At 66.4% G+C, this 109,080-nt stretch carries 105 protein-coding genes, 1 tRNA gene and 1 other RNA gene; 62 read left to right on the forward strand and 45 right to left on the reverse strand.

The window, feature by feature from the left end; genetic code table 11:
• A partial coding sequence (gene xseA, locus ACFQ4E_RS07980; RefSeq protein WP_386802420.1) for an exodeoxyribonuclease VII large subunit occupies positions 1-1,226 on the reverse strand: 1,226 nt, incomplete at its 3' end.
• Between the two features lie 123 nt (positions 1,227-1,349).
• Between xseA and purD the strand changes: the two genes are divergently transcribed.
• Positions 1,350-2,612 (forward strand): phosphoribosylamine--glycine ligase, encoded by a 1,263-nt coding sequence (gene purD / locus ACFQ4E_RS07985; protein WP_386802421.1) that lies wholly within the window; start codon positions 1,350-1,352, stop codon positions 2,610-2,612.
• Between the two features lie 182 nt (positions 2,613-2,794).
• On the opposite strand, the gene ACFQ4E_RS07990 is transcribed toward purD, so the two are convergent.
• Positions 2,795-4,615, reverse strand: a complete 1,821-nt coding sequence (locus ACFQ4E_RS07990; RefSeq protein WP_386802422.1) for an ABC transporter ATP-binding protein — start codon at positions 4,613-4,615, stop codon at positions 2,795-2,797.
• Between the two features lie 276 nt (positions 4,616-4,891).
• Here ACFQ4E_RS07990 and ACFQ4E_RS07995 point away from each other — a divergent pair, with 276 nt between their 5' ends.
• The 4 genes from ACFQ4E_RS07995 (at position 4,892) to ACFQ4E_RS08010 (ending at position 9,972) form a co-directional block, all read left to right on the forward strand.
• Positions 4,892-6,598 (forward strand): peptide ABC transporter substrate-binding protein, encoded by a 1,707-nt coding sequence (locus ACFQ4E_RS07995; protein ID WP_386802423.1) that lies wholly within the window; start codon positions 4,892-4,894, stop codon positions 6,596-6,598.
• 121 nt (positions 6,599-6,719) lie between these two features.
• Positions 6,720-7,727, forward strand: coding sequence for an ABC transporter permease (locus ACFQ4E_RS08000; RefSeq protein ID WP_386802424.1), 1,008 nt, complete (start codon positions 6,720-6,722; stop codon positions 7,725-7,727).
• Complete coding sequence (locus tag ACFQ4E_RS08005) at positions 7,720-8,700, forward strand: ABC transporter permease (RefSeq protein WP_386802425.1); 981 nt, start codon at positions 7,720-7,722, stop codon at positions 8,698-8,700. The genes ACFQ4E_RS08000 and ACFQ4E_RS08005 overlap by 8 nt, the downstream gene beginning before the upstream one ends.
• A 213-nt stretch (positions 8,701-8,913) precedes the next feature.
• Positions 8,914-9,972 carry a YeeE/YedE family protein gene (locus tag ACFQ4E_RS08010; RefSeq protein ID WP_386802426.1) on the forward strand — a complete coding sequence of 353 codons (1,059 nt, stop codon included), beginning with the start codon at positions 8,914-8,916 and terminating at the stop codon, positions 9,970-9,972.
• An 80-nt stretch (positions 9,973-10,052) separates the two neighbouring features.
• On the opposite strand, the gene ACFQ4E_RS08015 is transcribed toward ACFQ4E_RS08010, so the two are convergent.
• Positions 10,053-10,520 carry a DM13 domain-containing protein gene (locus ACFQ4E_RS08015; protein ID WP_386802427.1) on the reverse strand — a complete coding sequence of 156 codons (468 nt, stop codon included), beginning with the start codon at positions 10,518-10,520 and terminating at the stop codon, positions 10,053-10,055.
• Between the two features lie 74 nt (positions 10,521-10,594).
• Complete coding sequence (locus ACFQ4E_RS08020) at positions 10,595-11,347, reverse strand: SDR family NAD(P)-dependent oxidoreductase (protein WP_386802428.1); 753 nt, start codon at positions 11,345-11,347, stop codon at positions 10,595-10,597.
• A 121-nt stretch (positions 11,348-11,468) separates the two neighbouring features.
• Here ACFQ4E_RS08020 and ACFQ4E_RS08025 point away from each other — a divergent pair, with 121 nt between their 5' ends.
• The 7 genes from ACFQ4E_RS08025 (at position 11,469) to ACFQ4E_RS08055 (ending at position 22,995) form a co-directional block, all read left to right on the forward strand.
• A complete protein-coding gene (locus tag ACFQ4E_RS08025) occupies positions 11,469-12,422 on the forward strand; it encodes an MBL fold metallo-hydrolase (protein ID WP_386802429.1) in 954 nt (317 codons plus the stop codon).
• A gap of 145 nt (positions 12,423-12,567) precedes the next feature.
• Positions 12,568-13,014 (forward strand): methyltransferase family protein, encoded by a 447-nt coding sequence (locus ACFQ4E_RS08030; RefSeq protein ID WP_386802430.1) that lies wholly within the window; start codon positions 12,568-12,570, stop codon positions 13,012-13,014.
• A 122-nt stretch (positions 13,015-13,136) separates the two neighbouring features.
• Positions 13,137-14,711 (forward strand): Re/Si-specific NAD(P)(+) transhydrogenase subunit alpha, encoded by a 1,575-nt coding sequence (locus tag ACFQ4E_RS08035; RefSeq protein WP_386802431.1) that lies wholly within the window; start codon positions 13,137-13,139, stop codon positions 14,709-14,711.
• Between the two features lie 15 nt (positions 14,712-14,726).
• A complete protein-coding gene (locus ACFQ4E_RS08040; RefSeq protein ID WP_386802432.1) occupies positions 14,727-16,163 on the forward strand; it encodes an NAD(P)(+) transhydrogenase (Re/Si-specific) subunit beta in 1,437 nt (478 codons plus the stop codon).
• Between the two features lie 222 nt (positions 16,164-16,385).
• Positions 16,386-17,684, forward strand: a complete 1,299-nt coding sequence (locus ACFQ4E_RS08045) for a DUF3422 family protein (protein ID WP_386802433.1) — start codon at positions 16,386-16,388, stop codon at positions 17,682-17,684.
• A gap of 32 nt (positions 17,685-17,716) precedes the next feature.
• Positions 17,717-19,972, forward strand: coding sequence for a xanthine dehydrogenase family protein molybdopterin-binding subunit (locus ACFQ4E_RS08050; protein WP_386802434.1), 2,256 nt, complete (start codon positions 17,717-17,719; stop codon positions 19,970-19,972).
• 188 nt (positions 19,973-20,160) lie between these two features.
• Positions 20,161-22,995, forward strand: a complete 2,835-nt coding sequence (locus ACFQ4E_RS08055; RefSeq protein ID WP_386802435.1) for a Hint domain-containing protein — start codon at positions 20,161-20,163, stop codon at positions 22,993-22,995.
• Here ACFQ4E_RS08055 and ACFQ4E_RS08060 read toward each other — a convergent pair.
• The 5 genes from ACFQ4E_RS08060 to ACFQ4E_RS08080 all read right to left on the reverse strand — a co-directional run bounded on the left by ACFQ4E_RS08060 (position 22,982) and on the right by ACFQ4E_RS08080 (position 27,070).
• Complete coding sequence (locus ACFQ4E_RS08060) at positions 22,982-23,758, reverse strand: gamma-glutamyl-gamma-aminobutyrate hydrolase family protein (protein ID WP_386802436.1); 777 nt, start codon at positions 23,756-23,758, stop codon at positions 22,982-22,984. The genes ACFQ4E_RS08055 and ACFQ4E_RS08060 overlap by 14 nt on opposite strands.
• Before the next feature lie 139 nt (positions 23,759-23,897).
• On the reverse strand, positions 23,898-24,326 hold the full coding sequence (locus ACFQ4E_RS08065) for a GlcG/HbpS family heme-binding protein (RefSeq protein ID WP_386802437.1): 429 nt from the start codon (positions 24,324-24,326) through the stop codon (positions 23,898-23,900).
• 64 nt (positions 24,327-24,390) lie between these two features.
• Entirely contained in the window at positions 24,391-26,541 is a 2,151-nt protein-coding gene (locus tag ACFQ4E_RS08070) for a malate synthase G (RefSeq protein WP_386802438.1), read from the reverse strand.
• A gap of 86 nt (positions 26,542-26,627) precedes the next feature.
• The gene (locus ACFQ4E_RS08075; protein ID WP_386802439.1) at positions 26,628-26,816 is read right to left on the reverse strand and encodes a DUF2256 domain-containing protein; all 189 of its coding nucleotides are present in this window, start codon (positions 26,814-26,816) and stop codon (positions 26,628-26,630) included.
• A 5-nt stretch (positions 26,817-26,821) separates the two neighbouring features.
• Positions 26,822-27,070: a hypothetical protein gene (locus tag ACFQ4E_RS08080; RefSeq protein WP_386802440.1), complete on the reverse strand. Its 249-nt coding sequence runs from the start codon at positions 27,068-27,070 to the stop codon at positions 26,822-26,824.
• 158 nt (positions 27,071-27,228) lie between these two features.
• On the opposite strand from ACFQ4E_RS08080, the gene pepN reads away from it, so the two are divergent.
• Together pepN and ACFQ4E_RS08090 are read left to right on the forward strand one after the other, a co-directional pair.
• A complete protein-coding gene (gene pepN / locus ACFQ4E_RS08085) occupies positions 27,229-29,781 on the forward strand; it encodes an aminopeptidase N (RefSeq protein WP_386802441.1) in 2,553 nt (850 codons plus the stop codon).
• A gap of 177 nt (positions 29,782-29,958) precedes the next feature.
• Positions 29,959-30,834 (forward strand): lysophospholipid acyltransferase family protein, encoded by an 876-nt coding sequence (locus ACFQ4E_RS08090; RefSeq protein WP_386802442.1) that lies wholly within the window; start codon positions 29,959-29,961, stop codon positions 30,832-30,834.
• Between the two features lie 12 nt (positions 30,835-30,846).
• On the opposite strand, the gene ACFQ4E_RS08095 is transcribed toward ACFQ4E_RS08090, so the two are convergent.
• Entirely contained in the window at positions 30,847-31,635 is a 789-nt protein-coding gene (locus ACFQ4E_RS08095) for a lytic transglycosylase domain-containing protein (protein ID WP_386802443.1), read from the reverse strand.
• A 197-nt stretch (positions 31,636-31,832) separates the two neighbouring features.
• Here ACFQ4E_RS08095 and ACFQ4E_RS08100 point away from each other — a divergent pair, with 197 nt between their 5' ends.
• The 3 genes from ACFQ4E_RS08100 (at position 31,833) to ACFQ4E_RS08110 (ending at position 35,455) form a co-directional block, all read left to right on the forward strand.
• Entirely contained in the window at positions 31,833-33,068 is a 1,236-nt protein-coding gene (locus ACFQ4E_RS08100; protein WP_386802444.1) for a hypothetical protein, read from the forward strand.
• A 71-nt stretch (positions 33,069-33,139) separates the two neighbouring features.
• Entirely contained in the window at positions 33,140-34,654 is a 1,515-nt protein-coding gene (gene gatB, locus ACFQ4E_RS08105; RefSeq protein WP_386802445.1) for an Asp-tRNA(Asn)/Glu-tRNA(Gln) amidotransferase subunit GatB, read from the forward strand.
• Between the two features lie 117 nt (positions 34,655-34,771).
• Positions 34,772-35,455: a hypothetical protein gene (locus ACFQ4E_RS08110; protein ID WP_386802446.1), complete on the forward strand. Its 684-nt coding sequence runs from the start codon at positions 34,772-34,774 to the stop codon at positions 35,453-35,455.
• A gap of 5 nt (positions 35,456-35,460) precedes the next feature.
• Here ACFQ4E_RS08110 and ACFQ4E_RS08115 read toward each other — a convergent pair whose 3' ends face one another.
• From ACFQ4E_RS08115 to ACFQ4E_RS08125, 3 genes are all read right to left on the reverse strand, one after another.
• On the reverse strand, positions 35,461-35,748 hold the full coding sequence (locus ACFQ4E_RS08115; RefSeq protein ID WP_386802447.1) for a hypothetical protein: 288 nt from the start codon (positions 35,746-35,748) through the stop codon (positions 35,461-35,463).
• Between the two features lie 86 nt (positions 35,749-35,834).
• A complete protein-coding gene (locus ACFQ4E_RS08120) occupies positions 35,835-36,119 on the reverse strand; it encodes a hypothetical protein (RefSeq protein WP_386802448.1) in 285 nt (94 codons plus the stop codon).
• 149 nt (positions 36,120-36,268) lie between these two features.
• Entirely contained in the window at positions 36,269-36,526 is a 258-nt protein-coding gene (locus ACFQ4E_RS08125; protein ID WP_386802449.1) for a BolA family protein, read from the reverse strand.
• A 74-nt stretch (positions 36,527-36,600) separates the two neighbouring features.
• On the opposite strand from ACFQ4E_RS08125, the gene ACFQ4E_RS08130 reads away from it, so the two are divergent.
• Positions 36,601-37,227 (forward strand): J domain-containing protein, encoded by a 627-nt coding sequence (locus ACFQ4E_RS08130; RefSeq protein WP_386802450.1) that lies wholly within the window; start codon positions 36,601-36,603, stop codon positions 37,225-37,227.
• Between the two features lie 265 nt (positions 37,228-37,492).
• On the opposite strand, the gene msrB is transcribed toward ACFQ4E_RS08130, so the two are convergent.
• The 4 genes from msrB to ACFQ4E_RS08150 all read right to left on the reverse strand — a co-directional run bounded on the left by msrB (position 37,493) and on the right by ACFQ4E_RS08150 (position 40,065).
• Positions 37,493-37,969 (reverse strand): peptide-methionine (R)-S-oxide reductase MsrB, encoded by a 477-nt coding sequence (gene msrB / locus ACFQ4E_RS08135; RefSeq protein ID WP_386802451.1) that lies wholly within the window; start codon positions 37,967-37,969, stop codon positions 37,493-37,495.
• A 173-nt stretch (positions 37,970-38,142) separates the two neighbouring features.
• Positions 38,143-38,709 carry a fasciclin domain-containing protein gene (locus ACFQ4E_RS08140; protein WP_386802452.1) on the reverse strand — a complete coding sequence of 189 codons (567 nt, stop codon included), beginning with the start codon at positions 38,707-38,709 and terminating at the stop codon, positions 38,143-38,145.
• A 94-nt stretch (positions 38,710-38,803) separates the two neighbouring features.
• Positions 38,804-39,523, reverse strand: coding sequence for an anti-sigma factor (locus ACFQ4E_RS08145; RefSeq protein WP_386802453.1), 720 nt, complete (start codon positions 39,521-39,523; stop codon positions 38,804-38,806).
• Positions 39,520-40,065: a sigma-70 family RNA polymerase sigma factor gene (locus ACFQ4E_RS08150; protein ID WP_386802544.1), complete on the reverse strand. Its 546-nt coding sequence runs from the start codon at positions 40,063-40,065 to the stop codon at positions 39,520-39,522. Before ACFQ4E_RS08150 ends, ACFQ4E_RS08145 begins: the two co-directional genes overlap by 4 nt.
• 167 nt (positions 40,066-40,232) lie before the next feature.
• Here ACFQ4E_RS08150 and cobS point away from each other — a divergent pair, with 167 nt between their 5' ends.
• Together cobS and ACFQ4E_RS08160 are read left to right on the forward strand one after the other, a co-directional pair.
• Positions 40,233-41,219 carry a cobaltochelatase subunit CobS gene (gene cobS, locus ACFQ4E_RS08155; RefSeq protein ID WP_386802454.1) on the forward strand — a complete coding sequence of 329 codons (987 nt, stop codon included), beginning with the start codon at positions 40,233-40,235 and terminating at the stop codon, positions 41,217-41,219.
• An 11-nt stretch (positions 41,220-41,230) separates the two neighbouring features.
• Positions 41,231-41,806: a hypothetical protein gene (locus ACFQ4E_RS08160; protein ID WP_386802455.1), complete on the forward strand. Its 576-nt coding sequence runs from the start codon at positions 41,231-41,233 to the stop codon at positions 41,804-41,806.
• A gap of 117 nt (positions 41,807-41,923) precedes the next feature.
• Here ACFQ4E_RS08160 and ACFQ4E_RS08165 read toward each other — a convergent pair whose 3' ends face one another.
• Positions 41,924-42,484: a 5-formyltetrahydrofolate cyclo-ligase gene (locus ACFQ4E_RS08165; RefSeq protein ID WP_386802456.1), complete on the reverse strand. Its 561-nt coding sequence runs from the start codon at positions 42,482-42,484 to the stop codon at positions 41,924-41,926.
• Positions 42,481-43,878, reverse strand: coding sequence for a magnesium transporter (gene mgtE, locus ACFQ4E_RS08170; RefSeq protein WP_386802457.1), 1,398 nt, complete (start codon positions 43,876-43,878; stop codon positions 42,481-42,483). The genes ACFQ4E_RS08165 and mgtE overlap by 4 nt, the downstream gene beginning before the upstream one ends.
• Before the next feature lie 142 nt (positions 43,879-44,020).
• Here mgtE and guaD point away from each other — a divergent pair, with 142 nt between their 5' ends.
• The gene (gene guaD / locus ACFQ4E_RS08175; protein WP_386802458.1) at positions 44,021-45,301 is read left to right on the forward strand and encodes a guanine deaminase; all 1,281 of its coding nucleotides are present in this window, start codon (positions 44,021-44,023) and stop codon (positions 45,299-45,301) included.
• On the opposite strand, the gene ACFQ4E_RS08180 is transcribed toward guaD, so the two are convergent.
• From ACFQ4E_RS08180 to ACFQ4E_RS08190, 3 genes are all read right to left on the reverse strand, one after another.
• Positions 45,302-46,636, reverse strand: a complete 1,335-nt coding sequence (locus ACFQ4E_RS08180) for an 8-oxoguanine deaminase (RefSeq protein WP_386802459.1) — start codon at positions 46,634-46,636, stop codon at positions 45,302-45,304.
• Positions 46,637-46,708: 72 nt separating this feature from the next.
• Entirely contained in the window at positions 46,709-47,515 is an 807-nt protein-coding gene (hisN, locus tag ACFQ4E_RS08185) for a histidinol-phosphatase (RefSeq protein ID WP_386802460.1), read from the reverse strand.
• A 71-nt stretch (positions 47,516-47,586) separates the two neighbouring features.
• Entirely contained in the window at positions 47,587-47,949 is a 363-nt protein-coding gene (locus tag ACFQ4E_RS08190) for a helix-turn-helix domain-containing protein (RefSeq protein WP_386802461.1), read from the reverse strand.
• Positions 47,950-48,244: 295 nt separating this feature from the next.
• Between ACFQ4E_RS08190 and ACFQ4E_RS08195 the strand changes: the two genes are divergently transcribed.
• Positions 48,245-49,204, forward strand: a complete 960-nt coding sequence (locus ACFQ4E_RS08195) for an NADPH:quinone oxidoreductase family protein (RefSeq protein ID WP_386802462.1) — start codon at positions 48,245-48,247, stop codon at positions 49,202-49,204.
• Here the strand turns inward: ACFQ4E_RS08195 and ACFQ4E_RS08200 are convergent.
• Positions 49,194-50,063, reverse strand: coding sequence for a LysR family transcriptional regulator (locus tag ACFQ4E_RS08200; protein ID WP_386802463.1), 870 nt, complete (start codon positions 50,061-50,063; stop codon positions 49,194-49,196). The genes ACFQ4E_RS08195 and ACFQ4E_RS08200 overlap by 11 nt on opposite strands.
• A 125-nt stretch (positions 50,064-50,188) precedes the next feature.
• Here ACFQ4E_RS08200 and ACFQ4E_RS08205 point away from each other — a divergent pair, with 125 nt between their 5' ends.
• Positions 50,189-50,401, forward strand: a complete 213-nt coding sequence (locus tag ACFQ4E_RS08205; protein WP_386802464.1) for a DUF1127 domain-containing protein — start codon at positions 50,189-50,191, stop codon at positions 50,399-50,401.
• Positions 50,402-50,539: 138 nt separating this feature from the next.
• Entirely contained in the window at positions 50,540-51,322 is a 783-nt protein-coding gene (locus ACFQ4E_RS08210; RefSeq protein ID WP_386802465.1) for a Bax inhibitor-1/YccA family protein, read from the forward strand.
• Between the two features lie 60 nt (positions 51,323-51,382).
• Here the strand turns inward: ACFQ4E_RS08210 and ACFQ4E_RS08215 are convergent, their stop codons facing one another.
• The 4 genes from ACFQ4E_RS08215 to ACFQ4E_RS08230 form a co-directional block, all read right to left on the reverse strand.
• Positions 51,383-51,886, reverse strand: coding sequence for a GNAT family N-acetyltransferase (locus ACFQ4E_RS08215; RefSeq protein WP_386802466.1), 504 nt, complete (start codon positions 51,884-51,886; stop codon positions 51,383-51,385).
• Positions 51,887-51,969: 83 nt separating this feature from the next.
• Positions 51,970-52,137 carry a 50S ribosomal protein L33 gene (gene rpmG / locus ACFQ4E_RS08220; RefSeq protein ID WP_057816833.1) on the reverse strand — a complete coding sequence of 56 codons (168 nt, stop codon included), beginning with the start codon at positions 52,135-52,137 and terminating at the stop codon, positions 51,970-51,972.
• 118 nt (positions 52,138-52,255) lie between these two features.
• An RNA gene (gene rnpB / locus ACFQ4E_RS08225) (RNase P RNA component class A) lies at positions 52,256-52,672 on the reverse strand.
• 44 nt (positions 52,673-52,716) lie between these two features.
• Positions 52,717-53,436 carry an alpha/beta fold hydrolase gene (locus ACFQ4E_RS08230; RefSeq protein WP_386802467.1) on the reverse strand — a complete coding sequence of 240 codons (720 nt, stop codon included), beginning with the start codon at positions 53,434-53,436 and terminating at the stop codon, positions 52,717-52,719.
• Between the two features lie 105 nt (positions 53,437-53,541).
• Here ACFQ4E_RS08230 and ACFQ4E_RS08235 point away from each other — a divergent pair, with 105 nt between their 5' ends.
• The 3 genes from ACFQ4E_RS08235 to ACFQ4E_RS08245 all read left to right on the forward strand — a co-directional run bounded on the left by ACFQ4E_RS08235 (position 53,542) and on the right by ACFQ4E_RS08245 (position 57,163).
• Entirely contained in the window at positions 53,542-54,723 is a 1,182-nt protein-coding gene (locus tag ACFQ4E_RS08235; RefSeq protein WP_386802468.1) for a BaiN/RdsA family NAD(P)/FAD-dependent oxidoreductase, read from the forward strand.
• Between the two features lie 137 nt (positions 54,724-54,860).
• On the forward strand, positions 54,861-55,688 hold the full coding sequence (locus tag ACFQ4E_RS08240; RefSeq protein ID WP_386802469.1) for an MBL fold metallo-hydrolase: 828 nt from the start codon (positions 54,861-54,863) through the stop codon (positions 55,686-55,688).
• A 53-nt stretch (positions 55,689-55,741) separates the two neighbouring features.
• Positions 55,742-57,163 carry an FAD-binding oxidoreductase gene (locus tag ACFQ4E_RS08245; protein WP_386802470.1) on the forward strand — a complete coding sequence of 474 codons (1,422 nt, stop codon included), beginning with the start codon at positions 55,742-55,744 and terminating at the stop codon, positions 57,161-57,163.
• Here ACFQ4E_RS08245 and ACFQ4E_RS08250 read toward each other — a convergent pair.
• Positions 57,155-57,985 carry a lytic transglycosylase domain-containing protein gene (locus ACFQ4E_RS08250; RefSeq protein ID WP_386802471.1) on the reverse strand — a complete coding sequence of 277 codons (831 nt, stop codon included), beginning with the start codon at positions 57,983-57,985 and terminating at the stop codon, positions 57,155-57,157. The two genes, ACFQ4E_RS08245 and ACFQ4E_RS08250, sit on opposite strands and share 9 nt — an antisense overlap.
• Before the next feature lie 347 nt (positions 57,986-58,332).
• On the opposite strand from ACFQ4E_RS08250, the gene ACFQ4E_RS08255 reads away from it, so the two are divergent.
• The 15 genes from ACFQ4E_RS08255 (at position 58,333) to ACFQ4E_RS08325 (ending at position 71,372) form a co-directional block, all read left to right on the forward strand.
• Entirely contained in the window at positions 58,333-58,521 is a 189-nt protein-coding gene (locus ACFQ4E_RS08255) for a Flp family type IVb pilin (RefSeq protein WP_386802472.1), read from the forward strand.
• Positions 58,522-58,585: 64 nt separating this feature from the next.
• The gene (locus tag ACFQ4E_RS08260) at positions 58,586-58,774 is read left to right on the forward strand and encodes a hypothetical protein (RefSeq protein ID WP_386802473.1); all 189 of its coding nucleotides are present in this window, start codon (positions 58,586-58,588) and stop codon (positions 58,772-58,774) included.
• A gap of 208 nt (positions 58,775-58,982) precedes the next feature.
• The gene (gene cpaB, locus ACFQ4E_RS08265) at positions 58,983-59,843 is read left to right on the forward strand and encodes a Flp pilus assembly protein CpaB (protein ID WP_386802474.1); all 861 of its coding nucleotides are present in this window, start codon (positions 58,983-58,985) and stop codon (positions 59,841-59,843) included.
• Positions 59,844-60,061: 218 nt separating this feature from the next.
• On the forward strand, positions 60,062-61,489 hold the full coding sequence (locus ACFQ4E_RS08270) for a type II and III secretion system protein family protein (RefSeq protein WP_386802475.1): 1,428 nt from the start codon (positions 60,062-60,064) through the stop codon (positions 61,487-61,489).
• A gap of 22 nt (positions 61,490-61,511) precedes the next feature.
• Positions 61,512-62,165 carry an OmpA family protein gene (locus ACFQ4E_RS08275; RefSeq protein WP_386802476.1) on the forward strand — a complete coding sequence of 218 codons (654 nt, stop codon included), beginning with the start codon at positions 61,512-61,514 and terminating at the stop codon, positions 62,163-62,165.
• Between the two features lie 200 nt (positions 62,166-62,365).
• Positions 62,366-63,607: an AAA family ATPase gene (locus ACFQ4E_RS08280; protein WP_386802477.1), complete on the forward strand. Its 1,242-nt coding sequence runs from the start codon at positions 62,366-62,368 to the stop codon at positions 63,605-63,607.
• 15 nt (positions 63,608-63,622) lie between these two features.
• A complete protein-coding gene (locus ACFQ4E_RS08285; RefSeq protein WP_386802478.1) occupies positions 63,623-65,080 on the forward strand; it encodes a CpaF family protein in 1,458 nt (485 codons plus the stop codon).
• A 6-nt stretch (positions 65,081-65,086) separates the two neighbouring features.
• Positions 65,087-66,052 carry a type II secretion system F family protein gene (locus ACFQ4E_RS08290; protein ID WP_386802479.1) on the forward strand — a complete coding sequence of 322 codons (966 nt, stop codon included), beginning with the start codon at positions 65,087-65,089 and terminating at the stop codon, positions 66,050-66,052.
• A gap of 4 nt (positions 66,053-66,056) precedes the next feature.
• Complete coding sequence (locus ACFQ4E_RS08295) at positions 66,057-67,031, forward strand: type II secretion system F family protein (RefSeq protein ID WP_386802480.1); 975 nt, start codon at positions 66,057-66,059, stop codon at positions 67,029-67,031.
• Between the two features lie 4 nt (positions 67,032-67,035).
• The gene (locus tag ACFQ4E_RS08300; protein ID WP_386802481.1) at positions 67,036-67,593 is read left to right on the forward strand and encodes a tetratricopeptide repeat protein; all 558 of its coding nucleotides are present in this window, start codon (positions 67,036-67,038) and stop codon (positions 67,591-67,593) included.
• Positions 67,594-67,623: 30 nt separating this feature from the next.
• Complete coding sequence (locus ACFQ4E_RS08305; RefSeq protein WP_386802482.1) at positions 67,624-68,472, forward strand: tetratricopeptide repeat protein; 849 nt, start codon at positions 67,624-67,626, stop codon at positions 68,470-68,472.
• Between the two features lie 3 nt (positions 68,473-68,475).
• Complete coding sequence (locus tag ACFQ4E_RS08310; protein ID WP_386802483.1) at positions 68,476-68,697, forward strand: hypothetical protein; 222 nt, start codon at positions 68,476-68,478, stop codon at positions 68,695-68,697.
• Positions 68,698-68,787: 90 nt separating this feature from the next.
• Entirely contained in the window at positions 68,788-70,095 is a 1,308-nt protein-coding gene (locus ACFQ4E_RS08315; RefSeq protein ID WP_386802484.1) for an ATPase, read from the forward strand.
• Between the two features lie 83 nt (positions 70,096-70,178).
• A tRNA-Met gene (locus ACFQ4E_RS08320) sits at positions 70,179-70,255 on the forward strand.
• A 139-nt stretch (positions 70,256-70,394) separates the two neighbouring features.
• Entirely contained in the window at positions 70,395-71,372 is a 978-nt protein-coding gene (locus tag ACFQ4E_RS08325; RefSeq protein WP_386802485.1) for a site-specific integrase, read from the forward strand.
• Between the two features lie 72 nt (positions 71,373-71,444).
• On the opposite strand, the gene ACFQ4E_RS08330 is transcribed toward ACFQ4E_RS08325, so the two are convergent.
• The 8 genes from ACFQ4E_RS08330 to ACFQ4E_RS08365 form a co-directional block, all read right to left on the reverse strand.
• Positions 71,445-72,833 (reverse strand): hypothetical protein, encoded by a 1,389-nt coding sequence (locus ACFQ4E_RS08330; protein WP_386802486.1) that lies wholly within the window; start codon positions 72,831-72,833, stop codon positions 71,445-71,447.
• A gap of 168 nt (positions 72,834-73,001) precedes the next feature.
• Entirely contained in the window at positions 73,002-73,532 is a 531-nt protein-coding gene (locus tag ACFQ4E_RS08335; RefSeq protein WP_386802487.1) for a hypothetical protein, read from the reverse strand.
• Between the two features lie 632 nt (positions 73,533-74,164).
• Positions 74,165-75,091 (reverse strand): sugar kinase, encoded by a 927-nt coding sequence (locus tag ACFQ4E_RS08340; protein ID WP_386802488.1) that lies wholly within the window; start codon positions 75,089-75,091, stop codon positions 74,165-74,167.
• A 13-nt stretch (positions 75,092-75,104) separates the two neighbouring features.
• On the reverse strand, positions 75,105-76,151 hold the full coding sequence (locus ACFQ4E_RS08345) for an L-idonate 5-dehydrogenase (RefSeq protein ID WP_386802489.1): 1,047 nt from the start codon (positions 76,149-76,151) through the stop codon (positions 75,105-75,107).
• 14 nt (positions 76,152-76,165) lie between these two features.
• A complete protein-coding gene (locus tag ACFQ4E_RS08350; protein ID WP_386802490.1) occupies positions 76,166-77,443 on the reverse strand; it encodes a TRAP transporter large permease in 1,278 nt (425 codons plus the stop codon).
• A 6-nt stretch (positions 77,444-77,449) separates the two neighbouring features.
• Positions 77,450-77,944 (reverse strand): TRAP transporter small permease, encoded by a 495-nt coding sequence (locus ACFQ4E_RS08355; RefSeq protein ID WP_386802491.1) that lies wholly within the window; start codon positions 77,942-77,944, stop codon positions 77,450-77,452.
• 60 nt (positions 77,945-78,004) lie between these two features.
• Positions 78,005-78,976, reverse strand: a complete 972-nt coding sequence (locus tag ACFQ4E_RS08360) for a TRAP transporter substrate-binding protein (protein ID WP_386802492.1) — start codon at positions 78,974-78,976, stop codon at positions 78,005-78,007.
• Positions 78,973-79,719: a GntR family transcriptional regulator gene (locus tag ACFQ4E_RS08365; RefSeq protein WP_386802493.1), complete on the reverse strand. Its 747-nt coding sequence runs from the start codon at positions 79,717-79,719 to the stop codon at positions 78,973-78,975. Before ACFQ4E_RS08365 ends, ACFQ4E_RS08360 begins: the two co-directional genes overlap by 4 nt.
• A gap of 102 nt (positions 79,720-79,821) precedes the next feature.
• Between ACFQ4E_RS08365 and uxuA the strand changes: the two genes are divergently transcribed.
• A complete protein-coding gene (gene uxuA / locus ACFQ4E_RS08370; RefSeq protein WP_386802494.1) occupies positions 79,822-81,033 on the forward strand; it encodes a mannonate dehydratase in 1,212 nt (403 codons plus the stop codon).
• Positions 81,030-82,499 (forward strand): mannitol dehydrogenase family protein, encoded by a 1,470-nt coding sequence (locus ACFQ4E_RS08375; RefSeq protein WP_386802495.1) that lies wholly within the window; start codon positions 81,030-81,032, stop codon positions 82,497-82,499. Before uxuA ends, ACFQ4E_RS08375 begins: the two co-directional genes overlap by 4 nt.
• A 113-nt stretch (positions 82,500-82,612) precedes the next feature.
• Here ACFQ4E_RS08375 and ACFQ4E_RS08380 read toward each other — a convergent pair whose 3' ends face one another.
• The 4 genes from ACFQ4E_RS08380 to ACFQ4E_RS08395 form a co-directional block, all read right to left on the reverse strand.
• The gene (locus ACFQ4E_RS08380) at positions 82,613-83,929 is read right to left on the reverse strand and encodes a TRAP transporter large permease (RefSeq protein WP_386802496.1); all 1,317 of its coding nucleotides are present in this window, start codon (positions 83,927-83,929) and stop codon (positions 82,613-82,615) included.
• Positions 83,929-84,501: a TRAP transporter small permease subunit gene (locus ACFQ4E_RS08385; protein ID WP_386802497.1), complete on the reverse strand. Its 573-nt coding sequence runs from the start codon at positions 84,499-84,501 to the stop codon at positions 83,929-83,931. The genes ACFQ4E_RS08380 and ACFQ4E_RS08385 overlap by 1 nt, the downstream gene beginning before the upstream one ends.
• Before the next feature lie 79 nt (positions 84,502-84,580).
• Complete coding sequence (locus ACFQ4E_RS08390) at positions 84,581-85,588, reverse strand: TRAP transporter substrate-binding protein (RefSeq protein ID WP_386802498.1); 1,008 nt, start codon at positions 85,586-85,588, stop codon at positions 84,581-84,583.
• 28 nt (positions 85,589-85,616) lie between these two features.
• Positions 85,617-86,123, reverse strand: coding sequence for a gluconokinase (locus tag ACFQ4E_RS08395; protein WP_386802499.1), 507 nt, complete (start codon positions 86,121-86,123; stop codon positions 85,617-85,619).
• A 135-nt stretch (positions 86,124-86,258) separates the two neighbouring features.
• On the opposite strand from ACFQ4E_RS08395, the gene ACFQ4E_RS08400 reads away from it, so the two are divergent.
• Entirely contained in the window at positions 86,259-87,278 is a 1,020-nt protein-coding gene (locus ACFQ4E_RS08400) for an HTH-type transcriptional regulator GntR (RefSeq protein ID WP_386802501.1), read from the forward strand.
• A gap of 66 nt (positions 87,279-87,344) precedes the next feature.
• On the forward strand, positions 87,345-88,493 hold the full coding sequence (gene dgoD / locus ACFQ4E_RS08405) for a galactonate dehydratase (protein ID WP_386802503.1): 1,149 nt from the start codon (positions 87,345-87,347) through the stop codon (positions 88,491-88,493).
• A 73-nt stretch (positions 88,494-88,566) separates the two neighbouring features.
• On the opposite strand, the gene ACFQ4E_RS08410 is transcribed toward dgoD, so the two are convergent.
• Both ACFQ4E_RS08410 and ACFQ4E_RS08415 read right to left on the reverse strand, forming a co-directional pair.
• Positions 88,567-89,190, reverse strand: a complete 624-nt coding sequence (locus tag ACFQ4E_RS08410) for a response regulator (RefSeq protein ID WP_386802505.1) — start codon at positions 89,188-89,190, stop codon at positions 88,567-88,569.
• Between the two features lie 14 nt (positions 89,191-89,204).
• Positions 89,205-90,542 (reverse strand): sensor histidine kinase, encoded by a 1,338-nt coding sequence (locus tag ACFQ4E_RS08415; protein ID WP_386802507.1) that lies wholly within the window; start codon positions 90,540-90,542, stop codon positions 89,205-89,207.
• A 154-nt stretch (positions 90,543-90,696) separates the two neighbouring features.
• Between ACFQ4E_RS08415 and ACFQ4E_RS08420 the strand changes: the two genes are divergently transcribed.
• From ACFQ4E_RS08420 to ACFQ4E_RS08475, 12 genes are all read left to right on the forward strand, one after another.
• Complete coding sequence (locus ACFQ4E_RS08420) at positions 90,697-91,665, forward strand: AAA family ATPase (protein ID WP_386802509.1); 969 nt, start codon at positions 90,697-90,699, stop codon at positions 91,663-91,665.
• Entirely contained in the window at positions 91,662-92,504 is an 843-nt protein-coding gene (locus ACFQ4E_RS08425; RefSeq protein WP_386802511.1) for a DUF58 domain-containing protein, read from the forward strand. The genes ACFQ4E_RS08420 and ACFQ4E_RS08425 overlap by 4 nt, the downstream gene beginning before the upstream one ends.
• Entirely contained in the window at positions 92,501-92,854 is a 354-nt protein-coding gene (locus tag ACFQ4E_RS08430) for a hypothetical protein (protein ID WP_386802513.1), read from the forward strand. Before ACFQ4E_RS08425 ends, ACFQ4E_RS08430 begins: the two co-directional genes overlap by 4 nt.
• Positions 92,851-93,807, forward strand: a complete 957-nt coding sequence (locus ACFQ4E_RS08435; RefSeq protein WP_386802515.1) for a VWA domain-containing protein — start codon at positions 92,851-92,853, stop codon at positions 93,805-93,807. The genes ACFQ4E_RS08430 and ACFQ4E_RS08435 overlap by 4 nt, the downstream gene beginning before the upstream one ends.
• On the forward strand, positions 93,804-94,733 hold the full coding sequence (locus ACFQ4E_RS08440) for a VWA domain-containing protein (protein WP_386802516.1): 930 nt from the start codon (positions 93,804-93,806) through the stop codon (positions 94,731-94,733). The genes ACFQ4E_RS08435 and ACFQ4E_RS08440 overlap by 4 nt, the downstream gene beginning before the upstream one ends.
• Positions 94,730-95,374 carry a hypothetical protein gene (locus ACFQ4E_RS08445; RefSeq protein WP_386802518.1) on the forward strand — a complete coding sequence of 215 codons (645 nt, stop codon included), beginning with the start codon at positions 94,730-94,732 and terminating at the stop codon, positions 95,372-95,374. Before ACFQ4E_RS08440 ends, ACFQ4E_RS08445 begins: the two co-directional genes overlap by 4 nt.
• Positions 95,368-96,555, forward strand: a complete 1,188-nt coding sequence (locus tag ACFQ4E_RS08450) for a hypothetical protein (RefSeq protein ID WP_386802519.1) — start codon at positions 95,368-95,370, stop codon at positions 96,553-96,555. Before ACFQ4E_RS08445 ends, ACFQ4E_RS08450 begins: the two co-directional genes overlap by 7 nt.
• A 220-nt stretch (positions 96,556-96,775) precedes the next feature.
• Positions 96,776-97,450 carry a type 1 glutamine amidotransferase domain-containing protein gene (locus tag ACFQ4E_RS08455; protein ID WP_386802521.1) on the forward strand — a complete coding sequence of 225 codons (675 nt, stop codon included), beginning with the start codon at positions 96,776-96,778 and terminating at the stop codon, positions 97,448-97,450.
• A gap of 85 nt (positions 97,451-97,535) precedes the next feature.
• Complete coding sequence (locus ACFQ4E_RS08460) at positions 97,536-98,132, forward strand: SDR family oxidoreductase (RefSeq protein WP_386802523.1); 597 nt, start codon at positions 97,536-97,538, stop codon at positions 98,130-98,132.
• A 473-nt stretch (positions 98,133-98,605) separates the two neighbouring features.
• Entirely contained in the window at positions 98,606-98,812 is a 207-nt protein-coding gene (locus ACFQ4E_RS08465; RefSeq protein WP_386802524.1) for a cold-shock protein, read from the forward strand.
• A gap of 667 nt (positions 98,813-99,479) precedes the next feature.
• Positions 99,480-100,154, forward strand: coding sequence for a hypothetical protein (locus ACFQ4E_RS08470; RefSeq protein ID WP_386802527.1), 675 nt, complete (start codon positions 99,480-99,482; stop codon positions 100,152-100,154).
• 531 nt (positions 100,155-100,685) lie between these two features.
• Positions 100,686-101,429, forward strand: a complete 744-nt coding sequence (locus ACFQ4E_RS08475) for a GntR family transcriptional regulator (protein WP_386802528.1) — start codon at positions 100,686-100,688, stop codon at positions 101,427-101,429.
• Between the two features lie 10 nt (positions 101,430-101,439).
• On the opposite strand, the gene ACFQ4E_RS08480 is transcribed toward ACFQ4E_RS08475, so the two are convergent.
• Genes ACFQ4E_RS08480 through ACFQ4E_RS08490 form a run of 3 tightly spaced genes read right to left on the reverse strand, consistent with a single transcriptional unit; the run spans position 101,440 to position 104,821 of the window.
• The gene (locus ACFQ4E_RS08480; RefSeq protein ID WP_386802530.1) at positions 101,440-102,876 is read right to left on the reverse strand and encodes an NAD-dependent succinate-semialdehyde dehydrogenase; all 1,437 of its coding nucleotides are present in this window, start codon (positions 102,874-102,876) and stop codon (positions 101,440-101,442) included.
• A gap of 5 nt (positions 102,877-102,881) precedes the next feature.
• On the reverse strand, positions 102,882-103,928 hold the full coding sequence (locus ACFQ4E_RS08485; protein WP_386802532.1) for a tagatose 1,6-diphosphate aldolase: 1,047 nt from the start codon (positions 103,926-103,928) through the stop codon (positions 102,882-102,884).
• The gene (locus ACFQ4E_RS08490; protein ID WP_386802534.1) at positions 103,925-104,821 is read right to left on the reverse strand and encodes a PfkB family carbohydrate kinase; all 897 of its coding nucleotides are present in this window, start codon (positions 104,819-104,821) and stop codon (positions 103,925-103,927) included. The genes ACFQ4E_RS08485 and ACFQ4E_RS08490 overlap by 4 nt, the downstream gene beginning before the upstream one ends.
• Positions 104,822-104,956: 135 nt before the next feature.
• On the opposite strand from ACFQ4E_RS08490, the gene ACFQ4E_RS08495 reads away from it, so the two are divergent.
• Genes ACFQ4E_RS08495 through ACFQ4E_RS08510 form a run of 4 tightly spaced genes read left to right on the forward strand, consistent with a single transcriptional unit; the run spans position 104,957 to position 108,956 of the window.
• Positions 104,957-105,460: a TRAP transporter small permease gene (locus tag ACFQ4E_RS08495; RefSeq protein WP_386802536.1), complete on the forward strand. Its 504-nt coding sequence runs from the start codon at positions 104,957-104,959 to the stop codon at positions 105,458-105,460.
• Positions 105,460-106,743 (forward strand): TRAP transporter large permease, encoded by a 1,284-nt coding sequence (locus ACFQ4E_RS08500; RefSeq protein ID WP_386802538.1) that lies wholly within the window; start codon positions 105,460-105,462, stop codon positions 106,741-106,743. The genes ACFQ4E_RS08495 and ACFQ4E_RS08500 overlap by 1 nt, the downstream gene beginning before the upstream one ends.
• A gap of 28 nt (positions 106,744-106,771) precedes the next feature.
• Positions 106,772-107,803, forward strand: a complete 1,032-nt coding sequence (dctP, locus tag ACFQ4E_RS08505; protein ID WP_386802540.1) for a TRAP transporter substrate-binding protein DctP — start codon at positions 106,772-106,774, stop codon at positions 107,801-107,803.
• Positions 107,804-107,861: 58 nt separating this feature from the next.
• A complete protein-coding gene (locus ACFQ4E_RS08510) occupies positions 107,862-108,956 on the forward strand; it encodes a glycerol dehydrogenase (protein WP_386802542.1) in 1,095 nt (364 codons plus the stop codon).
• The last annotated feature ends 124 nt before the right edge of the window (positions 108,957-109,080 follow it).

The following is a 109,080-nucleotide window of genomic DNA, read 5'->3' on the forward strand; positions in this document are numbered from 1 at the left end:
CGCGCCAGCGGTGCCGGGTTCAGCCGGTCCGAGCGCCGCCCGAGCGCCTCGCGCCGGTCCCGCAAGAGCCGCTCCAGCGCCGGCTCCAACCGCGCACCGGTCTGCGCCAGCCCCCGCCCCTGTTCGCCGATGGCCCGCGTCAAAACCGAGGGACGCAACGCGCCCGCACTTTCCGACAGGGCAAGCCGTTTCAAGCGAACCATTCCGGTCAACGCTTGCGGCAGCCGGTCAGAGGCGACATCGAGCCTCTGGCGCGCGGTATCGACCAGCGTCTCGGGGCGCGGCAAGGCCCGGGACAGATCGCGCAGCCGCTGGTCGCGCAACTCCAGCCGCTGGGTTGCGGCGCGGGTGAGACGCGCGCCCATCTCGCCGGTCCAGCCCAGCAGATCGCGCCGCACCGGCACCGCGATCTCGGCGGCTGCGGTTGGCGTCGGCGCGCGCCGGTCGGCGGCGAAGTCGATCAGCGTGGTATCGGTCTCGTGGCCCACCGCCGAGATCAGCGGGATCTCCGATGCCGCCGCGGCGCGCACGACGATCTCTTCGTTGAACCCCCAGAGGTCCTCGACCGACCCGCCGCCGCGCGCCACGATCAGCACGTCGGGGCGCGGCAGCGCGCCTCCGGGCGTGAAGCGGTTGAAGCCGTCGATGGCGCGCGCGACCTCGGGCGCGCAGGCCGCGCCTTGCACCGCCACCGGCCAGATCAGCACCTTGCGCGGAAAGCGGTCGCGCAGCCGGTGCAGGATGTCGCGGATCACCGCGCCCGAGGGCGAGGTCACGACGCCGATGATCTCGGGCAGGAAGGGCAGCGGGCGCTTGCGATCTTCTGCAAACAGCCCCTCGGCGGCGAGCGCGGCGCGGCGTTTCTCGAGCATCGCCATGAGCGCACCGGCCCCGGCGGGCCGCATGTCCTCGATCACCACCTGGTATTTGGACTGGCCGGGAAAGGTCGTCAGCCGTCCGGTCGCGACGACCTCCATGCCTTCCTCGGGCTGGGTCTGCAGCCGCGACGCCACGCCCTTCCACATCACCCCCGAGATCACCGAGCGGTCGTCCTTGAGGTCCAGATAGACGTGGCCCGAGCGCGGACGGGACACCCGGCCCACCTCGCCGCGGATGCGCACGAAGCCAAACTCGCCCTCGATCACGCGTTTCACCGCACCCGAGATCTCGGAGACGGTAAACTCCGGCGTGTTTCCGCTCTCGCTGCCCTCGTCGATCAGGTCCATGCCCCTGCCTCGCCTGTCTTGCCCGGGCCGACGATAGCCCCGTGCGGCGGGAAGGAAAACCGCGCCTTGCCCCGCGCCCCGCCTTGGGGGTATCCGGCTGCCGAGAGACAGAGGGGCGGCGCGATGAATATCCTGATCTTGGGCAGCGGCGGGCGCGAACATGCGCTGGCCTGGGCGGCGGTGCAGAACCCGAAATGCGACCGCCTGATCGTCGCGCCAGGGAATGCCGGAACCGCGAAGATCGCCGAGACCGCGCGGCTCGATATCGAGGACGGCGCGGTTGTGGCCGAGTTCGCGGGCGAGAACTCCATCGATCTCGTCATCATCGGCCCCGAGGCGCCGCTTGCCGCCGGGGTCGCGGATGTGCTGCGCGATGCGGGCGTGCTGGTCTTCGGCCCGTCGGCCGCGGCCGCGCGGCTGGAAGCGTCGAAGGCCTTCACCAAGGAGATCTGCGCCGCCGTCGACGCGCCGACCGCGGCCTACGCCCATTTCACCGATCTCGACGCGGCGCTCGATTATGTCCGGGCCCAGGGCGCGCCCATCGTGGTCAAGGCCGACGGGCTCGCTGCCGGGAAAGGCGTGATCCTCGCCCAGACCGTGGCCGAGGCCGAGGACGCGCTGCGCGACATGTTCGGCGGCGGGTTCGGCGCGGCCGGGGCCGAGGTGGTGATCGAAGAGATGATGACCGGCGAAGAGGCGTCGTTCTTCGTGCTGGTGGATGGCGAGACGGTTCTGCCCATTGGCACCGCGCAGGACCACAAGCGCGTGGGCGACGGCGACACCGGTCCCAACACCGGCGGCATGGGCGCCTATTCGCCCGCGCCGGTGATGACCGAGAGCGTGACGCAGAAGGCGCTCGACGAGATCGTGCGCCCGACCATGGCCGAGATGGCGCGGCGGGGGATGCCCTACCAGGGCGTGCTCTATGTTGGGCTGATGATTGCGGACGGGCAGCCGCGGCTGGTCGAGTACAACGTGCGCTTCGGCGATCCGGAATGCCAGGTGCTGATGATGCGGCTGGGCGCGCAAGCCCTTGATCTCATTCACGCCTGTGCCGATGGGCGGCTGGCGGAGGCGCAGGTGACCTGGGCCGAGGATCACGCGATGACTGTGGTGCTGGCCGCGCAGGGCTATCCCGGCGATTACCGGAAAGGCAGCGTGATCGGCGGTTTGGATGCCCTGCCCTCGGACAGTTTCACCGTCTGTTTCCATGCCGGGACCGCGCTCAGGGACGGCCAGGTCGTGGCCTCGGGCGGACGGGTGCTGAACGCGACGGCGCGGGGGGAGACGCTGGCAGAGGCACGCGACCGGGCCTATGCGCTGGTCGACGGGATCAACTGGCCCGAAGGCTTCTGCCGCCGCGATATCGGCTGGCGCGCGCTCTGAGACCTGTACGTTCGCGCCGTTTCGGGCGGGTGATTTGGACGCGGTCTGCGGTTTTCGGGGCGGTTTTGTACGATTTTCACCGCTGACGCGTGGCGGGCAACGCGGCGCCGGGCCTCAGGATTGCGCGCCGCAACCAAGGCGTGCGCGGCCCATTCCGACCACTCGGCAGGCCGTCCCGTCCCTCAATACCCGCTGTCGCTGATCAGGACCTTGTGGCCCGGCGAGACCTCTTTGTAGCGGGTGGGATCGGGGGTGTAGCCGGCCTCGTGGATCGGCGAGGGAATCGGTTTGAAGTTCAGGTCCCGCTCGCTCTTGCGCTGGCGCGGGTCGGCGATCGGGACCGCCTTCATCAGCGCCTGCGTGTAGGGATGCTGCGGATCCTCGAAGACCGCGCGGCGGGGGCCGAGCTCGACGATGCGGCCCAGATACATCACGCCGACATAGTGGCTGACGCGCTCGACCACGGCCATGTCGTGGCTGATGAAGAGGAACGAAAGGCCCAGCTCGGCCTGCAGCTCCATCATCAGGTTCACCACCTGCGCCTGCACCGAGACGTCGAGCGCCGAGACGGCCTCGTCGGCGATGATGAGCTTGGGGTTGAGCGCGAGCGCCCGGGCGATGGCGATCCGCTGACGCTGGCCGCCCGACAGCTCGTGCGGGTAGCGCTGCATGAAGCTGCGCGGCAGCTCGACCCGGTCGAAAAGGTTCGCGACTCGGTCGCGCATCTCGGACCCCGAGGCCAGCCCGAAATTCCGCATCGGCTCGGAGACCTGGTCGGCCAGCTGCATCTGCGGATTGAGCGACGCGAAGGGGTCCTGGAAGATCATCTGCATGTCCTGCCGCGCGCGGCGCAGCGCCCCGGGCGACAGCGACATCACGTCCATCCCGTCGAGGTCGATCTTGCCCGAGAGCGGCTCGACCAGCCGCAGGATCGAGCGTCCGGCGGTGGATTTCCCGCAGCCTGATTCGCCGACAAGGCTCAGGGTCTGGCCGCGATTGATGGTGAAGGAGACATCCTCGACCGCATGCACATTGGCGACGGTGCGGCGGAAGAAGCCGCCGGTGACCGGGAACCGGGTCACCAGATTCTCGACCGTCAGCAGCGTCTCGTTGGTGCCGGGGATCGGATCGGTCGCCTGATCGTCGCGGCCCACGAGCTTCATCGGACGCGGCGCATCCGAGCCGGTCATCTCGCCAAGCTTCGGCACGGCGGCGAGCAGCGCCTGCGTGTAGGGGTGCTTCGGGGCCTCGAAAATCTCTTCGACCGGGCCTTCCTCGACCTTGTTGCCGCGAAACATGACGACCACGCGGTCGGCCATCTGCGCGACCACGGCCATGTCATGGGTGATGAACATCACCGCGGTGCCGGTCTCGCGCTTCAGCCGGTCGATCAGCGCGAGGATCTCGGCCTGGATGGTCACGTCGAGAGCGGTCGTCGGCTCGTCGGCGATCAGGAGGCGCGGCTTGCAGGCCAGCGCCATGGCGATCACCACCCGCTGGCGCATGCCGCCCGAGAGCTCATGCGGATATTGGCGGAGACGGCGCTCGGGTTCGGGGATGCGCACCTCGCGCAGAAGCTCGAGCGCGCGGGCCTCGGCCTCGTCCTGGCTCATGCCGCGATGGACCTTGAGCCCTTCGGTCAGCTGGCGGCCAACGGTGAAGACCGGGTTCAGCGCGGTCATTGGCTCCTGGAAGATCATGCCGATCTCGTTGCCGCGGATCGTGCGCATGAGATCCTGGTCGGCGGTGGTCAGGTCGAGCGGCCCGCCATCCTTGCGGTCGAAGATCAGCTTGCCATTGGCGATATCGCCGCCGCCGAACTCGATCAGCCGCATCAGCGACAGCGAGGAGACCGATTTGCCCGAGCCGCTTTCGCCCACGACGCAGACGGTTTCGCCCGCGGCGATGTCGAAGGAGACGTCCTCGACGCCCACGACCGTGCCGGACTTGGTCTGGAACTCGACCCTGAGATTCTCGATCCGGGCGATGGGATGGTCGAGCATGGGCGTGGTCTCCGCTCTGGCGATGGCCGTTCGGTGCAAACGCTACGGGCGGTTTGCCCAAGGGTCAAACACTGCCGCTGGGTCAATCTCTGACCAAATGGTCAAACTCTTGCAATTTGCGCGCAACCGGTTTTCGATGCCCGCATGAGGCAGGAGCCGCGAGGCTCCCGCGTCGTTCCGGTCGCGACATAAAAAGCCGGACGGCGCGCGTTCATCACGGGCGGCCTTGCAACGAAAAAGTGGTGCGCGCGAAAGCGCGCCAACAGGGAGTATCCGATGACATTGAAATCCCTCCTTATGGGAGCCGTTGCCGCGTGCGCGGTCGCGCCGGCAGCCTTTGCCGAGCGCGGTGCGGACGGCCAGGTGAACATCATCTACTGGCAGGCGCCGTCGATCATGAACCCGTATCTCTCGGGCGGCACCAAGGACATCGAGGCCGCGAGCCTCGTGATCGAGCCGCTCGGCCGCTATGACCCGACCGGCGCGCTGGTCCCCTATCTCGCCGTGGAGATCCCGACAGTCGAGAACGGCGGCGTGTCCGAGGACCTGACGACGATCACCTGGACGCTGAAAGAGGGCCTTCTGTGGTCCGACGGCAGCCCGGTCACCGCAGCGGACGTAGTGTTCACCTCGGAATACTGCATGGACCCCGAGGGCGGCTGCGCCCAGCGCGCCAAGTTCGACGGCGTGGCCTCGGTCGAGGCGGTCGACGACCTGACCGTCAAGGTCACCTTCGAAACCCCGAAGCCCAACCCCTACGGTCCCTTCATGGGCGGCCAGTCGCCGATCCTGCAGAAGGCGCAGTTCGAGAACTGCAAGGGCGCGAACGCGTCGTCCTGCACCGAAGAGAACTTCAACCCGATCGGCACCGGCCCGTTCCGCGTCACCGATTTCCGTCCCAACGACGTGATCTCGCTCGAGGCGAACCCGAACTACCGCGATCCGGCCAAGCCGGCCTTCGCGACGGTCAACTTCAAGGGCGGCGGCGACGCGATGGCCGCGGGCCGCGCGGTTCTCGAGACCGGCGAGTTCGACTACGCCTGGAACCTGCAGCTTGCGCCCGACGTGCTCGAGCAGATGGCGGCCGCTGGCCAGGGTGAGCCGATCGCGGCCTTCGGCACGCTCGTCGAGCGGATCGAGATGAACCTGACCGACCCGTCGCCGGACCTGCCCGAGGGCGAGCGTTCGACCGTCGCGCATCCGCATCCCTTCCTGTCGGAAGAGCCGGTGCGCCGCGCGCTGTCGATGGCCATCGACCGCGAGCTTCTGGTCGAGGTGGGCTACGGCCAAGCCGGTCGCGCCACCTGCAACCTCGTGCCCGCGCCCGAGCTTTACGCCTCGGACAACACCGACTGTCTGACCCAGGACATCGAAGGCGCGAAGGCGCTTCTCGAAGAGAACGGCTGGACCGACAGCGATGGCGACGGCATCCGCGACAAGGACGGCATGAAGCTGAGCCTCGTCTACCAGACCTCGACCAACGCCGTGCGCCAGGACTTCCAGGCGCTGATCAAGCAGTGGTGGTCGGAGATCGGTGTCGAGACCGAACTGCGCAACATCGACGCGTCGGTGTTCTTCGGCGGCGACCCGGGCAGCCCGGACACGTTCCAGAAGTTCTACGCGGATGTCGAGATGTACGCGAACAACTTCGACGGCACCGACCCGCAGGCCTACCTGTCGATGTATCGCTGCGGCAACGAGCCGAAGCCGTCCAGCCAGTGGCAGGGCGAAAACATCAACCGCTTCTGCAGCGAAGAGTATGACGCGCTCCTCGACGAGCTGGCGCAGACCGGCGAGCTGGACAAGCGCGGCGAAATCGCCAAGCAGCTCAACGACATGATCACCAAGGAAACGATGACCATCGTGCCCCTGGTCGACCGTGGCCGGGTCTCGGCACGCTCCAACACGCTGGGCGGCGTGGCGCTGAACACCTGGGACAGCGAGCTCTGGAACGCGGCGGACTGGTACCGGATCAAGGAGTGATCCGGGCCTCTGACGCCCAAGACTGACGGGGTGAGGCGGGCTGCGACCCGCCTCACCCTTTCCGACGCCAGACGCGCCGCGGCGATCCTGCCCCGCCGCCGCCCCTCACGCCGGGAGAGCCATGCTCACATACACGATCCGACGACTGGTCCTGTCGTTCCCCGTGCTGCTGTTCATCAGCTTCGCGGTCTTCATGCTCCTGCAACTCGCGCCCGGCGACCCGATGGCACAGGTGCCGCTGACGGTACCGCCGGAGGTCAAGCAGCAGATGCGCGAAGCGCTCGGCCTCGGTGAGCCGCCGCTGGTGCAATACTGGAAATGGCTGGTGCAGGTCTTCTGGATCGAGCCGCAGGTGCTGATCGATCACTGGTTCGGCACCTCGTTCTCCGAAGGCAAGCTCCGGGTGATCTCGTGGCAGACGCGCTCGCCGGTGATGGACATCGTCATCCAGCGCATCCCGCAGACGCTCTGGGTCGTGGGCCTCGCCTATGTGGTGGGCGTGCTGATCGCGCTGCCCATCGGCATCTACTCGGCCTACCGCCAATATTCGGTCTTCGACCAGGCGGGCACCTTCGTGACCATGATCGGCTTCTCGATCCCGCCCTTCTTCACCGGCCCGCTCCTGATCGTGATCTTCTCGGTCCAGCTCGGCTGGTTCCCCTCGATCTACGACACCACCCACGTCGTGAACGACTGGGCGAGCTTCAAGATACAGCTTCAGCAGATGATCATGCCGGTGATGGTGCTCGCGCTGCAGACCACCGCGCAGATCTCGCGCTACATGCGCGCCGCGATGCTCGACAACCTGAATGCCGACTACGTGCGCACCGCGCGCGCCAAGGGCATGAGCGAATGGGTCGTCGTCATGATCCATGTGCTGAGAAACTCGATGATCCCGGTGATCACCGTGATCGCGCTCGGCGTACCCGCGATCTTCGGAGGCGCGATCATCACAGAGAACGTCTTCAAGGTGAACGGCATCGGCCAGCTTCTGATCACCGCGCTCTTCGCCAACGACCTGCCGATGGTGATGACGCTGACCTTCATCTTCGCCTTCCTCATCGTCATGTTCAATCTGATCGCCGATGTGCTCTACGGCCTTCTCGACCCGAGGATCCGCTATGACTGAGCCCGTCCCCGCCTCTCCGAAAGCCATCGAGGCGCTGCGCGACGCAGGGCCCGAGGCCCCGCCGCGGTCGCAATGGCGCGATGTCTGGGACCAGTTCCGCAAGCACAAGGGCGCGATGTTCGGAGGCGCCTTCCTCGTCTTCATCACCCTCGCCGTGCTCTTCGGCCCGTGGGTCTGGACGCTCGATCCGCAACAGCTCGATATCCGCAACAAGGACCTGCGGCCGATCTGGACCGCGCTCTGGGACAGCAGTGCCAAGACCGCGATCGGCCATCCGTTCGGGACCGACAATCTCGGGCGGGACCAGCTGGCGCAGATGATCTATGGCGGCCGCGCCTCGATGGCGGTCGGCTGGGCGGCGATGGTGCTGTCGCTCTTCATCGGCACCGCCATCGGAGTGATCGCGGGCTATTTCCGCAAGCTCGACGGCATCCTGATGCGGATGACGGACCTCTTCCTGTCGCTGCCGATCCTGCCCCTCCTCCTTGTTGCCGTGACGCTCTTCCGCCAGCCGCTCCGGGCCAATTTCGGCCCCGAGGGCGGCATGTTCATCCTGATCGTGACGGTGATCGGGATCACTTCGTGGATGCCCACCGCGCGGATCGTGCGCGGCGACGTGCTGGCGCTCAAGGAACGCGAGTTCGTGCTCGCGGCGCGGTCCATCGGCACGACGCCGTGGAAGATCATCCAGCGGCACCTTCTGCCGAACGTGCTGTCGCCGATCATGGTCTCGGCGACGCTGGGCCTCGCGACCGCGATCATCACCGAGTCGGCGCTGTCCTTCCTGGGGGTCGGGTTTCCGTCGGACTTCCCGACCTGGGGCAAGATGCTCGCCGACGCGGTGCCGCGCATGGTCGACTTCCCCGAGCGCGTCATGCTGCCGGGAATCGCCATCTCGCTCACCGTGCTGAGCGTGAACTACCTGGGCGACGGCCTGCGCGATGCGCTGGATCCGCGGCTCAGGGGGCGCTGAGACGAAATAAGGAGGCGCGGTCCGGGCGGACCGGATCGCGCCCTGCCCCCATTTCGGGCAGCCCGCGGGCGAGGCGAACGGATGTTCCGCGACCTGCGACATATTGGGGAAATCGGTCCTGGGCGCGGAACCGCGCGCATAGGGTGATGGGTTGATCGATTGATCTTCGTCCCTCATCTGGGACGAAATTCCGTTGTGATGGAGCCCGATCCCATGTTCGAGACCCTCGGCTTCGAGACCCTGACCCCGCAACAGGCGGCGGTCTTCTTCGCCCTCGGCCTTGGTGTCGTCTTCGGCATCCTCGCCGAGCGCACCAAGTTCTGCTTCCGCCGCGGCCTTGTCGGCAGCGACGCGCGCCAGGCGATGGGCGTCTGGCTGACCGCGCTGGCGCTGGCCCTGATCGGCACGCAAGGCGCGGTCGCCGCCGGTCTGATCGATTTCGCCGATCACCGCTTCATGGCGTCCGAGCTGCCGGTCCTGGCGATCGTGCTGGGCGGCCTGATGTTCGGCATCGGCATGGTGCTGACCCGCGGCTGCGTGTCCCGCATGACGGTTCTGGGCGCGGGCGGCAACCTGCGCGGCATTATCGTGCTCCTGATCTTCGCCGTGGTGGCGCATGCGACGCTGAAGGGCATCCTCGCCCCGGTGCGCACGACGCTCGGTTCGGTCACGGTCCCGCTGGGCGACGCGGTGTCGCTCGCGGCGCTTCCGGGCGGCGCGCTCCTGTGGTCGGCGCTGATCGCCGCGGCGCTTCTCGCGTTCGGTCTGCGCTCTGGCAACCGCCCCGGCGTGCTGGTTCTGGCGGCGCTTCTGGGCCTTCTCGTCCCGCTCGGCTGGGTCGGCACGGGCTACGTGCTTCTCGACGAGTTCGACCCGATCGCGATGGAGAGCCTGTCCTTCACCTCGCCCTGGGCCGATACGCTCTTCTACACCGTCGCCTCGACCTCGATCCCGGCCGGGTTCGGCGTGGGTCTCGTGGGCGGCACGCTGGCCGGTGCGCTGGTCGCGGCGCTCCTCTTCGGCACCTTCCGCTGGCAGAGCTTCTCCTCGCCCGGCGAGACCGGCCGCTACGCGGCAGGCGCGGCACTGATGGGCGTCGGCGGCGTGCTGGCGGGCGGCTGCACCATCGGCGCGGGCCTTGCCGGTGTCCCGACCCTGTCGGTGGCCGCGATCCTCGCGCTTCTGTCCATCGCAGTGGGCGGCAAGCTGACCGGTCTGGCGCTCGAGCGCCGCGACAGCGCGGCCCCGGCCTACGCCCAGCCCGCGGAATAAAAGACGCACCCTCCCAGAGTGCCTCTCGGGCCGCCTTCGGGCGGCCCTTTTTCGTGGCAGAGCGCTCTGGACGCGCGCGGTCAGCGGTAGCGGGCGGAGGTGATGAACTCGCCGAAGGCCTCGCACCAGATCACCACGCTGTCGAACCCGTCGAGATCGACGCCTTGGCCGATCGGCAGGATGAACCCCTCGAAACTGTCGACATCGCCCAGCTGCAGGCTTTGGTCCTTCACCGCCTCGAAGCTGGCCTCGTCGGTGACGTCGCCGGGGCTGAGATAGAGCTTGTAGTCGGGCCCGGGCGCCAGTCGGCCCATATGCACGATGCGCTCGGGGGAGAGCGCCACGCTGCCCTCCCCCCAATGCAGGAAATCGCTGCCGGGAAGATCGCGGGAGAACTCCGCCGTGTAGCGGGCGCCTTCGGCCTGCCCCGCAAGCTCGGCGGCCTCGGGGCTCGCGGGCGCGGTCAGGATCGGCAGGACGTAGATGCCGGCGGCAAAGCCTATGGCGAGCGCGGCGGCATGGGTGGCGGCGAGAAACAGAAGACGCATGGGATCACCAGACTGAGGGGTCGCGCGATCCTAGCGTGAAACCCGGGACAGAGGTGAGCGAAATCCGCCGCCGCCTACATCTCGCCGCCCGCGATCTCGATGGCCTGCCCGTTGACGCTGCCCGACTGCTCCAAACAGAGCCAGAGCGCGGCGGCGGCGACCTCTTCGGGCGCGATCAGGCGGCCATGGGGATTGGCGCCGACCATGACCTTTTTCGCATCCTCTTCGGACATGCCGGTGCGCGCCATGATCCTCTCGACATTCTGCGGCACGATGTCGGTGTCGACATAGGCCGGGCAGAGCGCGTTGAAGGTGATCGGCTTGCCCAAGTAATCCGCCGCGAGGCCGCGGATCAGGCCGATCATCGCGTGTTTCGACGCGGTATAGGCGGGCGCGCCCTTGAGCCCGCGCACCCCGGCGATGGAGGAGACCGCGATCACCCGGCCCCAGCCCGCGCCATGCATGTGCTTGAGACATTCGCGGATGGTCAGGAAGGCCCCGTCGAGATTGATCCCCATCATTTGCCGCCAGAAGGCCAGATCGGTGTTGTGGATCGCGCGGCCCTCGGCAATCCCGGCATTGGCGACGCAGATCTGGATCGGACCGCGGGCGGCCACCGCGGCGGTGACACCGTCGACCACGCTCTCCTCGTCCGAGACATCCATCGGCAAGGGAAAGAGCCCGGCCGAGGCGGCCTCTTCGAGGACCGAGGCGCGACGCCCGGTTATGGTGACCTCGGCCCCCTGCTCTGCCAAGGCCCGCGCGATGGCCCGTCCGATGCCGGTGCCGCCGCCCGTCACAAGCGCGTGGCGTCCCTTGAGTGTCATGGCGTCCTCCCCCGGTTTGACCTCTGGCAGAGTAAGGCCCAGCGCCGGGACGGCAAGCCGCGCGGTTTACATTGACATTCACATCCGCGAATGTGTTGGTGATTGAACCGGGAGGATGGGCATGACACGGGCATTACTGGCTGCACTGGCCACATTGGGCATCGGAGCTGGCGCGCAGGCCTCCGAGGATATCGCAAACAAGTACCCGGCCTCGGAGCTTTACGACAAGCCGGTCGAGGTGATCCCGCATGTCTTTTCGGCCATCGGGGCCACCGCGCCGCCGACCTACGAGAACGCCGGTCACAACAACAACCTGAGCTTCATCGTGACGGGTGACGGGGTGATCGTGGTGAACGGCGGCGCCTCGGCGCGGCTGGCAGAGGCGCTTCATGACGAGATCCGGGCGGTCACCGACCAGCCGGTGAAGCTGGTGATCAACGAGAACGGCCAGGGCCACGCGATGCTCGGCAATTCCTACTGGGCGGATCAGGGAGTCGAGATCCTCGCCCACGAAGACGCCATCGCCGAGATCGAGGAGAACGGCGATTTCATCCTTCAGGACATGCAGCGCTACAATCGGGACCGCGCAGAGGGCACGCGGGTCGTGGTGCCGACGCGGTCCTTCAGCGACCGCGGGGTGATCGAGATGGGCGATGTCACCGTCGAGGTGCTGCATCTCGGGCCTGCCCATTCGGCGGGCGACACGCAGGTCTGGATTCCAGAGTGGGACATCGTGATCGCGGGCGACATGGCCTTTCACGAGCGGATGCCGCCGATCTTCTCCGAGACCGACACGGATGGGTGGATCGAGACCTTCGAGGGACCGTTCACCGATCTGGGCGCACTCTACGTAATCCCGGGCCACGGCCATCCGACCAACATGGCGCAGGTCCAGCGCTACACCGCCGATTACGTGCGCGACCTTCGCGAGAAGATCGCCGCGCATCTCGAAGAGGGCGGCGATCTGGCGGGCGCCTATTACGTCGACCAGTCCGCCTGGGCGCATCTCGACACGTTCGAGGAGCTGGCGACGCGCAACGCGGGCCGGGTCTTCGAGGAGATGGAATGGGAATAGGACCTTTGGACGTGGCGTCCCGCCCACGCGGCGGTTGCGCTGTGGATGCGCAAAGCTAGGCTGTTCGCGTCTGTGTCGGCGGAAAGGGTCTTGTCATGCTGGTCTTGAGGTCGATCCCGGTTGCGGTCCCGGGATCGCGGCGGGCATGACCCTGCCGCGCTGGATCGACCTGCCTCCGGTCTGGCTTGCGGGCTTCGCCGCGCTGACCTGGGCGGGCGGCAAGGCCGGACTGCCCGGAGGCAGCCCGCTGATCGCCCTTGCCGGGGCGGGCCTCGTTCTCGTCGGGCTGGCGCTGATGGCGGCCGCGGCGTTCGAGATGATGCGCCGCCGCACGACAATTATCCCGCACCAGGAACCCGCGGCGCTGGTTACGACCGGCATCTTCGCGCTCTCGCGCAACCCGATCTATCTGGGCGACGCGATGATCCTCGCGGGGCTGGCGCTACGCTGGTGCTGGCCGGCACTCGCGTTGGTGCCGGTGTTCATGTGGGTGATCGAGCGGCGTTTCATCCGCTCCGAGGAACTGCGACTCTTGGACAAGTTCCCGACGGATTTTGTTTCCTATAGGCAACGCACGAAACGGTGGCTATGACCCCGAGCTGAGCTAGATACATGATCGCAAAGACTTGCGGTCACGCACCGCGTTTGAGATGGCCAATCCAATGGTCGCCGGACGCCGACGAAACAGTCTGAACCTAGAGGGGGACAGAGAGAGTGAAGATTGGAACGCCAAAGGAGGTGATGCAGGGCGAAGCCCGGGTCGCGATGACCCCGGACTCGGCCAAGCAGCTCCAGAAACTCGGACATGAGTGCCTGATCGAGGCGGGTGCCGGTGAAAAGGCCGGTCTGCTCGATTCCGCCTATGAAGAGGCAGGCGTCACCGTGGTCGAGAGCGCCGACGCGCTCTGGAGCCAGTCCGACATCATCGCCAAGGTCCAGCCGCCGACGGACGAGGAAATCGGCCGTCTGAGCGAGAACAAGACGCTGATCTCGTTCTTCTGGCCGGGCCAGAACGAAGAGCTGATGAAGCAGGCCGCCGAAAAGGGCGCCTCCGTCATCGCGATGGACATGGTCCCCCGGATCTCGCGCGCCCAGAAGATGGATGCGCTGAGCTCGATGGCCAATATCGCGGGCTATCGCGCCGTGATCGAGGCCGGCAACAATTTCGGCCGCTTCTTCACCGGCCAGGTGACCGCCGCGGGCAAGGTGCCCCCGGCCAAGGTCCTGGTCGTCGGCGCAGGCGTCGCGGGTCTGGCGGCCATCGGCACCTCGACCTCGCTCGGCGCGATCACGCTCGCCTTCGACGTGCGCCCCGAAGTGGCCGAACAGGTCGAGTCGATGGGCGCCGAGTTCGTCTATCTCGACTTCGAGGAAGAGCAAGAAGACGGCTCTGAATCCGGCGGCTACGCCAAGCCCTCGAGCCCCGAGTTCCGCGAGGCGCAGCTGGCCAAGTTCCGCGAGCTCGCCCCCGATGTGGACATCGTCATCACCACGGCGCTGATCCCCAACCGCGAGGCGCCCGAGCTCTGGACCGAGGACATGGTCCAGGCGATGAAGCCCGGCTCGGTGATCGTCGACCTCGCCGCCGAGAAGGGCGGCAACTGCAAGATGACCGTCAAGGACGAGCGCATCGTCACCGAGAACGGCGTCATCATCATCGGCTATACCGACTTCCCCAGCCGCATGGCCAAGCAGTCCTCGCTGCTCTACTCGACCAATATCCGTCACATGATGACCGACCTGACGCCCGAGAAGGACGGCAAGGTCGTGCATGACATGGAAGACGACGTCATCCGCGGCGCGACCATCGCGCATGGCAAGGAGGTGACCTTCCCGCCGCCCGCGCCGAAGACCAAGGCGATCGCGGCGCAGAAGCCGAAGCCCAAGGAAAAGGAAAAGACGCCCGAAGAGAAACGCGCCGAAGAGATGGCCGCGTTCAAGAAGCAGACCAAGCAGCAGGTCACCCTGCTCACCATCGGTGCGGTGCTTCTTCTCGGTGTCGGCCTGATCGCTCCGGCGAGCTTCATGCAGCACTTCATCGTTTTCGTACTGTCGGTCTTCGTCGGCTTCCAGGTGATCTGGGGCGTCAGCCACAGCCTTCACACGCCGCTCATGGCGGTCACGAACGCGATCTCCTCGATCATCATCCTGGGCGCGCTGATGCAGATCGGCTCCAGCTCGTTCCTGGTGATCCTGCTTGCCGCCCTGTCGGTCTTCATGGCCGGTATCAACATCTTCGGCGGTTTCCTCGTCACCCGGCGCATGCTCGCCATGTTCCAGAAATCGTAAGCGGGAGGCAGGACAATGGATTATGGATTCACCACCGCGGCCTATGTGGTCGCAGCGGTTCTCTTCATCCTCTCGCTCGGCGGTCTGAGCGGGCAGGAAAGCGCCAAACGCGCAATTTGGTACGGCATCGTCGGCATGGCGCTGGCGGTCGGTGCGACGCTGATCGGTCCGGGATCGGGCCTCTGGGTCGTCTCGGTCGTCTTGGTCGCGCTTGGCGGCGTGATCGGCTGGCAGCTCGCGCAGCGGGTGCAGATGACGCAGATGCCCGAGCTTGTCGCGGCGATGCACAGCCTCGTCGGCCTCGCGGCGGTCTTCGTCGGCTTCAACGCCGATTTCACCATCAACCTCGTCGATGCAGCCAAGGCCGCGGGCGAGAGCGTGGACGGCAACTTCGCGCAGCTCGTCGCCAAGAAGGAGCCGGTCGAGATCGGCATCCTGATGGTCGAACTGTCGCTCGGCATCTGGATCGGCGCGGTGACCTTCACCGGCTCGATCATCGCCTATGGCAAGCTCGCAGGTAAGGTGAACACCGCCGCGCAGCAGCTTCCGGGCGGTCACATGCTGAACCTCGCCGCGGTGCTCGGTTCGGTGCTGATGCTGGTGCTCTACCTCTCGGGCTCGGGCTCGTGGACGCTCTTCGTCATGGCGGCGCTGGCGTTCTTCATCGGCTACCACCTGATCATGGGCATCGGCGGCGCCGACATGCCGGTCGTGGTGTCGATGCTGAACTCCTATTCCGGCTGGGCCGCCGCGGCGATCGGCTTCTCGCTCGGCAACGATCTCCTGATCGTGGTCGGCGCGCTTGTCGGCTCCTCGGGTGCGATCCTGTCCTACATCATGTGCAAGGGCATGAACCGCTCCTTCGTCTCGGTGATCCTGGGCGGCTGGGGCGGCAGCTCCGGCGGTGCGGCCGCCGAGGTCGAGGGCGAGCAGGTCGCCATCGACGCGGACGGCGTGCAGAGCGCGCTGGACGAGGCCGACAGCATCATCATCGTGCCCGGTTACGGCATGGCGGTGGCGCAGGCGCAGAACGCGGTCAGCGAGCTGACCAAGAAGCTGCGCGCGGCCGGCAAGGAGGTGCGCTTCGCGATCCACCCGGTCGCGGGCCGTCTGCCGGGCCACATGAACGTGCTTCTGGCCGAGGCCAAGGTGCCCTACGACATCGTGCTCGAGATGGAGGAGATCAACGACGATTTCCCCGATACCGACGTGGTGATCGTGATCGGCTCGAACGACATCGTGAACCCCGCGGCGCAGGACGATCCGAACTCGCCCATCGCCGGGATGCCGGTTCTGGAAGTGTGGAAGGCGAAGCAGGTCTTCGTGTCGAAGCGCGGCCAGGGCACGGGCTATTCCGGCATCGAGAACCCGCTCTTCTTCAAGGAGAACACGCGGATGTTCTACGGCGACGCGAAAGAGAGCCTGAACACGCTCCTGTCCAAGATGGACTGAGCGGGCGCTCATATCGACGCAAGGAAGCGGCCGGTCCCCTGGGACCGGCCGTTTTCGTATTGTGCCTTGCGTGCGGACGCACAGGCGGGCGGGTGACTCCCGGGGCGCGCTTCGCCCTCTCCTTGGTCGCCGCGATCCCCGGCATCCGGCTGCGGCACGGCGGACGCTTTACTCACCTGCCCCGGCTCGTATCTAGTGGGACCGAACAAGACCGGACCCGAGATGCCCCTTCAGGATCACCCGCTGCGCTACAAGCTCGCCAACGAGCTGCACGCCCGTCCTTTCCCGTCGCTCCAGCCGCCCTGCCGCGCCGTCTACCTTGCGCTCAAGCGCGCCGAGGACGCCGCAGCGCGCGACCGCGAGGAAGACCGCCGTCACCTGACCGACCTGCTCGACCGGTTCGGCGCCAAGCATCCGCAACCGGGCGCGACGCATTACTCGGGCCGGATCGGGCAGTTCACCCTGAAATGGGAACAGCATACCGAGTTCGTCACCTACACGGTGTTCCTCAACGGCCTCGGCGAGCGGCGCTTCGACCCCGCCGATCTCAACGTCTTTCCCTCGGACTGGCTGCAGGCGGCCCCGGGCGTGCGGATCACCTCGGCCCTGATCCGCTGCTGTCCGCGGCCCGACAGCGTCGACGAGATCGAGGAGAAGGTCGAGGACTGGTTCGTCTCGGAAAGCGTCGCGGTCTCGTCTGTGATCGACGACGAGGCGGTGATCGCGGGCGATTTCCGCATCGACCCGGCGGGGCATCTGCGCTTCGTGCTCTTCGCCGCGCCCGAGGTCGGCGAGCGGCGGATCGGCCGGATCGTGCAGCGGCTCTGCGAGATCGAGACCTACAAGAGCATGTCGATGCTGGGCTTCTTCCGGGTCCGCGAGATCTCGTCCCGGATGGCCGAGATCGACTCCGAGCTGACCCGCCTGATGGAGGCGATGACCCAGGGCGTGGGCCCTGCCGAGGAGACGCTGAAGGCGCTCCTGTCGGTCTCGGCCGAGCTCGAGGCGCTCTCCGCGCAGACCGCCTTCCGGCTGGGCGCGACGGGCGCCTACGAGGCGCTGGTCAGCCAGCGGATCTCGGTTCTGCGCGAGGCGCGCTGGAACGGGCGGCAGACCTTCGGCGAGTTCATGATGCGCCGCTACGATCCGGCCATGCGCACGGTGAAAAGCGCCGAGCGGCGGCTCGAGGCGATGGCCACGCGGGCGGTGCGCGCGGGCGACCTGCTTCGGACCCGGGTCGAGGTCGAACGCTCGGCTCAGAACCAGCAGCTTCTGGAAAGCATGGACCGGCGCGCGCAGCTGCAGCTGCGTCTGCAGGAGACGGTGGAGGGGCTGTCGGTGGTGGCGATCAGCTATTACGCCGTGTCGCTGGTGGGCTACCTCTTGTATCCGGTCGCGGGCGCCATCGGCATCTCCAAGGGGCTTCTGACGGCCCTGGTCACCGTGCCGGTCGTCGCCGCGGTCTGGGTCGCGATCCGGCGCATAAGGCTTCAGGTTCCGAAGGGCGAGCAGGACCTTTAGGCAGACCCGCGCGGCCGGGAGGAGGAGGAGCGATGGCAGGCATCGGCAAGATCGTCCGGCGGAGTTTCCTCGTCGGCGCGGCGGCGCTCGGCGGCGGGCTCGCGCTCGGTGTCTGGGCGCTCCAGCGCGAGGCCCGGAACCCGTTTGAGGGACGCGACGACCTCGCCGCACTCGGGCCGTTCATCCTGATCGATGCCGAGGGCGTCACGCTGGTAACACCGCGTGCCGAGATGGGCCAAGGGACGCAGACGACGCTCGCGGCGCTTCTGGCCGAGGAACTCGATCTCGACTGGGACCAGGTGCGGGTGATCCACGGCCCCCCTGCCCCGGCGTATGCCAACGAAGCGCTGATCGCCGATGCGCTGCCGGGGCTCGACTGGCGGCGGCCGGACTGGGTGCACGCGGTCGGCGCGCAGCTCGGCAAGGCCGGGAAATACATCAACATGCAGGTGACCGGCGGCTCAACCTCGATGATCGGCGGCTACGAGAAGATGCGGGTGGCGGGCGCCATGGCGCGCGATCTCCTTGTGCGCGCGGCCGAGGCGCGGACCGGCGCGGCACCGGGCACTCTGAGCACCGAGGCCGGTTCGGTGATCGGACCGGACGGCGCACGGCTGAGCTATGCGGAGCTCGCGCAAGAGGCCGCGGAGTTGGAGCCCCGCGCCGTCGCGCTGAAACCCCGGAGCGACTGGCGCCTTCTGGGCCATGCGCAACCGCGGCTCGATGTGCCCGACAAGGTTCAGGGGCGGACGGTCTATGGCATGGATCTCAGGCTCGACGGCATGCGCTTCGCGACGGTGCGCATGAACCCGAGGCAGGGCGGCGGGATGCGCGGCTTCGACGACAGCGCCGCTCTCGCCATGACCGGCGTCGAGAAGGTGGTCGATCTCGGCACCGGCATCGCGGTGATCGCCCGGAACAGCTGGCTGGCGATGCGCGCCGCGGAGGCTGTCGAGATCGAGTGGGAGGACGCCCCCTACCCCGCGACGACCCAAGGCCTCTTCGATGCGATCGCCGAGGCGTTCGAGACCGAGCCGAACGCGACGCTCCGGGACGATGGCGACGCGGAGGGGGACTTGGTCGGGACGGCGGTCGAGATCGAGGCCGAATACCGCGCGCCCTTCCTCGCACATGCCACGATGGAGCCGATGAACGCCACCGCGCGCTTTGGGGACGACCAGCTCGAGGTCTGGGTCGGGACGCAGGCCCCGCTTTTCGCACGCGCGCTCTGCGCCGATGCGGCGGGGCTCGAGACCGAGGCGGTGACGGTGAACGTGCTGCCGATGGGCGGCGGCTTCGGACGGCGGGCGGAGGTCGATGCGGCGGTGCTGGCGACACGGGTGGCGATGGCGCTGCCGGGTGTGCCCGTGCAGACGGTCTGGAGCCGCGAGGAGGACATCCGCCACGATGCGTTCCGCCCGGGCGCGGTCGCGCGGATGCGCGGTGCGGTTCAGGACGGCGCGCCGGTGCTTCTGGATGCGCGGATGGCCACGATCTCCTGCACGCGCCAGATCGTCACCCGGCTGACCGGCCTGTCCGCAGCCGGCCCCGACGCGGTGTCGGTCGAGGGGCTTTACGACCAGCCCTACGCGATCCCGTCCTATCGCGCGCGCGGCTACCTCGCCGATCTTCCGATCCCGGTGGGCTTCTGGCGGTCGGTCGGCAACTCCCACAACGCGTTCTTCCTCGAAAGCTTCGTCGACGAGCTGGCCCATGCGGCGGGCGCGGACCCGCTCGCCTTCCGGCTGGAGATGCTGCGCAGCAGCCACCCGCCCTCTGCCGCGGTGCTGGAGGCGGTGGCCGAGATGTCGGGCTGGGGCGATGCAAACCCCGAGGGCACCGCGAAGGGCGTCGCCTTCTGCCGGTCCTTCGGCACACCGGTCGCGCAGGTGGTCGAGGTGACGCGGCGCGGCGAGGCCATCGCGGTCACCCGCGCCTGGATCGCCTGCGACCCGGGCATCTCGCTCGACCCGGGCATCATCACCGCGCAGATGGAGGGCGGCTGCCTCATGGGCCTTTCGGCGGGCATAGGTGAGGAAGTCACCTTCGAGGACGGCATCGCACAGGAAGCGAATTACGACCGCTACCGCCTCATGCGCCTGCCGCAGGCGCCCGAGCTGGAGGTGCGCATTCTTGAAAACGGCGACGCGCCGTCGGGAATCGGCGAGCCGGGACTGCCCCCGGCGGCCCCTGCCCTGGCCAACGCGATTTTTTCCCTGACGCAAACGCGAATACGCTCGCTGCCGCTCAACCGCTCGGTAGCCTTTGCCGAAAATTCAAAAGGTTAACGAAAAGTTACGGTAAGATTTCATCAGGGTTTATGTCCATTTTGATGACATTTGTCCCGATTTTGCCCTGATCTCGTCCATCTCGACTTTTAGAAAATTGCAGCAAGGTCGGCAAAAGACCGACTAAGTGTGCAACCCCGCGGCCTCCGCAACGACGGACCCGGCGGCGGGATTTTGAGGATGGCAGAATGCCGGTCTACCAGGTGCGTTTTTACGCACTCAATCCTTCGTCGCTCATGGGCGGGGCGGGATCGAGTTTTGTCTGGTCGGGTTCCCGTACCTACGACGGGATCGCGACGATTACCGATAACGGCGCAGGCATTGATGGCCTGACGCTCGAAGACGACAACGGTGGCGGCAGCGAAGCCGCCTTCGCCGATGTCACCATCGGTGCGTCCACCTCGACCGGCACGAGCGTCGACGCCGAGATGATCTGGACGGTGACCGACACCGTCTCGGGTCTCACGTTCCAGATCGCCCAGTTCGACGTCGAGACCGGCGGTGCCGCGGGTCTCTACACGCTGTCGGAAATTCCGCTGATCGAGGGGCGGACCTACACGGTCAACGCGCTCGATACCGCGTCGAATGCCAGCGCGGGCGACGCGACCTTCACCTATGCCGATTACGTCGAGGCCAACGGCGTCGTCGACGGCACCGCGGGCGACGACCTGATCGACCCCGATTATGTCGATGGCGAGCTCGAGCAGGTCGATCTTTACCGGGACGCGCCGGACGACGTGATCGCGGCGGGCGCCGGGAACGACACGGTCATCGGCGGGCTCGGCTCGGACACCATCGACGGCGGCGAGGGCAACGACCTTCTCTACGGCGATTACGGCACCTATTCCGATCCGGCCACCACCGCGCAGGATCTCAACTGGTCGCTGCAGGGCGCGGACGGCGCCGACGTTTCGGCGGGCTTCACCCAGGACACCGGCCTGATCGACGTCGCGGTCAGCTTCATCAATGACGGCGACAACGCGCCCACCTTCAACATCGAGACCAGCGACACCCAGTACCGGGCCGCGGGCGAGACCTTCAGCCAGAACTCGGCGGTCTTTCTCTACGGCAACGGCGACGGCGCGACCTCGACCACGCGGATCGACTTTTCCGCAAGCTCCGAAGGCGGCGTCCGCGACGAGGTCGAGAACGTCCGGTTCCGGATCAACGAGGTCGACGCGGTTGCGGGCAACCATGTCGATATCATTACCGTCAAGGCTTATGACGCGGACGGAAACCCGGTCGCGGTGACGCTGACACCCGCGGGCGCCGACACGGTGACCGGCGACACGATCACCGCAGCCGAGGGCAACGACACCTCGGCCGATGCGCAAAGCTCGGTCCTGGTCACCATCGCCGGTCCGGTGTCGCGGATCGAGGTCAGCTACGGCAACGGCGACACGCTGACCCAGGCGATCACGCTGACCGACATCCAGTTCGACGCGGTCGCTCAGCCCGAGGGCGCGGATTCGCTGACCGGCGGGACCGGCGCGGACACGCTTTTCGGTGAGCGCGGCAATGACACGCTCTCGGGCGGCGACGATGCCGACAGTCTGTTCGGCGGCGACGGGGCCGATTGGCTGAGCGGCGATGCCGGGGCCGACACGCTGTACGGCGAGCTTGGCAACGACACGCTGATGGGCGGCGCCGACGATGACAGCCTCATCGGGGGCGACGGCGCGGATTCGCTTGATGGCGGCACCGGCAACGATACGCTCGAAGGCGGCACCGGGGCCGACACGCTGACCGGTGGCAGCGGCATGGATTATGCTTCCTATGCCGGGTCGGATGCGGGCGTCACGGTCGATCTGGCCGCGGGCACGTTCAGCGGCGGCCATGCCGAGGGCGACGTCACCGGGGGCGGGCTCGACGGCATCATCGGCTCCGAGTTCAACGACAGCCTGAGCGGTTACGACGGCGAAGGCGCGGACTGGACCAACGTCTTCTACGGCGGCGCGGGCGACGACACGCTCGATGGTCGGGGCGGGTCGGACACGCTCGACGGCGGCACTGGCGCCGACTCGATCCTCGGCGGCGGCGGCGCGGACAGCGTCACCGGCGGTGACGGCGACGATTTTATCTCCGGCGGCACCGGCGCGGACACCCTCCTGGGCGATGCGGGCAACGACACGATCATCGCCGCCGAGGGCGACAGCGTCTCGGGCGGAGACGGCGACGACGTGATCTCGCTGGCGGAACTGGGCGAGAGCTCGACCGGCACGATCACCATCGACGGCGGCACCACGGGCCAGACCGGCGGCGACATCCTCGACCTCGCGGGCGTCGCCGACCGCGGCACGATGGTCTACACCGAGGACGGCTCGGGCGAGCGCTCGGGCACGGTGACGATGTATGACGGCACCGTCGTCACCTTCTCGAATATCGACGAGGTGGTCTGCTTCACACCGGGCACCCGCCTCCTGACCGACCGCGGCTACCGCCGGATCGAGAACCTGCGCGCGGGCGATCTGGTCGAGACCGCGGATGGCGGGCTGCAGCCGGTGCGCTGGATCGGATCGACCACGGTCGAGGGCACCGGCGACGTCGCGCCCATCCGCTTCGAGGCCGGCGCCTTGCCGGGGCTGACACGGACGCTGCGGGTGTCGCCGCAGCACCGGGTCCTGGTCCGCGGGCCGTTCTGCGAGATGCTCTTCGGCACGCATGAGGTGCTGGTCGCGGCGAAACATCTGGTCAACGGCACGACAATCCAGGCCGAGCCGTTCGACCGCGTCTGCTACATGCATGTGGCCTTTGACCGTCACCATGTCGTCTGTGCCGAAGGCGCGGAGGTGGAGAGCTTCCACGCGGTCGAGCGCAGCATGGGCATCCTGAGCGCCGAGGATCGCACGCGCCTGCGCGCAGCGCTCGGGCTCGTCGAGGGCGGCGGTCTGGGACACGGTCCGGCGGCGCGGCACTGCCTGAAGGAGCACGAGGCGACGGCGCTGATGGGGCTGATGCGGATGACGCAGATCTCGGCCAAGGCGGCGAGACCGCGCCGCGCGGCGGCGGTCAGGCGCTCTTGAGACCCGGCGCGCGGCGGCCCGCCGACCAGTCGCGGACGGCGTCCCCAAACGCCTCGAACAGCGGTTTCGAGGTCGGGTCGCTATGGGCCTCCCATTCGGGATGCCATTGCACCGCAAGGGTAAATCCGGGCGCGCCCTGCACATAGGTGGCCTCGGGCGTGCCATCGGGCGCGTGCCCGTCGATCACCACGCGCGGACCGGCGGTCTTGATCCCCTGCCCGTGCAGCGTGTTGGTCAGCACCTCGGTCGCGCCGAAGACCCGGTGGAAGGGTCCGCCCTCGGTCACGGTGACGGTGTGGCGCAGCGCGAATTTCTCTTCGAGCGTCCCGTCAGGGGGCATCCGGTGGTTCATGCGGCCCGGAAGATCGCGGATCTCCGGATGGAGCGAGCCGCCCATCGCCACGTTCATCTCCTGAAAGCCCCGGCAGACGCCGAAGATCGGCTGGCCGCGCTCGACGCAGGCCCGCACCAGCGGCAGCACCAGCCGGTCGCGATCGCGGTCGAAGGCGCCATGCGCCTCGGTCTCGGGCTCGCCGTATTCCTCGGGGTGGACGTTGGGGCGGCCACCGGGCAGCAGGAACCCGTCGCAGGTATCCAGAAGCTCGTTCAGCGGCACGAGGGTCGGATCGGCGGGCACGAGAAGCGGGAAACAGTCGGAGACCCGCGCGATGGCCTCGGTCAGCATCGTCCCGCCCGCATGGGCCGGATACTGGTCGTTAATGAGGTGCATGTTGGTCACGATGCCAACGACCGGACGTGCCATAATTAGCCTTCTCCTGCCTTGCCTGACCCCAAAGATAGGCTATCGCCGCCGCCGGGAAAAGCGGCTGCGACGCAGGGACGCCCTGCGCAGACGCAGGCCTGCCACGATCGGGCCGTGCCGCCCAATTCGGCGGCAGCGCTCAGATCTCGGCGGTCAGGCCCACCGCTTCGATCCCGGCTTTGGCCGCGGCGGCGTCGTTGTCCGAGCTATCGCCGGTGACGCCGACCGCGCCCAGAAGCACGCCCTTCGCGTCGCGGACCAGAACGCCGCCCGGCACCGGGATCAGCGCGCCCTGGTAGGCGCCGTTGGCACAGGCGATGAAATAGGCCTGCGCCTCGGCGCGTTGCATCTGCGCGGTCCCGGCCATGCCGAGCATCACCGCGCCATAGGCCTTGCCATACGCGATCTGGAACCGGCCCGGGCTGGCACCGTCGCTGCGCTCGAAGGCCTGCACATGGCCGCCGGTGTCGAGCACGATCACGGAGAGCGGCTTCATTCCCGTCTCCTTGCCGTGATCCAGGGTCTTGCGAATGATCATGCGGGCGCGTCTGAGCGACAATCCGGCCATCTCGGGCTCCTCCAGAAGTTTTGTGCGCGCCGGGTCGTCCCCGGCGCCGCGAGCGGGCGCGGCCTCAGGAGGCCGCTTTCAGCTCCAACCGGCGGCGGTGCAGCACCGGCTCGGTATAGCCCGAAGGCTGCGCGCGCCCCTCGAAGACCAGCTCGGAGGCCGCCTGGAAGGCGATGCCGTCGAAGTCCGGCGCCATCGGGCGATAGGCCGGATCGCCTTCGTTCTGACCGTCCACGACCTTGGCCATGCGTTCGAGGATGGCGCGCGTCTCGTCCTCGGAGATGACCCCGTGATGCAGCCAGTTGGCGATGTGCTGTGCCGAGATCCGGCAGGTCGCACGGTCCTCCATAAGGCCCACATCGTTGATATCGGGCACTTTCGAGCAGCCGACGCCCTGGTCGATCCAGCGCACGACATAGCCGAGGATGCCCTGGGCGTTGTTCTCGACCTCGCGGGTGATCTCGGCGTCGGTCCAGGCCTGGAACGTGGCGAGCGGGATGTCGAGAAGGGTGTCGACATGCGCCCGGCGGCCGCCCTTGCGCAGCCGCTCCTGCACCGCCATCACGTCGACGCGGTGATAGTGCAGCGCGTGCAGCGTCGCGGCGGTTGGCGAGGGCACCCAGGCGCAGTTCGCGCCGGCCTTCGGGTGCTCGATCTTGGCTTCGAGCATCGCCGCCATCTTGTCGGGCATGGCCCACATGCCCTTGCCGATCTGCGCCTTGCCCGAGAGCCCGCATTCCAGACCGATATCGACATTGCGGTTCTCGTAGCCGCCGATCCAGGCCTTGCGCTTGATGAAATCCTTGCGGCTGAAGGGCCCGGCCTCCATCGAGGTGTGGATCTCGTCGCCGGTGCGGTCGAGGAAGCCGGTATTGATGAAGGCCACCCGCGATTTGGCGGCGCGGATGCATTCCTTGAGATTGACCGAGGTGCGGCGCTCCTCGTCCATGATGCCGATCTTGACGGTGTTCGCGGGCAGGCCCAGCGCCATCTCGACCTCGGAGAAGATCGCGTCGGTAAAGGCGACCTCCTCGGGGCCGTGCATCTTGGGCTTCACGACATAGACCGAGCCGCAGACCGAGTTGCGCGGCCCTTCGGTCTTCTTGAGGTCGTGGAGCGCGATCATCGTCGTGATCATCGCGTCCATCAGGCCCTCGTAGATCTCGGAGCCGTCCTTGAGCAGGATCGCGGGGTTCGTCATCAGGTGGCCGACATTGCGCACCAGCATGAGCGCCCGGCCCTTGACGCGGACCTCGCCCTCGCCATCGGGCGCGGTGTAGACGAGATCGGGGCTCAGGGCGCGGGTCACGCTCTCGCCGCCCTTCTCGAAGGTCTCCGACAGGTCGCCCTTCATCAGCCCGAGCCAGTTGCGATAGGCCTGCGCCTTGTCCTCGGCATCGACACAGGCGACGGAATCCTCGCAATCCATGATCGCCGAGACCGCGCTTTCGAGCCGCACATCCGCAAGCCCGCACTGGTCGCGGCTGCCGATCGGATGGGTGCGGTCGAAGACCAGTTCGACATGCAGGCCATTGTTGCGCAGGAGAACCGCCTCGGGCGCCTTGGGATGGCCGCGGAAGCCGATGAACTTCTCGGGGCTCGCGAGCGGCATGTCGTCGACGAGGAGCGCGCCCTTGTGGATGTGGTAGCGGCGCGCATCGGCGTGGCTGCCGCCCTCGATCGGGAAGGCCTCGTCAAGGAAGACCCGCGCACGGGCCACCACCCGCGCCCCGCGCCCGCGATCGTAGCCGCCTGGCGGCGGCGGTGTGCCCATGGCATCGGTGCCGTAGAGCCCGTCATAGAGCGAGCCCCAGCGCGCGTTCGCGGCGTTGAGCGCGTAGCGCGCATTGGTGATCGGCACGACAAGCTGCGGGCCGGGCACCAGCGCGATCTCGGGATCGGTGTTCTCGGTCTCGATCTCGAAGGCCTCGCCCTCGGGCAGAAGATAGCCGATCTCTTCGAGAAAGCCGCGATAGGCCGCGTGGTCATGCGGCTGGTTGCGGCGCTTCAGGTGCCAATCGTCGATCTGTTTCTGCAGGCTCTCGCGGATCCCGAGCAGCTCGGCATTACGCGCGGCGCGGCCATGCGCGAGTTCCGATAATGCGGACCAGAAAGCCTCGGGCTCGACGCCCGTTCCCGGCAGCGCTTCGGTCTCGAGAAAGGACAGAAGCTCGGGCGCGACCTGAAGGCCGTTGCGGTCGATGCGGTCTGACATGGCGGACTCCCCTCGTTCGTCTTTGCTGCAACGGTGTGCGCTTGCATGCAAAGGTCAAGTCAGGGAGCGAAATTCGCCGCCATTCGTCAATGGCCGGCGGCGCGAAACTCTTTCTTGTCGGAGAGCGGAATGCTGCCCTTCTGACGGCGGCAGCGCTCGGAGCAGTAGATCACGCTGTCCCAATCGCGCGCCCATTTCCGGCGCCACGCAAAAGGCCTGCCGCAAACCGGGCAGGTCTTGTGCGGCAGGTCCGATTTCTTCGTGGCCTTGGGCAAGGCGCTTACTGGTCGGGCTGGCCCGAGACCGATCCGGTGGAGTTGCCGCCGGGCTCGTAGTTCTGGGACTCGTATCCCTCAAGCGCGCTGCCGCCCTCGGGGGCCGTCTCGCTGCTGTCGCCGGAGGCGAAGAAGACATAGGCGACAAACGCCGCAAGCAGCACGAGGCCGTAGGTCAGGGACGCCTTGATGCCGAAAAGCGAGGGGGCGTGGCGTTTTTCCTGGGTGCCGGTATTTGTGTCGGGTGCGGACATAGTCCTTCCTTTCAATCTCTGTTCGAAATGCGGGTGGGGCTCCATGCTCGGGCGAGCGAGGTTGCCGCCGCGTCGTTGGGGGCGTAACACCCCAGGGAAGCGGAGAGTTCCCGGAGTTTCCGCAACGCAGCATCACGTTTCCGACAGGAGGTCCGCCCGTGAAGGATGCCAGCCCGCAGACGATCTATCTCAAGGATTACAAACCGTTCGGATACGTTGTTGAAAGCGTCGCGCTGGTGTTCGATCTTCACCCGACGGCGACGCGGGTGACCTCGACGATCCGCTTCGCGCCCAATCCCGAGGCGACGGACCGGACCTTTTTCCTGGACGGGGAAGAGCTGACCCTGATCTCCTGCGCCATCGACGGCCAGCCCGTGACTCCGGAATTGAGCGAGACCGGGTTGCGGCTGGACGCGCCCGATGCGCCCTTCACCTTCGAGGCCGAGGTCGAGATCTCGCCCGAGACCAACACCGCGCTCGAGGGGCTCTACATGTCGAACGGCATGTATTGCACGCAATGCGAGGCCGAGGGCTTCCGCAAGATCACCTACTATCCCGACCGCCCCGACGTGATGGCGGTCTTCGACGTCACCATCCGTGGCCCTCTCCCGGTGAAGCTGTCGAACGGCAACCCGCTCGAGGCGCCCGAGGGCCAGGCGCGCTGGCACGATCCCTGGCCGAAACCGGCCTATCTCTTCGCGCTGGTCTCGGGCGATCTGGTGGCACATGCGGATCGCTTCACAACGCGGTCGGGCCGGGAGGTGGAATTGAACCTCTGGGTTCGGCCCGGCGACGAGGGCAAATGCGCCTTCGGGATGGAGGCGCTGAAACGCTCGATGCGCTGGGACGAGGATGTCTACGGGCGCGAGTACGATCTGGACATCTTCAACATCGTCGCGGTCGATGACTTCAATATGGGCGCGATGGAGAACAAGGGGTTGAACATTTTCAACTCCGCCGCCGTGCTCGCCTCGCCCGAGACCTCGACCGACGCGAATTTCGAGCGCATCGAGGCGATCATCGCGCATGAGTATTTCCACAACTGGACCGGCAACCGGATCACCTGCCGCGACTGGTTCCAGCTCTGTCTGAAGGAAGGGCTGACGGTGTTCCGCGACAGCCAGTTCACCTCGGACATGCGCTCGGCCCCGGTGAAGCGGATCGGCGACGTGATCGACCTGCGCGCGCGCCAGTTCCCTGAGGATCAGGGCCCGCTCAGCCACCCCGTGCGGCCCGAGAGCTTCCAGGAGATCAACAATTTCTATACCGCGACCGTCTACGAGAAAGGCGCCGAGGTGATCGGGATGCTGAAGCGTCTCGTCGGCGATGCCGCCTATGCCGAGGCGCTCGATCTCTATTTCGACCGGCATGACGGTCAGGCCTGCACGATCGAGGACTGGCTCAAGGTGTTCGAGGATGTCACCGGGCGCGACCTGTCCCAATTCAAGCGCTGGTATTCGCAATCCGGAACGCCGCGCCTCAAGGTGGACGAGACCTTCGAGAACGGCACCTACCGTCTGACCTTCACCCAGGAAACGCCCCCCACCCCCGACCAGGACGAGAAGCTCCCGCAGGTGCTGCCGATCGCGGTCGGGCTTATCGGTCCGAACGGGCACGAGGTGCTGCCGACCACGCTTCTGGAGATGACCGAAGCGACGCAGAGCTTCGAGTTCCCCAACATGGCGACGCGGCCCGTGCCCTCGATCCTGCGCGGGTTCTCGGCCCCGGTGGTCCTCGAGCGCGAGACGAGCCGCGAGGAGCGGATCTTCCTCCTCGATCACGACAGCGACCCGTTCAACCGCTGGGAAGCCAATCGCGCGCTGGCGCAGAGCTCGCTTCTGACGATGATCACCGATCCGAACGAAGGGCCCGACCGGAGCTGGCTGACGGCGCTTCTGGGGGTCATCCGGGACCCGGCGCTCGATCCCGCCTATCGCGCGCTGCTTCTGAACCTGCCCTCGCAGTCGGAACTGGCGCAGGCGCTCCACGAGCGTGGCGTCACGCCGGACCCCGACCTGATCTGGTCGGCGGTCGAGGAGCATCGCAACGCGCGCGCCGAGCTCTGGCAGGCGCAGCTTCCCGCGCTCGCCGCCGAGACCCGGGTCGACGCGCCCTTCAGCCCGGATGCCGAGCAGGCCGGCAAACGCGCGCTCGGCGCGGCGGTTCTGGCCATGCAGAGCCGCTTTGACGGCGGCACGGCGGCGCGGGCGGTCTATGCCTCGGCGGACAACATGACGCTGCAGCTCTCGGCGCTGACCTGCCTGATCACGGCTGGCGTCGCAGAGGACGCGCTCGCCGCGTTCGAGGACCAGTGGCGGCACGACCGGTTGGTGATGGACAAATGGTTCGGCGTGCAGATCGCCTATGCCCCGCCCCAGCACGCGCCGGAGCGCGCCGCCGAGTTGACCGAACACCCGGGCTTCGACTGGAAGAACCCCAACCGCTTCCGCGCGGTCTTCGGCGCGCTCGTGGCCAACCACGCGGCTTTCCATCGCGGCGACGGGGCGAGCTACGATCTTCTGGCCGATTGGCTGATCCGGCTCGATGCGAAGAACCCCCAGACGGCGGCGCGCATGTGCTCGGCCTTCCAGACCTGGCGGCGCTACGATTCCCAAAGGCAGGAGAAAATCCGCGCCGCGATGGAGCGGATCGCGGCGACCGACGGCCTCAGCCGCGACGTGACCGAGATGGTGACGCGGCTTCTGGGCTGAACGCCCGATGCGGAAAATCGGGAACCAAGGCGCAGTTTCAGGCGTTAATTCAAGCTACTGTCGCGCGCCGGGTTCGGCGCACGACCGCCACAAGCGGCCCCTCGGGGCACTTCCCTTTGCGTCACGGCCATGTCATCTGGCATGACTAGGACGGAGCCACTGTCAGAGAGCCCGCGCATGAAGGACCGCATCGACCCGCTGATCGAGGAACGCGCCCCCTGGCTCTTCGCCGGTCGGCCCGGCACCCGCTACGCCCGCGCCGCGCTGAACGCGATGCTCGGATACGAGCGCACGCTCGAGATCGGGCGCCAGGTCGAGCCGCTTCCCTCGGCCGAGCTGATGCGGACCATGGCGGACATGCTGGCGCGCGACGTGCGCGCGACGGGGCTCGAGAACATCCCGCGCCAAGGTCCGGCGCTGGTGGTCTGCAACCATCCGACCGGCATCGCCGACGGGATCATGCTGTTCCACTTGCTGCACGAGATCCGGCCCGACCTCTACTTCTTCGCCAATCACGACATCCTGCGCGTGCTGCCGCAGATGCATGACATGATCGCTCCGGTCGAATGGCGGCAGGAAAAGCGCAGCCACGGCAAGACGCGCGAGACGATGGCCTATACCCGCCAGGCGGTCGAGGACGGACGTCTCGGGATCATCTTCCCGTCGGGGCGGCTCGCGAAACGCCGCGGCCTGAGCCTGCATGAGCGGCCGTGGATGGCCTCGGCGGCGATGATCGCGCGGAAATACGATCTGCCGGTGATCCCGCTCAATATCCGGGCGCGGAACTCGGTGCTCTTCTACCTCTTCGATTTCCTGCACGCGACGCTCCGGGACATCACGCTCTTCCACGAGATGCTGAACAAGGGGCGCCAGCCCTATCGCATCACCGTGGGCGAGCCGATCTCGGCCAAGGCGCTGCCGCAGAAATCCGATGACGGGATCGAGATGCTGCGCCGCGCGACGCTGGCCCTGGGCGGTCGGAAGGCTCCGGCGGTGTCGCTGCTCGATGCCTCGCGCCGCCCATCCTGGCTCAAATCCACCAAGACCGTCTGACCAAGGGCGCGCTCAGCCCTCTTCGGTGATGATCTCGCTGACCTCCGGCTGCGCCGGGATGAGGTCCTTGAGCGCATCGGCAGGCGGAACGAACGGATGCGCCCGCGCCACCGGGCGCAGGCCCGACGGCAGCCGTTTGCAGAACGGCTGGTCCTGGACATAGGCCAGCATGTCTCCCCGCTTGCGCCGGTTGTGGAACGGGCCCCAGTCGGCGGCGACACCGCGCATGCCGCGGCTGATGACGCCGTCGCGGCGCACCGTCTTCGACATGATCCTGAGACCGCAGGCGATATTCGCCGCCCCGCTCTTCAGCGCGTCGCCGGTGCGGGCGCGGCAACCGTAGCTGCGCGCGGTCGAGGGCAGGATCTGCAAGAGCCCGTACCAGCGCCCGCCGCCGCCCACGACGGTGGGGCGGAAGGTGCTCTCATGCTTGGCGAGCGAGGAGATCAGCGCGATCCAGAACGCCTCGCGCCCGCTGCGGTCGGCCGAGCGGTACCCGGGGCACCAGGAATCGATATCCGCGGGCACGAAATCGGTCAGCGGACTGGCATGGGCGCGGAGCGCCGCGACCGCCGCCTGCGACCAGGCCATGCCCCGCCCGCCGGTGCCCCAGCGGCCCTCGGGGATGATCAGGTCGCGCGCCTCGGGCCGGAGCGACGCCGAGACGGCAAGCCGCGAGACCCGCGCCTCGGGATTGATCGACACCGACCGGACCGGGTCCTGGGCAGGGTCGTGGGTCGCGGCATGGACCGGCAGGGCCAGTCCAAGGGCAAGCGTGATCGGCAGCAGGAGCGAGCGCATGACGGACAGAGTGCCGCAGAGCGGGCCTTTTTGGCAAGCGCGCAGCGCGTCGCCGGGCAAAACGCTGCTCCGGACGGGGCCGTGATCGGCGGATATTTACCGGTCGTTAACGCCGTGGGCGGCCCGCCTGACAAAGGTCCCGAGGCGGCACCGATTGCGCCTCAAATGCGCCAGAAAACCGCATGATCTTCTAAACCATGTTCACGCCCTCCTCCTCCTCCGCTCCCGACAGCGCCGAGACCGAGAAATTCTCGGCCCGGCTCTTTGCCGCCAGCCGCCACGCGGTGCGCGCCGCGTCCCTGGTCGGCCCCGCGATCGAGAACATCTCGATCCCGGTCTGCACGCTCAGCCGCGACGCCTCGCTCGGGGGATCGCTGACCAACCAGGGCCGCCATCTTGCGCGCCAGGAGGCGTGGGAAGAGTTCTGCACCCTGATCCGCCGGAGCGACGCGAGCCGCGCAACAACGCCCTCGGGCCGGTCCGTCGCGGGGTTCCTGGCCGAAGGGGCCGCCGCGGACGCGGTGGGACAGGCCGGTGAACGCGCCGCCGCGGGCGATGCTGCGGGCGCCTGGTCGGCGCTCGAGGATCTGACCTACACGATCGACACCTTCCCCGGCGAATACCCGGTGGTGCTCGTCGCCGCGCAGGCGCATCTGGAAATCGCGCGTCTCTGGCTCGGCGATCCCGATCGGCGCCTCTCGCCCGCGCGCCGGGCCGCGGCCGCCGCGCATCTGGGCGCCGCGCGCCGCTTTGCCGAACGCTTCGATCCGATCGAGGCCGATTCGCCCGCGCTGGCGGAGCTGCGCTGCAATCTCCTGTCCGCCTCGCGCTCGCCCGCCGCGCGCGTGGCCGACGATTACGAGGACCTGATCGACCTCGATCCGCGCAACCCGCGCCATCCCCGTGCCCTGGGCCGCGCCCTCCTGCCCCGCCATTTCGGCAGCTACGGTGCGCTCGAGACGCAGGCCCGGCGGACCGCCCACCGCACCACCGATATCTGGGGCGCTGGCGCCTATGCCTGGACCTATCTCGACGCGCTCGCCGAAGACGAGGAATGCTTCCGCGTCGTCGATGCCGAGTTCTTCATCGAAGGCTTGCACGACATTCTCGACCGCTCCTCCGAGCAATACCTGGTCAATCTCCTGGCCGCGCGCACGGCGCCGCCCGCCCGGCGGCTCGGCCGTCAGGACACGGCGCGCGCGCGCATCCTCGATGCCTTCGACTGGATCGTGCGCGACCACCTGCGCGAGCTGCAGCCCTCGGCCTGGGTCGAGGCCGCGACCGCCACAGGGCGCCGTCCCTCGCCGGCGCCGGAGCGCTTCGGCGAAAGCTCGGCCTTCCGGGCCTTGCGCCGTCACTTCGCCGCCGACCTCGCCGCGGGCCGCAAGCTCAGTTTCGACGCGTCCGGCTGCAGGCTACTCGCCGCGGGCTGACCCCTCCCCTTGCCCCGCTCGGGGCGCTGGCCTATGACCGTGCCCGACCCTCCGGGACAAGGACATATGGCATGCTGGATCTGAGCTTCGAGCCCCCCAAGCCCAAGGTAATCTCGGGCGCGAAATACGAATGGGAGCTGGTCATCGGCATGGAGATCCATGCCCAGGTCGCAAGCCAGGCCAAGCTCTTTTCCGGCGCCTCGACGAAGTTCGGCGCCGAGCCCAACTCGAACGTCTCCTTCGTCGACGCGGCCATGCCGGGCATGCTGCCGGTGATCAACGAATATTGCATCGAACAGGCAGTGCGCACCGGGCTCGGGCTCAAGGCGCAGATCAATCTGGTCTCGGCCTTCGACCGCAAAAACTACTTCTACCCCGACCTGCCGCAGGGCTACCAGATCAGCCAGCTCTACCATCCGCTCGTCGGCGAGGGCGAGGTGATCGTGGACATGGAGCCGGGGATCGCGCGCAAGGTCCGGATCGAGCGCATCCATGTCGAACAGGACGCGGGCAAGTCGATCCACGACATGGACCCGGCGATGAGCTTCGTGGACCTCAACCGCACCGGCGTCGCGCTGATGGAGATCGTGTCGCGCCCCGATATCCGCGGTCCCGAGGAGGCCGCGGCCTATGTCGCCAAGCTGCGCCAGATCCTGCGCTATCTCGGCACCTGCGACGGCAACATGCAGAACGGCAACCTGCGCGCGGATGTGAACGTGTCGGTCTGCCGCCCCGGCGCCTACGAGAAATACCAGGAAACGCAGGATTTCGGCCATCTCGGCACCCGCTGCGAGATCAAGAACATGAACTCCATGCGGTTCATCCAGCAGGCCATCGATCACGAGGCGCGCCGCCAGATCGGCATCCTCGAGGCCGGTGGCGAGGTGGTGCAGGAGACCCGGCTCTACGATCCCGACAAGGGCGAGACGCGGTCGATGCGGTCCAAGGAAGAGGCGCATGATTACCGCTACTTCCCCTGCCCCGACCTCCTGCCCCTGGAGATCGAACAGGCCTGGGTCGACGAGATCGCGGCCTCGCTTCCGGAGCTTCCGGACGCCAAGAAGGCGCGGTTCGTGACCGAGTTCGGCCTCAGCGAATACGACGCGGGCGTGTTGACCGCCGACACCCAGAACGCCGCCTATTTCGAGGCAGTCGCGGGCCAGGCGGGCGACGGCAAGATGGCCGCGAACTGGGTCATCAACGAGCTCTTCGGCCGCCTGAAAAAGGACGACCGCGAGATCGGCGACAGCCCTGTCAGCCCCGAGCAGCTGGCGGGCATCGTCAAGCTGATCAAGTCGGGCGACATCTCGGGCAAGATCGCCAAGGACGTCTTCGAGATCGTCTATTCCGAAGGCGGCGACCCGGCGCAGATCGTCGAGGACAAGGGCCTGAAGCAGGTCACCGATACCGGCGCCATCGAGGCCGCGGTGGACGAAGTGATCGCCGCCAACCCGGCGCAGGTCGAGAAGGCCAAGGCCAACCCGAAGCTCGCGGGCTGGTTCGTGGGCCAGGTGATGAAGGCGACTGGCGGCAAGGCCAACCCCAAGGCCGTGAACGACCTGGTGGCCCAGAAGCTCGGATTGTGAGCTTTTCCGACGCGCCCGGATGACCTCCGGGCGCGTCGGACGGCATAAACCCTCGCGCCCTCCGCCCCGATCCGTTAACCATTTGCCTGAGACTGTGGGCAACGTGGCGCGGATGCGATGGCGTCTTACGAGTACAAGGTTCTGCCAGCGCCCGCGAAGGGCGAGAAGGCCAAGGGCGTGCGCGGCGCCGAGGGCCGCTTCGCCTTCGCCATCGAGCATCTCATGAACGACATGGCGTCCGAGGGCTGGGAGTATCTCCGCGCCGAGACGCTGCCATCCGAGGAACGCTCGGGCCTGACCTCCTCGATCACCGTCTGGCGCACGGTCCTCGTGTTTCGCCGCGCCAAGGCGGGGTCTTTGTCGGAGTTCGAGCCGCGGCTTCTCGCGGCCCCCGAGCGCGGGTCGGGACGCACCGCTGCGGTCGGGGCCGCTGCGCCTGTGCGCGACGCATCACCGGATGACGCACCCGCCGAGCCTGCGCCATCGTTTCTGAAAACGTCGTCTGATTCCGCCAAAGACGTCGATGACGAGGACGCCGCTGCCGGATCCGATGCCCCTTCGTCCACACCGACCGAGGAAAGCTCCGACGGCGAGGCCGATCAAACGCCTGATCCGGACGACCAAGCACCATCCCTCCAGTCCTCGGACGACGGCCCCCCGGAAGAGAGGACGCCCGACGAGAGCCCCGCTCCGCGCAGCGCAGGCGACAATGGCGTCGAAGGGACAGAGCTGGTGCGAGACCTCTCGAGCATCCTCAAGGCCCGCGCCGCGGCCCGGAAGGACAGCGCGGCGGGGCAATAAGCGGATTACCAGAAGACCCCTGTATAAATGGCGGTGCCAAGGGTCTCATCCGGCGCGATGACCTCGGCCCCGATATCGATCAGCTCTTTCGCTGGACCTCCGCCTGCAGAAAGGCGCCCGCGCGTGTTGTTCTCGCCCAGACCGGAGAATGTTGCCCCGAAAACGAGCATCCCCAGCCCACCCGGAACGGCCTGAAGCGGTACCTGTGGCAGCGGTTCGGCGCTTTGGGCATGTGCAGCCAAGGGCAGCGCCAACACGAACACGCTGCTGACGGCGCGAGACAATATCTTCATTTCAAATACCTCAAAAAGACCACGCCCAAATGGCGTAGTCTCGTCTTACGCGCCGTCATCGACGCCTGGCAAGGAACGCGACCGGCTTAGCGGGCGACAGTCGTGACCGGCCCGCCGGTGTCGATGGTGTCGTCGGTGGCGATCACGTTGGTGAAGAGACGCCCCAGGACGCTTTGGGCCACCGGAGAGCGGGCCGAGATGATGCCGTTGGTGACGCCTTTGCCGGGCTTGTCGCCCTCGGGGCCGAAGCCTCCGAAGCCCTTGCCGCCCTGAAGCGCCAGAATCGGCAGCTTTTCGAGCTTGGGGCCTGCGAGGGCCGGGGTGGTGGTGAGTGCGAGCCCGAAAAGGGCGAAAACAGCAATCCGTCTCATGAAAACTCTCCTGTCGCGAAATATCTCAGCGGGCCGTTCAACCCCTGCACGCACAATGAGGCACGAGCGCGGAATCAAGATCAAGCCCGCAGCGATCCGCGCGCCGCGGCTTGGCCGATTTCCGCAGGGTTTGCCGCTGGACTGCGCGATCAGGTGCCGAGATCGAGAGACAGGGCGTGGATCTCGCCCATGAGGTCGCGGCCCAACGCATCGTGAACGGCGCGGTGGCGGGCGATCCGGGACAACCCCTCGAATCGCGGCGACCGGATCACCACATGGAAATGGCTCTCGCCCCCCTCCTGATAGCCGGCATGGCCGCGGTGACGTTCGCTTTCGTCGGCAACCTCGAGCCGGCTGGGTTGGAAAACTGCGTGCAAAGCGGCCTCGATCCGATCTGTCCGGGACATTTTTCTGAGCCTCCCCCTACCCTCTTCCGAGGGATTGTCTAAACTCTCACGTCCGAGTCGAAAAGGTGTTCCCAATGACCAAGCCAGACCCCTTCGGATTCGATATGTCGGTATCGTCCGCGAAGAAGAAAAACCCGCGTGGACGGCGGGGCATGACCGGCGAGCAGGAGACCTCGACGCGGTTATGCGAGCACGAAGGATGCAACGAGCCGGGCAAGTTCCGCGCGCCCAAAGCGCCGGACGTGCTGGATGACTATTACTGGTTCTGCAAGGACCATGTGCGCGAGTACAACCTCAAGTGGAACTTCTTCCACGGCAAAACCGAAGCCGAGATGAACGCGCAGGCGACGACCGACAAGGTCTGGGAGCGGCGCACCAAGGACTGGCGCGATCCCGAAACCCGCGCCTGGGCGCGGCTCGGCATCGAGGATCCGCACCAGGTTCTGGGCGAGAACGCCACACGCAATCCCGGCAAGCGGGGCGGCAGCTCCGGACGGCGCCTGCCTCCGACGGAGAAGCGCGCCGCCGAGATCCTCGAGGTCACGGACACGGCGTCGAAGGCGGATGTGCGCAAGGCATACAAGGCTCTTATCAAGGTGTTGCACCCCGATATGAACGGCGGCGACCGCAGCCAGGAAGAACAGCTGCAAGAGGTCGTCTGGGCCTGGGACCAGCTCAAGGACAGCCGGAACTTCAAATAGCAGCAGGATTTCGCTCGGCAAAATCCCGCCCTACGGGAAATCCACAATAGATTTTCCCGGCGATCAGAGCGAGACTGCAGATATTCCGTTCACGTCGGGGGTCAGCAGCCCGGCAGAGTCACACTCACGGAAAACTGGGGTGGCGGTTCCTTGAAGTCAGTCTCACCGCCAGTCATGCGGGGCCACACGCATGGCGCTCCAGAGGAAGGCCGTCCGGAATTACCCGGACGGCCTTTCTGCTTTTACGGTCGCGATGACGGTCAGGTCAGGCGGAGGCCGGCGTGAAGGTCAGCGACACGCCGTTGATGCAGTGCCGCAGACCGGTCGGCGGCGGGCCGTCCTCGAAGATATGTCCGAGATGCGAGCCGCAACGGCGGCAATGGACCTCGGTCCGGGTCATGAAGAAGGACCGGTCGGTCTTGGTCTCAACGTTCGCCTCGTCCACCGGTGCCCAGAAGCTCGGCCAGCCGGTGCCGCTGTCGAATTTCTGCGCCGTGGCATAGAGCGGCAGGTCGCAGCCCTTGCAGAGGAACGTTCCCGGCTCCTTGATGTCGTTCAGGGGCGAGGTGAAGGCCCGCTCGGTCCCCTCCTCCCGCATCACCTTGTATTCGAGATCGGTGAGCATCGCTTTCCATTCGGCGTCGGTACGGGTCACTTCGAACTCTCCTTCGGCAGCGCGGGCCAGCGTCGGGCCGAGACCGAGCGCCGCTGCGGTCGTGGTCATGAAATGGCGTCTGTTCATGGCGTCCTCCTCGGTCGTGTCTATGGTCGGAAGATAGGTGGGCCTGCGGTCACAGGCCACGCAAGCCTGCTGACAATCGCGGCAGCGCGCCGAAACAATCGCCGCGGCGAGGGCGCCCTCTCGGGGGCTTCGGGGACGCCCTCGACGCGCCGGACCGGCGCGACGGCCAGCTCTTACATCGCGGGCAGCATCACGCGGTCGATGACGTGGATCACGCCGTTCGACTGGCGCACATCGGCGATGGTGACATTGGCGACGCGACCCTGCTCGTCGGTGAGCGTGATGCTGTCGCCCGACATCCGCGCGGTCAGCGTGCAGCCGCCGACGGTCGGAACCGGATGGGCGCCGCCGTCATCGGCGATCATGCCCGCGATGGCATCGGACATCGCGTTGGTCGCGACCACGTGGCAGGCGAGGATCTTCGCAAGCTGGTCCTTGTGCGTGTCCATCATCAGCTGCGACAGGCTCTCGTCCGAAATCCGGTCGAAGGCCGCGTCGGTCGGAGCGAAGACAGTGAAGGGGCCCGGGCCCGACAGTGTGTCCACGAGATCGGCCTGCACGACGGCGGCGACGAGGGTTTCGTGATCGGCCGAGTTCATGGCGTTCTCGACGATGGTCTTGCTCGGGAACATGGCGGCGCCGCCGACCATCGGGTTGCCGCCATCGTCCATCTGGGCGGACACGGCGGTTGCGGTCAGAGCGGCGAATGCGACGCTGGCGACAAGGGTTCTGGCAGTCATGTGAAGTCTCCTCCAAGGGTTGGACCCCGGCGCGTCTCGCCGGGATTGCCAACATCCACGGAGGGTTACGGGAGAAAGTTTCCGCCCCGGGCCATCACAGCTCGGTGATCGGACCGGTCATGAGGACCGGGCCGGTCGGCGCGCCGGTGGGCGAACCTCCGGCAGGTTCGGATGAAACGGCCAGCACGCCCCCTTCGAGCAGGGCGCTCAGTTCGGGCGTCAGCACGCGGCGGGCGATCACGCCGGGCTCGCGCGGAACGACGCCCATGGAGATCGGCGCGCCCTCGCCCGCCAGGAGCCACATCTCGTGGTCGCCCCCCTCGGGCGGCGCGCCGTCGTCGCGGCGGATCAGGAACTCGTTGGTCGAGGCCAGGTAGCCGGCATGGATCAGGAGCCCGCCATCCTCGGTCGCGAGATCGGCGATATAGAGCGGACGCTCGGCTTCGGGCGTCAGGAGACCGGTGCTGAAGACGCCCCAGGCCAGGAGCGAGGCGGCCACCGCGCCGCCGAGATAGGGCCAGAGCGATGCGAAGAACCCGCCGCGACGCGTCGGTCCGAAGGCCGCGGCCTCGAGACGCCGCTTGACCGCGGGCGCGGGCGCGACCTCGGGCAGAGCCTCGGCCAGGGTCGCCAGATCGCGCGTCCAGGCGATGACCTCGGCTTCAAGAGCCGGCTCGTCGACCAGGCGACGCTCGAACACCGAAAGCTCCGGCTCGGTCAGAAGGCCCAGCACATACTCGGCCGCCAGCGCGCTGTCGCCGCCGGGCGGAGGGCCTTCGGGTGTCTGGGGATCAAGAGGGGTGTCGTCGCTCATCGCGCCATGCACTCCCTCAGCTGCATCAGGGACCGGCGGAGCCAGGTCCGCACGGTATTGAGCTTGGTGCCGGTGCTTTCGGCGAGCTCGGCATAGCTGATCCCGTCGAGATAGGCGCGGCGGACCATCCTCGCGCGATCCGAGGGCAGCTCGTCGAGGCAGGCCACGATCTGCGCGCTCGTGGAGCGCGCGGCGGCCTGCGCCTCGGGGCCGGGCGCGGGATCGGCCACCAGGTCGGCCGCGTCCAGCGCCTCGCCAGTGGCAGGCTTGCGCCGCCTCCGGCGGTCTATGGCGATGTTGCGCGTCAGCGTGATGAGCCAGGTCATCGGCGAATACCCGTTCGATCGATAAAGGTCGGCGCGGTTCCAGATTCGCAGAAAGGCTTCTTGCAACGCCTCTTCTGCTTCCGCGCGGTCCTTCAAGACACGCAGGCAGATCCCGAAGAGTTTCGCGGAGGTTCGGTCATACAGGTTTGAGAAGGCCTTGCGGTCGCCCATGGCGATCCTGGCCAGCAGGGCCTCAATTTCGTCCTGTGGGGTCATACCTGCCCGCTTGCCCCGAACTTTGCGCGCGAATTGCGCGCTTTCCTCAATTCTGCCGCATCCAGTCGGAACGGACGCCGCGGCTGCGACCATTCCCCGCCCTTCCCCTTGCGGCACGCCGCGATATGTTGCACGGAGACGCGACAGCAGGGAAGACCGAGGACAGCATGGCGGACGGTTCGATGGACATCAACGCAAAACCGACCGAAACCATTTCGGTGCGCGAGACCTTCGGGATCGACGTCGACATGGAGGTTCCGGCCTTTGCCGAGCCGACCGACCGCGTGCCGGATATCGACAAGACCTACCGGTTCGACCCCGATACTACCCTGGCGATCCTCGCGGGCTTTGCCCATAACCGCCGCGTGATGATCCAGGGCTATCACGGCACCGGCAAGTCGACCCATATCGAACAGGTCGCCGCGCGCCTCAACTGGCCCTGCGTCCGGGTCAACCTCGACAGCCATATCAGCCGGATCGACCTCATCGGCAAGGACGCGATCCGTCTTGTCGACGGCAAGCAGACCACGCAGTTCCAGGAGGGCATCCTGCCCTGGGCCTTGCGCAACCCGACCGCCATCGTCTTCGACGAATACGACGCCGGTCGCGCGGACGTGATGTTCGTGATCCAGCGCGTGCTCGAAGTGGACGGCAAGCTGACGCTTCTGGACCAGAACGAGGTGATCCACCCGCACCCCTATTTCCGCATCTTCGCGACCTCGAACACCGTGGGTCTCGGCGATACGACGGGTCTCTATCACGGCACCCAGCAGATCAACCAGGGCCAGATGGACCGCTGGTCGCTGGTCGCGACGCTGAACTACCTCTCGATCGAAGCGGAGGTGGAGATCGTCCTGTCGAAATGCCCGGGCTACGCGACCGACAAGGGCCGCAAGCTTGTCCGGCAGATGGTGACCGTCGCCGATCTCAGCCGCACCGCCTTCATGAATGGCGATCTCTCGACCGTGATGTCGCCCAGAACCGTGATTGCCTGGGCACAGAACGCCGAGATCTTCAACAATGTGGGCTATGCCTTCCGCGTGTCGTTCCTTAACAAGTGTGACGAATTGGAGCGTCAAACGGTTGCGGAGTTCTATCAGAGATGTTTCGACGAGGAACTTCCCGAAAGCGCGGCGAGCGTCAGCCTCGGCTGACCGCGGCGCCTGTGGCGCTGGCTCTCATCCTGGCAGCGACACAAGGCATCTCTCAGGACGGCTCGACCGCGCCCGAGACGCCGACCGCCGTCGCGCCTGAGGCCGCGCCTGCGCCCGAGGCAGCTCCTGCCCCCGACGCGGCCCAAGCTCCGGCGGTGACAACCGAGCCGGCCCCGGCGACAGAGCCCGAAACCGTTCAGGTCGTGCCCGATACCGCACCGCCGGCCGCTGCGGAAACCGCCGCAAATCCGATCCCGTCGCCGACCCCGACCGCGCCGCCGCCGGTGACCGAAGGCACCTCGCCCGCGGCCGTGCCAGCAGCCCGCTGCGCGGCGCTCCTGCAAGGTCTGGCAGATTTCGCCAATGCGACCCCCTACCTCTCGGGCGCCGAGGTTGCACTTCGGGCCGCGGATGTCTTCCGGGGGATCGCGCGCGAGCGGGACGTCCAGCCCGACGCTCTCGAGCGCTACATCGCCTTCGAGGCCCCGGCCTATGCCGATCTCGTCAAGAACTACGTTCTGGGCGACGAGGTCGCGCCCGCGTCTTTCGAGGGCGCGATGGCAGGCTGCGCGTCGCTTCTGAACTGATTTTCGGCGTGGGCTTGAAGCGTCGCTAAGGGGGCTGTCTGCCCCCTCGGCGCATGCGCGCCTCACCCCCGAGCGGTATTTTCGAAAAAGAGAAGCTGAAGGTCTGGGCGCGCGCGATCAGCGCGGAGGCGTCAGGATCTCGGCCTCGGTCACGATGGCGTCGAGCGGTTGGTCGGTCGGCTCGAGCGGCAGGCCCGCGTCTTCCTGTGCGGAGAAGGCGAAGCCCAGCGCCAGGACCGGCCCCCTCGCCCGCAGACCTTCGAGCGTCCGGTCGTAGAAGCCCCCGCCATAGCCGAGCCGCCCGCCCGCGCGGCTGAAGGCCACGAGCGGCACGATCAGGATCTCGGGCGTGATCCAGTCGAGCTTGGCAGGGATGCGCGCGCCGAAGGGCCCATCGATCATCGGCGCGCCGGGCTCCCAGCGCGCGAAGCTCAAGGGCTGACCTGCGGCCTCGATCACCGGGACCGCGACGGGACCGTGCGCCGCGGCTTCTTCCATCGCGGGCACGGGGTCGATCTCGGTCCGGATCGGCATGTAGCCCGCCAGCGGCACGCCGCGATGTCCGGCGAGAAGCTCGGAGAGCTTGCCTGCCGCGCCGGGCGCCTGTCCGTCGAAGGCGGCCTTGCGCCGCGCGAACCCCGCCTTGCGTGCTGCCGCCTTTTGCGCCTCGAGGCTCACAGAAGCACCACCGAGGCGAGGCCCAGGAAGGCGAAGAAGCCCACGACATCGGTGACGGTGGTCACGAAGGTGCCCGAGGCCAGCGCCGGGTCGATGCCGAAACGTTCGAGCAGGATCGGAATGCCGATCCCCGCCAGCGCCGCGGAGACGAGGTTGATGACCATGGCGATGGCGATCACGTAGCCGAGATCCGGCGAGCCGAACCAGAGGATGCCGACGATCCCCATGATCACCGCGAAGGCGCCGCCATTGACGAGGCCCACCATCGCCTCGCGCCGGATCACCCGGAAGGCGTTCGATCCTGTCAGGTCGCGCGTCGCGAGCGCCCGCACCGCGACGGTCAGCGACTGTGTCCCGGCATTGCCGCCCATCGAGGCGACGATGGGCATCAGCACCGCGAGCGCCGTAACCTGCGCGATGGCGCCCTCGAACTGGGCGATCACCAGAGAGGCCAGGATCGCCGTGGCCAGGTTCACCGCGAGCCAGGGGAAGCGCTGGCGGGTGGTCTGCAGGACCGTGTCCGAGAGCGAGCTTTCCTCGCCGACACCGGCGAGGCGGAGGATGTCCTCCTCGGCCTCCTCGTCGAGCACCGCCATGGCGTCGTCGATGGTGATGACGCCGACCAGCCGCTCGGTCTCGTCGACCACGGGGGCGGAGATCAGGTGATACTGGTTGAACGCGTAGGCGACGTCGCCCTCGTAGCGGGTCACCGGGATGATGTGGAAGCTCTCGTCGGTGATCGAGGACAGAAGCACCTCGCGGCGCGACGACATGAGCTTGCCCAGCGCCACCTTGCCGACCGGGCGCAGGCGCGGGTCGACGAGGATGATGTGGTAGAACTGGTCGGGCAGATCCTCGGTCGCACGCATGTAGTCGATGGCTTCGCCGACATTCCAGTGCTCGGGCGCCATCACCACTTCGCGCTGCATGAGGCGTCCGGCGGAGTATTCCGGGTAGGTCAGCGACTGCTGGACGGCGACGCGGTCGCTGTCCTCGAGCACTTCGAGGATCGCTTCCTTCTGCGGATCCTCGAGATCCTCCAGAAGGTCGACCACGTCGTCGGAATCGAGCTCGCGGACCGCCTCGGCCAGGACCTCGGGGTTCAGGATGCCGATGACCTCTTCGCGGATGCCGTCTTCGAGCTCGGTCAGGATCTCGCCGTCGAACTCCTTGTCGTAGAGCTTGATGAGCCGCATCCGGTCGAAGGCGTTCATCTGCTCCAGCATGTCGGCGATGTCGGCCGCATGGAGCGGCTCCATCAGCTCGACGAGCTTTTCGCGGTCCTGCACATCGACCGCGTAGAGGATCGCGGCGATGGTCCGGGGGTCGAGCGCGTAGGCGTCGTCCTCGTCGGTCTCGGGCTCGGGCGCCATGTCGGTCTGCTCTTCGGTCATCTGCCCTGCCCCCAGCTTTTTACCTTGTGCCTTCAGCCGCGGAGATTAGGACGTCGGCTGGGAAAGCAACAGGGGCGGCGCCGATTTCTCCCGACATCGGAGGGACGGGCCGGACACGCCGCGCGGCATGGGGGCAGAACGGATGGGACAGCTTCTTCTGGGCCAGGTGCTGAGCTTTTCGGGCGACCCGTTCGAGGACGGTCTCGCGGCGGCGCGGATCGAGAGCGCGGGCGCGCTTCGGCTCGAGGATGGCCGCATCGCGGAGATCGGGACGCGCGACGACCTGATGGCGCGTCATCCCGGCGACACGGTCACCGATCATATGACCGCTTTGATCCTGCCGGGGTTTGTCGATGCGCATGTGCATTATCCGCAGACGGCGATCATCGCGAGTTGGGGCAAGCGGCTGATCGACTGGCTGAACGGCTACACCTTTCCCGAAGAGACGCGCTTCGCCGATCCCGCCTACGCCTCCGAGATCGCGGGCCGGTATCTCGACCTCGTGCTGGCGGAGGGGACGACCACGGTCTGTTCCTACTGCACCACGCATCCCGGCAGCGTCGATGCGGTCTTCGAGGCGGCCGAGGCGCGCGGCATGCGGGTGCTCGCGGGCAAGACCTGCATGGACCGCAACGGGCCCGAGGCGCTTCTCGACACCGCAGAGCGCGCCTATGACGAAAGCCGCGCGCTTCTGGAGCGCTGGCACGGGCGGGCGCGGCTGTCCTATGTCATCACGCCGCGCTTCTCGCCCACCTCCACAGAAGCGCAGCTCGACGCGCTGGGAGCGCTCTGGGCGGAGCACCCCGATTGCCTGATGCAGACGCATCTCTCCGAGCAGGTGGACGAGATCGCCTGGGTCAGAGGTCTCTTTCCCGAGGCGCGCGATTATCTCGACACTTATGAGCGTCACGGTCTTCTCGGCGCGAACGGGGTCTATGGCCACGCGATCCACCTGGAGCCGCGCGAGCGGGACCGGCTACGCGAAGTCGGCGCGGCGCTTGTGCATTGTCCGACATCGAACACGTTCATCGGCTCGGGGCTCTTTGACATTGGCGGGCTCAAGACCGAGGGGCAGCGCGTGGGGCTCGCAACCGACACCGGCGGCGGGTCGTCCTTTTCGATGTTGCGGACGATGGCAGCGGCCTACGAGATCGGGCAGCTGCGCGGACGGCCCCTGCACGCGGCCGAGCTTTTGTGGCTCGCGACCGAAGGCTCGGCCCGGGCGCTCGGGATCGACGCGCATGTGGGCCGGATGGTCCCGGGACAGGAGGCAGATCTGGTGGTGCTCGACCTGGCGTCCACCCCGGCCATCGCGCAGCGCGCGGAGCGAGCCGAGAGCGTCTGGGATCAGGTCTTCGCGACGATCATGATGGGCGACGATCGCGCGGTCGCCGCGACCTATGTGGCGGGCCGCAAGGTCTGATCAGGAGGCAAGCGCGGCGGCGAGCCGGTTCTGGGTTTCGATCGCGACCGGCAGGTCGAGCGTCGTCAGCACACCGTCGCGGACCACCTGCCGCCCCTCGACGAAGAGATGGCGCACGCGGCGCGGCCCCGCGAGCAGGAGCGCCGCCTTGTCCCAGCTTCCCGCCGCCTCGATCGCGTCGAGCGGCCAGAGCGCGAGATCGGCCCGCGCGCCGACGCCGATCCAGCCGATATCGTCGCGCCCGAGGATCTGCGCCCCGCCCCGGGTCGCAAGCCGCAACGCGGCACGGGCGCTCATCGCGTCCGGACCTTGGCTCACGCGCTGGAGGAGCATCGCCTGGCGCGCCTCGGCCAGAAGGTCGCCGCTGTCGTTCGAGGCCGATCCATCGACACCGATCCCGACCGGGACCCCGGCCTCGACCATCTGCGCGACGGGCGCGATGCCCGATCCGAGACGGCAGTTGGAACAGGGGCAATGCGAGACGCCGGTGAGCGTTCGGGCGAAGAGCGCGATCTCCTCGGCGTCGAGCTTCACGCAATGGGCGTGCCAGACATCGTCGCCGGTCCAGCCCAGCTCTTCGGCATATTGCCCCGGGCGGCAGCCGAACTCGGCCAGCGAATAGGCCACGTCCTCGTCGTTCTCGGCCAGATGGGTGTGGAGCCGCACGCCCTTGTCGCGGGCCAGAAGCGCGGCGTCGCGCATCAGCTCGCGGCTCACCGAGAAAGGCGAACAGGGCGCGACGCCGACGCGCACCATCGCGCCGGGGCGCGGGTCGTGGAAGGTGTCGATGACGCGCAGGCAATCCTCGAGGATCGCGGCCTCGTCTTCGACCAGCGCATCGGGCGGCAGGCCGCCCTTGGACTGGCCGATGGACATCGCACCTCGGGTCGGATGGAAACGGAGCCCGACCTTGGCGGCAGCCTCGATCGTGTCGTCGAGCCGCGCGCCGTTCGGGAAGAGATAGAGGTGATCGGAGCTGGTCGTGCAGCCCGAGAGCGCCAGTTCCGCGAGACCGATCTCGGCCGAGACGCGCATCTCCTCGGGGCCCATGCGCGCCCAGATCGGATAAAGCGTGGTCAGCCAGCCGAAGAGCGCGGCATCCTGCGCGCGCGGGACGGCCCGGGTCAGCGTCTGGAACAGGTGGTGATGGGTATTCACCAGCCCAGGTGTCACGAGACAGCGCGAGGCATCGATCACCTCGCCCGTGGTCTCGAGCCCGGTGCCGATCTCGGCGATGATCCCGTCGCGCAGACGCAGATCGACGCCCGACAGCTCGGACGAGGTCTCGGTCATGCACAGCACGTGGCCGGCATTTCGCAGCAGAATTTCAATCATTTAAGAAACGATACTCAGGAGGTCTTCTGGGTCGTGAGAGTAGGCGAAGCGTAGCTCTCCATCCGCCCCGTGTCAGCCACGCAAATGGGTTAATGCCGCAGCGTGAAGCTCGGGTGTCGCCGCGGCGAGGACCTGCCCGCCCTCATGCACCGTCTGTCCCTGCCAATCGGTCACGATCCCGCCCGCGGCTTCGATCACCGCGATCGGGGCGCAGATGTCATAGGCCTGAAGGCCGGCCTCGATGACGAGGTCCACCTGCCCCATGGCGAGAAGCGCATAGGCGTAGCAGTCGCAGCCGTAGCGGGTGAGGCGCGCGCGAGACGCGACACGCTCGAAGGCCGCGCGCTCCTCGGGCGTTCCGACTTCGGGAAAGGTCGACATCAGGACCGCGGCCTCGAGCGCGGCGCCGGTTCGGGCGCGCAAGCTTCCCCCGCCCCGCGGACCGTTCCAGAGCGCCTGGCCGAAGCCGCCGAGGAAGCGCTCGCCGATATAGGGCTGGTCGATCACGCCGAGGATCGGCCCGCTCGCATCGCAAAGCGCGATCAGCACCCCCCAGGTGGGCGTGCCGGACATGAAACCGCGAGTGCCGTCGATCGGGTCGAGCACCCAGGTCAGGCCACTCTCGCCCGCGCTGCGACCAAACTCCTCGCCCAGGATCGCGTCCTGCGGACGTCGCTCGGCCAGGATGTCGCGCATCGCGCGCTCTGCGGCGCGGTCGGCTGCCGTCACCGGGTCGAACCCCTGCGCGTGCTTGTTGTCGATCTCGAGCGACGTGGTTCGGAAATGGGGAAGGATGGCGGCACGGGCCGCGTCGGCCAGCGCCTGGGCCACACCGGTCAGCTCGGCGTGGAGATCGGAATCGGGAAGCGGCGCGCCCATCTTAGCCCCCTAGGGTAGCGGCATTCTGCCACTGCGCCTATCCCGGTCCGTTTGCGGATTCAACGCCGCCGTCAGGCGACGTCGGACAGCACGCGGGCCAGTTCGAAGAGGCGACGGCGCTGATTCTCGGGGATGGCGTAGTAGGAGCGCACGAGATCCAGCGCTTCCTTGTCACCGAGAAGATCTGCAGGCACCGCCTGCGCGGCGGGCTCGGCCTCGGTCAGTCCTTCGAAGAAGAAGCTCACCGGAACCTGAAGTGCGTCAGAGATGTCCCAGAGCCGCGAGGCGCTGACGCGGTTCGCGCCGGTCTCGTATTTCTGGATCTGCTGAAACTTGATGCCAACACGCTCTGCCAGTTGCTGTTGGGTCATTCCGACGAGCCAACGGCGATGGCGGATTCGCTTGCCGACATGAACGTCCACAGGATGCGTCATTCGATATAGTCCCTAATAGTCATACTTGGTCAGTCTTTAACATTAGAGGTCCAGTCGAACGAAATTCTCGACCGGTCCCCGTATCGAATGCTGTGCACCCCTCCAGCAGGATGGAACCTAGACCGAAGCGACGCGTGCACGCAAGTGTTAGGATACCGTTTGGGTGGTGCAAACAAACCGGTTTCGCTTGGAACGCGATGGTGACGTCGGGTCAACACTCTTCGCGCGGACATGCGCCCGGTTTGACAGAGCGCGCCCGGTTCCGCATGACCGTGGCAGATAATCAGGAGGTCCCATGCGCGCCTACCAGGTCACCGGGTTCGACACCGAGCCCGCCTTTGCCGACATCGCCGTTCCGGAACCGGGGGCTGGCGAGATTCGCCTCAAGATCGCGGCCTGCGGTCTGAATTTCGCCGATCTGCTGATGATCAAGGGCACCTACCAAGCGACACCGGAGCCGCCCTTCACGCTCGGGATGGAGGTCGCGGGGACCATCGACGCGCTCGGCGACGGTGTCGACGGGCTCGAGATCGGCGACCGCGTCGCGGTCTTCGGCGGCTGCGGTGGACTCGCGGAATACGGTGTCTTCGACGCAAAACGCGCGGCAAAGCTGCCTGACGGGATGGATCTGCCGACCGCGGCCGGGTTTCAGATTGCCTATGGCACCAGTCATGTCGCGCTGGATCACCGCGCCCGCCTGCAACCCGGCGAGACGCTTCTGGTCCTCGGTGCCGCGGGCGGCGTCGGACTGACCGCGGTGGAAATCGGCAAGCTGATGGGCGCGACCGTGATCGCCTGCGCCCGGGGCGCCGACAAGCTGGAGGCCGCCAAGGCCGCCGGAGCCGACCACCTGATCGACGCCAAGACCCAGGACATCCGCGCCGAGGTCAAGGCGCTCGGCGGCGCCGACGTGGTCTATGATCCGGTGGGCGGCGAGCAGTTCGAAGCCGCCTTCCGTGCCTGCAAGCCCGAGGCGCGGCTTCTTCCCATCGGCTTTGCCAGCGGCGATGTGCCGCAGATCAAGTCCAACCATCTCCTGGTGAAAAACCTCACCGTGCTCGGCGTTTACTGGGGCGGCTATCTCGAGTTTCGCCCCGAGGTGGTCACCGAGAGCCTCGATCAGCTCTTCGCCTGGCACGAAGCGGGCACCCTGCGCCCGCATCTGAGCCATGTTCTCCCCATCGACGAGGTCGCCGAAGGGCTGGCGCTGCTGCGCGAGCGCCGCTCGACCGGCAAGGTGGTGATCACCCTGTAGCGGCGAGACGCGGCGGGGCGGCGTAGCTCTGACGAAGCAGCTCTGCCATCGCCTGCTGCGGCGCGGGCGCACCCGGTAGCGTATAAAGCGCGATGCCGGTGCGGCCCGGATCGGGCAGCGCTCCGCCATGGGCGACGGGCACGCAATTCGGCGGCAGGTTGCCCTCGATCAGCGCCGCCACCCCGAGATCGGCCGAAATCGCCGCCTCGACGGCGTTGTCGAGCTCGGATTCCACTGCGCGCTCCCATTCCAGGCCTGACTCGTCGAGCACCCGGGTGATCCCGTCGCGGAACACGCAGTTCGAGCAGGAGGCCACCGGCAGCGGGCGGCGCTTCCAGGCCTGCCCGTCCTCGGCACCGACCCAGACCAGCGGCTTTTCGACGATGACCACCGCTTCGCCGTCCGGGCGGTCCTCGGTGGTCAGGATCAGGTCGCATTCGCCGCGGCCGAACATCGCCTTGAGCGCGCGGGTCGGTGCCGAGATCAGCCGCACCCGCATGCGCGGGAAATCGGCGGCGAAGCGCTTCAGCACCTGCGGCACCACCGGGTAGATGATGTCGTTCGGCACGCCGAGGCGCAGCTCGCCCTCGTAATCCTGCGCCGTCAGGCGGCCCCAGGCCTCGTCGTTGATCGCGAGCATCTTGCGCCCGTATTTCAGAAGCTGCTCGCCCGAGGCGGTGAGGCTCACGCCCCGGCCCGAGCGGTCGAGAAGCGACAGGCCGAGCGATTCTTCGAGCCGCTTAAGCTGCATCGAGACCGCCGACTGGGTCAGGTTCAGAAGATTCGCGGCCCGCGTCACGCCGCCGGTTTCCGCAACGGTCACGAAAGAGCGCAGGGCCGTCAGGTCGAAATTTCGCATCCATCAATATCCGTGATGATAAACGTCAAGAACATTCGTTTTACAGAATGCTAGCACGGGCCCATTCTATCACGCAATCGGATTGCTGATCCGCGATCCATCAACTTTCGTGAAAGGAGACCGCCATGTTCACGCTCTCGCTCGCCCGCCCCCGGCAAACGGTCGTCCGCCCGGGCCTCTTTCATCGCCTGTCGGCCTTCTCTGCCCTAGCGCGCCAGCGCCGGGCGCTGGCCCGGCTCGACGACGCGCGGTTGGCCGATATCGGGCTGACCCGCCACGAGGCGCTGACCGAGGCCGCACGCCCCGCCTGGGACGCCCCCGATCACTGGCGCGGCTGAGCTTTGACGTCGATCCGGGCGTCCGGATCGGCTTCCCTGCCTTTCGCGAACGGAAAGCCTTGAAAAACGAAGGACCCGTCCTGATATTCCAAAGGCGATCCGGCCAAAAGCCGGACACCAGCTTATTCGGAGGGATTCATGGCTGAATACAGGACGGTTCGGGCCGGCACCGCAACGGGCGCCCGCTCTGCCCAGATCGACGAGGGCCTGCGCGCCCATATGAACAAGGTCTACGGCACGATGTCCGTAGGCATGCTCATCACCTTTGCAGCCGCATGGGCGCTGTCCGGCATGGCCGTGACGACCGACCCGGCTGCCGGGGCAGTGCAGATCGGCGCCGACCAGTACCTCACCGGTCTCGGACAGGCGCTCTATCTGTCGCCGCTGAAATGGGTGGTGATGTTCGCGCCCCTGCTCTTCGTCTTCGGCTTCTCCGCCGGGATCAACCGCATGTCCGCAGCCACGGCTCAGACCGTGTTCTACGTCTTCGCCGCGGTGATGGGCATCTCGATCAGTTCGATCTTTCTCGTCTTCACCGGCGTGTCGATCGCACAGACCTTCCTCGTGACGGCGATCGCCTTCGCGGGCCTGTCGCTCTGGGGCTACACCACCAAAAAGGATCTGTCGGGCTTCGGCACCTTCCTTCTGATGGGCCTGATCGGCCTCATCGTGGCCTCGATCGTGAACCTGTTCCTCGCCTCCTCGGCGCTGGGCTTCGCGATCTCGGTGATCGGCGTGCTGATCTTCGCGGGTCTGACCGCCTATGACACGCAGTCGATCAAGACCGAGTATATCGAACATGCCCGCCACGGCGACAGCGAGTGGCTCGGCAAGTCGGCGATCCTGGGCGCGCTGCGTCTCTATCTCGATTTCATCAACATGTTCATGTTCCTGCTCCAGTTCATGGGCAATCGCGAGTAACTCTCGCACGGACATGAGACGGATCGGGCCGCCCTTCGGGGCAGCCTTTTTCATGGCGCGTCAGCGAAGCGCGCAGGTCATCCGGACCGCATTGAAGGCGATGCCCCGCGGAAGTTCGACCTGCATCGGCCCCTGACGGACAAAGCCCATCGCGGCATAAAACGGCTCTGCGGTCAGCGTGCTGTAGCACTGCATCTCGCGCACGCCATCGGCCCCCGCCTCTGCCAGGAGAAAACCCACCAACCGCCGCGCCAGCCCCTCGCGCAGGCGACCGGGATCGGTGGCGACATGGCGGATATGGGCGACGCCGGGACTGAGAGCGCCCGACCCCGGCGCCTCGCGCGTCCAGCCACCGGCGGCGAGCGCCTGCCCCGCCTCTTCGATCATGTAGAACTGGCCCGACGCCAGAAGCTGCGGCTGCGCGCGCGCAATGAGCGGCACGGCGGTCACCATCACCGAGGGCGGGTAATCGGCGGCGAGAAGACGCGGATAGTTCTTCTGGTAGAGCGCCTCGACGGCCTCGAGATCCTCGGGGCCAGCGCGACGCAGCACGGGCTCGGTCATGGCGCACCCCCGGAAACGCGACGCGCCGCGCGACCCGGTCCGGATCGCGCGGCGCGCATCAACTGTCCCTCGAGCGGGAAGGCTTACTTGATCTTGCCTTCCTTGTACTCGACATGCTTGCGCGCGACCGGGTCGTATTTCCGGATCGACATCTTTTCCGTCATCGTGCGCGCGTTCTTCTTGGTCACGTAGAAGTGGCCGGTGCCTGCGGTCGAATTCAGGCGGATTTTGATCGTAGTCGGCTTCGCCATGGGTCGTCTCCTTCGGGCAGGCCTCGGCGCGGCCCGTGAAATCCTGTGAAGCCCGCCTTTTACCCAAGGCGGGATGCGAGTCAACCGGGTCGACCCCGGTTTTCCGCCCCGTGTCGATATGCGCGGAGGGCCTGTAAGCCGGATTCTGTCTGCGGCGGGTCGCCCCGCCGGAGATGGCCATTCATCTTGGCCGATGCTCGCGCACCGGCTCGTGCTGCCAACCCGGACCTCTCGGGCTGAAGCGGCCCTGCGGCGATATCCCCGAAAGGATCAGCCCCGCGCGAGGTCCCTATTTGGCATTGCTCCCGGTGGGGCTTGCCATGCGGGTCCGGTTGCCCGTCCCCCGGTGGGCTCTTACCCCACCGTTTCACCCTGACCGGCACGCGCCCGAAGACGCGCGACGGCGGTTTGTTTTCTGTGGCGCTGTCCGTCAGGTCGCCCTGCCCGGGCGTTACCCGGCACCGTTGCTTCAGGGAGTCCGGACTTTCCTCTCCCTCCCGGTTGCCCGGTCAGGAGCGGCCACCCGGCCCTCCGCGCCCCTGCGCGATAGGTCCGGTCGCGGAAAAGGTCAACTCCCGCTCAGCGCAGGACAAGCGGCGCGGCAAGCCAGGTCTCGAGCGCCTCGGTCACCGCCTCGGGGGCCTCCAGCATCGGCAGATGTCCGGCATCGGGGATGAGCGCCAGTTTGGCATGCGGAATGAGCTCGGCCAGAAAGCGCAGGCGCTTTTCCGGGATCAACGGATCGAGCGCCCCTCCGAGGACCAGCGCCGGGACGCGGCAGCGACGCAGCGTCGCTTGCTGGTCCTTGCGCCGCTGGAGCGCGCGGATCTGGCGCGCGTAGCAGGCCGCGCCGAGCTCCTTGGCCATGGCGAGCTGCGTGGCGCGATGGGTCTGGCGCGCGGGGCTCTTGGCGAAGGCGGAGACCGGGAACTCCTCGTCGAGCGCCTCGGCCATCTTGCCCGCCCGGGCGCGGATGAGGCGCGGCTCGCGGGCGGCGGCCTCCTGCGGCGTCTCGGGAAGCGGCGTGCAGGACAGAACCGCGATGCGCGTCACCCGCTCGGGTGCGCGGCGCAGAAGCTCCATCGCCACGACGCCGCCCAGCCCATGCCCGCCCAGCGCAAAGCGCTGCGGCAGGCGCGACATCAGGTCCGAGGCGATCTCTTCGACGCGCTCGCCCGAGGTGATCGGCGCCACGGTCACGGGTCGATGGCGCGACAGGGGTTCGATCTGCGCGCGGAACACCCGCGCATCGGCCATCAATCCCGGCAACAGCACCAATGGCTCGGCGATCCCGCTCACTCCAACCCCCTCGTTACCCCACGTGTCACGCGAGAGCCTAGCGCGGCGCGTGGGCAGGAAAAGCCGGGACTTGCATCGCGCCCGCGCGCGTGCTTTCGCGGCCCCATGCAGATCGAGACGCTGATCCTGGGCGCCGGCGCCGCCGGGCTGATGTGTGCCGCCGAGGCGGGGCCACGCACGCTGGTGATCGACCATGCGCGCGCGCCGGGCGAGAAAATTCGCATCTCGGGCGGCGGGCGCTGCAATTTCACCAATCTCGGGATCGCGCCCGAGCGGTTCCTGGGCGGCAATCCGCATTTCCACAAATCCGCGCTGGCGCGCTACACCCAGTGGGATTTCATCGAGCTCGTCTCGCGCCACGGCATCGCCTGGCATGAAAAGACGCTGGGTCAGCTCTTTTGCGACGGCAAGGCCACCCAGATCGTCGAGATGCTGGTCGGCGAGGCCCGCGCCGCCGGTGCCGAGCTCTGGCTACAAACGTCGCTGACGGGTCTCGACCACGGCCCGGAGGGATTTCGCGCCACGCTCGAGCGCGAGGGCCGACGCAAGACCGTGACCGCGCACAACCTGGTGCTCGCGACGGGCGGCAAGTCGATCCCGAAGATGGGGGCGACGGGTCTGGCCTACGAGATTGCCCGACGGTTCGGGCTCGAGGTCACCGAGACGCGTCCCGGGCTCGTTCCGCTCACCTTCCCCGAAGGTCGCTTCGCCGCGATCTCGGGCGTTGCGACACCTGCGGGCGTGACCGCGGACGGGCCGCGGTTCGACGAGGCGCTGCTCTTCACCCATCGCGGTCTCTCGGGGCCCGCGGTGCTGCAGGCGTCGAGCTACTGGCGCGAGGGTTCCGCGATCTCGGTCGATCTCATGCCAGGTGTCGATCTTGGTGCAGATCTTCGAGCAAAGAGAACCGGCGACGGCAAGCGTGGCCTGAGCACGGAGTTGGCAAAGCTTCTGCCCGCGCGGCTGGTCGAGCACCTGTCGGGCGAGATCGACCTGGGCGGGCGGCTGGGCGATCTCTCGGATGCGCGCATCGACGCGCTGGTCGCAGCGATGGGGGATTGGGAGCTGCGGCCCTCGGGCTCCGAGGGCTATCGCACGGCCGAAGTCACCCTCGGCGGGATAGATACGGACGGGCTGTCCTCGAAGACGATGGCGGCGAAGACGGTGCCGGGGCTCTATGCCATCGGCGAGGCGGTGGACGTCACGGGCTGGCTCGGCGGGTACAACTTCCAATGGGCCTGGTCCTCCGGCTGGGCCGCAGGCCAGGCGATCGCCGCCGCGCGCTGACGAAATCCGAACCGGATTTCGCGCGAATTCCGGTCCGGAATTCGGGCCCCCGGTGGACAGGTCGCGCCCCGGACCGGACCCCAGATCACACGGCTTTGTGAGCACCGCTGCGGCGGCGCCTCGTTACGCTCGGCCCCATGATACGCCTCGCTCTCGCGGCGCTTGCCGCTCACGCCCTCGCCTCGCCCGCCGCCGCGCAGGAGCAGCGCCGCCCCTCGCATTGCATCGCCGTCGCCGATGCCGCGCCGGGGCTCGAGTACCTCCACAAGGCATCCTGGCAGGCGCCCGTGCCCGAGTTTTCGGTCCGGCTGCATTACATCTCGCACGCCTCCTTCCTGATCCAGACCGAGGGCGGGCTCTCGGCGGTCACCGATTTCACTGGCTTCATCGGGAACGTGCCGCTGATCCCGGACGTGGTGACCATGAACCACGCCCACACCACCCATTGGACGCCAGCGCCCGACCCCGCCATCCCGCACGTTCTGCCGGGCTGGAGCGAGGTCTTCGGCGAAGGCATCGACCACCATCTCGACCTGGGCGAAATGCTGGTGCGCAACGTCTCGACCGATATCCGCGCGACCTATGGCGGGGTCGAGGAGAACGGCAATTCGATCTTCGTCTTCGAGGTCGCCGGGCTCTGTATCGGCCATCTCGGGCATCTGCATCACGAACCGAACGACCAGCAATACGCCGCCCTCGGACGGCTCGACGTGGTGATGGTCCCGGTCGATGGCGGCTACACGATGGAGCGCGCGGCGATGATCCGGGTGATCGAGCGGCTGAAAAGCCGGGTGATCATCCCGATGCACTGGTTCTCGGGCAGCGCCCTGTCCTTCTTCCTCGACGAGCTCGATGGCCGCTTTCCCGTCGAACGCCCCGGGACCGCCACGCTGGAGATCTCTCTGCGCTCGCTGCCGGACCGGCCGACGATCACCGTCCTGGAGCCGCAACTGCTCTCCGAGTGAGCCCCTTGGGGATGGCCGAACGGCGCGCTAGGTAGCGGCGCAAGGAGACGCCCATGCCCAAACCCGCCGACACCGCCTTTCTCGACGCGCTGGCCGCGCAGCTGCCCGCTGACACGCTCCGGCCCGCCGAGGCGCGCTATCTCGAGGAACCGCGTGGCCGCTGGGAGGGCGCCGCCACCCACCTGGCCCTGCCCCGCAGCGCCGAGGAGGTCTCGCTGATCGTCCGGGCTGCATCCGAGGCGCGGGTCGGCCTCGTGCCCTATGGCGGCGGCACCGGCCTCGTCGGCGGCCAGGTCGCGCCCGCCGAGGCGGGAACGCCGCTTCTGGTGTCGCTCGAGCGCATGACCAAGCTGCGCGAGGTCTTTTCCGAGGAGAACGTGCTGATCGCCGAGGCCGGGGCGATCCTCGCCGATGTTCAGGCCGCCGCCGAAAACGCCGGGCGGCTCTTCCCCCTGTCCCTCGCCTCGGAAGGCTCGGCGCGGATCGGCGGGCTTCTGGCGACCAATGCGGGCGGGATCAACGTGCTGCGCTACGGCAATGCGCGCGATCTGTGTCTTGGGCTCGAAGCGGTTCTGCCGTCAGGTGACATCTGGCACGGCCTCAAGCGGCTGCGGAAGGACAATACCGGCTACGATCTGCGCAATCTCCTGATCGGCGCGGAAGGCACGCTCGGGATCATCACCGCGGCGAGCCTGCGGCTCTTCCCGCGGCCCGCCGCGACGGGAACCGCCTTTCTGGCGGTTGAGAGCCCTGCGGCGGCGCTCTCGCTTCTCGCGCGCGCGCGCGACGCTCTGGGAGAGGCGATCAGCGCCTTCGAGCTGATCGGCAAGACGGGCCTCGATTTCCTCTCCGAGGTCCTGCCCGAGGTCCGCCAGCCCTTCGAGACCGCCCCGGACTGGTCGGTTCTGATCGAGGTCGGGCTGGCCGCCGGTCTCGATCCGACCGAGGCGCTGGAGGCGCTTTTCGTCGAGGGTCACGAGGCCGGGCTCGTCTCCGACGGTGTGATCGCGCGGTCGGGGCAGCAGGCAGAGGAGTTCTGGGCGGTCCGCGAGCGCATCCCCGAAGCCAACCGCATGATCGGTGCGGTATCGAGCCACGACATTTCGCTGCCACTGTCGCAGGTGCCGGAGTTCATCCCGGAAGGCATTCGTCTTCTGTCCGGGATCGGGCAGTTCCGTGTGAATTGCTTCGGGCATCTCGGCGACGGCAACTTGCACTACAATGTCTTCCCGATGCCGGGAAAGAGCCGCTCCGACCATGTCTCCGAGCGCGACGAGATCAAGCGCTGCCTGCACGATCTGGTCCACGAGATGGGCGGGTCGGTCTCGGCCGAGCACGGGATCGGGCGGCTCAAGGTCGATGATCTCGAACGCTACGCCGATCCCGCGAAGCTCGCGGCGATGCGGGCGATCAAGTCGGCGCTCGACCCCCACGGCATCATGAATCCCGGTGCGGTGCTGCGCGCCTCAGCGTGAGACGTTGAAGACGCAGCCATCGGACAGGAACATCGGCGGCGTCCGGCAGAGGCCCCGCGCCATCTCGAACGCGGCTAGGACCTTGGGGACGTAATCGCGCGTCTCGGCGTAGTTCGGAACGCCCCCCGCCCCGTCGATCGCATTCTCACCGGCATTGTAGCCCGCGAGAACCAGCATCGGATCGCCCTCGAACTTGTCCATCAGGAAATCGAGAAAGGCGACGCCCCCCTTGATATTGTCGGCGGGATCGAAGCTGTCGCGGACCCCGAACCGTTCGGCGGTCGCGGGCATGAGCTGCATCAGGCCCTGCGCACCGGCATGGCTTTTCGCGTCCTTCTTGCCGGAGGATTCGACCGCCATCACCGCGAGCGCCAGCGCGGGCGAGACCTGCGTGCCGACGGTCGAGCGCAGGAGATCGGTGCCGTGGCGCGCCGCCATGTCCTGCAGGGCCTGAAGGCGCGGGGCATGCACCCCCCCGGATTTCACCGCCAAGAGGGCCGGTTCGAGCCGCCCGGGCCCTGCCCCGTCGCGCTTGGCCGAGACCTTGTCCCAGAACCAGGCGTACTTCCCGGTGGCAGCCGCGGGTTTCGCAACGCGGGCCGCAACCGGCTGCGGCGCTGAAAGCGAGGGACGCACCGGCACCGCCGGCTCGGCGCGGGGCGCGATCTGGACGGTGATGCGCGGACCCGCCCCGGGTTTCGGCGGCTTGACGCGCTTGGCGGAGAAATCGACGAAGGCCGGTGCATCGGCCAGCACCGGCGCGGGGACCGCGACAGAGGCGGTCAGCACGGCGACAAGCGCCGCGAAATAGCTGCGTGACATGGGACCTGCTCTTATCTGCCTCGTTTTTCAATAGGATGCCACAGGCGCGCGTGGCACGCATCAGGGCTGTCATTTCGGCGTCGCGTTTTGCGTCCCAACGTGGCCAATAGGCCAATTCGCCGCCATTCTTCCATGCAGGAGTTAATTTTTTACGAATATATTCAGAGGGATAATGCGCCCGCACTTTGATCCGCGACATTGCAAAAACGTTCCATTCCGGCCCAACTCCTGCCCCAATCCGAGGGCTTTATCACCGCATACCGAGACGGGATCAGGTCATGAGAGAGGCCGTGGTGTCCCGGGGCGGTGCGAAAAAACGAGAGCAATGAGACCTACGGAGACGAAACATGCTTAAATTCCTCAAGACCTTCCGCAAGGACGAAGACGGCGCAGTCACGGTGGACTGGGTGGTTCTGACCGCCGCAGTCGTCGGCCTGGCCATCGCAGCCTACTCGACCATCGAGACCTCCTCGAAGGGCCTGATCCAGGCTGCAGGCAACGCCGTTTCCGCCGAGAACGACGGCTTCTCGAAGTAAACCGCGTGGTGAGCGCTCCGGACCCGTTCGGAGCGCTCCCTCACTCCGAGGTGGAGCGGATATTATGAAACAGGTATTCAAGACGTTCTTTCGCGACGAAGCCGGTGCCGTCACCGTGGATTGGGTCGTGATCACCGCAGCTGTCGTCGGCATGGCCGCCGTGTCGTTCTGGGCAATCGAGGATACCTCCCTGGCTCTGCTCGACGCCGCAGGAAACGCTGTCGACCGCGAGAACGACGGCTTCTCCAAGTAACGCTCGGATCGCCGCGCAGACGCGCCGCACCATTGACGCCGCGCCGGACCACCGGGGCGGCGATGTCTTTTCCGGCCCACCGCACGCAGAGCGCGCCAATCAAAGGTCCCGACGCGGGCGCGATTTGGCCACAAAGCACCGACAGAGTGTCTTCGCGCGCAAAGGGCGCGGCGCATCGAAGCGGCGCCAGAACAAATGAGGTGAGAGAATGCGACTGGTATTCGGACTGGTCCTTATCGCGGGGCTCGGCCTGGCCGCCGTCGCGGTGTACATGGCCAAGAACTACATCGGTGCCTACGAGACCGCGCTCCAAGAGGAACGCGAGCGGCAGAACGAGATCGTCAAGACACGCGACATCTACATCGCCACCCGCGCCATCGCCTTCGGCGAAACGCTGACGACCGAGGATGTCCGCCTCGCAAAATGGACGGTCGACGCCCTGCCCGAGACCTATTTCGACGAGGAAAACCCCTTCTTCGTCCCCGAGGAAGGCCCCCGCGTCGCGCTGCGTCCGATCGAGTTGAACGAAGCTTTCTCGAGCGTGAAGGTCTCCGAGCCCGGCGGCGATGCCGGTCTGACCTCGCGGCTTGAAAAAGGTCAGCGCGCCTTCGCGCTTCGGGTCGACGTGGCCTCGGGCGTGTCGGGCTTCCTGCGCCCGGGCGACAAGGTCGACATCTACTGGACCGGCAACATCCGGATGAGCGATCCGAACCTGCCCCAGGGCGATGTGACCAAGCTGATCCAGGCCGGTATCACTCTGATCGCCATCGACCAGACCGCCGAGGTCGATGCCCCGGAAAGCGCGATGATCGCGCGAACCGTGACTGTCGCCGTCACGCCGCAGCAGGTCGCAGCACTCGCGCAAGCGCAGTCGACCGGTAGCCTGTCGCTGTCTCTCATGGCTCATAACGACGAAACCGTCGCCGAAGCCATCGAGGTCGATCAGCGCACGCTTCTCGGGATCAAGAAGGAAGAGAAGAAATCGCCCACCAAGTCGCTGCAGGTCTGCACCATCCGGACCCGCCGCGGAAACGACGTGGTCGAGATCCCGATCCCCTGCACGAACTGAGCCCGACGGTTCTTCCGAAAGAGCCGGAATCGCAAGGCGCCCCTCCCCGGGGCGCCTTTTTGCATATCGGGAAATTCTTGTGGTTGTTGCGACTAATCCACAGAAACCCCGCCGAGAAACCCATTGATTCTTGAAAACAATCCCGAACTGCCGCATCGTGGCGGGAAGATCGGGCGAAAAGACCCGACCCTTGAGGCGTGATCGGAAAGGCAGGTCACATGAAGATCGACGGTTTTCTAAAGGCGGCCCTCACGGGGCTGGTCCTTGCCGCTGCGCCGATGGCGCCGCCGCTCCAGGCCGAGACCCTGCGCATCGTGCAAGGCCGGGTCGGATCGGCGTTGAACGTGTCCATGAACCGGGCGGTCGTCGTCGAGAGCGATACGCCCTTCGCCGAGCTTTCGATCGCGAACCCCGCCATCGCCGACATCTCGTCCCTGTCCGACCGCACGATCTACGTGCTGGGCAAGGCCCCCGGCACCACGACGCTGACCATCCTCGACCCGAACGGGCGGCTGATCTCGAATATCGACGTGCGTGTCTCGGCCGATGTCTCTGAATTCAAGGAGCGTCTGCGGCAGATCCTGCCCGACGAGAAGATCGAGGTCCGGACCGCCAATGACGGCATCGTCCTGTCGGGCACGGTCTCCTCGGCCCAGTCGCTGGACCGCGCGCTCGGCCTGGCCGAGCGCTACGCGCCCGAGCGGGTGTCGAACCTGATGAGCGTGGGCGGTGTGCAGCAGGTCATGCTGCAGGTCCGCTTCGCCGAAATGCGCCGCTCCGTCTCCAAGGCGCTCCGCTCGTCGGTCTCCTTCGCCGGTGACATCCTCGGCGGCGATGTCGGCGTCGGCGCGGCCTCCGGTACGCAATTGTCGAACAACCCCACCCTGACCAGCAGCCTCGGCGGCGGCGTGTCCGCGGGCACGGACTCGAACGGCGCGGTCGTCTTCGGGTTCGATGCCGGTGGACTCGAGGTCGGCATTCTTCTCGAAGCGCTTGAATCCAAAGGCGTCGTCCGGACGCTCGCGGAACCGAACCTCACCGCCCTCTCCGGCCAGGAGGCGAGCTTTCTCGCCGGTGGCGAATACCCGATCCCGGTCAGCCAGGGCGACGGCACGGTCTCGGTCGAGTTCAAGAATTTCGGCGTCGAGCTGGACTTCATCCCGCGCGTCGTCGACGGCGACCTGATCAATCTCGAACTGAACACCGCGGTCTCCTCGATCGACCCGGCGAATGGCATCGATCTCGGCTCGATCCGTATCGACGCCTTCTCGCGCCGTGAAGCCTCGACCACAATCGAGCTCCGCGACGGCGAAAGCTTCGCGATCGCTGGCCTTCTTCAGGACGATTTCACCGACGCGACCGGCCAGGTGCCCTGGCTCGGCGACGTTCCGGTCCTGGGCGCGCTCTTCCGCAGCGCCGAGTACCAGCGCTCGCAATCCGAGCTCGTGATCATCGTGACGCCGCATCTCGTGACCCCCACCCGGGGCGAGGCGCTGGCGCTTCCGACCGATCGGGTGCGGCCGCCGACGGAGAAGGACCTGTTCCTCTATGGCCGGACCGCGGCCGGAACCCGCGCGCCCAAGGGCGGCGCCGGAGAGGTTGCGCGCCAGGACTTTACCGGGTCCTACGGCTACGTGATGGAGTGAGGCGATGAGCGTGGGGCAGCATATGAAAAAGACATCCCTTCTTCTCGGCTGCCTCGGGCTGGCCGCAGGCTGCGGCGATGCAGGTCGCGACCCGGTCTACACCCAGTTCCACCGCGAGGCCGGTGCGCTGATCGACACCGGCGGCTTCGGCGCGGCGACGATGAACAACACCCGCCTGATGACGGGCGAGGCGCAATATACCTACGATCTCGCCCAGCGCTTCGCCTCCGAGGTGATGACGACGGTCAACTTCGCCTTCAATTCCTCTGAGCTGGACGCGGGCGCACGCGACGTGCTGCGCGAACAGGCGCATTGGATCAGGCAGTTCCCCGAAGTCCGCTTCAAGGTCTTCGGCCACACCGACGGTGTCGGCTCGGACAGCTACAACAAGCGCCTCGGCCTCGCCCGCGCGCAGGCTGTCGTCGCTTTCCTCGGCAGCCAGGGCGTGAGCCTGTCGCGCCTAGAGGCCGTCGTCTCCTTCGGCGAGACCCAGCCGCTGATCGTCACCGAGGGCCGCGAGCGCCGCAACCGGCGGACCGTGACCGAGGTTTCGGGCTTCGTCTCGGGCCATCCGCAGGTTCTCGATGGCCAATACGCCGCCATCGTCTACCGCGATTACGTGCGCTCGGCGCAACCGGCACCGACGCTCTCGGGCGGGTCGTCAATCGACGGCTGACGGCTCCAATCGTCTGGGAAACCCGGACAATTGCCCTTTTCCGTCCAAATCTCGCCGCCTTTGCCTGCCACTAACTGATCCTTGAGACCGGTGCGTCCAGCGATGGGCGCAGTCGGTTGCCCGGACGTGCGGGCGGGGGACGGTCTGACGATCTGTCGTCGCTCCACGTATCCGGTCATAGAACAAAGGATACGAGGCGTATGACGAGTCCGACTTTGCAGAATGCGGATCCCAGTCCGATCCGGGCGTGTACGATCAGTCGAGACGTCCAGATTTTCGATCTCCTGATCGAGGATATGGAAACCATGCTGGGCGAAGACTGGGGCGATCTGGGTTTCGACCAGGCGATCTCATTCTTCTCGCAACCCGATGCCCGCGCGCTCGAATTCGTGGCGCTCGCCATAGATGACACCGACGAGAACAACCTGCCGCAGCTGATGGCGGTCCTCGCCGCCGCGAAGGCGCAGGACATCAAGGTCGTGCTCATCGCCGAGGATGTCACGCCCGCCGCGCTGCACCAGCTTCTGAAGAACGGCGCGGACGAGTTCGTCCCCTACCCGCTTCCCGAAGGCGAACTGGCCGCCGCTGTCGAACGCCTGAAACGTGCCGCCCTGCCCGTCGCGATTTCCGAGCCTGCTTCGGTCAAGCTCAAGGCCGATGGCGACGGCGTGCTGATCGCCGTGCAGGCGCTCGCGGGCGGCGTCGGGGCGACCACCTTCGCCGTGAACCTCGCCTGGGAACTGGCGACGGTCGAGAAGGAGAAAGAGAAGGCCCCGCGCGTCTGTGTGATCGATCTGGGCCTGCAATTCGGATCGGTCTCGACCTATCTCGACCTGCCCCGCAAGGAAACGGTGGTCGAGCTTCTGGCCGACATCGATTCGATGGACGAGGACAGCTTCGCGCAGGCTCTGGTCACGTTCGATGACCGGCTGCATGTCTTCACCGCGCCATCGGATCTTCTGCCGCTCGACATGGTCGGGCCGGACGACATCCGCAAACTCCTCGACATCGCGCGCGAGCATTTCGACTTCGTGGTCGTCGATATGCCGACGACGCTGGTGCAATGGTCCGAAACCGTGCTGCAGGCGAGCCAGGTCTATTTCGCGATGATCGAGCTCGACATGCGCTCGGCGCAGAACACGCTGCGCCTCAAGCGCGCGCTGCAATCCGAAGACCTGCCCTTCGAGAAACTGCGCTTCGTCCTGAACCGGGCGCCGAAATTCACCGACCTGCAGGGCAAGAGCCGCGCCAAGCGCATGGCCGAATCGCTGGGTGTCGCGCTCGACGTGCACCTGCCGGATGGCGGGCGCCAAGTGACGCAAAGCTGCGACCACGGCCTGCCGCTCGCCAGCCAGGCCGGAAAGAATCCGCTGCGCCGCGAAATCGCCAAGCTGGCGCAGTCGCTCTACGCCATCGGCCAGTCCGAAGCCGAGGCCGCCTAAAGGAGCCGAGACACCATGTTCTCCCGCTACAAGAAGCCCGCCGCGGCTGGCGCCGCCCCGTCCGCCGACGATGCCCAGAAAGGTGCCGTCGCCACGGCGCCGAAACCGGCAGCGCCGGAGCCCCGTCCCTCGACCGCCCAGCGCAAGCCGATGAAGAAGGTCGCGGCCGAAGCCGCGCCCGTCGACAAGGAAAAGAAGCGCAAGGAGCGTTTGGGCGAGATCAAGCTCGAGCTGCACCGCGCGCTCCTTGAAAACCTGAACCTCGCCGCGCTCGATCAGGCGAGTGAGGCGGACTTGCGCTCGGAGATCCAGGCGATCGCGACCGAGACGCTGCAGGAGAAATCCATCGTCCTCAACCGCGAGGAACGCCAGCAGCTGAACCAGGAGCTCTACGACGAGGTCAAGGGCCTCGGCCCGCTCGAGACGCTCCTGAAGGACGAGACGGTCTCGGATATCCTGGTCAACGGCCCGCACCAGATCTTCGTGGAACGCTCGGGCAAGCTTCAGCTCTCGGACATCACGTTCAAGGATGAGCGACACCTGATGCGGATCATCGACAAGATCGTGTCCGCCGTGGGCCGTCGCGTCGATGAATCGAACCCCTATGTGGACGCCCGTCTCGCCGACGGCTCGCGCTTCAACGCGATGGTGCCGCCCATCGCGGTCGATGGCAGCCTCGTCTCGATCCGGAAATTCAAGAAGGACAAGCTCGGCATCGACGACCTGGTGAAGTTCGGCGCCTTCACCGAAGAGATGGCCGTGTACCTGCAGGCCGCGGTCGCAACCCGCCTGAATGTGATCGTCTCGGGCGGTACCGGTTCGGGCAAGACGACCACGCTCAACGCGCTGTCGTCCTTCATCGATGATTCCGAGCGAATCCTGACCATCGAGGACACGGCGGAACTTCAGCTTCAGCAGACCCATGTGGGCCGGATGGAAAGCCGCCCCCCCAACGTCGAGGGCAAGGGCGCGGTCACCCCGCGCGACTGCCTGAAGAACGCGCTCCGGATGCGCCCCGACCGCATCATCGTGGGCGAGACGCGGGGCGAGGAAGTGATCGACATGCTGCAGGCCATGAACACCGGCCATGACGGCTCGATGACCACGATCCACGCCAACTCCGCCCGCGACGGCATCTCGCGACTGGAGAACATGATCGCGATGGCCGGCGTCGAGATGCCGCTCAAGGCCATGCGCTCGCAGATCTCCTCGGCGGTGAACCTCCTGGTGCAGGCGTCGCGTCTGCAGGACGGCTCGCGCCGCATGACCTCGATCACCGAGATCACGGGCATGGAGGGCGAGGTGATCTCGATGCAGGAGATTTTCCGCTTCCAGCGCGTCGGCCTGACGCCGGACAACAAGATCATCGGCCATTTCACGGCCACCGGCGTCCGAAGCAATTTCTCGGAGCGCTTCAAGATGTGGGGCTACGACCTGCCCGCGTCGATCTACGAACCTTTCAGAGCGGAGTGATCCATCATGCTCAGCGGTGAACTGATCATCTACGGACTGATCTTTATCGGCGTCCTCGTCCTGGTCGAGGGCGTCTATCTCGTCGCCTTCGGCAAATCGATCAGCCTGAACTCCAAGGTGAACCGTCGCCTCGAGATGCTCGACCAGGGCACACGGCGCGACGAGGTTCTGGCCAAGCTCCGCAAGGAGATGGACCAACACATGGAGAGCCGGGGCATCCCGCTCTACTCGCTCCTGGCCGACCGTGCGCAGAAGGCGGCCATCGCCTTTACCCCGCAGCAGTTGATGATGGTCATGGCCGCGCTTTCGGTGGTGGCCTTCATCGGCCTCAGCATCGGCACCGCCGCGGGGCTGGGCGTGCGGGCGCTGCTCGGCATCGCCTTCGGCGTCGGCGGGGTCTATTTCTGGGTCAATTCCAAGGCCAACAAGCGCCTGTCGATGATCGAGGAACAGCTCCCCGACGCGGTCGAGCTGATGGTGCGCTCGCTCCGCGTGGGTCACCCGTTCTCATCGGCGATCAAGATTGTCTCGGACGAAATTCAGGACCCGCTGGCCACCGAGTTCGGCGTCATCGCCGACGAGAGCGCCTATGGCCGCGAGATCGGCGAAAGCCTCAAGCACATGGCCGAGCGGCTCGACATGCAGGATTTGCGCTTCCTCGCGGTGGCGGTGACCATCCAGCAGCAATCGGGCGGCAACCTCGCCGAGATCCTCGAAGGCCTCGCCAAGGTGATCCGCGCGCGCTTCCGCCTTTTCCGCCGGGTCAAGGCGATCACCGCCGAGGCGCAATGGTCGGGCAAGTTCCTGTCGGCCTTCCCGGTGCTGGCGCTGATCGTCATCCAGGTGACCGACCCGCATTACTACGACGAGGTTCTGGACCACCCGTGGTTCATCCCCGCCTGTTTCATCGTGGCCATCTTCCTGACGGCGAACCTGTTCGTCATGCGGATGCTCGTCAACATCAAGGTCTGAGCCGATGAATTTCCTCGATACGATCAACGCCATCCTGACAGACCTTCTTGGCCCGGCCGGTCCGCTGATCGCGGTCGGAGGGCTGGCGCTCCTGCTCCTGCTTCTCTGCATCCCGATCATGCTGGCGGGCCGGTCGGACCCGATGGACCGGCTGGCCGAAAGCGGCAAGCAGATCCAGGAACGCGAGAAGAAGGCGGTCCTGCGGGAGAAATCCAAGGGCGACAAGCTCAACAAATACGCGCAGTTCCTGGAGCCCCAGGATGCCGAGCAATTGGGCGAGGTGCGCCTGAAGCTCCTGCAGGCGGGCTACCGCGACAAGGAAGCGGTGCGCTATTACTACTTCGCGCAGTTCGTGCTCGGCCTTGGCGGGCTCGTGGCCGGTGTCCTTTATTACATGATGGTGCTGGGCGACGACGCCACCACGCAGCAGATGGTGATGTGGGTGATCGGACCGGGTGCGGCGGGCTACTATTTCCCGAAATACTGGATCACGCGCCGGGTCGAGGCCCGCAAGGAAGAGATCACCTCGGGCTTCCCGGATGCGCTCGACATGATGCTCGTCTGCGTCGAAGCCGGTCAGTCGATGGACCAGTCCATCGTCCGCATGGCGCGCGAGCTGCGCGCCTCCTACCCCCATCTCGCCGACGAGTTCCAGCTCGTCAGCTACGAGATGAAGGCCGGCAAGGACAAGAGCCAGGTGCTCGACGACATGTCCGAGCGCTGCGGCGTGCAGGACGTGTCCTCTTTCGTGACCGTGCTGAACCAGTCGCAGACATTCGGCACCTCGATCGCGGACGCTCTGCGGGTCTATGCGTCCGAGATGCGCGACAAGCGCGTGATGCGGGCCGAGGAAAAGGCAAACAAGTTGCCGACCAAGATGACATTGACCACAATGATGCTGACCGTGCCGCCGCTTCTCATCATCCTCGTCGGCCCCTCGGCGGTGGGCATCACGGAGATGGGGAACATAGGGAACTGACCATATGCTCCAGCGCCTCGCCGGAGGCCTGATCATCCTTGGATTGGCCGCCTGTTCTCCGGGCGGCTTTTCCGCGTCCGAGGCTCCGCTTTACGCTCCGACACCCGACCCCGACGGCCAGACGGTCGACCAGATGCTGGTCGGCCACAGGCTCATCGACGCGGGCGAACCGGCGCTGGCGCTCGAGGCCTATACCCGCGCGGCGGGAGAGCTCGGTCTGACCGGCGAGGTGCTGAGCGCGCTCGGCTCGGCCAATCTCCGCCTGGGGCGCCTCAACCAGGCCGAGGACCTCTTGCGGCGCGCCGTGGCCGAGGATACCGCCGCGCCCGAAGCGCTGAACAATTTGGGCGTGGTCCTGATGGAGCGCGGCAAAACAGCCGAAGCGGCCGAGATCTTCCGCAAGGCCTACGCGCTCGATAATGGCGAAAGTGACTCAATCCGCAACAATCTGCGCTTGGCGCTCGAAAAACGCGACGCGCCGGAGTATGGTGCTGAGCAAGAACAACAATACCAGTTGGTGCGGCGCGGCGCCGGGGACTACCTGATCCGCCTGCAACCCTAACGAGGCAGAGCAGAACAAGGACGCAGGCACATGCGCCATCCCCTATCCGTCATCCTGTGCGTGGCCGGAGCGCTCGCCCTGTCGGGCTGCGGCGACCAGGACGCCGCCGAGGTCGACCGCGCCTTCCAGGACGTCAACGCGATCGACGGCACCAAGCTCAACGACGTGATGATGACCATGGCCGATCCGGAAGAGGCGGTGAATTACTTCCGCCGCTCCTCGGCCAAGGAGCCCGAGCGGATCGATTTCCGCCGGGGCCTCGCCGCATCGCTCACCCGCGCCAAGCGCCCGACCGAAGCGGTCGCGGCCTGGGCGCAGGTTGTCGCGCATGAAGAGGCGACGAATGACGACCGCGTCGATTTCGCCGATGCGCTGATCCGCAATGGCGAGTGGGACCGGGCCAAGGCCACGCTCGACGCGATCCCGCCGACCCACGAGACCCACCAGCGCTACAAGCTCGAGGCGATGATCGCCGACAGCCGCAAGGACTGGGCCAAGGCCGACAGCTTCTACGAGATCGCCGTGGGCCTGACCACCAACCCTGCGGGCACGCTGAACAACTGGGGCTTCTCCAAGCTCTCGCGCGGCGATTATGCGGAGGCCGAGCGGCTCTTCTCGGACGCGATCCGCGCCGACCGCAACCTCTTCACCGCCAAGAACAACCTGATGCTCGCCCGCGGCGCGCAGGGCAATTACGCGCTGCCCGTCATTCCCATGAGCCAGATTGAACGGGCCGAGCTTCTGCATACGTTGGGGCTGTCCGCGGTGAAGCGGGGCGACGTGGAGATCGGCAAGGGCCTGATGCGCGAAGCGCTCGAGACCCATCCGCAGCATTTCGACGCCGCCAAGCGCAATCTCGATGCCCTGGAGGCGAGCTGATCCATGGAACAACTGCCCGACACCCTCCCGATCGCGGCCCTTCTGTGCTGCATCTCGGTCGCGCTGATCCTGGCCCGGCTCATGGGGCGCAGCGGCAATCCTGCGCTCCTGGCCGCGCTCGCCGCGGCCGCGGTCGCCCTGCCCCTTGCCGTGCCGGTCGACGAGATCCTCGTCACCGCCGCCGTGACGGCGGGCGAGACGATGCGCGAGGCATTCTCGCGATAGCGCGTCAAAAGGCCAAGTCCGAGCCCGAACTTCGCCACAAAATCCCTGTCTTCTAGCGTCACCGAAGACGCGCGAAGACAGGCCTGGTTCATGAACGTTCAAAGCTCCGCCGTGATGGCGCCTCCGCCGCCCAAACGGCTGCAAGAGATGCAGCTGTCGCCGGTGATGATGCGCGACATCCTGATCAAGACGCTCTTCCGCAAGAACAGCAACACCGTGACGGACCTGGCCAAGGCCGTCTGCCTGCCCATGCCGATCACGCAGGAACTGGTGGATCTCGGCCGCTCCCAGCTCCTGCTCGAGGCGATGGGCACGCTCAACGCCAATTCCGGCAGCGAGATGGGCTACCAGCTCACCGATTCCGGCAAGGCGCGGGCGATGGACGCTCTGGGACAGTCGGAATATTACGGCGCGATGCCCGTGCCGCTCGACGTCTACCGCGAACAGGTCAAGCGGCAGTCGATCAAGAACATCCAGATCACGCGCGAGCAGCTGACCACGGCGATGGGTCACCTGATCCTGCCCAATACGCTTCTGGACAACCTCGGCCCCGCCGTCGGATCGGGCCGCTCGATCCTGATGTACGGCCCGCCGGGCAACGGTAAATCCTCGATCTCGAACGGCATCCGCGACGCAATGGGCGACCGGATCTACGTGCCGCGGGCGATCGAATACGCGGGCCAGGTGATCACGGTCTACGACCCGATCGTGCATTCCAAGGCCGCCGCGCATGAGGACGACCCCAACCAGCTGCGCCGCCGCAACCTCTACGACACGCGCTACGTCGTCTGCGAACGCCCCACGGTGATCACCGGGGGCGAGCTGTCGCTGGACATGCTCGACCTCGTCTACAACCCGACCGCGCGCACCTACCAGGCGCCGCTTCAGCTCAAGTCGACCGGCGGCATCTTCATCGTCGACGACCTTGGCCGCCAGGCCGAGCCGCCGCAGAAGCTGGTCAACCGCTGGATCGTTCCGCTGGAAGAGGGCAAGGATATTCTCGCGCTGCAATCGGGCGAGAAGTTCGAGGTTCCCTTCGACACGCTGGTGATCTTCTCGACCAACTTCCACCCCAACGAGATCTTCGACCAGGCGGCGCTGCGCCGGATCTTCTTCAAGATCAAGATCGACGGCCCGAACCAGGAGGACTTCCTGAAGATCTTCGCGCTCGTCGCGCGGAAGAAGAAGATGCAGCTCTGCGAGAAGAGCCTCGTGCACCTTTTGAAGACCAAGTACCCGACGATCAAGAACATCTACGCCAACTACCAGCCGGTCTTCCTGATTGACCAGATGATCGCTGTCTGCGATTTCGAAGGCCTGCCCTACAAGATGACGCCCGAACTGGTGGACCGCGCCTGGGCCAACATGTTCGTGAAGGACGAGATGATCGTGAAGTGACGCGAGGCCGGAAAAAACGCCCCTCAAGGCGGGATTTCCGGCTTGACGCCCACGCGGCACGGCTCTATTCCCGCCGTCGCGTTGGCGGAGTAGCTCAGTTGGTTAGAGCAGCGGAATCATAATCCGCGTGTCGGGGGTTCAAGTCCCTCCTCCGCTACCAAACACAAAGGTAGCTAAGTCTTTGTAAAAAAATAAAACTGCCAGTCCTGCCTCGGGAAACATGCTGTCCCGGGACAAAGTGGATTGATGGCCGGGGCCAGCCTCGGGACACTTGCCTCATCGAATCGGTGGAGGCATACATGGCTACTATTGAACATCGCAACGGCAAGTATCGGGTCCGAGTTCGCAGGATTGGGCATCCACCTGTGACAAAAACGTTCGATAAGCGGACCGCCGCTCAGAAGTTTGCGCGCGAGTGCGAACGTGCCATCGCAACCCGTGAGAGCGACACCCTAGACCCCGCCAAGTTGAAGGTCAGCGACGCTCTGGTGAGGTACGCTCGTGAAGTCACCCCCCTGAAGCGCAGCGCCAAGCAAGAACTGATGAGGATCGATCAGTGGCTGAGGACACCGATCGCGAAATTCAGCATGGACAGCTTGCGCGGCGTTGATCTCGCGCAGCATCGAGACAAGAGACTCCGAGAAGGTCTTAGCGCAAACACTATCAGACTTGAGCTCGCCATCATTTCGCATCTCTATACTGTGGCTCGCAAAGATTGGGGCTACGAGAGCTTGAAGAACCCGGTGGAGGTGGTGCGGAAGCCCAGCGCCTCTCCGGGTCGTGAGAGGCGCCTAGAGAATGGAGAATTGGAAAGGCTGTTAGAGGCCGCGGACGTAGGCGGCAGCCCCTACCTTGCTCCCCTTGTCCTGTTGGCGATAGAGACAGCCATGCGCCAAGGCGAGCTCTTGGGCTTGCACTGGAAAGACATCAATTTTGACCGACGGATCGCTCGCCTGAAGCTCACTAAAAATGGTCAGGGGCGCTCTGTGCCATTATCTCGCCTTGCAACTCAAATTCTATCTGGCCTTCCGAAGGACGAGTCCCGAGTTTTCGACGCGACGCCGAGCGCAGTCCGCCAAGCGTTCAGGCGAGCCTGCGCCCGAGCCAAAATTCGGGACCTGCGGTTTCACGACCTAAGGCACGAAGCAACAAGCCGCCTATTCGAGAAAGGCTTAAACCAAATGCAAGTTAGCCAGATCACCGGACACAAAACGCTTCAAATGCTGCAGAGATACACTCACTTACGCGCCGATAGCTTGGTTGACCTACTAGATTAAAAACTTCTCCAGCAAGAAAACTGAATAAGAAGGAGGGGCCAATTAGCCCCTCCTAGGCATAGACAACTGTGGTCACGCGAAGGACGACATGTTCTCCAGATGATACCTGTAATCCTCCAGGATTTCGAGATCACGCGCTCGCGCGCCAACCTTCAACTCACGGATATGACGAAGCGCAGATGGAATCGTTGTCCATTTTGCCTCCTCGGCCATCAAATGCTCCCGCAACCCAGCCTCATACTCTGATCGAGCCGAATGAGGCAAAACATCTGGCCACTCAGAACCGATCAGCCAAAGAGCAAGGGTTCTTGCGCGACCGTCCGAAAGATCTGAAATCAAGTCGAACTTCTCATCAGGACGAACCTTATGAAACCTCTTGATAACCGGCACATCATCTGAAGTCGGGAAGAAACCGCCCGAGTATAGGTCATCCCAGACACTTTCAGATGGCGGATAACTCTCCTTTCTTAACCGGCCAGCCACCCGAAGCCGGCTTGCGAAGCCAGCATCACTCAATATTTTTTCACACACTTCACGGGGATAATGGGCAGGCAACTTTCGAATAGCCGGATCGCTGAGGTCAAAAACAAGCGGCATATCGTTTGTCTTGACCGTAATCAGGGGGGTCACTCCATTACACCATTTAAATGCCGCCTTCAGACTCACCTCACCTTTCTCAAGAAGCTTCATGACATCGCAGTTCAGGTTGACACAAATCCACTCATTACAGTTTTCAGCATCACTCACTACTGGAAGAATCACCCTCACGTTCGGGACGCCTGAAAAGTAATTCCAATCAACCTTAAGGAGGGGCCGCCGGGACTCCAGCATTTTCTGGACTTGATATTTATCGCGATTACGCTCACATGCACGCCAAACATCGGGCGACTTATCTCGAACCAAGTTCATGATAAACTCGGTGGCCCGCACATCACCTAGAGCATCATGCGCGTTATGGTCATTAAATCCATTCTCCCTCGCCAGCCCCTCAAGCTTAAAAGACTTTTTGCCCTTTTCATTTAGAGGAACCTTAATGGAGCCATCACCACACGCAACAGCAGCATGGACGACCTTAAGGACATCCATTCGCATACTGCCTGAAAGCTGTGTTACGTAAGGCTGAAGTAGATTTGAATAGAACGCATGCCTCAGAACATTCTCATCATAGCGCATTCCATTAAATGACACGAAAGTTGTTGGAGAGTTTTCGACAACAAAACTGTGGATACGCTTTACCAACTCATGATGCGAAAGCGGAAACTTTTGTATTTCCGAAAACTTCATTCCAGTTACTGTCAATGCCGAAGGGCTGGGAAGTACATGCCTCGGCAGACGTCCAGTTAGATTTAAGTCACGTACCAGGGAGTGGTCACTGTTCAAAACATGAGCACCGAACTGAAACGGTACATCTCGCGTGACCTCCAAACCGGTGGCCTCAATGTCGTAGATAGTGGTGGACATGGTTCTTCACCTTTCTGTCCAAGCAACACCACTACCCTCCGGAACGGCTTGACCAAACCCAGTCAGCCGTAGCAAAGTGTCGGGTAGCGGGCTGATTGCCTGCGTTTCAAAGTAGTGGGGGTCGACGTCTTACTTGCCGGTAGCTTCGACCCCTACTCATTCTATTTGCTAAGTTTTTTCGTCGTCGGGGTCCCTACCCTCCGGTCTCTCCACTACAATTTTTTCCTCCGTTACACGCCAGCGCTTAGTTTCGCGATCAAAGTAAAGACGCCCATCCATCCGCAATCGCGTGAGTATACTTCTGAAGGTCCCATAACGCACCTTCTTACCCGTGAGCGCCAATCGCAGGAAACTCGCTTCGGCGCCCTCGTCACGAGAACCGCGCCTCCCGCGCGCTGGCTTCGCCCCCCCACTCGACGAGCTTTCAGCACTTTCACAAAGCACCTCAAACAGCTCCTTGGTGGTGGCCCCACCGTACAATAGCGGGTCAGGACGGTAGAGGTATTCTGCAACCCTAGCTAGAATTTCAAACTTGGCAGCAGCCTTTAGTGAGAAAACGTCGCTACCCTTAATCACCCCCAAGTTTCCGCGGAGAAGACCGCGGAGCTTAATCAACATCCTTTTTTCGGCTTCTAGTTCGCCGACCTGCTCATCGATCTCCTCAATCCACCGAGCGATATGATCTTGTTGCGCTTCCATAAAATTGCATCATGCCTAGAATTTTCGGCAACACAACCACCTTGAAGTTGGCAAAATCGACACGCACAATATTTATATTTTTGTTTAATAACAGATATTTAATTGCTATTGACACGTTAGTAAAAATTTATCATACTCGCTAGCGAGTATGATAAATTACCGCTTTATTGGCAGCCGATATTATTTTCGATCACATTTTTTGACGTCAAATACCCATTTTTGCCCATTTCGGAGCTGAGTTCAGCAAATGGTTCGTGCAAGAGAAACACTCCAGCAACGTGGAGTGTTGCGAAATCTGTTCTCCGCAACATGCCGGGCTAAGATTTCTAGAATTTGCCGATACGTCGCAAAGGTTAGGTTGGACCAAAGTTTTGGTGCGGTGGATGCGAAGAAGCGAAGCCTATAAGTAATTGATTTTAATATATATAATTTTCTCCTTACCCCATTGGAACACGGAACCCAGATCATAATCCGCGTGTCGGGGGTTCAAGTCCCTCCTCCGCTACCAAAATTCCCATAAAAATCAGATGAATAGATAGCACATTTGGCGTGCGGCGGTAACCACATCTGCGCACCGCTTAGCGCTCTGGTACGTCAGAGCGGCTGGCCAGATTCACTGATATGCAGAGTGGTCAGACGGAGCGCAGGAGCTCTGTGACCGCCTCTTTCGAGGCGCGCGCTCCGAAGGTGGCGAGGACCGTGCAGGCGAGCCTGTGGCCTTGAGCGATGGCGTCCGACCGGGCCGCTCCTTTGAGGCTCGCCGAGAGGTAGCCCGCGTTAAACGCATCGCCCGCCCCGGCCGTATCGCGGAGCGTCTCCGGCGGCGGCGTCTCGGTCACGCTGACCCGGCCATTCTCGACCGTCGTCACACCGCGCGCGCCGTTCTTGACGACGACCTCGCCGACGCCCGCCTCGATGAGGCGCTGGACGGTCGCCTCGGGCGTCGGATCGCCCCAGAGCGCCTGCTCGTCGTCGAAACTCGGAAGGGCAATGTCGCTCAGGCGAAGGGCTTGGTGCATCGCCTCGCGGGCGGCCTCCCGCGACGGCCAAAGTTTGGGACGGAAATTGGGATCGAAGGCGACCCGTGCGCCTTGGCCTCGGAGCTCCGCGAGGACATCGAAGAGCGCGCGCCGCCCGTCGGGCGTCAGCACCGCGAGGGTGATGCCCGAGAGATAGACGATCGCGCTGTCGCGCAGCGCGTCGCGCAAAGCTCCTGGATCGTCGGCGAGGTGCCGCGCCGCCGACTGACCGCGCCAGTAGTGAAAGCTGCGCTCCGCCCCGTCGAGCTCGATCATGTAGAGCCCCATCAGCCGGGCCGGGTCGCGGGAGATGCAAGCGACATCGAGCCCGTCCTCGGAGAGCTCGTGCACAAACCGGTCGGAGAGCGCGTCGCTGCCCACGCGGGTGACGAAACTGCAGCGCGCCTCGCGCCCGAGACACTGCGCCATGTGCCAGATCGTGTTGAACGTGTCGCCCGCAAAGCCGCGCCGGTAGAGCCCCTCCCCCACCGGGGCGAACTCGACCATCGCTTCCCCGATCGCTGCGATCTTCGGTGTCATCGCCGGGCCCCGCTCAGCTCGTCTCGAAGGTCAGGTGCACCTTCACCGCACGGCTTCTGTCAGAGGCGGTGCGGAACGCCGCGGCGGCGTCCTCGAGCGGGACGCGCGCGGTGATGATCGGGCGCACGTCGATCCGCCCCGAGGAGATCGCATCGACGGCCTCGGCGAACTCCTCGTGGAAGCGATGGGTGCCCTGGACGCGGATTTCCTTGGCCACGATCGCGTTGATCGGCATTTCCGTGTCTCCGGTGACGCCGACCTGGATCAGCGCGCCGCGCGGACGGAGCGCGGCGATGGCGCTGCGGATCGCGGGGGCCGCGGCGGAGCATTCGAAGGCCAGGTGGAAATGGCCCTTGTTCTCCGCGTAGCGCTCCAATTCCTGACCGTCGCGGGCCACGTTGATCACCCGCGTCGCGCCCATCTGCTCGGCGACGGCCAGGACCGCGTCGTGCAGATCGGTGACCACGATCTCGGCCGCGCCTTCGGCGGCAGCGGCCGCCGCGCAGAGGATGCCGATGGGACCGGCGCCGGTCACGAGAACGCGCTTGCCGCGGATCTCGCCGGCCATTTTCGCGGCGTGGAGACATACGGCCAAGGGTTCGGCACAGGCCACCGCGCCCAGATCGGCCTCGGCGTCGAGCTTCAGGCACTGCCCCGCCTCGACCAGGATCCGGTCGCGGAAGAGACCCTGCTCGTGCGGCAACCGGATGGCCGATCCGTTGAAGCGCATGTCGAGGCAGTGCATCGGCAGGCCGTCCGAGCAATAGAGGCAGGCTCTGCAGGGACGGCTCGGGTTGATCGCGACCTTGTCGCCTTCTTGCAGACCCGACACGCCCTCTCCGACCGCGATCACCCGTCCCGAGGCCTCGTGGCCGAGAATGATCGGCTCGCGCACACGGATCGTGCCGATCCCGCCTTGGGAGAGATAATGCATGTCCGAGCCGCAAATGCCTCCGGCAGCGATGCCGACCAGGACCTGTCCCGGACCGGGCGCGCCCACATCGTCGGTTTCGATCCTGAGATCGTCTTGTCCATAGAGGCGGCAGACACGGGTCTTCATCAGTTGGTCACTTCTCAGGGGATCAGGAGGGAGGGCAGCCAGGTGGCGAGCGGTGGGAAATAGGAGACCGCGAGCAGCACGAGGATGTTGGTCAACAGGAAGGGCATGATCGCGCGGACAACCGGCGACAAGGGCAGCCGGGCGATATTGGCGCAAACGAACAGGCAGACGCCCACCGGCGGCGTGGTCAGCCCGATCATCAGGTTCAGCACTGCGAAGGTCGCGAAATGCAAAGGGTCGATGCCGACCGCCTCGGCAAGCGACAGAAGCGGCACGAAGAGGATGATCAGCGCGGCAATGGTCTCCATGAACATGCCGACGAAGAGCAGGAGCAGGTTGATCAGCAGGATCACCAGGAAGCGGTTGTCGGTGATCGACAGCACCCCGTCCGCGATGGCCTGCGGGATGCGTTCCGCGACGAGGATCCAGCCGAAGACATTGGCGAAGCCGACGAGCGCCAGGATGCCCGCGGCGGAGACGGCGCTGTTGGTCACGATACCCGGGACGGCGCGAAGCGGCAGCTCGCGATAGATGAAGGCACCGACGATGAAGGCGTAGACGCTGGCCACGACGGCGGTTTCCGTCGGCGTCGCGAGGCCTGAGAGAAGGCCGTAGATGATCAGGAAGGTCATCGCGATGGCCCAGATCGCGCCGCCGAAGGCGCGCGCGACCTCGCCGAACCCCTGCCAGGGCTGGTGCGGAAAACCGCGCCGGACCGAGATGACATAGGCCGTGACCATCATCGCGAGCCCCATCAGGATGCCCGGGATGGCTCCGGCCAGGAACATCTTGCCGACCGAGATGCCCGAGAGCGCGCCGACGATGATCATCGGCACCGAGGGCGGGATGATCGGCCCGACCGTCGAGGATGCGGCGGTGACCGCGGCCGAGAAATCGCCCGGGTAGCCCGCCTTCTTCATGCCGGGGATCAGCACGCCACCGAGTGACGCGGCATCGGCGACCGCGGTGCCGGTGATCCCCCCGAAGAGCATGGAGGCGGCGATATTGGTCAGACCCAAGCCTCCGCGAATCCAGCCGACGAGAGCGTTGGCGAAGCGGATGATCCGGTTGGTGATGCCGCCCTGGTTCATCAGGTTTCCGGCCAGGATGAAGCCGGGGATCGAGAGCAGGACGAAGACATCCATGCCCGCGTACATCTTCTGCGGCATGACGACCGGCGGAAGGCCCGCGACGAGGATGTAGCCCAGCGATGACAGGCCGAGCGTGATCGCGACGGGGATGCCGAGAACGAGGCCCAGCACGAAGATCGAGAAGAGGATACCGACGTCCATCTGCGCTCACTCGTCGCCCGGGCTATCGGGGAGCCCGTTCTCGACCCCGGTGAGCATGCCGAGGATGCGGACGATCGCGAAGACCGCGAGCCCTGCAAGCATCAGCCAGACGGTGGCGTGAACGACATCCATCCGGACGCCCAGCGCCGGAGCGGTCTGCATCTTGCCGATGGCCACGTATTTCCACGCATGGGGCAAGAGGAACAGCGCGAGGCCCGCCGTCGCCGCCGCCGAAAAGAGGCGCAGGATCCAGGGAAGACGTCCCGGCAGCGCTTCGCTGAAGACATCGACATTGACGAGGTCGCCCGTCCGCAGCGCAAGACCAGCACCGAAGGCGATCATGTAGAGAAGCGCGTAGCGCGTGAGCTCCTCTGTCCAGACCGGCGAGGAGCCGGTGAGCCGCCCGACCACCTGCACGAGCACGGCCGCCATGAGAATGGCGAAGGCCAGCCCGGCGCCGATGCGCGCCACCATCGTGAGGCCTTCTATGATGCGTGCCATGTCCGTTTGTCCCAAAGGCGTGGCGGCGCCGCGACTATGCGCGGCGCCGGTCGCGTGGCTTTACTGCGCGAACAGGTCCTCGACGATCGGCTTGATCTCGTCGTTGACGTTTGCGAGCACGGCGTCCTTGGCAGCGGCCTGGAAGGCGGCGGCGTCGACCTCGACGAAGGTCATGCCCTGCTCTTCCAGGAAGGCCCGGTCCTCGGCGAGGCTCGTCTCGAAGAGCTCGCGCTCATAGGCCTGCGCGCGCGACGCGGCCTCGGTCACGGCTTCCTTGTCTTCGTCCGAGAGCTTGTTCCAGGTCGCGTCCGCGATGGTGAGATAGATCCAGGAGCGGACGTGATCGGTCAGGTTCACGTGGCTCTGCACCTCGTAGAAGCTGGCCGAACGGATCAGCGCGAGCGGGTTTTCCTGCGCCTCGATGGTGCCGTTCTGCAGCGAGGTGAAGACCTCGGAGAAGGCCATCGGGCCGGGATTGGCGCCGAGAGCGGACCAGACATCCACGAAGAGCGGCACGTTCGGCACGCGCATCTTCAGGCCGTTCAGATCGGCGGGCGTGGTGATCGGACGGTTCGAGGTCAGGTCACGCGCGCCGCGGGCGAAATAGGCGATGGGCCGGATCTGCACCTTCTCGACGATCTGCGCCTCGATCTCGTCGCCGCCGGGGCCGGAGGCGAAGGCGTCCATGTCCTCGATCGTCTGGAAGGCGTAGGGCACGGCCAGAAGCGCGGCCTTGGGCGCCCAGTTCTGCAGCGACTCGCCCGTGATCGTCATGTCCACGGTGCCGAGCTGCATGCCGTTGATCAGGTCGATCTCCTTGCCGAGCGACTCGTTCGGGAACACTTCGACGGTGATCCGCCCGTCGGTGAATGCCGAGAGCTCCTCGCCGAACTTGACCGAGGCCTTGTGCCAGGAATTGTCCTCGTTCGCGAGATGGCCGAGCTTCAGCGTCATCTCCTGCGCCCAGACCGGGGCGGCCACGGCCGTGGCCAGCGCTGCAGCCAGCGCGGTAATCTTGAAATTGAACGTCATTCGTTGGGTCCTCCTTGAATGGGTGCGTTGACCGGTTCGGGGGTCTCCCCGTCCGGCAAATCGAAGAATTGCGTGTTGGCCGCGATGATCTGCGGCAGGTCGTTCAGCACTTCGCGCAGATGCAGCCGGATCGCCGCGTTGGCGCCCGGCACGTCCCCGGCTTCGATCCGGTCGACGACCTCGCGATGCTGGGCGATGAGCGCGTCGATGCGGAACTCGGCCAGCGAGAGATAGCGGACACGGTCCATCTGCGATTTCAGCCCCTCGATCTGGCGCCAGGCACCGGATTTTCCGGCGGCTTCCGCGAGGGTGCGATGGAACTGCTCGTCGAGCCGGGTAAAGGCGGCGGCATCGTTTCCCTTCAGCGCCTGCTGGCGCGCCAACTGGTGGCGCAACTCCGCGACGACTGCCGGGTCCGGGTCCGAGGCGACGATCTTGGCGATATCCGCCTCGATCGCCTCGCGCAGGAAGCGCGCGTCCAGAACGGCGAAATACCCGATGCGGGTGACGATGGTGCCCCGCTGCGGCCGGACTTCAAGGAGGCCCTGATCGGCCAGCTTGATGAAGGCCTCGCGCACGGGCTGGCGGCTGACGCCGTAGCTCTTTGCCAGCTCGGATTCCGATATCCGGTCGCCCGGCTTCAGATCGCTCTGGATGATGCGCTCGCGCAGGATGCGGGTGATCTGCGGCGTAATCGACGCCGTGGGATCAAGCTCCCAAGCCGAATGATGTTCTATTTTCATGATTCGGCCTCCTCCCCTGGCGTCAATTACCATACTTCCATACTAGTCAGCAACAGCGCCAGATGCTATTCATTCGGAAGGATCGAGAGTCTGGAGGGGCGCATGGAACAGACATGGCGATGGTTCGGGCCGCAGGATCGCGTGAGCATCGCGGATGTCGCCCAGGCGGGCGCCACCGGGATCGTCTCGGCGCTGCATCATCTGCCGACCGGGGCTGTCTGGTCGCCGGACGAGATCGCGAAACGCCAGCGCGAGATCGCGACCATGCCCGACGGCGCGCCCTCCTCTCTCACATGGTCGGTGGTCGAGAGCCTGCCGGTCAGCGAAGACATCAAGAAGCAGCAGGGCGACTGGCGCGCGCATCTTGAGGCCTACAAGACCAGCCTCGCCAATCTCGCCGCCGCCGGGATCGAGGTGATCTGCTACAATTTCATGCCGGTCCTCGACTGGACGCGCACCGATCTGGCCTGGCGGCTGCCGAACGGCGCGACCTGCATGCGGTTCGACCTGGTCGATTTCGCCGCCTTCGACCTGCACATCCTCAAGCGCGCGGGCGCGAAAGAGGATTTCGACGCGGAGCTGACGGAGGCCGCCACACGCCGTCATGCCGAGAAGTCCGATGCCGAATGCGAGCAACTGGCCGGAAACATAGTCTTCGGCCTTCCCGGCGCGGCGGAAAAGTTCAGCCTCGAGGACGTGCGGGCGCATCTCGCAGAATACGCGTCGATGAGCGAGGACACCCTGCGCCAGCATCTCGTCGATTTCCTGTCCGAGGTCGCACCCGTCGCCGAGAAGCTCGGCCTGCGGCTCTGCTGCCATCCCGACGACCCGCCCTTCCCGCTTCTCGGCCTGCCTCGGATCATGTCGACCGAAGCGCAGTATGCGCAGGTCCTGGACGCCGTGAACCTGCCAGCGAGCGGCATCACCCTCTGCGCCGGATCGCTCGGTGCGCGGCCCGACAACGATCTGCCCGGCATGATGGAGAGGCTGGGCGACCGGGTGCATTTCCTGCACCTGCGGAACGTCAAACGCGAAAGCGATCAGGTCCGCGGATCGTTCTACGAGGCCGAGCATCTCGGCGGCGACACCGACATGGTCAAGCTGGTCGAAGCCGCGTTGAAGGAAGAAGCCAGGCGCCGGGCGGCGGGACGACAGGATTGCTCGATCCCCTTCCGGCCCGATCACGGGCAGGACATCCTCGACGATCTCGGACGCCGGGCGCAGCCGGGTTATCCCTCCATCGGCCGCCTGAAAGGCCTGGCGGAGCTGCGCGGTGTCATCGCCGCGCTGGAGCCCCGGATCGCATCGGCATGAGCGAGAGACTGACCACGCCCGACGCCCTGCCCGCAGGGGTCGCCCGTCCCGCCTACCGGCGCGAAGACCATGGCGCGGGCATCGTCCATATCGGGCTCGGCGCGTTTCACAAGGCGCATCAAGCGGTCTACACCGATGACGCGCTGGCCGCGTCCGGCGGCGATTGGCGGATCATCGGCGTCAGCTTGCGGAGCGCCGAGCCATCGGAAGAGCTGACGCCGCAGAACGGCCTCTTCACGACCATCGAACGCAGTGCCGACGGCACCGAGGCGCGCGTCATCGGATCGCTGGCCGCGGCGCTCTGCCTCCGGACCGACCGGCAGGCCGTGCTCGAGGCGCTCTGCGCGCCCGAGACGCGGATCGTCAGCCTGACCGTGACCGAGAAAGGCTACGGCATCGACCGGCGCACCGGTGGCGTCGACACCGACCACCCGGCCATCGCGGCCGATCTGGACACGCCGGAGACGCCGAACGGCGTGGCGGGCCTCCTGGTCTGGGCGCTCGGGCGTCGGCGTGCGGCGGGGATCGCGCCCTTCACGGTCCTCTGTTGTGACAACCTGCCCGACAACGGGCCGATGGTGCGCGGTCTTTTCGTCGATTTCGCGCGCCGGACGGATCCCGACCTCGTCTCCCATATCGAAAGAGACGTCGCCTTCCCGGCCACGATGGTCGACCGCATCACACCGGCCCGGACCGACGAGACGCTGCGCCTTGCCGAAGAGCTGACCGGCCATGCCGATGCCGCCGCCATCGAATGCGAGGCCTTCCGGCAATGGGTGATCGAGGACAGCTTCCCGCAGGGCCGCCCCGACTGGGACGCCGGAGGTGCGCTTTTTGTCGAGGATGTCCGGCCCTTCGAGGACATGAAGCTCAGGATGCTGAACGGCACGCATTCGATGCTCGCCTATGCGGGTTTTCTTGCCGGGCATCGCTACGTGCGGGACACGATGGCCGATCCGGGCCTGGCGCGGCTGATCAGGCGGCACCTGACCGCTGCCGCCGCGACGCTCGACGCCCTGCCCGGGATTGACCTTGACGCCTATGCCGAGGCGCTGGCCCAGCGCTTCGCCAACCCGCACCTCGCGCATGAGACCTACCAGATCGCCATGGACGGGTCCGAGAAGATGCCCCAGCGGATCTTCGCGCCCGCGCTGGAGGCTCTGCGCCGCGGCCAACCGATCGATCCCTTCGCCTTCGCCGCGGCGGCGTGGATGCGCTACACCACCGGCCGAACCGACGCGGGCGAGACCTATGCGCTGCGCGACCCGATGGAGGCCAAGCTGAAACTGGACGAGGACGACGCCTCGGCCGATGCGATCCTCGGCCATATCTCGGGTCTTCCCGGGCTGGTCCCGGAGGCGCTCTCGCGGAGCGAGGGCTGGCAGCGCGCGGTCCTGACGCATCTCGACCTGATGCTGGCGAAGGGCATGGCGCAGGCAATCGAGTGCGCGTCGGAAACGAACTGACCCCGGAAACGACCGAGCGCCGGTCCGACGGGACCGACGCTCGGATTTTTCAGACCTTCGACGTGATGGCGCAAAGCGGCACGGGGCGGCACGGGGCGCGTGCCGCGCCGTCCTCAGCGGCCGGTGATCCCCGGGAACGCGATCAGGACCGCGAGCGCCAGGATTTGCAGGCAGATGAACGGCACCAGCGACTTGAAGATGTCGCCGAGGCTGATCTCGGGCGGCGCCACCGATTTCAGGTAGAACGCGGCCGGGCCGAAGGGTGGCGACAGGAAGCTCACCTGCATGTTCATGCAGAACACGACGCCGAACCAGACCGGGTCGTAGCCGAGATCGGTCACGATCGGCACGAAGATCGGCATGGTCAGAAGCGCGACCCCGACCCAGTCGAGGAACATGCCCAAGACAAAGAGGATCGCCATCATGAAGAGGATGATCACGGTCGGGTTGTCCGAGATCCCGGTGATCAGCGACGACACGAAATTGATCCCACCCATGAAGTTGAACACCCCCACGAGCGCCGAGGCGCCGATGCCGATCCAGACGATCATCCCGACGGTCTGAAGCGTCTGGAGCGCGGCGTCCTTGAGAAGCGTCAGCGTGAACTCGCCCCGGACCATGGTCGAGAGGATCACGCCCATCACACCGACCGCGGAGGCCTCGGTCACGCTGGCGATACCGCCATAGATCGAGCCCAGAACCGCGATCACCACGAGGATCGGCAGGATGAGGCCGCGCAGGAGTTTCAGTTTCTCCGCCCCGGTCATCTCGTTCGGCTCCGCCACGGGTGCGACCGCCGGGTTCATGTAGGCGCGCACCAGGACATAGGCGACGTAGAAGCCTGCGAGCATAAGGCCCGGCAGGAAGGAGGCGGTGAAGAGCGCCCCGATCGAGACGTTCGCGGTCAGGCCGTAGATGATGAGAACGATCGACGGCGGGACCATGGTCCCGAGCGCGCCACCGGCGCAGACGACGCCGATCGCGAGATTGCGGTCATAGCCCAGGCGCAGCATCTGCGGCAGCGCGATCAGGCCCAGAAGGACGACCTCGCCCCCGATGATGCCCGACATGGCCGCGAGGATCACAGCGACGATGATGGTCTGGATCGCCACCCCGCCCCGAAGCCGCCCGCCCACCAGCTTCATCGCGTCGAAGAGATCGCGGGCGATGCCGGATCGGTCGAGGATCGCGGCCATCAGCACGAACATCGGCACCGAGACGAAGACGAAGCTCGCCACGAAGGAATAGACCCGGCTGGTGATCAGCGGCACCACCATCGGGCCGGTCCAGCCGAGCGCGAAGATCAGCGCGACGAGAAGCGTCACGAAGGCCAAGGGCATGCCGGTAACTAGGAGCACGAGCAGCATGACGAACATCAGGAGCGTGGCGGATTCGATGCCGAGCCCCTGGAGAGATCCAAAGAGTTCCATCAGGAGCGCCTCCGCGCGTAGTTCCAGGCCAGGACGAGAAACTGGATGGCCAGGAGGGTGAGCACCGTCAGGAGGAAGATCTTCGACAGGCCCGGATAGATCGGGTCCCAGGCGCTGCCCGACCGCTCCAGCCGGACGCTGCCGTCTGGCGCGAATGCGGCGCGCTTGACCATCTGCCAGGCGGCCCAGGCGAAGGTGCCGGACGCGGCGGCGCTGATCAGCGAGATCGCGATATCGAAGGCGCGGCGCAGGCGCGGCGGCAGGATGTCGTAGATCAGGACCACGCGGATGTGGCGGTCGCGCGCGGCGCAGTAGAGACCACCATAGACGAAGGCGGCGCCGCACAGAAAGATCGTCGTCTCATGCGCCCAGATCGTCGGCGCGTTGAAGACGTAACGCAGCACGACTTCCTGAATCAGGATCAGCATCGCCAGGACGATGCCGACCGCGAAGATGATCCCGCCCCGGTCGATCCAGCGCCCCAGGGCGCCCGCTTCCGGGATCGCGCCCGCTTCGCGCAGGTGACCCGCGTCGGCCTCTCCGGCGTCGGGATGTGACGGATGCTCCGCCATGGCTGTTCTCCCCCTCTTTCAGAAAAGGGCGGCCCGTAGAGGAGCCGCCCCGATTGGTCAGGTCAGGACCGGGTTCGGTTCAGAGAAGCCCGGCGCTCTTGAGGTATTCGGAGAGCGTGTCGTAGACCTTCTTGGCGTTGTCCGACCGCTCGGCGACCTTGCCCCACTCGCCCTGCGCGATGGCGCGGAACTTCGCGCGCTCTTCGGCGGACCAGTCATGCACGGTGATGTCGCCCGCGGCCTTGGCTTCCTCGACGGCCTTCATGTCTGCCTCGCGCAGCGCGGCAACCTGCATCTCGGCGAACTCCTCGACCGAGGTGGTCAGGGTGTCCTGCAGATCAGCCGGCAGGCTGTCCCACTTGGCCTTGTTCATCGAGATCTCGACGAGCGGCATGGAGTGGAAGCCCGGGTAGACCGGGTGCGGCGCGACGTCGTGCATGCCCTGCGCGTGGTTGGTCGAGAACACGGTGTAGTCGGCGGCCTCGATCACCTTCTTGTCGAGCGAGGTGAAGACCTCGGAGCCCGGCAGGTTCACCGGAGCGGCGCCCGCTGCGGCGAAGACCTGCTGCACGAGACCTTCGGGCGCCCGCATCTTCAGGCCCTTCAGATCGTCGACGCCTTCGAGCGGCACGGCGGACACGAAGGCCTCGAGCCCCGGCGTGGTCGCGCCGATGAAATGCAGGCCGTAGGGTTCGACGAGCTCGTTCATCAGCTCGTTGCCACCGCCCTCACGCATGAAGGTGAACATCTCTTCGGGTGCCGACCACGCGCCCACGGGGTTGGCGATCAGGCCGAAGGCCGGGTCCTTGCCCGAGAAATACGAGGTGTCGGTGATGTGGCCGTCGAGAATGCCCGCCGCGATGGCGTCCTGGGTCTCGTTATGGGCGACGATCGACTCGACGGGCAGAAGCTCGACCTTCACGGCGCCGTCGGTCTTTTCCGACACCATCTCGGCCCATTGCTGCTGGAGCTGGAAGTTGGGGTTGCCCGCGGGGTCCGAGGACTGGAAGCGGAACGTGTAGTCCTGCGCCATGGCGGTGCTGGAGACCAGCCCTGCGACGGCGAGTGCTGCGAGACGAAGTTTCATGGGGTTCCTCCCTTAAGTGTTTCAAGTCTCAGGCGACGGAGCGCGCATCCGCGCTCCGAATGAAGGCGACCGCCCTCTCGACCACCTCGTCGGGGGTGAGGGCGACGTCGATCTCGATGGTCATCGGGCCCGACGGGGGCTCGAGGACCGCGAACTGGCTGGCGACAAGGCTCGCCGGCATGAAATGCGCCTTGCGCTGGGTGACGCGCTCTTCGAGCAGCCCTGGTTTGCCGGTCAGATGCACGATCAGCATGTCGCCGATCTTCGCGCTCAGACGTTCGCGATAGGACGCTTTCAGGGCCGAGCAGGCGATGACGGCACGCCCCTGCATCGCGGCGACCGCGTCGCCGATGGCATCGAGCCAGCCGAACCGCATCTGGTCGTCGAGCGGATGCCCGGCTTTCATATGGGCGACGTTCTCGGGCGGATGAAACTCGTCGCCCTCGACGAAGGTGGCGCCGAGCCGCTCGGTGATGGCCGAGCCGACAAGCGACTTCCCACACCCACAAACGCCCATGACGAGCACATGCGACACGACATCCCCCTCCCTGTTCCTTGCTGATGACAACCGCTCAAAACGGGCCAAAAGCTCAAATGACAGCGCTATCATTAGTTGACAGCGCTGTCATATGTCAACAAACTTTTGACTGAGCGGCGGCGGGACGAGCGAATGATCAGAAAAAAAAGAACAACTCTCGACGATGTCGCGACCCTCGCGGGGGTCAGCGCGATCACCGTGTCCCGCGCGATCCGTCATCCCGAGATGGTCTCCGAGAAAGTCCGCGCACAGGTCGAATCGGCAATCTCCGAACTGGGCTACGTCCCGAACCCGGCCGCGCGCATGCTGGCGACGGGCCGGTCGAACATGATCGGCGTTGTCGTGCCGTCGGTCACCAACAACGTCTTCTCGGACGTGCTCCGCGGCATCTACGAGATCGCGGGCATCGCCGATTTCGACATCCAGCTCGCCAATACGCGCTACTCGCCCGCGCTCGAGGACAAGGCGCTGCGGCTCTTCGCGGCGCAGAAACCGGCGGGTCTCATCGTCGCGGGCATCGACCAGTCCGAAGTCTCGCGCGACATCCTCGCCAATATCGACTGCCCGGTCGTGCAGATCATGGAGACCGGGCCGGACCCCGCGGGCTTCTGCATCGGCCTGTCCCATTTCGACGCGGCGCACGCCGGAACGCGGCACCTGATCGAGCAGGGATATACCCGCCTGGGCTTTCTCGGCGCCCGCATGGACCCCCGGACGCAGCGCCGCTTCGCGGGCTTCCGGGCCGCCGCCGAAGAGGCCGGGGCCTATTCCGAGCAGCGCGTCGTGACCACGCCCGAGGCCTCGTCGGTCACCAAGGGCGCGGCGCTCCTTGCCGATCTCCTGGCGCAGGAGCCGACCGTCGATGCGATCTTCTGCAACAATGACGACCTCGCCCTCGGGGCGCTCTTCGAGGCGCAGCGGCGGCGGATTCGCGTGCCGGACCAGCTTGGCATCTGCGGGTTCAACGATCTCGAGATGATGGCCGCCGCCGAGCCGCCGATCACCAGCGTCCGCACTTATCGCCAGGACATGGGCCTGCGCGCGATGCAGACCATATTGTCCTGCGTGGACAACGGCCCCGTGACGCCCACGACCATCGATCTCGGCTACGAGGTCATGGCCCGTCAGAGCACGGCGCGTCAGCGGGGCTGATCGTAACGCAGATATCACCTCGCGGTCCGGTTCACGCTCGCCGGATCACGGAGAAAGGGAGCCGCCATGAAGATCACCAAGCTGACCACCTGGCGCGTTCCCCCGCGCTGGATGTTCCTCAAGATCGAGACCGACGAGGGGATCTCGGGCTGGGGCGAGCCTGTGATCGAAGGCCGCGCGGCCACGGTCGAGGCCGCCGTGCACGAGCTGTCGGAGCTTCTGATCGGCCGCGATCCGCACCGGATCGAGGACATCTGGCAGAGCCTCTACCGCGGCGGCTTCTATCGCGGCGGGCCGATCCTGATGTCCGCCATCGCCGGGATCGACCAGGCGCTCTGGGACATCAAGGGCAAGGCCCTGTCGGTCCCGGTCCATGCGCTTCTGGGCGGTGCTGTGCGCGACCGGATGCGGATGTATTGCTGGATCGGCGGCGACCGCCCCGACGCCATCGGCCCGCAGGCGCGCGAGGTCGTCACCAATGGCTTCACCGCGTTCAAGATGAACGGCACGCCCGAGCTCGCCATCGTCGACACTCACGCCAAGGTCGACGCCGCCGTGGCACGCGCCTTCGAGGCGCGCGAGGCGGTCGGCGCGGAGATCGGCATCGCCATCGACTTCCACGGCAGGGTCCACCGCCCGATGGCCAAGGCGCTGCTGCGCGAGCTCGAAGGCATGCATCCGCTCTTCATCGAAGAGCCGGTCCTGCCAGAGCACCTGCATTGCCTGCCGCAGATCGCGAGCGGCCTCTCCTACCCGATTGCCACGGGCGAACGGCTCTATTCCCGGTTCCAGTTCCGGGATCTCCTCGAGGCCCGCATGGTCGACATCGTGCAGCCGGATATCAGCCATTGCGGCGGCCTGAGCGAAGCCCGGCGGATCGCGGCGATGGCCGAAGCCTATGATGTCGCGCTCGCGCCGCATTGCCCGCTCGGGCCGGTCGCGTTGGCGGCCTCGCTGCATCTCGATTTCCTGTCGCACAACGCCTTCATCCAGGAACAGAGCGCGGGCATCCACTACAACACCGGCGCCGATCTGCTCGACTACCTCGTCGACCCGACGCCCCTGCGGATCGAGAACGGCTTCACCCCCCTCCTCGACCGGCCCGGCCTCGGCGTGGAGATCAACGAAGAGCTGGTGATCGAGCGCTCCCGCGCCGCCGAGAACTGGCGCAACCCGCTCTGGCGCCACGGTGATGGCAGCATCGCGGAATGGTAGATCGGGCTTGTTTCAACGAGCCGCGAGGGACGAGCGTCCCGTCTCTCGGAGACGTGCGCCGTAACCCGCCCGCTCAGGCCTCCGGCAGCAGCCCCGACTGAAGCGCGAACCAGACGAGCTGCGCATCGGTCTCTAGCCCGAGGATCGTCTTGATCTGGTAGTGGTTGTTGCGGACGGTCTTGAGGCTGATCGACAGCTCCTCGGCGATCCGGTTCGGCAACCAGCCTCGGGCGATCAGGCACAGGATCTCGGTCTGGCGCGGCGTGAGATCGGCAAGCCCGGTGCCCGCGCCGGAGACCCGATCATGGGCGATCGCCTCCATCACGTCCGGTGAAATCGACCGTCGCCCGTGCAACGCTCCGAAGATCGCGTCGATCAGCAGCTTGGGATCGCTGCTCTTGGTGATGTAGCTGGTTGCCCCCGCGCGGATCGACTTGAGCGCGAAGGCGGCGCTGAGATGCATGGTGAAGACGACGATCCGCGCGGCGTCGTCATATTGCCGGATGTGGCGGATGGCCTCGATCCCGCTGGCACCGGCGAGCGTCAGATCCATCACCACCACGTCCGGCTCCAGGGCGCGGAACTGCGAGTAAGCCGTCCGGGCATCCTCGGCCTCGCCGACGATCCTCAGGCCGGGCTGCAGGTCGATCAGCCGACGATAGCCCTCGCGCACGACCGGATGATCGTCGACGATCATGACGCTGCACTCTCTCATGCGGCGGACCGCGCCTGCGCATAGGGCAGCGTGACGCGCAGGCGGAAGCCCTGCGCGGTATCCTGCATCTCGAGGGTGCCGCCCATCGCCTCGGTCCGCTCCGCCATGCCGAGAAGACCGTGGCCCGGCGCGCTGTCATCCGCGCGCCCACCACCATTGTCCTCGACCTCAACGACGATCCCCGCGGCGTCTTCGCGCAGCGCGACATCGACCTTGGAGGGCGCGCCGTGCCGCATGGCATTGGTGACGCCTTCCTGGACGATGCGGTAGAGATCGAGAAGGACCGGACCGCTGAGCGACGCCTCGCGGAGGGTGCTTTCCAGCGTGAACCGCGCCGAGGTCTGGGACTGCCAGCCGGAGAGCATGCCGCGAAGGCTGGCGGCCAGTCCGATCTCGTCAAGGTCGGGCGGCCTGAGACGCGCGAACGCCCCGCGCAGGCAGGTCATCATCGCGCGGATATTGGTCCCGATCGCCTCGGCATCCTCTGCGACACTCGGATGCTCGGGGGGCGCGATCAGCCGGATCGACGCGGCGAGCGCCGCAGTCGCGGTCAGCATCTGGCCGAACTCGTCGTGCAGATCGCGCGCGAGCTGGCGCCGCTCGGTGTCCTCGACCTCGATCAGCTGGCGCGTGAGCCTGCGGCGCGCCTCGGTGCCGCTGCGAAGCTGCTCGCCAAGCCGGTTCACCGCCTCGGCGATGCGCCGGAACTCGGCAGCGCCGGTCACGCCCACCCTCGTGTCGAGATTGCCGTGGCTCAGACGGTCGAGCGCATCGACGATCCCCCCCACGGGACCGAGCCGCGCGACGATCGCCACCGTCCCCAGAAGCAAAACCCCCGCGGCCATGCCCGCCGTCTGCCAGAGCGCCAGCGTCACCCGTTGCCACGCCAGCGTCGCGGCGGCCACGGCGTCGAAACTGACCTCGACGGAGTAGATCCCGTAGGGCGATCCGCTATCCTCCTCGACCGCCGGGGACGGTGCCTCGAATACGCGCGTCACGAGCTGGCGGAACCCGTCCGGCGCCACGGGACCGAAGGCCTGCCAACTGGCGCAGAGGCGGCGCTCGGGGATCAGGCGCTGCTCGAAGCGGATGCAGGTGCCCGGGTCCATCAGGCCCAGAAGCTTGATCGCGGTCATCTCGGCGTAGAGCGGATCGCCCGCGCGCGGCTCCATGTGGTAAGCGCGCTCAAGCACGTAACCCGCCCGCGTCAACGTGTTCCGCGTCATCCGGTCGGCGGTGGCATAGGCGCCCGCGGCCGCGAACGTCACCGTGACGATCCCGGCGGCCAGCACCACCAGCCAGAGCGTCAGCACCAGCCGCATCCTGAGACTCATCGCGGTTCCTCCCCCGGGCCTTCCGGCCCTCAGGATCGGGCAAACCCGCGTGCTTGTCGCGGGCAATATGCCCGCGGTTTCCTGAATATGCGTGAAAGCGTTGGGTTGGCCGTCCCGCCATGTCTTCCTGCCCCGGAGAGATGGAGAGCCGTTGATGGAAGACCTCACCCCGCCGGACCACCTGGCTTTGTCCGCCCGATCGCTGATCCAGCGCATGGAAAGCGGGCTGATCGGACAGAGGGAGTTGGTCGAACGCCTTGTCATCTGCCTCCTGACCGGCGGGCATGTGCTGATCGAGGGGCCGCCGGGGCTGGCCAAGACCCGATCCGTGCGGCGCCTCTCGGATGCCGTCGAGGGCAGCTTCGCCCGCATCCAGTGCACCCCCGACCTGATGCCCTCGGACGTGACCGGAACGCAGGTCTGGCGCCAGGACAGCGGCGAGATGTCGTTCCTGCCGGGCCCGATCTTCCACTCGCTCGTGCTGGTCGACGAGGTCAATCGCGCCCCGCCCAAGGTGCAATCGGCGCTGCTCGAGGCGATGGCGGAAGGACAGGTCACGAGCGGCGGCACCGCGCATCCGCTGCCGCGTCCCTTCATGGTGGTCGCGACCCAGAACCCCCTCGAGCAGGAGGGCACCTTTCCGCTTCCCGAGGCCCAGCTCGACCGGTTCCTCTTTCATGTGCTTCTCGACCTGCCGGACGAGGAGACCGAGATGGCGATCCTCGATCTGGTCGAGGGCGAGCTGCGCGCGCAGGCCGAGACCGCGCCTCCGACGCTCGATCTGCGGACGCTCGACGTGATCAAGGAAAGCGTTCTGAACGTGCACCTGTCGCCCGCGCTCCGGCGCTACATCGTCGCGCTGGTCATGGCGACGCGGCACGGCAAGGCCGCCGAAGGACGCGTCAGGCACGCGGTCAGCCCGCGCGGGACGCTGTCTCTGGCCGCCGCGGCGCGCGCACGGGCATGGCTCAGGGGCCGGGATTACGCCGTGCCCGAGGACGTGCAGGCACTGGCGGCCGATGTTCTCTGCCACCGGATGGTCCCGACATGGCGCGCGCAGGCCGACGGCGTCACGGCGCGCAGCATCATGGACGACATCCTCTCCACGGTCGCGCCGCTGTGAGCCGTGCCGCGCCGACCGGAGCGCATCTTTCGCTCGACCGGCTGGTCGCGCTGGCCGCGCTTGCCAAGCGCCCTCGCGCCGACGGCTGGTCGAGGGGACAGAGCGCGGGGCGCTCCGGTCCGCGACGCGGCTCGGGCGGCGATCTCTATGATCTGCGCCCCTTCGTCGACGGCGACGATCCCCGCCAGCTCGATCCCGCCGCCACCGCTCGAAGCGGTCGCCGCCAGATCCGACGTTGCCACGAAGAGGTCGAGCGCAGCCTGCTTTTGATCGTGGACATGCGCGGCTCGATGTTCTGGGGCACCAGGGGGCGCCTGCGCTCGGTCGCCGCCGCCGAGGCCGCCGCGCTAGAAGGCTGGCGATGCGTTCTGTCGGACGGGCGGTGCGGCCTTGCGATCCTGCGCGACACCGGCCCGACCTGGGTGCCCGCACGTCCCGGACATGCAGCGATGCTCGAGATCGCGGGCACGCTTGCGCGCTGCCATGACGAGGCGCTGGCGGCGCCGGGGACCGCGCTGCGCCCTCTGGCGGAGTGCATGGCCGACCTCGTTCCGCGCGTGCGCCACGGAACGGCGGTCATCTTGGCAACCGGGTTCGACAAGCCGGGCGCCGCGTTCGGGGCGACGCTTGCCTCCCTCTCCCTCTCCGGGCCGCTGGAGGTGCTCCTCGTGCAGGATGCGGTCGAGCATACGCCACCGAGCCGCCGGGTCGCGGCGCGGATCGGGCAAGAGCTCGTCCGTGGGCGTTTTGGCCCGTCTCCCTCGCCGGACATCCTGACGGCGGCCGGGGTCTCTTACCGTGTCGTCCCGTGCGACCGGCCGGAGGACGTGCCGGCATGACCCCGGAAGACCTCGTCGCGCAACTTGCCCCGATCCGCGTTCCGCTGCACTTCGCCGAATTCGGGCTGCGCGACGCGCTGGCGCTGATCTCGCTCGGCATCCTGGCGGGGCTGTGCCTGTCCTTGCCGCTTCGCGCATTGACCCGAGCGGCGCGCGGGCCGGAGAAACCGACAAGCTTGCCCGCGACCGCGACCCCGCAGGAGCGCCTGACCGAACTGGCTCTCGACCTGCGCCGGTCCGGCGCACCGGTCCCACCCGAGTTGCACCGCGCGCTCTACGACCCGAGCGCCCGGTTCGACCCGACCGCATGTGATGACGCTCACACCTCACCGCAGGCGACCCGCCCATGAGCTTTGCGTTCCCCTGGGCTCTCATCTTCCTGCCCTTGCCCTTGCTCGTCCTGCGCCTCCTGCCGCCGCGCGACGAGGCCGATGGATCCCTGAGCCTCCCCCCGGCCCTTGCAGAAGCCTTCCTCCCGGTCAAATTCTCCGCCGCCCGCCGCCACCTGCGGCTCGCCGCGCTGACGCTTTCGTGGATCGCGCTGGTCCTCGCCCTCACGGGGCCCCGGCAGGAGCGCGTTCTCGACGTCATGCCCGCCTCTGGACGCGACATCGTGCTGGCGCTCGACCTCTCCGGCTCGATGGAGCGCGAGGATTTCGCGCTCAAAGGCCGGACCGTGTCCCGCCTGGAAGCGGTGCAGGCCGTGGCGGGCGCCTTCGTGCGCGGACGCTCCGGAGACCGGATCGGCGTGGTGGTGTTCGGCGACCGCCCCTATGTCGCGGCCGCCCTGACCCATGACGTCGCGGCGGTGGCACAGACCATCGACACGCTCCGGATCGGCATCTCCGGCAAGGCCACCGCGATTGCAGACGGTCTCGGCCTCGCGATGCGCCGTCTCAGAGACCGCGAGGCGACCAGTCGCGTGGTCGTCCTCTTGTCCGACGGCCAGGACACTTCGGGCGTCGTGGACCCGGTCGCCGCGGCCGAAGCCGCCCGCCGCCTCGGGATCAAGGTCTACACGATCGCCCTGGGCCCGACCGACCTCAGCGACAACCCCGATGCGCGCGACGCGGTGGACACCCGGACCCTCCAGCGCATCGCCGAGGCCGCCGGGGCGCAGAGCTTCCGCGTGACATCGACCTCTGATCTCCAGCAGGTGACGGAGGTCATCGACCGGCTCGAGCCGAGCCTCGCGGACATGCCGCCGGTCCGGGCCTGGCAAAGCTACTGGCCTTGGCTGGCGGCTCTGTCGGTTGCGAGCCTCGGCCTCACCTTGGCCGTGCGGGCGAGGGAGACCGCATGACGCTGCCCGACCTCCTCTTGCTCCGGCCCGCCTGGCTCATCGGTCTGCCCTGCACATTGATCGCCGCGTATATCTTATCGCGCCGCGCAGGCGCATCTGGCGGATGGCAGGCGGTGGTCGATCCCGATCTGATGGCGGCGATGCGCGCACGGGGATACGTTACGCGCCCGCGCGCCGATCTCGAGCCGTGGCTGATGGGGGCGGCGCTGGCGCTCCTCTGCGCGGGGCTCGCCGGGCCCGCCCTCCGCGACCGCGACGCCCCTGCCCTGCGCAACCGCGATGCGCTGATGCTGGTGCTGGACCTGTCTCCCTCGGTCACGAAAGGCGGCGGGCTCGACGACGCGCAGGCCGCGATTGCCCGCCTGATCGACGTCAACCGCACACGCCCCGCCGGGCTGATCCTCTACTCGGGAGAGGCCTTCCTTGCGAGCATTCCGACCGAAGACCCGGCAACTCTCAAGAGCACGATCGCGGTGCTCGGACCGAACACGATGCCGGTGGCGGGCAGTCGTCCCGACCGCGCGCTCGCGACCGCACGGCGCGCTCTGGACGACGCGGCCTCGCTGGCACCGGACGTGGTCTTGGTGTCGGATGGCGGCGGTGTGGGACCGGAGACGGTAACACTGGCGCGCGAGATGGCCGCCGAGGGCATGCGCGTCTCGGCGATCTTCGTCGCTCAGGACGGCGCACCCTATGGGTCACCGTCGGCCGATATCGCGCCCCTGGTCGCGCTGGCAAAAGCGGGCGGCGGTTCCGCGGCGGCGGCCACCGATCTGGCGGAGATCGACGGGCTTCTGGCCGGAGGTCGCAACGAAGCGGCCCTGGACCGCGACATCCGGGCGCTTGTCTATCGCGATCTCGGACCCTGGATCGCGGCCCTCGCGCTCCTGCCCCTCGCAGCGCTGTTCCGGCGGAGACCGACATGAGGGGATGGCTCCTGATCGCGGCCCTGGTCAGCGGAGTGGCCGCGGGACCTGAGGCCTGGGGCAAGCTTGCCTGGCAGGTCGGCCTGCCCGCGGGCGCGGCGTCCTTGGCGCGCGACCCTTCCGTTCGGGCGGCAGCGCTCTACGCCCAAGGCCAATACGCGGCCGCCGACCGCGCCTTCGCCGACATCGGTCGCAGCGCCACCTACAATCGCGGGCTCACCTTGGCCGCGACCGGAGACCATGCGCTGTCGGTGGCCTATTTCGACGCGGTTCTCTTTGCCGACCGCTACGACGCGGAAGCGCGCCACAACCGCGACCTGGTCAAGGCGCTGGTGCCCCCGGTCATCGGCGACGGGATGGGGCACGGCCGCATCGAGGCTCTCCTGAAAGAAACTGGCATGGAGACCACGACCTTCGACCCCGACGCCCCGCACCAGCCGATCGAGGAACAGAAGCTCGACCCTCAGCGCTCCTCGCTGAAACGGCCTGTCACCGGCGAGCGCTCGGCGGTCGCGGACGACGCATGGCTCGATGCGCTGGAGGACGCTCCAAGCGCCTATCTCGCGGCGCGGCTTGCGGCCGAGATGGAGCGGCGTCGCGACACGGGCGAAGCGCACCCGGAGCAACCGGACGCATGGTGAGGCTCCTCTTCCTTCTGATCTCCGTCTTCGGCAGCGCCGCCGTGGCGCAGGAGACCTCGTCGCCACGGCTCGAACTGATCCTCGATGCGCGGGAAAGCGCGCCCTTCGAGGGAGAGATGGTCCTCGCCACCTTGCGCGGGACCTACCGGCAGAACATCACCCGCGAAGAGGTCAAGCTTCGTCCCATGACCGATCTCGACTGGGTTCGGCTCGGTCTGGATCGCTGGTCCGAAGAGCGCATCGACGGCCTGCCCGCGCGGATATTCGAGCGCCGCCTGGCCTTCTATCCGAAGCGCCCGGGCACGTTGGAGATCCTGCCCATCGCCCACAGCCTCGAGGTGCTCGGTGCGGACGGCGCGCGGGAGACGGTGATCCTTCGCTCGGCCCCGGTGACGCTCGAGGTCCAAGCCCGACCCGAGGACGCGTCTCAGGGCTGGCTCCCCCTGAGCGCGCTGGAGATGTCGGACCATTGGGACACCGACCCGTCGCAGCTTGAAGACGGACAGAGCGTGACCCGGCGCGTCGTCCTCCGCGCTCTCGGCGCGACACCGGAAATGATGCCGCCGCAACCCGAGCTGCGGCAACCTTGGCTGATCAGCTTCACGCCGCCCGTGGACCGGGACCTTCAGGTCACCGAGCTTGGTCCGGTCTCGACCGTCGTCTGGACCTGGACCCTGCGGCCGATCAAGGGCGAGCCGGGGGTGATCCCTGCCGCCACGATCCCGTGGTTCGACACCGCACGCGGGACCCCGGAGACGCTGACCCTCCCGGCCTCTCCCATCGGTTATGCCAGCTTCTCTGCCAATGGCACGTCAGGCTGGCGCGCGCTGCCGGAATTTGGCTGGGCAAGCTGGGCGCTCCTGCTTCTCTCCTTCGGGACGGCGATGGCTCTGGCCCTGCCCCCTCGGCGCTCGCTGCGGCACTGGAGACGTGCGGCGACGCGCGCCAGTCACCTCGCCCGGTTGCGGATGCACGTCCTACGGCGCGACGCACCGGCCGTCCGTGTCCTGGCCGCGCGCATCCTGGAAGACCATTCGGATTTGGACGAGGCCGCGCGACTGGCCGTGCTCGAACCGGCGGATCGCGGGCTCTATTCCGAGGCGCCGGTCACGCATCGCGAGCCGCTTGGGGCCGTTCTCCAAGCCACCCGAAACGCTATCCGGGGTCGCGAAAAGCACTGATCCGATCGCAGTAGTCGAGCGCTCCGGTGTCCGAGCGTTGCCATTCGCGAGCCGTTCGACGCCCATTTCATCCGAGACTATCGGGACCTAATCACCCTGCCCCCACGTCAGCCGACCGATCTGACGGAACGACTTACTCCGCCGTTGGTTCTCCCGGTGACGCATGACGCGGCCACACGCGGCGTCATCCAATCTGACACTCGATCGAAAGGGTATGACCATGAAGATCCTGATGGTTCTCACGTCGCACGATCAACTCGGCGATACCGGAAAGAAGACGGGCTTCTGGCTCGAAGAATTCGCGGCTCCCTATTACGTCTTCAAGGACGCTGGCGCGGATATCACCATCGCCTCGCCCAAGGGTGGCCAGCCGCCGCTCGACCCGGGCAGCGACACCGAAGACACCCAGACCGAGGCGACCGAGCGCTTCAAATCCGACGCGGACGCCCAGTCGGCCCTCGCCAATTCCAAGGTGCTCTCGACGGTCGATGCCGACGGGTTCGACGCGATCTTCTATCCCGGTGGTCACGGGCCGCTCTGGGACCTCGCCGAAGATGCCGACAGCACGCGGCTGATCGAGACCTTCGCGCAGAGCGACCGCCCCGTCGGTGCGGTCTGTCACGCGCCGGCCGTGTTCAAGCACCCTAAGGGGTCCGACGGCAAGCCGCTCGTGGCGGGCAAGACCGTGACCGGCTTCACCAATACCGAGGAAGACGGCGTCGGCCTCACCGATGTGGTGCCGTTCCTCGTCGAGGACATGCTGAAGGCCAATGGCGGCGATTACGAGAAGGGCGACGACTGGGCCTCTTTCGTCGTCACCGATGGCAAGCTGGTCACGGGCCAGAACCCGGCCTCGTCGGAAGACGCCGCGCGCAAGCTTCTGGCGATGCTCTGACAGTCCGACCGGGCGCGCAGCGAAACCGCTGTCGCCGCCCGGTCGCCGTCACGCCCCGAAGCCCCTCTGAATACTGGAACCCAAAATGAAAATCCTTGTCGCCGGTGCCACCGGCAAGACCGGCCTGCGCCTCGTTGAAGAACTGAGAACGCGGGGCCATCACCCGATCGCGCTCGTGCGCGAGAGCTCGGACACGAGCGCGCTTCCCGAGGACGTCGAACTGCGTCACGGCGATCTGGCAGACCTGCAGGACAGCGTCTGCGAGAATTGCGACGTGGTGATTTTCGCCGCAGGTTCGGGCAGTTCGACCGGCCCGGACATGACCGACAAGATCGACCGTGACGGCGCGAAACGCCTGGTCGATCTGGCCGTGACGTCCGACGTGTCGCGCTTCGTCATGCTGAGCACGGTGGGCGCGGACAATCCCGACGTCGAGAGCGAGCTGGCGCATTACCTTCAAGCGAAACACGATGCCGACGAGCATCTCATGGCGTCGGGCCTGGACTACGCCATCGTGCGGCCCGTCTCGCTGACCGATGAGGATGGCTCGCGCGATATCGTTCTCGGCGAGAAGGTCGACGCCAAGGCGACAGCCGCGCGCGGAGATGTGGCCTTCGTATTGGCCAACGCCGTCGACGACAGCGACTGGACCGGCAAGGCCCTGCTCATGCAGTCCGCTTAACCGACTAATTCCCGGAAGGCACGGCCCGGTTGCCGGAGGCGACCGGGCCGTGCCTCGCGGGGCGTAAGGCGCAGCGGCAGGTCCGAGATCGGTCCGTCGCGAAGCGCAGTCGCTTGCACCGCGATGTTCAATATCAAACGTCTTTCCAGTGTCAGTTCGCGTTTTTCGTCATCCATTCGGCACACGCCGAAATGTCGATTAAGCGCGGTGAGTTTTTTTGACAAACAACCCTAAGGAATGGACATCGCAAAATGACCTGAACACATCCATCTGCAAGATAATGATTTAATTACTTAATCCCGCTTATCCGCATTTTCTGTTGTGTTACTGACCCCAATGCCTCATGAACGGGGCAGTCAACGTTTTTCTCTGCGACCCGCTGCTCCCGCTAATCCGGCTTCAGTCGATCTCTCAGTCTGACTTTGCCGGGCTGCCGCATCCTGTGGGCAGCGTATGAACAGGAGAACACGGATATGGCCAATGGCACCGTGAAGTTTTTCAACGCACAAAAAGGCTTCGGCTTCATCGAAACCGAGACGGGCGGCAAGGACGTCTTTGTCCACATCTCCGCCGTCGAGCGCGCGGGCCTCACCGGCCTGGCCGACGGTCAGAAGGTGACCTTCGATGTTGAGACGGGCCGCGACGGGCGCGAAAGCGCGACCAATCTCGCGCAGGCCTGACCGCACCGTCCGGGCGCTCCCGACGGAGCGCTCGAACACCGTGGGACGTCTCATTCCAGCCGCAGAGAGCCAGCCCAGGTCCGCCAGGTCCCGCGCGGTCGTGCGCCGGAGACGGCGCGCAGACTGCTGGACGTGATCGCGACGCTCGCGCCCTTTGTCGCAACATGGATTGCCGCCTGGTGGTGGCTGTCTTCTCGCCCAGCGCCGGCAATCATGCTCGCGCTGGGCTGCTCAGGCCTTAAAGGTCGCCAGTTCATAAACTGGTATGCGCACGGGTTTGGACCGAAGTTCCGCTACTGCCGACGACGCCCACGGTCTGGCGGCGCACCAGCCTCGAAAGCGGCGATGTCAGTGGTCTTCTCTCAAAAACCGAACACTTTTCGCCATCCTACAGTTCGACAACGCGACAATCGCTGGCTCGGATACCAGTCGGTCCTGACTGCGAGCGGCAAACCTGCGCGGGGACACGAGAGAGCCGGGTTTCCTAGCCTGAGTGTCAAACGACCGCTCCCGTTTCGTGCCCGCCATTCCCGGCCAATCGCTTGCGACCGAACTCTCGAACCGAGGCCGCCTCGCGTTTTGCGACCCGAGCGACCGCCGATGAGCCCGCCTCGCGGCTTGGCCAGGACCGCCGCAGCCATAGAAATCTCAACAAGGGAAACCCATCATGACGCGTCACAGCACAGATAATCGCGCGACCGCCGGTCGCGATCTTTTCAAAAGCAAACCCAAAGAGACGGCCTCGGAGCAGCCCACGACCTCGGCGAAAATCCAATTGGGCGAGCACGGCCGGTATCAGATCAAGTCAGGACGCCTCTCCGGCGAGTATGTCGCCAGAGCCTTCCCCAAACCGCCGACGAATGTCCGCGGCCTGATCGCCGAGGCGCGAGGCGAGACGGAAGAGGCCGCGATTGCCGCCCTTCACGAGATGATCGACGCACGGGACATCCGAAGAAGCGGCGATCGCCGGATTGAACTGGCGACGGGATATTCCGTCCCGACCATCGAGGAATACACCGAAGCTCTGGGCCAGGTGGCGTTTTCCGGGCCTCAGCGCGCCATGCTCACCGCACTGGCCCTGGCCGATGAGGACGGCTTGTCGGAAGGACGGCTTGCAAGCGCGGCGGGCTACAAATCGAAGACCTCGGCCAATCGCGCCCTGGCCTCTGCAGGCCTGCTGATTGCCAGCTACCTCTCGTCTGAGGCGACGTCGATTTGCGATGAACCCGAAGCAGACGGCATGTCGCTGCTCGGTTATCGCGGAGAAAAGCGAAACGACACGGATCCCGGGAACTGGATCCTCCGGACAGAAGTGCGCGACGCCGTCCGGGACGCGTTCTGATCGAGACATCCCGCGCTCCGGGCGTGTCTTGAGCGACGCGACGCAAAGATCGGCGATCGGCAGTATCTGCCGGGAGCCGTGCTCGACCGAAATGACAGGATGTCGGTCGAGACGCCCTTGGGCCGCCGAAGACTCAGCGCCGCTCTTGGCGCGATCCGTCCACGTCGAGATATGGCGAAGCAAAAGGCATCTAAAAAGAGCCTATGCAGATCTGCAATTGGACGCACGACAGCTCGGCGCAAAGAACTGCCCCGGCAATTCCGGGCGGCGCGCCTTTCGACCGCACCTGTCTCACGCATCCGCCAGATCATCCAATTCCCTTACCACCCCCTCCCGGCAAGACATGACGGGATACGTGACAAAATATTCCCCGTTTCCAACTGTGTCGGTCGTGCCGTCAAACTGAGCCAAGACCGAGATGCAACGTGCTATTCTTGCTGTGCTTGATATATAGAACCGCCGATTTCCTGCATGGGAACGGCAATGTCCAGCGCGGGCCGGCGATGGATTGACGGCACGGGGACGACGGATATGGCGAAGACGAGACAGAGCACCCAGCTGCAACCGCAGCCGCTCTACAAGAAGGCCGAGCTCGAGATGACGGGCCGCATCGCCTCGGGGCGGTGGAAAGCCGGGTCGATCCTGCCGAACGAGTTTGCCCTGGCCGAGGAATTCGGCATCAGCCAGGGGACGGTGCGCAAGGCCCTGATGGCGATGGAGGCGCGCGGCCTGCTCAGCCGGGCCCCCGGTCGCGGCACGATGGTCTGCCGGACGACGCCCGAGGAATCGCTCTACGCCTTCTTCCGGCTTCGCGATGCCGAGGGCGCGATGGTGGTCCCCGTTCTGCGCACGGAGAGCATCGAGATCGGAGAGCCGACCGAGGCCGAGCGGGCCGTGCTCGGCCAGAAATGCGCCCGTGTCGCCCGCCTCTACCGAGTCCGCGAGAACGAGGGACGGCCTTTCGTGCTGGAACACATGAGTTTCGATGCCGCCCGGATCGAGGGGGTAGCGGACGACAGCCCGCTTCCGAGCTCGCTCTACCCGTATCTCCACGACCGGTTCGGCATGTTCATCGTGAAGGTCCACGAAGAGGTCACCGCCGACGTGGCCCCGGAGGACGTGGCCCAGGCGCTGGAGATCGCGCCCGGGACACCCGTGCTCAGGACGAAGCGGATTGCCCATGACCTGTCGGACCGGGCCGTCGAGCTGCGCCAGAGCTGGTATCGCACCGACTTCGCCAGCTACCAGGTAGAGCTCTCCCGGTCGGACAGCTGAGCGGGGGCCGTCACAGACCCCCGATGCAGGTGTACTTGCTGTCCAGGTAGTCCGAGAGACCCTGGCTGCCGCCTTCCTTGCCCAGACCGCTTTCCTTCAGGCCGCCGAACGGCGCCTCGACCGTCGTGATCAGACCCTCGTTGATGCCGATCAGGCCGTAGTTCAGCGTCTCGGTCAGGCGGAAGATGCGCGCCACGTTCTGCGTGTAGGCATAGGCGGCAAGGCCGAACTCGGTATCGTTCGCGGCCTCGATCGCTTCGGCCTCGTCCTCGAAACGGACGATCGCGGAGACTGGTCCGAAGATCTCTTCCCGCGCGATCTTCATCGCGGGGGTGATCCCGGTCAGGACCGTCGGCTCGAACCAGGTGCCGCCCAGCGTGTGGGCACCGCCGCCCGTGGCGACCTCGGCCCCGTGGCTCACGGCGTCGGCGACGAGATCCGTGACCTTGTCGAAGGCCGACCGGTCCACCAGCGGCCCCTGCTCGACGCCGGGCTCGGTGCCGTCGCCCACCTTGAGCGCCTTGGTGGCCTCAGTCAGGCGCGCCACGAAGCTGTCATGGATGCCCGACTGGACGTAGATGCGGTTGGCGCAGACACAGGTCTGGCCCGAATTGCGGTACTTGGCGATCATCGCGCCTTCGACCGCGCGGTCGAGATCGGCGTCGTCGAAGACGATGAAGGGAGCGTTGCCGCCCAGCTCCATGGAGACCTTCTTCACCGTGTCCGCCGATTGCCGGATCAGCGTCTTTCCGACCTCGGTCGAGCCGGTGAACGTCACCTTGCGGACCCGGGGGTCGGACATGATCGCGCCGCCGATCTCGCGGGCGGAGCCGGTCACGATGTTCACCACGCCCGGCGGGAAGCCCGCCTCTTCGGCCAAGCGGCCCCAGGCCAGCGCCGAATAGGGCGTGAGCGAGGCTGGCTTGACCACCGTCGTGCAGCCCGCCGCGAGCGCGGGTCCGAGCTTGCGCGCGAGCATCGAGGACGGGAAGTTCCAGGGCGTGATCGCTGCGACGACCCCGACGGGGTGATGGGTGACGAGAAGCCTCCGCCCGTTGACCGGCGCGGGCACGATCTCGCCCTTGAGCCGCCGGATCTCCTCGGCGAACCAGAGCACGTAGGCCGCGCCGATGGCGATCTCGCCCCGCGCTTCGGCCAGCGGCTTGCCCTGTTCGGCGGTCAGAAGCGCCGCGAGGGCCTCCTGGTTGTCCATGAGCGCCTGATGCAGCCGACGCAGGTGCCCCACACGGGTGCCGAGATCGGTCGCGGCCCAGCCGGGGAAGGCATCTGCGGCGGCGGTGATGGCCTCTTCCGTCTCGGACGCGCCGAAGGAGGGGACATGGCCCAGGACCGCTCCGGTGGCCGGGTTGGTCACCTCGATCTTCTCTCCGGTCGCGTCGCGCCACGCGCCGCCGATCAGGTTCGCCTCGATCAGGTAGTCCGACATCCCGCTCATCCGCCGAACCCCGGGTAGCCGTGCCGGAAACTCGCGTCTGCGGGGGTGAAGGCCTCTCCGTCGCCGCCGAAAAGCGCGTGCGCGTGCCACGGCATCGCCTCAGCATCGGTCAGCGCGTTGAGATCGTCCATGTAGGCAGCGGCCTCGCCCTCGAGACCGGCGCGCATCCGGTCCCAGTCGGGGAAATGCCCGAAGGCGTCGAGCCAGATCGCCCGACCCGCGAGGTAGCCCGAGGCCCCAGCCCGGTAGGCATGGGTCATGATCTTGCGGAACGCGGGCTTGCTCGCCCCGGCCGAGAGCATGACCCAGGGCCTGCCTGCAAGGCGGCCCATCTCGTCGAAGATCTCCTGCACGCCCTGCCAATCGCCTTCGCCCACACCGGGCACGTCTGCCGCGGCGACCGGGCTTTCCAGCTTGAAGACGTCGACGCCGTAATCGGGCTTGGCGAATTCCTCGACCGAGCGCAGGACGTCGTCGGACCGCTTGCCCTGCATCTCGACATAGTCCTGCGTCTGGTGCGCGTCGCTGTCGAGCGGGAAGACCAGAAGCTCGAAAAGGAAGGGGATGTCGTACTTGGCGCAGGCCTCGCCGATGCGCTTGGTGAAGTCCTGCTGATGCCGGTTGATCTCTGGATCGGCGTCGGGCCGGTACCAGGCCAGCACCTTCACGGCGTCGCCGCCCATGCGCTTGATCTTTTCGACCGACCAGTCGTCGATCTCGCTCGACCGGCGACCCGCGCCGGTATCCTCGAAGATCGAATCCTCGAGCGTGACGATCAGCCCCTTTTCCGGCGAGAGCGCGGTAAGGCCTGCGGGAATGGCGAAATGCGGATCGAGCAGGAGCGCGGTCGAGCGGTCCTGCAAGGTCTCGATCAAGAGCCGCTTGAAGCCCGCTACATCGGCATAGGGTGCCTCGTCGGTGCCGTAATGCTTGGCGATGGCGGCCTTGATCGGCGGGCGCTGGTCGACGGCGGTCATCTTGAAGCGACCATGGCGGTCGGCCATGCGCCGCATGCCCCACAGTTTTCCGGGTGTCAGTGTCATCGGGGGTAGTCCTCCATCAATCGTAGAATTTCCGTGCGGTCGGGCAGATCGTCCGCGCCGCCGCGTCGTGTGGTCTTGAGAGCGCCGGCCGCATTGGCGAAGCGCACGGCCTCGGCCTCGGGTCGGCCCTCCGCCAGGGCCAGCGCGAAGGCGCCGTGCCAGACGTCGCCGGCCCCTAATGTGTCGACCGCCGTCACCGGGAAGGTCGGCTGCTCCGTGAGCTCGGTGCCGTCATGGCAGATCACCGGCGCGGGCCCCCGCGTGACGCAGACCCAGCAGCCCAGATCGCGCGCCGCCCGGGCAAGCGCGGCCGCGTCGGCCCCACCCGCGAACTCGGCGAGCCCCTGTTCGGAAAAGGCGATGTGGCTGGCGAGGCGCAGGGCCTCTCCGGCGTGGCCGACTGGCGCTTCGGCATCGATCACGCCCGGCAGACCGGCCGCGCGCGCCGCGGCGAGCAGGTCCGTGGCGCCTGAGGGCCAGCGGGTGTCGGTCAGCACCGCCCCCGCGTCGCCGAGATCCACATCAGACAACCCCTCGGCATAAAGCGCCTCGGGGCGGTCGTTGATGATCGTGCGTTCGCCGTCCGGTGCGACGAGCACGGCAGAGCGCGACGTGGTCACGCCGGGCCGGACACCCAAGAGACGCGCGTCCACCCCTGCGGCGGCGACCTCCTGACGGAGCCAGTCGCCAAAGGGATCGTCGCCCGTCATTCCGGCCAGAGTCGCTCGCCCGCCCAGCCGGGCGATGGCAAAGGCCGCGTTGAGCGCGCAGCCTCCGGGAACCATGCGCGACGCGAGAGCCCGGTTCTTTTCCCTGAGCGCAACCTCGGCCCCGGTCGAGAAGACCAGATCCACGGTCACGATCCCGGCGCAGATCACCTGGGCAGTCGTCATCTCTGCAATCCCCTTGCTTGATCCATTCTTGTATAAGATACAAATATTGAGAGCTCAAGGCTTGACCGCTTTCGATCATGTATCTTATACAAGATTAAAGGCAGCCGCGAAAAAGGCCGCCGAGGGAGGATGACCATGACAGCGGCTTTTGGGGCCCTCGTTGCCCTGAACACTGCGATCGCACGGATCTGCACCGCGCTCATCTCGGGGCTGCTCGGGGTGCTGGTGGTGACGATGATGCTGTCGGTGATCATGCGGTACGTCTTCACCAGCCCGCTGTCGTGGAGCGACGATCTCTCGCTGATCTGCCTCGTCTGGATGACGCTTCTGGGTCTTGCCGCCGGAATGCGGGCTGGACATCTGGCGATCGAGGGCCTGGTGCAGGCCCTGCCCCTGCCCCTCGCCAAACTGGTCAACCTCGCCATTCACGCAGCGGTCCTGCTGCTCGCCGTGCTTGTCGTCCATTACGGCGTCGCCTTCGTCAAACAGGGCATGGCCCGCATCGTCCCCAGCATGGACTGGCTCCGTCAGGGCTATATCTACGCGGCCATTCCCGTGGGCTTCGCCCTGATCATCCCCTTCTGCATCGAGGGGGCCCTGTCCCAGTTCCTCGCGCCGCGAGAGCGGGAGGCCGCCTGATGCCTCTCTTCATCGTCCTGACCGTGATCGCGGCGCTCCTCAGCATGCCGATCGTCTTCGCCCTCTCCTTCGGGCCGATCCTGGCGTTTCTCGTCGATGGCAAGGCCACGATGGTGCAGATCGGGCTCCAGAGGTTCTTTGCCGGGGTGAACCAGTTCCCCCTGCTGGCGATCCCGCTCTTCATTCTTGCCGGCGAGATCATGAACGCGGGCGACATCACCCGGCGACTGGTCAACCTGGCGCGGCTTCTCGTCGGCCATTTGCGCGGCGGTCTCGCGCATGTGAACATCCTGTCGAGCGTCATGTTCGCGGGCCTGAGCGGATCGGCCGTGGCCGACGTCTCGGCGCTCGGCTCGATGATGATCCCGGCGATGGAGCGGGACGGCTACACCCGCCGCTTCGCCACCGCCGTCACCGCCGCCTCGTCGATCATCGGGCCGGTCATCCCGCCCAGCATCATCATGATCGTCTACGCCTACATCATGAACGTCTCGGTCGGCGCGCTCTTCGCGGCGGGCTTCGTGCCGGGACTGCTGATGGGCCTCGGCCTGATGGCCATGACGGCAATCCTCGCCCGCAAGCACGACTTCCTCCGGCGCGAGGGCGCGCCCTCGCGGCAGGAGATGGTCAGCGGCGTCAGCCAGGGGTTCTTCCCGATGCTGACACCGGCGATCATCCTCGGCGGCATCCTCCTGGGCATCGTCTCGCCCACCGAGGCCGCCGTGGTGGCGGTGATCTACGCCCTGGTCCTGAGCTTCGTCATCCGGTCGCTGACGCTGCGCGATATCCCGGCCCTGCTGGCAACGGCATCGCGGTCCTCGGCCAACGTATTGCTGATGATCGGCTCGGCCTCGCTTTTCGGCTGGATGCTGAACATCGCGGGCGTCCCGCAGGACCTGGCGCGGATGGTGCTGGGCCTGACCGAGAACCCGATCGTGTTCCTGCTCCTGGTCAATGTCGTCCTGCTGGTCGTCGGCATGTTCCTCGACGCAGGTCCCGCGATCCTGATCGTCGGGCCGATCCTCGGGCCGACCATGCTCGGCATGGACATCAGCCCGATCCACTTCGCCGTCGTGATGTGCCTGAACCTGACCATCGGCCTGGCCACGCCGCCCTTCGGCCTCGTGCTCTTCGTTTCGGCCGCCGTCTCGAAGGAACCGGTCGGCGCCATCGTGCGCGCCATGCTGCCCTTCTACGTCGTGCACCTGATCGTCCTTCTGGCGATCACGCTCATTCCCGCACTCTCGCTGACCTTGCCGAAGCTTCTCGGCTTCCCGGTCTGACCCCGAACCCAACCCAGGAGGAACTCCAATGAAATCCATGATGAAAAGCAGCGCCGCCGCGCTTGCCATCGGCATCGCGCTCGCCGGTGCGGCCATGGCCCAGGACTACACTCTACGCATCGCCCATGCCGGTCCGGCGACGATGGAGAACGACGACTATGTCGGCTCGACCACGCTCAAGGAGATCATCGAGGCCAACTCCGACGGACGCATCGCCGTCGACATCTACCCGGGCAACCAGCTCGGCAGCTACGAAGAGGTGATGGAGCAGGTCAACGCCAACGCCCTCGAGGTGGCGCATGTCTCGATCGGTGGCGTGACGCCCTTCGTGCCCGAGCTTTCGGTCGTCGACCTCCAGTACATCCTGCCGAACGACGAGGTGGCCTATGCCTTCATGGAAGGCCCCTTCACCGACGAGATCCGCGACGCGGTCATGGCGCAGCTGCCCAACACCCGGCTCGTCGCGGTCAGCGATGGCGGCCGCTGGCGGTCCTTCTTCACGACGAAGCCGGTGCAGACCGCGGCCGATCTCGAAGGGATGAAGATCCGCACCATCAGCTCGCCGCTCCAGCAGGAGTTCGTCGCGAGCCTCGGCGCCGCCGCCACCCCCGTCGCCTGGGGCGAGCTCTACACCGCGCTCTCCACCGGCGTCGTGGACGGCACCAAGAACGGCACGCCGGACATCATGTCGAACAAGTTCAACGAGGTGGTGAGCCACGTCATCCTGGACCGGCATACCTTCCTCTTCGGCTATTACTTCATCAGCGACGAATGGCTGAACGCTCTGCCCGAGGACCTGCAGACCGTGGTGCTCGACGGCTTCACCGAGGCCGCCGCGCGGCAGACCGAGTTCAACGCCGAGACAGAGGACGCGGCCAACGCCGCCTTCGAGGAAGCGGGCGGCACGATCTACACGCCGACCGAGGCCGATCGCGAAACGTTCCTCGGAGCGCGCCAGGCGATGCAGGACTGGTATGTCGAGAAATACGGCGAGGAATGGCTCCAGAAGATGCTCGACGCGGTATCCGAGGCCGAAGCCGCCGTGGCCGCCAAGAACTGAGCCCGACACGGAACCGGGCGAGGCGTCCCCCGCCTCGCCCATGCCAGCCGGATATACCATGATCTCCATCGGCTTTCCCCTGATCTACCGCCAGGAAGCAGGTCTGCTCGACCGGATCGGCCCGCTTGTCGCGCCCTTCGGCAAGAGGCCCTACGTCGTCGCCGACGCCTTCGTGCGCGAAACCTACGGGGCCCGGCTCGAGGCCGCGCTCGCCGCCTCGGGTCTCAAGGCCGCCTGCGATCCGTTCGAGGGCGAATGCTCGCCCCGCGCCATCGACCTGGCCGCCGCCCGGCTGCGAGACGGAGGCTTCGACTGCGTCATCGGTATGGGCGGCGGCAAGGCCATCGACGCGGCCAAGGCCGTCCGGATCGAGACCGGCGTTCCGGTCATCGTCCTGCCCACCATCGCCTCGAACGACAGCCCGACCAGCAGGCTCGCCATTACCTACGAGGACGACGGCACCTTCATCGGGCCGCGCTTCATGGCGACCAATCCCGAGGCCGTTCTGGTCGACAGCGAAATCATCGTCCGCGCGCCGCTCCGCTTCTTCTGCGCGGGCATCGCCGATGCGTTCGTGACCATGTTCGAGGCCGAGCAGGTCGTGGCCTCCGGCAATCCCAATTTCTTCGGCACGCAGCCCACCGAAGCGGCGCTCTGCCTGGCCCGCCACTGTCACGCGGTGATCCGCGAGCACGGGGCCGCCGCCGTCCGCGATGTCGCGGCGCAGCGTCTCTCTCCCGCCGTCGACAAGGTCATCGAGGCCAACATCCTCCTGAGCGGGCTCGGGTTCGAAGGCTGCGGCGTGGCCGGGGCCCATGCGATCGGCATGGCGCTGTCGGTCCTGCCCGGGGCGAAGGGCATCCTCCATGGCGAGGAGGTTGCCATCGGCCTCCTGGCGCAGCTTCACCTCGAGGGCCGCGACCCGGCCTTCCTGGACGAGGTTCTGAACTTCTACGGCGAGATCCGTCTCCCCCGCAGCCTTGCCGAAGTGGGGCTTTCGGGGACCTCGGACGAGGACCGGGCGCGCGTGGCCGCCTTCGCCGCCCGGCCGGGCAGCCGCATCCACAACATGACCCGGTCCGTCACACCGGCGGATGTCGAGACGGCTCTCGCATGGGTCGCCTCTCTGGACACGGACTATCCCGAGCCCTGACCCGACGATCGCAAACATTCGAAACACAGGACCAAAAAGGAACCCTCCCATGAGCGAAATACCGCACCTTCTGGTACATGAAAAAGCCGACAACGTGGGCGTTGTTGTGGTCGAAGGCCTGACC

This window comes from Litorisediminicola beolgyonensis, from assembly GCF_042679605.1.
In the GTDB taxonomy this organism is placed as follows: Bacteria; Pseudomonadota; Alphaproteobacteria; order Rhodobacterales; family Rhodobacteraceae; genus Litorisediminicola; species Litorisediminicola beolgyonensis.

Coding starts and splice junctions, on each gene's coding strand:
- purD (WP_386802421.1), top strand. CDS start 1,350: ATGAATATCCTGATCTTGGGCAGCGGCGGGCGCGAACATGCGCTGGCC.
- ACFQ4E_RS07990 (WP_386802422.1), bottom strand. CDS start 4,615: ATGCTCGACCATCCCATCGCCCGGATCGAGAATCTCAGGGTCGAGTTC.
- ACFQ4E_RS07995 (WP_386802423.1), top strand. CDS start 4,892: ATGACATTGAAATCCCTCCTTATGGGAGCCGTTGCCGCGTGCGCGGTC.
- ACFQ4E_RS08000 (WP_386802424.1), top strand. CDS start 6,720: ATGCTCACATACACGATCCGACGACTGGTCCTGTCGTTCCCCGTGCTG.
- ACFQ4E_RS08005 (WP_386802425.1), top strand. CDS start 7,720: ATGACTGAGCCCGTCCCCGCCTCTCCGAAAGCCATCGAGGCGCTGCGC.
- ACFQ4E_RS08010 (WP_386802426.1), top strand. CDS start 8,914: ATGTTCGAGACCCTCGGCTTCGAGACCCTGACCCCGCAACAGGCGGCG.
- ACFQ4E_RS08015 (WP_386802427.1), bottom strand. CDS start 10,520: ATGCGTCTTCTGTTTCTCGCCGCCACCCATGCCGCCGCGCTCGCCATA.
- ACFQ4E_RS08020 (WP_386802428.1), bottom strand. CDS start 11,347: ATGACACTCAAGGGACGCCACGCGCTTGTGACGGGCGGCGGCACCGGC.
- ACFQ4E_RS08025 (WP_386802429.1), top strand. CDS start 11,469: ATGACACGGGCATTACTGGCTGCACTGGCCACATTGGGCATCGGAGCT.
- ACFQ4E_RS08030 (WP_386802430.1), top strand. CDS start 12,568: ATGACCCTGCCGCGCTGGATCGACCTGCCTCCGGTCTGGCTTGCGGGC.
- ACFQ4E_RS08040 (WP_386802432.1), top strand. CDS start 14,727: ATGGATTATGGATTCACCACCGCGGCCTATGTGGTCGCAGCGGTTCTC.
- ACFQ4E_RS08045 (WP_386802433.1), top strand. CDS start 16,386: ATGCCCCTTCAGGATCACCCGCTGCGCTACAAGCTCGCCAACGAGCTG.
- ACFQ4E_RS08050 (WP_386802434.1), top strand. CDS start 17,717: ATGGCAGGCATCGGCAAGATCGTCCGGCGGAGTTTCCTCGTCGGCGCG.
- ACFQ4E_RS08055 (WP_386802435.1), top strand. CDS start 20,161: ATGCCGGTCTACCAGGTGCGTTTTTACGCACTCAATCCTTCGTCGCTC.
- ACFQ4E_RS08060 (WP_386802436.1), bottom strand. CDS start 23,758: ATGGCACGTCCGGTCGTTGGCATCGTGACCAACATGCACCTCATTAAC.
- ACFQ4E_RS08065 (WP_386802437.1), bottom strand. CDS start 24,326: ATGGCCGGATTGTCGCTCAGACGCGCCCGCATGATCATTCGCAAGACC.
- ACFQ4E_RS08070 (WP_386802438.1), bottom strand. CDS start 26,541: ATGTCAGACCGCATCGACCGCAACGGCCTTCAGGTCGCGCCCGAGCTT.
- ACFQ4E_RS08080 (WP_386802440.1), bottom strand. CDS start 27,070: ATGTCCGCACCCGACACAAATACCGGCACCCAGGAAAAACGCCACGCC.
- ACFQ4E_RS08090 (WP_386802442.1), top strand. CDS start 29,959: ATGAAGGACCGCATCGACCCGCTGATCGAGGAACGCGCCCCCTGGCTC.
- ACFQ4E_RS08095 (WP_386802443.1), bottom strand. CDS start 31,635: ATGCGCTCGCTCCTGCTGCCGATCACGCTTGCCCTTGGACTGGCCCTG.
- ACFQ4E_RS08100 (WP_386802444.1), top strand. CDS start 31,833: ATGTTCACGCCCTCCTCCTCCTCCGCTCCCGACAGCGCCGAGACCGAG.
- gatB (WP_386802445.1), top strand. CDS start 33,140: ATGCTGGATCTGAGCTTCGAGCCCCCCAAGCCCAAGGTAATCTCGGGC.
- ACFQ4E_RS08110 (WP_386802446.1), top strand. CDS start 34,772: ATGGCGTCTTACGAGTACAAGGTTCTGCCAGCGCCCGCGAAGGGCGAG.
- ACFQ4E_RS08115 (WP_386802447.1), bottom strand. CDS start 35,748: ATGAAGATATTGTCTCGCGCCGTCAGCAGCGTGTTCGTGTTGGCGCTG.
- ACFQ4E_RS08120 (WP_386802448.1), bottom strand. CDS start 36,119: ATGAGACGGATTGCTGTTTTCGCCCTTTTCGGGCTCGCACTCACCACC.
- ACFQ4E_RS08125 (WP_386802449.1), bottom strand. CDS start 36,526: ATGTCCCGGACAGATCGGATCGAGGCCGCTTTGCACGCAGTTTTCCAA.
- ACFQ4E_RS08130 (WP_386802450.1), top strand. CDS start 36,601: ATGACCAAGCCAGACCCCTTCGGATTCGATATGTCGGTATCGTCCGCG.
- msrB (WP_386802451.1), bottom strand. CDS start 37,969: ATGAACAGACGCCATTTCATGACCACGACCGCAGCGGCGCTCGGTCTC.
- ACFQ4E_RS08140 (WP_386802452.1), bottom strand. CDS start 38,709: ATGACTGCCAGAACCCTTGTCGCCAGCGTCGCATTCGCCGCTCTGACC.
- ACFQ4E_RS08145 (WP_386802453.1), bottom strand. CDS start 39,523: ATGAGCGACGACACCCCTCTTGATCCCCAGACACCCGAAGGCCCTCCG.
- ACFQ4E_RS08150 (WP_386802544.1), bottom strand. CDS start 40,065: ATGACCCCACAGGACGAAATTGAGGCCCTGCTGGCCAGGATCGCCATG.
- cobS (WP_386802454.1), top strand. CDS start 40,233: ATGGCGGACGGTTCGATGGACATCAACGCAAAACCGACCGAAACCATT.
- mgtE (WP_386802457.1), bottom strand. CDS start 43,878: ATGACCGAAGAGCAGACCGACATGGCGCCCGAGCCCGAGACCGACGAG.
- guaD (WP_386802458.1), top strand. CDS start 44,021: ATGGGACAGCTTCTTCTGGGCCAGGTGCTGAGCTTTTCGGGCGACCCG.
- ACFQ4E_RS08180 (WP_386802459.1), bottom strand. CDS start 46,636: ATGATTGAAATTCTGCTGCGAAATGCCGGCCACGTGCTGTGCATGACC.
- hisN (WP_386802460.1), bottom strand. CDS start 47,515: ATGGGCGCGCCGCTTCCCGATTCCGATCTCCACGCCGAGCTGACCGGT.
- ACFQ4E_RS08190 (WP_386802461.1), bottom strand. CDS start 47,949: ATGACGCATCCTGTGGACGTTCATGTCGGCAAGCGAATCCGCCATCGC.
- ACFQ4E_RS08195 (WP_386802462.1), top strand. CDS start 48,245: ATGCGCGCCTACCAGGTCACCGGGTTCGACACCGAGCCCGCCTTTGCC.
- ACFQ4E_RS08200 (WP_386802463.1), bottom strand. CDS start 50,063: ATGCGAAATTTCGACCTGACGGCCCTGCGCTCTTTCGTGACCGTTGCG.
- ACFQ4E_RS08205 (WP_386802464.1), top strand. CDS start 50,189: ATGTTCACGCTCTCGCTCGCCCGCCCCCGGCAAACGGTCGTCCGCCCG.
- ACFQ4E_RS08210 (WP_386802465.1), top strand. CDS start 50,540: ATGGCTGAATACAGGACGGTTCGGGCCGGCACCGCAACGGGCGCCCGC.
- ACFQ4E_RS08215 (WP_386802466.1), bottom strand. CDS start 51,886: ATGACCGAGCCCGTGCTGCGTCGCGCTGGCCCCGAGGATCTCGAGGCC.
- rpmG (WP_057816833.1), bottom strand. CDS start 52,137: ATGGCGAAGCCGACTACGATCAAAATCCGCCTGAATTCGACCGCAGGC.
- ACFQ4E_RS08235 (WP_386802468.1), top strand. CDS start 53,542: ATGCAGATCGAGACGCTGATCCTGGGCGCCGGCGCCGCCGGGCTGATG.
- ACFQ4E_RS08240 (WP_386802469.1), top strand. CDS start 54,861: ATGATACGCCTCGCTCTCGCGGCGCTTGCCGCTCACGCCCTCGCCTCG.
- ACFQ4E_RS08245 (WP_386802470.1), top strand. CDS start 55,742: ATGCCCAAACCCGCCGACACCGCCTTTCTCGACGCGCTGGCCGCGCAG.
- ACFQ4E_RS08250 (WP_386802471.1), bottom strand. CDS start 57,985: ATGTCACGCAGCTATTTCGCGGCGCTTGTCGCCGTGCTGACCGCCTCT.
- ACFQ4E_RS08255 (WP_386802472.1), top strand. CDS start 58,333: ATGCTTAAATTCCTCAAGACCTTCCGCAAGGACGAAGACGGCGCAGTC.
- ACFQ4E_RS08260 (WP_386802473.1), top strand. CDS start 58,586: ATGAAACAGGTATTCAAGACGTTCTTTCGCGACGAAGCCGGTGCCGTC.
- cpaB (WP_386802474.1), top strand. CDS start 58,983: ATGCGACTGGTATTCGGACTGGTCCTTATCGCGGGGCTCGGCCTGGCC.
- ACFQ4E_RS08270 (WP_386802475.1), top strand. CDS start 60,062: ATGAAGATCGACGGTTTTCTAAAGGCGGCCCTCACGGGGCTGGTCCTT.
- ACFQ4E_RS08275 (WP_386802476.1), top strand. CDS start 61,512: ATGAAAAAGACATCCCTTCTTCTCGGCTGCCTCGGGCTGGCCGCAGGC.
- ACFQ4E_RS08280 (WP_386802477.1), top strand. CDS start 62,366: ATGACGAGTCCGACTTTGCAGAATGCGGATCCCAGTCCGATCCGGGCG.
- ACFQ4E_RS08285 (WP_386802478.1), top strand. CDS start 63,623: ATGTTCTCCCGCTACAAGAAGCCCGCCGCGGCTGGCGCCGCCCCGTCC.
- ACFQ4E_RS08290 (WP_386802479.1), top strand. CDS start 65,087: ATGCTCAGCGGTGAACTGATCATCTACGGACTGATCTTTATCGGCGTC.
- ACFQ4E_RS08295 (WP_386802480.1), top strand. CDS start 66,057: ATGAATTTCCTCGATACGATCAACGCCATCCTGACAGACCTTCTTGGC.
- ACFQ4E_RS08300 (WP_386802481.1), top strand. CDS start 67,036: ATGCTCCAGCGCCTCGCCGGAGGCCTGATCATCCTTGGATTGGCCGCC.
- ACFQ4E_RS08305 (WP_386802482.1), top strand. CDS start 67,624: ATGCGCCATCCCCTATCCGTCATCCTGTGCGTGGCCGGAGCGCTCGCC.
- ACFQ4E_RS08310 (WP_386802483.1), top strand. CDS start 68,476: ATGGAACAACTGCCCGACACCCTCCCGATCGCGGCCCTTCTGTGCTGC.
- ACFQ4E_RS08315 (WP_386802484.1), top strand. CDS start 68,788: ATGAACGTTCAAAGCTCCGCCGTGATGGCGCCTCCGCCGCCCAAACGG.
- ACFQ4E_RS08325 (WP_386802485.1), top strand. CDS start 70,395: ATGGCTACTATTGAACATCGCAACGGCAAGTATCGGGTCCGAGTTCGC.
- ACFQ4E_RS08330 (WP_386802486.1), bottom strand. CDS start 72,833: ATGTCCACCACTATCTACGACATTGAGGCCACCGGTTTGGAGGTCACG.
- ACFQ4E_RS08335 (WP_386802487.1), bottom strand. CDS start 73,532: ATGGAAGCGCAACAAGATCATATCGCTCGGTGGATTGAGGAGATCGAT.
- ACFQ4E_RS08340 (WP_386802488.1), bottom strand. CDS start 75,091: ATGACACCGAAGATCGCAGCGATCGGGGAAGCGATGGTCGAGTTCGCC.
- ACFQ4E_RS08345 (WP_386802489.1), bottom strand. CDS start 76,151: ATGAAGACCCGTGTCTGCCGCCTCTATGGACAAGACGATCTCAGGATC.
- ACFQ4E_RS08350 (WP_386802490.1), bottom strand. CDS start 77,443: ATGGACGTCGGTATCCTCTTCTCGATCTTCGTGCTGGGCCTCGTTCTC.
- ACFQ4E_RS08355 (WP_386802491.1), bottom strand. CDS start 77,944: ATGGCACGCATCATAGAAGGCCTCACGATGGTGGCGCGCATCGGCGCC.
- ACFQ4E_RS08360 (WP_386802492.1), bottom strand. CDS start 78,976: ATGACGTTCAATTTCAAGATTACCGCGCTGGCTGCAGCGCTGGCCACG.
- ACFQ4E_RS08365 (WP_386802493.1), bottom strand. CDS start 79,719: ATGAAAATAGAACATCATTCGGCTTGGGAGCTTGATCCCACGGCGTCG.
- uxuA (WP_386802494.1), top strand. CDS start 79,822: ATGGAACAGACATGGCGATGGTTCGGGCCGCAGGATCGCGTGAGCATC.
- ACFQ4E_RS08375 (WP_386802495.1), top strand. CDS start 81,030: ATGAGCGAGAGACTGACCACGCCCGACGCCCTGCCCGCAGGGGTCGCC.
- ACFQ4E_RS08380 (WP_386802496.1), bottom strand. CDS start 83,929: ATGGAACTCTTTGGATCTCTCCAGGGGCTCGGCATCGAATCCGCCACG.
- ACFQ4E_RS08385 (WP_386802497.1), bottom strand. CDS start 84,501: ATGGCGGAGCATCCGTCACATCCCGACGCCGGAGAGGCCGACGCGGGT.
- ACFQ4E_RS08390 (WP_386802498.1), bottom strand. CDS start 85,588: ATGAAACTTCGTCTCGCAGCACTCGCCGTCGCAGGGCTGGTCTCCAGC.
- ACFQ4E_RS08400 (WP_386802501.1), top strand. CDS start 86,259: ATGATCAGAAAAAAAAGAACAACTCTCGACGATGTCGCGACCCTCGCG.
- dgoD (WP_386802503.1), top strand. CDS start 87,345: ATGAAGATCACCAAGCTGACCACCTGGCGCGTTCCCCCGCGCTGGATG.
- ACFQ4E_RS08410 (WP_386802505.1), bottom strand. CDS start 89,190: ATGATCGTCGACGATCATCCGGTCGTGCGCGAGGGCTATCGTCGGCTG.
- ACFQ4E_RS08415 (WP_386802507.1), bottom strand. CDS start 90,542: ATGAGTCTCAGGATGCGGCTGGTGCTGACGCTCTGGCTGGTGGTGCTG.
- ACFQ4E_RS08420 (WP_386802509.1), top strand. CDS start 90,697: ATGGAAGACCTCACCCCGCCGGACCACCTGGCTTTGTCCGCCCGATCG.
- ACFQ4E_RS08430 (WP_386802513.1), top strand. CDS start 92,501: ATGACCCCGGAAGACCTCGTCGCGCAACTTGCCCCGATCCGCGTTCCG.
- ACFQ4E_RS08435 (WP_386802515.1), top strand. CDS start 92,851: ATGAGCTTTGCGTTCCCCTGGGCTCTCATCTTCCTGCCCTTGCCCTTG.
- ACFQ4E_RS08440 (WP_386802516.1), top strand. CDS start 93,804: ATGACGCTGCCCGACCTCCTCTTGCTCCGGCCCGCCTGGCTCATCGGT.
- ACFQ4E_RS08445 (WP_386802518.1), top strand. CDS start 94,730: ATGAGGGGATGGCTCCTGATCGCGGCCCTGGTCAGCGGAGTGGCCGCG.
- ACFQ4E_RS08450 (WP_386802519.1), top strand. CDS start 95,368: ATGGTGAGGCTCCTCTTCCTTCTGATCTCCGTCTTCGGCAGCGCCGCC.
- ACFQ4E_RS08455 (WP_386802521.1), top strand. CDS start 96,776: ATGAAGATCCTGATGGTTCTCACGTCGCACGATCAACTCGGCGATACC.
- ACFQ4E_RS08460 (WP_386802523.1), top strand. CDS start 97,536: ATGAAAATCCTTGTCGCCGGTGCCACCGGCAAGACCGGCCTGCGCCTC.
- ACFQ4E_RS08465 (WP_386802524.1), top strand. CDS start 98,606: ATGGCCAATGGCACCGTGAAGTTTTTCAACGCACAAAAAGGCTTCGGC.
- ACFQ4E_RS08470 (WP_386802527.1), top strand. CDS start 99,480: ATGACGCGTCACAGCACAGATAATCGCGCGACCGCCGGTCGCGATCTT.
- ACFQ4E_RS08475 (WP_386802528.1), top strand. CDS start 100,686: ATGGCGAAGACGAGACAGAGCACCCAGCTGCAACCGCAGCCGCTCTAC.
- ACFQ4E_RS08480 (WP_386802530.1), bottom strand. CDS start 102,876: ATGTCGGACTACCTGATCGAGGCGAACCTGATCGGCGGCGCGTGGCGC.
- ACFQ4E_RS08485 (WP_386802532.1), bottom strand. CDS start 103,928: ATGACACTGACACCCGGAAAACTGTGGGGCATGCGGCGCATGGCCGAC.
- ACFQ4E_RS08490 (WP_386802534.1), bottom strand. CDS start 104,821: ATGACGACTGCCCAGGTGATCTGCGCCGGGATCGTGACCGTGGATCTG.
- ACFQ4E_RS08495 (WP_386802536.1), top strand. CDS start 104,957: ATGACAGCGGCTTTTGGGGCCCTCGTTGCCCTGAACACTGCGATCGCA.
- ACFQ4E_RS08500 (WP_386802538.1), top strand. CDS start 105,460: ATGCCTCTCTTCATCGTCCTGACCGTGATCGCGGCGCTCCTCAGCATG.
- dctP (WP_386802540.1), top strand. CDS start 106,772: ATGAAATCCATGATGAAAAGCAGCGCCGCCGCGCTTGCCATCGGCATC.
- ACFQ4E_RS08510 (WP_386802542.1), top strand. CDS start 107,862: ATGATCTCCATCGGCTTTCCCCTGATCTACCGCCAGGAAGCAGGTCTG.